Annotated in this window: 94 protein-coding genes and 1 tRNA gene (2 of these 95 running past the window's edge); 64 read left to right on the top strand and 31 right to left on the bottom strand. The window is 39.1% G+C overall.

Annotation, left to right across the window (positions count from 1 at the left end):
• On the top strand, positions 1-149 hold the 3' portion of the coding sequence (locus GJ691_RS03085) for a DUF1847 domain-containing protein (RefSeq protein ID WP_154363619.1). Its footprint begins 319 nt before the window's first position; only the last 149 of its 468 coding nucleotides appear in the window; its start codon lies off the left edge, out of view; the stop codon is at positions 147-149.
• Positions 150-246: 97 nt separating this feature from the next.
• Here the strand turns inward: GJ691_RS03085 and GJ691_RS03080 are convergent, their stop codons facing one another.
• Positions 247-783, bottom strand: coding sequence for an ASCH domain-containing protein (locus GJ691_RS03080; protein WP_154363618.1), 537 nt, complete (start codon positions 781-783; stop codon positions 247-249).
• A gap of 372 nt (positions 784-1,155) precedes the next feature.
• On the opposite strand from GJ691_RS03080, the gene GJ691_RS03075 reads away from it, so the two are divergent.
• From GJ691_RS03075 to GJ691_RS02985, 19 genes are all read left to right on the top strand, one after another.
• Entirely contained in the window at positions 1,156-2,178 is a 1,023-nt protein-coding gene (locus tag GJ691_RS03075; protein ID WP_154363616.1) for a LacI family DNA-binding transcriptional regulator, read from the top strand.
• Positions 2,179-2,294: 116 nt separating this feature from the next.
• Complete coding sequence (locus GJ691_RS03070; RefSeq protein WP_179955012.1) at positions 2,295-5,906, top strand: glycoside hydrolase family 38 N-terminal domain-containing protein; 3,612 nt, start codon at positions 2,295-2,297, stop codon at positions 5,904-5,906.
• A 181-nt stretch (positions 5,907-6,087) separates the two neighbouring features.
• On the top strand, positions 6,088-9,267 hold the full coding sequence (locus tag GJ691_RS03065) for a SusC/RagA family TonB-linked outer membrane protein (RefSeq protein ID WP_154363612.1): 3,180 nt from the start codon (positions 6,088-6,090) through the stop codon (positions 9,265-9,267).
• 16 nt (positions 9,268-9,283) lie between these two features.
• On the top strand, positions 9,284-10,756 hold the full coding sequence (locus tag GJ691_RS03060; RefSeq protein ID WP_154363610.1) for a RagB/SusD family nutrient uptake outer membrane protein: 1,473 nt from the start codon (positions 9,284-9,286) through the stop codon (positions 10,754-10,756).
• 401 nt (positions 10,757-11,157) lie between these two features.
• Positions 11,158-14,046, top strand: coding sequence for a glycoside hydrolase family 38 N-terminal domain-containing protein (locus GJ691_RS03055; RefSeq protein ID WP_179955011.1), 2,889 nt, complete (start codon positions 11,158-11,160; stop codon positions 14,044-14,046).
• 4 nt (positions 14,047-14,050) lie between these two features.
• On the top strand, positions 14,051-14,326 hold the full coding sequence (locus tag GJ691_RS03050) for a hypothetical protein (RefSeq protein ID WP_154363606.1): 276 nt from the start codon (positions 14,051-14,053) through the stop codon (positions 14,324-14,326).
• A gap of 148 nt (positions 14,327-14,474) precedes the next feature.
• Positions 14,475-15,179, top strand: a complete 705-nt coding sequence (locus GJ691_RS03045) for an RraA family protein (RefSeq protein WP_154363604.1) — start codon at positions 14,475-14,477, stop codon at positions 15,177-15,179.
• A 27-nt stretch (positions 15,180-15,206) separates the two neighbouring features.
• The gene (locus GJ691_RS03040) at positions 15,207-16,670 is read left to right on the top strand and encodes a sugar porter family MFS transporter (protein WP_179955010.1); all 1,464 of its coding nucleotides are present in this window, start codon (positions 15,207-15,209) and stop codon (positions 16,668-16,670) included.
• The gene (locus tag GJ691_RS03035) at positions 16,667-17,080 is read left to right on the top strand and encodes a hypothetical protein (protein WP_154363600.1); all 414 of its coding nucleotides are present in this window, start codon (positions 16,667-16,669) and stop codon (positions 17,078-17,080) included. Before GJ691_RS03040 ends, GJ691_RS03035 begins: the two co-directional genes overlap by 4 nt.
• A gap of 43 nt (positions 17,081-17,123) precedes the next feature.
• Positions 17,124-17,924, top strand: a complete 801-nt coding sequence (locus GJ691_RS03030; protein WP_154363598.1) for an SDR family NAD(P)-dependent oxidoreductase — start codon at positions 17,124-17,126, stop codon at positions 17,922-17,924.
• Between the two features lie 7 nt (positions 17,925-17,931).
• Complete coding sequence (locus tag GJ691_RS03025) at positions 17,932-19,086, top strand: ABC transporter substrate-binding protein (protein ID WP_179955009.1); 1,155 nt, start codon at positions 17,932-17,934, stop codon at positions 19,084-19,086.
• Positions 19,079-19,846 carry an enoyl-CoA hydratase/isomerase family protein gene (locus GJ691_RS03020; RefSeq protein ID WP_154363594.1) on the top strand — a complete coding sequence of 256 codons (768 nt, stop codon included), beginning with the start codon at positions 19,079-19,081 and terminating at the stop codon, positions 19,844-19,846. The genes GJ691_RS03025 and GJ691_RS03020 overlap by 8 nt, the downstream gene beginning before the upstream one ends.
• A 3-nt stretch (positions 19,847-19,849) precedes the next feature.
• Positions 19,850-20,896, top strand: coding sequence for a lactonase family protein (locus GJ691_RS03015; protein WP_154363592.1), 1,047 nt, complete (start codon positions 19,850-19,852; stop codon positions 20,894-20,896).
• A gap of 95 nt (positions 20,897-20,991) precedes the next feature.
• Positions 20,992-22,155 (top strand): CaiB/BaiF CoA transferase family protein, encoded by a 1,164-nt coding sequence (locus tag GJ691_RS03010; RefSeq protein WP_154363589.1) that lies wholly within the window; start codon positions 20,992-20,994, stop codon positions 22,153-22,155.
• A 44-nt stretch (positions 22,156-22,199) separates the two neighbouring features.
• Positions 22,200-23,273, top strand: a complete 1,074-nt coding sequence (locus GJ691_RS03005; RefSeq protein WP_154363587.1) for a mannonate dehydratase — start codon at positions 22,200-22,202, stop codon at positions 23,271-23,273.
• Between the two features lie 71 nt (positions 23,274-23,344).
• Complete coding sequence (locus tag GJ691_RS03000) at positions 23,345-25,039, top strand: DUF7402 domain-containing protein (RefSeq protein WP_154363585.1); 1,695 nt, start codon at positions 23,345-23,347, stop codon at positions 25,037-25,039.
• A gap of 274 nt (positions 25,040-25,313) precedes the next feature.
• Positions 25,314-27,506, top strand: coding sequence for a glucosidase family protein (locus GJ691_RS02995; RefSeq protein WP_154363583.1), 2,193 nt, complete (start codon positions 25,314-25,316; stop codon positions 27,504-27,506).
• A gap of 69 nt (positions 27,507-27,575) precedes the next feature.
• Positions 27,576-30,977: a glycoside hydrolase family 38 N-terminal domain-containing protein gene (locus GJ691_RS02990; RefSeq protein ID WP_154363581.1), complete on the top strand. Its 3,402-nt coding sequence runs from the start codon at positions 27,576-27,578 to the stop codon at positions 30,975-30,977.
• Positions 30,978-30,989: 12 nt separating this feature from the next.
• Complete coding sequence (locus tag GJ691_RS02985; protein ID WP_154363579.1) at positions 30,990-33,641, top strand: GH92 family glycosyl hydrolase; 2,652 nt, start codon at positions 30,990-30,992, stop codon at positions 33,639-33,641.
• Between the two features lie 76 nt (positions 33,642-33,717).
• On the opposite strand, the gene GJ691_RS02980 is transcribed toward GJ691_RS02985, so the two are convergent.
• A complete protein-coding gene (locus tag GJ691_RS02980; RefSeq protein WP_154363577.1) occupies positions 33,718-34,485 on the bottom strand; it encodes a DeoR/GlpR family DNA-binding transcription regulator in 768 nt (255 codons plus the stop codon).
• A 316-nt stretch (positions 34,486-34,801) separates the two neighbouring features.
• On the opposite strand from GJ691_RS02980, the gene GJ691_RS02975 reads away from it, so the two are divergent.
• The 6 genes from GJ691_RS02975 to GJ691_RS02950 all read left to right on the top strand — a co-directional run bounded on the left by GJ691_RS02975 (position 34,802) and on the right by GJ691_RS02950 (position 40,933).
• Complete coding sequence (locus GJ691_RS02975) at positions 34,802-36,361, top strand: glycerol-3-phosphate dehydrogenase/oxidase (protein WP_154363575.1); 1,560 nt, start codon at positions 34,802-34,804, stop codon at positions 36,359-36,361.
• Between the two features lie 53 nt (positions 36,362-36,414).
• Complete coding sequence (gene glpK / locus GJ691_RS02970) at positions 36,415-37,911, top strand: glycerol kinase GlpK (RefSeq protein ID WP_154363574.1); 1,497 nt, start codon at positions 36,415-36,417, stop codon at positions 37,909-37,911.
• A 31-nt stretch (positions 37,912-37,942) separates the two neighbouring features.
• Positions 37,943-38,680 carry an MIP/aquaporin family protein gene (locus GJ691_RS02965; RefSeq protein WP_154363572.1) on the top strand — a complete coding sequence of 246 codons (738 nt, stop codon included), beginning with the start codon at positions 37,943-37,945 and terminating at the stop codon, positions 38,678-38,680.
• Between the two features lie 24 nt (positions 38,681-38,704).
• A complete protein-coding gene (locus tag GJ691_RS02960; protein ID WP_154363570.1) occupies positions 38,705-39,472 on the top strand; it encodes a hypothetical protein in 768 nt (255 codons plus the stop codon).
• Positions 39,473-39,670: 198 nt separating this feature from the next.
• Positions 39,671-40,513 carry a GIY-YIG nuclease family protein gene (locus GJ691_RS02955; protein ID WP_154363568.1) on the top strand — a complete coding sequence of 281 codons (843 nt, stop codon included), beginning with the start codon at positions 39,671-39,673 and terminating at the stop codon, positions 40,511-40,513.
• A 6-nt stretch (positions 40,514-40,519) separates the two neighbouring features.
• The gene (locus GJ691_RS02950; protein ID WP_154363566.1) at positions 40,520-40,933 is read left to right on the top strand and encodes an MFS transporter; all 414 of its coding nucleotides are present in this window, start codon (positions 40,520-40,522) and stop codon (positions 40,931-40,933) included.
• 359 nt (positions 40,934-41,292) lie between these two features.
• Here the strand turns inward: GJ691_RS02950 and GJ691_RS02945 are convergent, their stop codons facing one another.
• Positions 41,293-42,003: a sulfite exporter TauE/SafE family protein gene (locus GJ691_RS02945; protein ID WP_246200099.1), complete on the bottom strand. Its 711-nt coding sequence runs from the start codon at positions 42,001-42,003 to the stop codon at positions 41,293-41,295.
• 358 nt (positions 42,004-42,361) lie between these two features.
• Between GJ691_RS02945 and GJ691_RS02940 the strand changes: the two genes are divergently transcribed.
• The 5 genes from GJ691_RS02940 to GJ691_RS02920 all read left to right on the top strand — a co-directional run bounded on the left by GJ691_RS02940 (position 42,362) and on the right by GJ691_RS02920 (position 50,693).
• On the top strand, positions 42,362-43,207 hold the full coding sequence (locus tag GJ691_RS02940) for an ROK family protein (RefSeq protein ID WP_154363564.1): 846 nt from the start codon (positions 42,362-42,364) through the stop codon (positions 43,205-43,207).
• 28 nt (positions 43,208-43,235) lie between these two features.
• Positions 43,236-44,474 carry a glucose/galactose MFS transporter gene (gene gluP / locus GJ691_RS02935; protein WP_154363562.1) on the top strand — a complete coding sequence of 413 codons (1,239 nt, stop codon included), beginning with the start codon at positions 43,236-43,238 and terminating at the stop codon, positions 44,472-44,474.
• A gap of 18 nt (positions 44,475-44,492) precedes the next feature.
• Positions 44,493-45,581 (top strand): phosphotransferase enzyme family protein, encoded by a 1,089-nt coding sequence (locus GJ691_RS02930; RefSeq protein WP_154363560.1) that lies wholly within the window; start codon positions 44,493-44,495, stop codon positions 45,579-45,581.
• A gap of 197 nt (positions 45,582-45,778) precedes the next feature.
• Entirely contained in the window at positions 45,779-49,555 is a 3,777-nt protein-coding gene (locus GJ691_RS02925) for a transglutaminase domain-containing protein (RefSeq protein ID WP_154363558.1), read from the top strand.
• 52 nt (positions 49,556-49,607) lie between these two features.
• Positions 49,608-50,693, top strand: a complete 1,086-nt coding sequence (locus GJ691_RS02920; protein WP_154363556.1) for an acyltransferase family protein — start codon at positions 49,608-49,610, stop codon at positions 50,691-50,693.
• A gap of 3 nt (positions 50,694-50,696) precedes the next feature.
• On the opposite strand, the gene GJ691_RS02915 is transcribed toward GJ691_RS02920, so the two are convergent.
• Positions 50,697-51,290, bottom strand: a complete 594-nt coding sequence (locus GJ691_RS02915) for a riboflavin synthase (RefSeq protein ID WP_154363554.1) — start codon at positions 51,288-51,290, stop codon at positions 50,697-50,699.
• An 83-nt stretch (positions 51,291-51,373) separates the two neighbouring features.
• Between GJ691_RS02915 and pdxA the strand changes: the two genes are divergently transcribed.
• The 12 genes from pdxA to GJ691_RS02855 all read left to right on the top strand — a co-directional run bounded on the left by pdxA (position 51,374) and on the right by GJ691_RS02855 (position 63,215).
• Positions 51,374-52,420 (top strand): 4-hydroxythreonine-4-phosphate dehydrogenase PdxA, encoded by a 1,047-nt coding sequence (gene pdxA / locus GJ691_RS02910; RefSeq protein ID WP_154363552.1) that lies wholly within the window; start codon positions 51,374-51,376, stop codon positions 52,418-52,420.
• Positions 52,421-52,581: 161 nt separating this feature from the next.
• Positions 52,582-53,112 (top strand): YceD family protein, encoded by a 531-nt coding sequence (locus GJ691_RS02905; protein ID WP_154363549.1) that lies wholly within the window; start codon positions 52,582-52,584, stop codon positions 53,110-53,112.
• Between the two features lie 6 nt (positions 53,113-53,118).
• A complete protein-coding gene (rpmF, locus tag GJ691_RS02900; RefSeq protein ID WP_154363548.1) occupies positions 53,119-53,316 on the top strand; it encodes a 50S ribosomal protein L32 in 198 nt (65 codons plus the stop codon).
• Between the two features lie 246 nt (positions 53,317-53,562).
• Positions 53,563-54,561, top strand: a complete 999-nt coding sequence (locus GJ691_RS02895) for a beta-ketoacyl-ACP synthase III (protein WP_154363545.1) — start codon at positions 53,563-53,565, stop codon at positions 54,559-54,561.
• A 26-nt stretch (positions 54,562-54,587) separates the two neighbouring features.
• The gene (gene accB / locus GJ691_RS02890) at positions 54,588-55,076 is read left to right on the top strand and encodes an acetyl-CoA carboxylase biotin carboxyl carrier protein (RefSeq protein WP_154363544.1); all 489 of its coding nucleotides are present in this window, start codon (positions 54,588-54,590) and stop codon (positions 55,074-55,076) included.
• Positions 55,077-55,147: 71 nt separating this feature from the next.
• Entirely contained in the window at positions 55,148-56,500 is a 1,353-nt protein-coding gene (gene accC / locus GJ691_RS02885) for an acetyl-CoA carboxylase biotin carboxylase subunit (protein WP_154363542.1), read from the top strand.
• Positions 56,501-56,700: 200 nt separating this feature from the next.
• Positions 56,701-57,372: a hypothetical protein gene (locus GJ691_RS02880; RefSeq protein WP_154363540.1), complete on the top strand. Its 672-nt coding sequence runs from the start codon at positions 56,701-56,703 to the stop codon at positions 57,370-57,372.
• 8 nt (positions 57,373-57,380) lie between these two features.
• The gene (locus tag GJ691_RS02875; protein WP_154363538.1) at positions 57,381-59,243 is read left to right on the top strand and encodes a DUF4836 family protein; all 1,863 of its coding nucleotides are present in this window, start codon (positions 57,381-57,383) and stop codon (positions 59,241-59,243) included.
• A 2-nt stretch (positions 59,244-59,245) separates the two neighbouring features.
• On the top strand, positions 59,246-60,640 hold the full coding sequence (locus tag GJ691_RS02870; RefSeq protein WP_154363536.1) for a hypothetical protein: 1,395 nt from the start codon (positions 59,246-59,248) through the stop codon (positions 60,638-60,640).
• A gap of 117 nt (positions 60,641-60,757) precedes the next feature.
• Positions 60,758-61,873 carry an NAD(P)/FAD-dependent oxidoreductase gene (locus tag GJ691_RS02865; protein ID WP_154363534.1) on the top strand — a complete coding sequence of 372 codons (1,116 nt, stop codon included), beginning with the start codon at positions 60,758-60,760 and terminating at the stop codon, positions 61,871-61,873.
• A 175-nt stretch (positions 61,874-62,048) separates the two neighbouring features.
• A complete protein-coding gene (locus tag GJ691_RS02860; protein ID WP_154363532.1) occupies positions 62,049-62,699 on the top strand; it encodes a hypothetical protein in 651 nt (216 codons plus the stop codon).
• 54 nt (positions 62,700-62,753) lie between these two features.
• Positions 62,754-63,215, top strand: a complete 462-nt coding sequence (locus GJ691_RS02855; protein ID WP_154363530.1) for a 3-oxoacyl-ACP synthase — start codon at positions 62,754-62,756, stop codon at positions 63,213-63,215.
• 6 nt (positions 63,216-63,221) lie between these two features.
• Here the strand turns inward: GJ691_RS02855 and arfB are convergent, their stop codons facing one another.
• From arfB to GJ691_RS02820, 7 genes are all read right to left on the bottom strand, one after another.
• Positions 63,222-63,626 carry an alternative ribosome rescue aminoacyl-tRNA hydrolase ArfB gene (gene arfB, locus GJ691_RS02850; protein ID WP_154363528.1) on the bottom strand — a complete coding sequence of 135 codons (405 nt, stop codon included), beginning with the start codon at positions 63,624-63,626 and terminating at the stop codon, positions 63,222-63,224.
• Positions 63,627-63,631: 5 nt separating this feature from the next.
• Positions 63,632-64,606 (bottom strand): ABC transporter ATP-binding protein, encoded by a 975-nt coding sequence (locus GJ691_RS02845; RefSeq protein ID WP_154363526.1) that lies wholly within the window; start codon positions 64,604-64,606, stop codon positions 63,632-63,634.
• Between the two features lie 81 nt (positions 64,607-64,687).
• Complete coding sequence (locus tag GJ691_RS02840; RefSeq protein ID WP_154363524.1) at positions 64,688-66,844, bottom strand: prolyl oligopeptidase family serine peptidase; 2,157 nt, start codon at positions 66,842-66,844, stop codon at positions 64,688-64,690.
• Positions 66,845-66,945: 101 nt separating this feature from the next.
• Positions 66,946-67,935: an aspartate-semialdehyde dehydrogenase gene (locus GJ691_RS02835; RefSeq protein ID WP_154363522.1), complete on the bottom strand. Its 990-nt coding sequence runs from the start codon at positions 67,933-67,935 to the stop codon at positions 66,946-66,948.
• Between the two features lie 247 nt (positions 67,936-68,182).
• Positions 68,183-68,587, bottom strand: coding sequence for a large conductance mechanosensitive channel protein MscL (mscL, locus tag GJ691_RS02830; protein WP_154363520.1), 405 nt, complete (start codon positions 68,585-68,587; stop codon positions 68,183-68,185).
• Between the two features lie 85 nt (positions 68,588-68,672).
• Positions 68,673-69,779 (bottom strand): alanine racemase, encoded by a 1,107-nt coding sequence (alr, locus tag GJ691_RS02825; protein WP_154363518.1) that lies wholly within the window; start codon positions 69,777-69,779, stop codon positions 68,673-68,675.
• Positions 69,763-70,416: a thymidine kinase gene (locus tag GJ691_RS02820; protein WP_154363516.1), complete on the bottom strand. Its 654-nt coding sequence runs from the start codon at positions 70,414-70,416 to the stop codon at positions 69,763-69,765. The genes alr and GJ691_RS02820 overlap by 17 nt, the downstream gene beginning before the upstream one ends.
• Positions 70,417-70,519: 103 nt before the next feature.
• On the opposite strand from GJ691_RS02820, the gene GJ691_RS02815 reads away from it, so the two are divergent.
• From GJ691_RS02815 to GJ691_RS02805, 3 genes are all read left to right on the top strand, one after another.
• Positions 70,520-71,209, top strand: a complete 690-nt coding sequence (locus GJ691_RS02815; RefSeq protein WP_154363514.1) for a hypothetical protein — start codon at positions 70,520-70,522, stop codon at positions 71,207-71,209.
• A 70-nt stretch (positions 71,210-71,279) separates the two neighbouring features.
• Positions 71,280-71,954 carry a 16S rRNA (cytidine(1402)-2'-O)-methyltransferase gene (rsmI, locus tag GJ691_RS02810; protein ID WP_154363512.1) on the top strand — a complete coding sequence of 225 codons (675 nt, stop codon included), beginning with the start codon at positions 71,280-71,282 and terminating at the stop codon, positions 71,952-71,954.
• On the top strand, positions 71,955-72,524 hold the full coding sequence (locus tag GJ691_RS02805) for a uracil-DNA glycosylase family protein (RefSeq protein WP_154363510.1): 570 nt from the start codon (positions 71,955-71,957) through the stop codon (positions 72,522-72,524).
• 10 nt (positions 72,525-72,534) lie between these two features.
• On the opposite strand, the gene GJ691_RS02800 is transcribed toward GJ691_RS02805, so the two are convergent.
• Positions 72,535-73,137: a carboxymuconolactone decarboxylase family protein gene (locus GJ691_RS02800; protein WP_154363508.1), complete on the bottom strand. Its 603-nt coding sequence runs from the start codon at positions 73,135-73,137 to the stop codon at positions 72,535-72,537.
• Positions 73,138-73,284: 147 nt separating this feature from the next.
• On the opposite strand from GJ691_RS02800, the gene GJ691_RS02795 reads away from it, so the two are divergent.
• Genes GJ691_RS02795 through GJ691_RS02780 form a run of 4 tightly spaced genes read left to right on the top strand, consistent with a single transcriptional unit; the run spans position 73,285 to position 77,112 of the window.
• Positions 73,285-73,710 (top strand): OsmC family protein, encoded by a 426-nt coding sequence (locus tag GJ691_RS02795; RefSeq protein ID WP_154363505.1) that lies wholly within the window; start codon positions 73,285-73,287, stop codon positions 73,708-73,710.
• A 49-nt stretch (positions 73,711-73,759) separates the two neighbouring features.
• Positions 73,760-75,448 carry a single-stranded-DNA-specific exonuclease RecJ gene (gene recJ, locus GJ691_RS02790; protein WP_154363503.1) on the top strand — a complete coding sequence of 563 codons (1,689 nt, stop codon included), beginning with the start codon at positions 73,760-73,762 and terminating at the stop codon, positions 75,446-75,448.
• Positions 75,445-75,834: a VOC family protein gene (locus tag GJ691_RS02785; RefSeq protein ID WP_154363502.1), complete on the top strand. Its 390-nt coding sequence runs from the start codon at positions 75,445-75,447 to the stop codon at positions 75,832-75,834. Before recJ ends, GJ691_RS02785 begins: the two co-directional genes overlap by 4 nt.
• 18 nt (positions 75,835-75,852) lie before the next feature.
• Entirely contained in the window at positions 75,853-77,112 is a 1,260-nt protein-coding gene (locus GJ691_RS02780; protein ID WP_154363501.1) for an MFS transporter, read from the top strand.
• A 1-nt stretch (position 77,113) separates the two neighbouring features.
• On the opposite strand, the gene GJ691_RS02775 is transcribed toward GJ691_RS02780, so the two are convergent.
• The 7 genes from GJ691_RS02775 to GJ691_RS02745 form a co-directional block, all read right to left on the bottom strand.
• Positions 77,114-77,875 (bottom strand): UDP-2,3-diacylglucosamine diphosphatase, encoded by a 762-nt coding sequence (locus tag GJ691_RS02775; protein WP_154363500.1) that lies wholly within the window; start codon positions 77,873-77,875, stop codon positions 77,114-77,116.
• Between the two features lie 35 nt (positions 77,876-77,910).
• A complete protein-coding gene (locus GJ691_RS02770; protein WP_154363499.1) occupies positions 77,911-78,360 on the bottom strand; it encodes a 6-pyruvoyl trahydropterin synthase family protein in 450 nt (149 codons plus the stop codon).
• A 94-nt stretch (positions 78,361-78,454) separates the two neighbouring features.
• On the bottom strand, positions 78,455-79,615 hold the full coding sequence (locus GJ691_RS02765; protein WP_154363498.1) for a Gfo/Idh/MocA family protein: 1,161 nt from the start codon (positions 79,613-79,615) through the stop codon (positions 78,455-78,457).
• 71 nt (positions 79,616-79,686) lie between these two features.
• A complete protein-coding gene (locus tag GJ691_RS02760) occupies positions 79,687-80,115 on the bottom strand; it encodes a DUF3592 domain-containing protein (RefSeq protein ID WP_154363496.1) in 429 nt (142 codons plus the stop codon).
• A gap of 180 nt (positions 80,116-80,295) precedes the next feature.
• Positions 80,296-81,063, bottom strand: a complete 768-nt coding sequence (locus tag GJ691_RS02755) for an enoyl-CoA hydratase/isomerase family protein (RefSeq protein WP_154363494.1) — start codon at positions 81,061-81,063, stop codon at positions 80,296-80,298.
• Between the two features lie 21 nt (positions 81,064-81,084).
• On the bottom strand, positions 81,085-82,419 hold the full coding sequence (locus tag GJ691_RS02750) for an MATE family efflux transporter (RefSeq protein ID WP_154363492.1): 1,335 nt from the start codon (positions 82,417-82,419) through the stop codon (positions 81,085-81,087).
• A gap of 15 nt (positions 82,420-82,434) precedes the next feature.
• Positions 82,435-82,935, bottom strand: a complete 501-nt coding sequence (locus GJ691_RS02745; protein ID WP_179955008.1) for a GNAT family N-acetyltransferase — start codon at positions 82,933-82,935, stop codon at positions 82,435-82,437.
• Between the two features lie 53 nt (positions 82,936-82,988).
• On the opposite strand from GJ691_RS02745, the gene GJ691_RS02740 reads away from it, so the two are divergent.
• The 3 genes from GJ691_RS02740 (at position 82,989) to GJ691_RS02730 (ending at position 86,653) form a co-directional block, all read left to right on the top strand.
• Entirely contained in the window at positions 82,989-83,786 is a 798-nt protein-coding gene (locus GJ691_RS02740; protein ID WP_154363490.1) for a universal stress protein, read from the top strand.
• A gap of 199 nt (positions 83,787-83,985) precedes the next feature.
• On the top strand, positions 83,986-85,110 hold the full coding sequence (locus tag GJ691_RS02735; RefSeq protein ID WP_154363488.1) for a glycerate kinase: 1,125 nt from the start codon (positions 83,986-83,988) through the stop codon (positions 85,108-85,110).
• Positions 85,111-85,390: 280 nt separating this feature from the next.
• The gene (locus tag GJ691_RS02730) at positions 85,391-86,653 is read left to right on the top strand and encodes an alginate export family protein (RefSeq protein WP_154363486.1); all 1,263 of its coding nucleotides are present in this window, start codon (positions 85,391-85,393) and stop codon (positions 86,651-86,653) included.
• Between the two features lie 27 nt (positions 86,654-86,680).
• Here GJ691_RS02730 and GJ691_RS02725 read toward each other — a convergent pair whose 3' ends face one another.
• The 4 genes from GJ691_RS02725 to GJ691_RS02710 form a co-directional block, all read right to left on the bottom strand.
• Complete coding sequence (locus tag GJ691_RS02725; protein WP_246200090.1) at positions 86,681-89,830, bottom strand: cytochrome c biogenesis protein; 3,150 nt, start codon at positions 89,828-89,830, stop codon at positions 86,681-86,683.
• Positions 89,831-89,881: 51 nt separating this feature from the next.
• On the bottom strand, positions 89,882-91,378 hold the full coding sequence (nrfA, locus tag GJ691_RS02720) for an ammonia-forming cytochrome c nitrite reductase (protein WP_154363484.1): 1,497 nt from the start codon (positions 91,376-91,378) through the stop codon (positions 89,882-89,884).
• A 7-nt stretch (positions 91,379-91,385) separates the two neighbouring features.
• Complete coding sequence (gene nrfH / locus GJ691_RS02715) at positions 91,386-91,988, bottom strand: cytochrome c nitrite reductase small subunit (protein WP_179955007.1); 603 nt, start codon at positions 91,986-91,988, stop codon at positions 91,386-91,388.
• Between the two features lie 386 nt (positions 91,989-92,374).
• A tRNA-Ala gene (locus GJ691_RS02710) sits at positions 92,375-92,448 on the bottom strand.
• 95 nt (positions 92,449-92,543) lie between these two features.
• Here GJ691_RS02710 and GJ691_RS02705 point away from each other — a divergent pair.
• The gene (locus GJ691_RS02705) at positions 92,544-93,257 is read left to right on the top strand and encodes an SDR family oxidoreductase (RefSeq protein WP_154363482.1); all 714 of its coding nucleotides are present in this window, start codon (positions 92,544-92,546) and stop codon (positions 93,255-93,257) included.
• 1 nt (position 93,258) lies between these two features.
• On the opposite strand, the gene GJ691_RS02700 is transcribed toward GJ691_RS02705, so the two are convergent.
• From GJ691_RS02700 to GJ691_RS19855, 4 genes are all read right to left on the bottom strand, one after another.
• On the bottom strand, positions 93,259-96,012 hold the full coding sequence (locus GJ691_RS02700) for a PD-(D/E)XK nuclease family protein (RefSeq protein ID WP_154363480.1): 2,754 nt from the start codon (positions 96,010-96,012) through the stop codon (positions 93,259-93,261).
• A gap of 78 nt (positions 96,013-96,090) precedes the next feature.
• On the bottom strand, positions 96,091-97,437 hold the full coding sequence (locus GJ691_RS02695) for an OmpA family protein (protein ID WP_154363478.1): 1,347 nt from the start codon (positions 97,435-97,437) through the stop codon (positions 96,091-96,093).
• A 113-nt stretch (positions 97,438-97,550) separates the two neighbouring features.
• The gene (kbl, locus tag GJ691_RS02690) at positions 97,551-98,744 is read right to left on the bottom strand and encodes a glycine C-acetyltransferase (RefSeq protein ID WP_154363476.1); all 1,194 of its coding nucleotides are present in this window, start codon (positions 98,742-98,744) and stop codon (positions 97,551-97,553) included.
• Between the two features lie 10 nt (positions 98,745-98,754).
• On the bottom strand, positions 98,755-101,868 hold the full coding sequence (locus tag GJ691_RS19855; RefSeq protein WP_179955006.1) for a UvrD-helicase domain-containing protein: 3,114 nt from the start codon (positions 101,866-101,868) through the stop codon (positions 98,755-98,757).
• Between the two features lie 117 nt (positions 101,869-101,985).
• Here GJ691_RS19855 and GJ691_RS02680 point away from each other — a divergent pair, with 117 nt between their 5' ends.
• Positions 101,986-102,594: a superoxide dismutase gene (locus tag GJ691_RS02680; RefSeq protein WP_154363474.1), complete on the top strand. Its 609-nt coding sequence runs from the start codon at positions 101,986-101,988 to the stop codon at positions 102,592-102,594.
• A 1,096-nt stretch (positions 102,595-103,690) separates the two neighbouring features.
• On the opposite strand, the gene GJ691_RS02675 is transcribed toward GJ691_RS02680, so the two are convergent.
• The 4 genes from GJ691_RS02675 to purN all read right to left on the bottom strand — a co-directional run bounded on the left by GJ691_RS02675 (position 103,691) and on the right by purN (position 107,973).
• Entirely contained in the window at positions 103,691-105,589 is a 1,899-nt protein-coding gene (locus GJ691_RS02675) for an amidophosphoribosyltransferase (RefSeq protein WP_154363473.1), read from the bottom strand.
• Between the two features lie 159 nt (positions 105,590-105,748).
• Positions 105,749-106,675, bottom strand: coding sequence for a PfkB family carbohydrate kinase (locus GJ691_RS02670; RefSeq protein WP_154363471.1), 927 nt, complete (start codon positions 106,673-106,675; stop codon positions 105,749-105,751).
• Between the two features lie 87 nt (positions 106,676-106,762).
• The gene (locus GJ691_RS02665) at positions 106,763-107,398 is read right to left on the bottom strand and encodes a ribonuclease H1 domain-containing protein (protein ID WP_154363470.1); all 636 of its coding nucleotides are present in this window, start codon (positions 107,396-107,398) and stop codon (positions 106,763-106,765) included.
• Complete coding sequence (gene purN, locus GJ691_RS02660; protein ID WP_154363467.1) at positions 107,398-107,973, bottom strand: phosphoribosylglycinamide formyltransferase; 576 nt, start codon at positions 107,971-107,973, stop codon at positions 107,398-107,400. Before purN ends, GJ691_RS02665 begins: the two co-directional genes overlap by 1 nt.
• A 286-nt stretch (positions 107,974-108,259) precedes the next feature.
• On the opposite strand from purN, the gene GJ691_RS02655 reads away from it, so the two are divergent.
• From GJ691_RS02655 to GJ691_RS02615, 9 genes are all read left to right on the top strand, one after another.
• Positions 108,260-108,493 (top strand): acyl carrier protein, encoded by a 234-nt coding sequence (locus GJ691_RS02655; RefSeq protein ID WP_047247024.1) that lies wholly within the window; start codon positions 108,260-108,262, stop codon positions 108,491-108,493.
• A gap of 102 nt (positions 108,494-108,595) precedes the next feature.
• Positions 108,596-109,846, top strand: a complete 1,251-nt coding sequence (gene fabF, locus GJ691_RS02650; protein ID WP_154363465.1) for a beta-ketoacyl-ACP synthase II — start codon at positions 108,596-108,598, stop codon at positions 109,844-109,846.
• Between the two features lie 7 nt (positions 109,847-109,853).
• Complete coding sequence (gene rnc / locus GJ691_RS02645) at positions 109,854-110,585, top strand: ribonuclease III (RefSeq protein WP_154363463.1); 732 nt, start codon at positions 109,854-109,856, stop codon at positions 110,583-110,585.
• 114 nt (positions 110,586-110,699) lie between these two features.
• Complete coding sequence (locus GJ691_RS02640; RefSeq protein WP_154363461.1) at positions 110,700-111,164, top strand: IPExxxVDY family protein; 465 nt, start codon at positions 110,700-110,702, stop codon at positions 111,162-111,164.
• A 3-nt stretch (positions 111,165-111,167) separates the two neighbouring features.
• Positions 111,168-112,610 carry a pyruvate kinase gene (gene pyk, locus GJ691_RS02635; RefSeq protein ID WP_154363459.1) on the top strand — a complete coding sequence of 481 codons (1,443 nt, stop codon included), beginning with the start codon at positions 111,168-111,170 and terminating at the stop codon, positions 112,608-112,610.
• A 113-nt stretch (positions 112,611-112,723) separates the two neighbouring features.
• Complete coding sequence (locus GJ691_RS02630) at positions 112,724-113,572, top strand: helix-turn-helix domain-containing protein (RefSeq protein WP_154363457.1); 849 nt, start codon at positions 112,724-112,726, stop codon at positions 113,570-113,572.
• A gap of 293 nt (positions 113,573-113,865) precedes the next feature.
• The gene (locus GJ691_RS02625) at positions 113,866-114,414 is read left to right on the top strand and encodes a carboxymuconolactone decarboxylase family protein (protein WP_154363455.1); all 549 of its coding nucleotides are present in this window, start codon (positions 113,866-113,868) and stop codon (positions 114,412-114,414) included.
• Positions 114,415-114,447: 33 nt separating this feature from the next.
• On the top strand, positions 114,448-114,837 hold the full coding sequence (locus GJ691_RS02620; protein WP_154363453.1) for a cupredoxin domain-containing protein: 390 nt from the start codon (positions 114,448-114,450) through the stop codon (positions 114,835-114,837).
• A 305-nt stretch (positions 114,838-115,142) separates the two neighbouring features.
• On the top strand, positions 115,143-115,343 hold the start of the coding sequence (locus tag GJ691_RS02615) for an Hsp20/alpha crystallin family protein (RefSeq protein ID WP_154363451.1). It continues 294 nt past the right edge of the window; the window shows 201 of its 495 coding nt (coding positions 1-201); its start codon is at positions 115,143-115,145; the stop codon falls past the right edge of the window.

Below are 115,343 nucleotides of genomic sequence, written 5' to 3'. Positions count from 1 at the left end.
AGTTGAATATTTCCATGGGGTTATGTGTAGGCCATGATATGATATTCAGTAAGCAATCAAAGGGTTTGGTCACTAATTTGTTCGATAAGGATTTTACGAATAACAATAATCCCGCAATCGCATTTTCGGAAATTGAAAGGGAACTATAGAAAGTGTAACTCAATGACGGTTTTTTGGGGATTTCATATAATTGAATATCTTCTTCGAACTTGAGTAAATTGACCCAAGCCTTTTGGATTAAGGATTTTAATCCTTTGTAGTCCAAATAGTTTCAAACCTTTCGCAAACTATCAGCATTTCTTCAGTGGGTTTTTCTCCGTTGTCTCTCAATACGCCGGCGAAAAAATCCCAATGTGCCTTTTTCCACTTTTTGAGAGGATCAATAGTTGTACCCATATCCATTTCAGCATATTCAGTTGATATTTGATTGAAAGGAATGGTGTCTACCTTTTTAATTTCGATTATCGCTTGTGCTTTTCCATCAAAATCGGTTATAATATGTTTTGTTCCGATTTTCGGTAAACTGGCATTTGCTTCTTTGTACCAAACATATAAACCGGAAGCTGCTTTTTTCTTACCAGTTACCGTTAATTCTGCTAGCCGATTCGCATCTTCTTCATTATTGTGAAAATACCAAGATTCCGGAATCTTGTTGTTTTTAAAATCGGGATGTGATTTGGTATAATCGTTCCATATATCATAGACACTCCTATCAATTTCCCTTTTTATTTCGTTTTTACAGCCAAGTAAGACTAAAAATATAAGGATAGTTAAATGTTTCATTATTTGTTTCCCATTTGCTTTAAAAATCAATGCGGTAATCAGTCATACCAATATTAAGTTTTCAAGGGTCAAGAATATATTGGACTATCACAAAATACCGATATGACCACAGGTTACATTCTTTAAATAGGTTGATTACCCTGTAAATCAGGTAAATTGACAAATGTGCAAGATAATAATTATGATTTTGACGTAAACAAACCTAAACTATTGGTGATACGATAAAAAAAGGGAGTAAATTATTTTATTTTATAAAAAAATAATGTAATATTGATAATCCTAAACCGATTTAGATGGAATTTAGGAGGTTGGAATTTGGGAAAATTTGATGTATTTATTACATTAGCTAAACCGCTTTAGTTGTTATTGATCATGAAAAAAGTATTCTTAAAGGACATAGCAGAAGAATTGAACGTTTCAAAAACGGCCGTGTCCTTGGTTTTGAACAATAAAGGTGACGAAAACAAAATCAGTCAGGAAACCCAGCAGCGAATCATTGAATTCGCCAGAAAGCATAATTATGTTCCCAACCAACTTGCACGTGGTTTAAGTCGGGGGAAAAGCGAAACCATAGGATTGATCATACCCAATATATCAGATACCTTTTATTCTAAAATAGCAGGTTACGTAGAACTGAAAGCGAAAGATTTAGGGTATACGGTGCTTTTTAGCAGCTCTAATGAGGATCCTAAAAAGGAAGGGGAACTCATTCGATCAATGCTCAATCGCCAAGTAGAAGGTTTGATCATTGCTTCCACACAACAGAACTTAAAAGAAATAGAGTCCTTAAAACAGGATAAATTCCCATTTGTTCTAATTGATAGACATTATCCGGAAAGCGACACCAACTATGTTGTCGTTGACAATTTTAATGGCTTAAAAACGGTTACGGAGCATTTATTGGAGTTAGGGAGGCGTAAAATTGGGTTTGTAAGTTTAAAACCTGGTTTAGAAGCCATAAAACAAAGGTTATTGGGCTATCAAAGTGCATTGGAGGATTATAAGATCGACTATAATAAGGAGCTGGTAAAAGAATTGAGTCCTAAGAATTATGAAGAGGAGATAAAGTCTGCAATCAGTGAATTAATTAAATTTCCCAATTCAGTGGACTCCATTGTGTTTTCAACGCACTACTTAACTTCTGTTGGTTTACGGGAGCTAAAAAAGAAAAATGTCAAGGTGCCCCAAGAAGTGGCGATTGTGAGTTTTGATGAGTTAACGGCCTTTGACCTGGTCGATCCACCGATTACCTCTGTTATTCAGCCAGTAAAGGATATCGCCAATATAGCCGTAGATATTTTGATAAACGAAATTGAAGGAAAAGAAAATGGTTTTGAAAATAAAAGAATCCTGGATTCAAAACTTGCAATCAGGAAATCATGTGGAACTTTTTAGAACGAAATAATAAGTATAAGAAGTAGCTAAACCGATTTAGTTAAGATTTAAGAAACGAAAGGATAGAAAAGCATATGAAAATCAAGAGGAACTTTAGGAACAAAAAAATCAAATTAATGGAACAACAGTTAAAACTGGTATCAAAGGCGTTATTTATTGCTTGTTTTTTTCTTGTATTGAATTTTGCGAATGCACATTCATTCCTAGGGAAAGGGGCAATAACCAGTAAAACAATGAGCGCACCTTTTCACGAAGGAAATGGCAATGGGCATATTCAAGAATTGAACACCAATTACGATCTTTATAATATTTGTAAAAATGACATTGAAGGTTACACGACAATGCTTTCCGGTTCGGAGTTCTTCCTGTATCCTTCTTTACGGGAAGATGTCAATGTATCAATGATCGCAAGGGCGACTACCGGAGAAATGGGATTTGAATTCCTTACGGGAGAGGTACCTGCAAACTATAGTTCCGATTCGGTTACCTTTTTCATGTTGAGCGATATCGATTTCAATTTAAGGGAATCTTTCGATATACATGTAAATGATAAACATCTACTGACTTTTAATTCCAATGAGGATGGCACCCTTACCGTGACGGAAAATCCCGGTAAAGGCAATGCACAATATATTTTGGTCCGAAGGGATGGCAATGGGGATGGTATAGGTGCTTTTCGTTTAACCGTTCCTACTTCATTTTTGGAAAAAGGCAAGAGTGCAAAAATAAAATTCAACGGTCATAAAAAGAATTCAAACTGTTGGGTGATGATCTTTAAGGCTACCGATGCGGTTGAGCGTATTAAAAAGTCCGTTTCCGATGAAGCCGCATTTGTGGTCAAACAAAGAAATGAAACGCTATATGTTGATGCACCTACCCATTTTAATGGTAAGCAGGTGTATTTGATCAGTGACGGAAAGAAAAGTAAGGTCAAGAAATTCAAGGCGCAAGGGGAAATGTCCAAAGTGTCATTCAATATCGCTCCACCAAAAAATACGTTCTCCATTGTTTATGACGGCAAAGAGTTAAATCTCGATTTTGTCAATGGTGATGGTATGCTTTCCAAAACCGATATTGAAGGAAAATACCTCTATCACCACAACACCAATTATAATAAAGGTTGGTTCGCTTCTTTGTCCAAATTGTATAAACCCGAGTTTCTAGAGACTTATGACAATTTCTTTGATAAAAAGTATGACGATGGACTGGTTTCGATCATGAATTCGAGTCATCAGGATATTGCTTGGGTAGATCGCCCTGAAGTGTGCATTATCCTGAGGGATACACTTTTGTTAAAACCGGTACTAAAAGATGCCTTTATCCGGGATGATTACGGATTTGATATTGAAGATGGTTTAATGTTGCGTGAATATATAGATAGACACCCAGAATCTGTTGAGAAATTGACCACCTTGTTGAATGATAAATTGATATCGGTAGGCGCTACATATAATTGCCCATACGAAGATATGTACGATGCCGAGGATCAGGTGCGTCAATTGTATCTAGGTAAAAAATGGGTCAAGAAAACTTTTGGTGGGTATGATTCCAAGGTGTATTGGAACGTTGATGTACCCGGAAAATCATTACAAACCCCCCAAATCCTAAAAAAGGCAGGGGTCGATTATATGATCATAAGCAGACACGCCAAAGGAATGTTCCATTGGGCAAGTCCTGATGGTAGTTCTGTATTTACCTATTCTCCTGGTCATTATGGGAATGACCTGCTCTACCTCTCAAGGGATTTGAACAGTAAGATGAAGTATGGTGCAGAACAGGTATTGTACTGGGAAAAGAATTTTGAAGGTAGTGAGATTCAAACGCCGTTACTTTCAAGTCAGGATATGCTACCTGCGATTGATTATTCTGAATTTATCGAATCATGGAATTCATTCGATACACTAAAAGATGATAAAGGTGATAAACGGGATGTTCATTTACCGAAGATGGAACTTATGACCGTGGATGAATTTATGCCATTGGCCGAGGAAAAAGCAACAAAGGTTGATACCATAATGGGTGAACGCCCCAATGTGTGGGTCTATATTCATGGGCCAGGACATCATGATGCCTTGACAGCAAGTAGGGAGGCATCCAAGTTGTTACCTGCTGCCGAGAAATTTCTTTCCATAGCCAATGTTATCGATCCTAAAAAAATGCAATATCCCTTTAAGGAGTTTGATGAGGCTTGGCAGGCAAAAATCTACCCTGATCATGGTTGGGGAGGTCATGACGGGGATGTCACCGATAACCTGTTCAAGGAGAATTTGGTAAAGTCGCGTACCATGGGTCAAAATCTATTGAATAAAGGTTTGGATTTCTTGTCTACCAGAATAAAGAAAAACGAGAAATTGGGTACACCCATAGTTTTGTTCAATAGTTTGTCATGGGAACGTACGGATCCAGTAACGGTCTCTTTGCAATTTTTAAAAGGCAGCACACAACATTTAGCTGTTGTAGATGCGAATAATAAAAACGTCGTTTCCCAAATCACGAACGAAACCTTTCATAATGATGGGAGTTTAAAAAGTGCCGATATTACCTTTATTGCAGAGCATATTCCTTCTATAGGTTATGCCACTTACTACATAGCGAACAAGCAAATCAATGCCAAAAACAATATCAAAAAGGCATCAACTGAAACTTATGAAAATCCATTTTACAAAATAACCTTTGAGAATGGTGGTATTGCTCAAGTTTTTGATAAGGAGTTTAAAAAAGAACTATTGTCAACAGAGAACCTAAAAGGAGGTGAGGTATTTACTATGCAATCAGTAGGCAATGGCGCCGGTGAGTTTGGGGATGTACAACAACCAAGTATGGTCGATTTTGATAAAATGAGCCTTCATAACCCTGAATGGGAAGTTCTTGAGAACGGACCGGTGTATACCAAATATAGACTGGAACAACAAATTAAACATGCCATAGTACGTCAAGATGTTACTTTATACCATAATCTTAAACGTATTTATTTCAATACGGAGTTGAGAAACTGGTCAGGGGAACTGTACCGTGAATTCAGGACGGCATTCCCTATTAATATGGAAAATCCTGAAATAGCCCACGAAGTGCCTTTTGGTAGTGTAAGGGTAGGTAAAGATGAGATAAAAACTGCCGGCGAACGTTATACGCCATTATGTAAAGATGTTCACCCGAGAGCGATTATTGATTGGATTTCAGCTACTGATAATGATGTATCTGTTACTGTGAGTTCTTCGGTGGCCGCCGCCGATTGGGTCGACCCAACTTCACACGACAATGATAAGGCTGTTTTACAGAATTTATTGTTGGCAAGTAGAACTTCTTGCCATTGGGAAGGTAATGAATACTCACAGGCCGGAAACCACAAGTTTCATACTGTTTTCACTTCCAATGAAGCAGGAAGCATAAATGGACAACAAATCGCTAAACAGGAAAATGAACCGATTAACGTGGTGATCTATCCAGATTCTTCCAAAAAACCATTTCTGCCTGAATCTATGAGTTTCTTCTCAATAGACACTGATAATGTAATGATTTCAGCAATAAAAAAAGCCGAGGATTCAGAAGAACTGATTGCGCGAATGTACAATGTTAAGGATGGTGATGAGAAAGTGAATGTTTCTTCTTATTTCGATATTACTTCGTATAAGCACACCAATATAATCGAGGAGAATCCAATACCTGTTGCTCCAGAATTGAAGGTTGGTAAATATGCGATTGAAACGTTTAGTCTGGATTTGAAATAAGTGGTCTTGAAAACCAGTAAAAAATTTGGTTTCCCCAAAAAAACTAAACCGATTTAGTTATGATTAAGAATACATTAATGAAAAAGGTACAGCACTGGATTTATGTACTAGAGCATCAATTTCAGTGCCTTGTTATAAGGTAAACCTAGTTTAATTAAAATCAACTTAACAATTGTGAATTATGAGAAAAAAGAAACGAATCTTGAGAAGGGAGCTTTCTGCCCTCTTTGCCCTAGCATTTCTCTGTGCTTTCAATCAGGCAAAGGCCAATGAACCAACAACAATTCCCGACCAAGAAAATAATCGGCGTGGGTTGGTTGTAGAGGAACTTTCAACGAAGAAAGACCCAGTGCGGCAAATTACCGTAACAGGTACCGTTAAGGATGAAAATGGCACTCCTTTACCTGGAGCGAGTATCGTTGAAAAAGGAACGACAAATGGGGTGCAAACCGATTTTGATGGTAATTTTTCAATTCAGCCCTTAAATGAAAACGCCATTTTGGTATTTTCCTATATTGGGTATACGCCTCAGGAGATCGCTGTAAAGGGTAATACCAACATCAACGTAATCTTATATTCCAGTGCTTCGGAATTGGACGAGGTTGTTGTTGTAGGGTATGGGACCCAAAAAAAATCCGATCTTACAGGCTCCGTTGCGACGGTTAGTGCCGAAAAAATCGAGGATCGCGTATCGCTTAACCCTTTGGACAACCTTCAGGGAAAAGTGGCCGGTTTAAATGTATTCAATAGTTCTGGTCGCCCAGGTGGTGGTTTTCGGGTAACGATACGTGGAAAGGGGTCCTTGAATGCCAATAACGAGCCCTTATACGTTGTGGATGGTATCATAGGTGTCGACATTGATTTGATCAACACCAATGATATTGAAACTATTTCCGTATTGAAAGATGCATCGGCAACGGCCATTTATGGGGCAAGGGGTGCCAACGGTGTAATTTTGGTCACAACTAAAAAAGGAAAATCAGGTAAATTTACTGTAGATATTGTTTCCAACCTTCAAATAGGGAAACCGGCCAATCAACCGGAAGTGTTGAATAGTGATGAATACTGGAAAGATTTAAAGGTTAGACTTGATGCCGATCAAAGGGCTTTAGGTGCCGGTGATGGATCTTTCGTCAACAATTATCCTGTTGATTATCCAGAATTTTTCACCGATGATGGCTCCGTAGAGGGAAAACCTATTTATGATACGGATTGGTTTGATGAATCTACTAGAACTTCTTATTCACAACAATATTTTGCGAATGTAAGAGGTGGTGGGGAAAATTTCAATATTTCTTTTTCAGCGGGTACGCAAGATGATAATGGTATACTGAACAGTACTTATTTTAAAAAGAATACCATGCGTTTCAATGGTGATTTTAGAATAAATGACTGGTTGAAAATAGGAGGTAGCCTCGCCTACAGTGAAACCGAGACGAACATTGTCGATGATTATAGGATTGGTGCGGATGCGCTAACGTATGCAATGTTATTCTATCTTCCCATTTATCCTACAGCTTACCCAGATGGTTCTCCTGTTAATGCCGATGACCTAAAGAATTCTAGCGGAGGTTGGGATGTTTGGTATGGCGCCACTCCAAAAGATAGATTGGAATTATTGGACAGGATCGTAAAAAACAGACAAGTAGTACGTAATATATTTACTGAAATCAATTTTACAAAAAACCTGAAACTAAGAACCTCGTATTCCATTCAGGATAATAATCAAGAGGGTAACATATTTGCGGCCAGAAGATTAGACACTTTCGTAAATCGAAATTCGGCCTCTTTAACAAATTCGAATGGGCAACAGACCATTCTTGAAAATACATTGAGCTACAATACCCTAATTAATGAAAATCATAGTTTAGGTGTAATCTTAGGGGCAACCAGACAAGAGAATGAGGCTTTTTCTTTTGACTTAACCGCTCAGGATTTTGACGATTTTTATAAATTCTACAATGTGGGTCAAGGAATCGCCGACCCTCAGGTAAATAGTAGTTTCGGCCGTTATTCCATCGACTCCTATTTTGGTCGCTTGGATTATAGTTACAAGAGTAAATACTTGTTGACCCTTACAGGTCGATATGATGGTTCTTCCAGGTTTGGAGACAACAATAAATACTCCTTTTTCCCTTCAGCAGCATTAGGATGGAGAGTGTCTAGTGAGCCTTTTATGGAGGGTTCAAAAGTTGTTTCCAATTTAAAACTAAGAGCCAGTTACGGTGAAACCGGTAACGATGCCATTGGTAATTATGCAAGAATTGCCAGTCCCGGAGTTCAAACAGTGATATTCAATAATGAAAGAGCCATTGGATCTTCACAAGGTTCTATAGGTAACGATGACCTTAAATGGGAAACAACCGAAGAAATCAATGTCGGATTTGATCTGGGAATAGCCGATCGCGTAAATATAACGGCGGATTATTATAAAAGAACAACGAATGATTTGTTGTTCAATGTACCACTGGCATCATTTACGGGGTATTCTTCAATTCTATCCAATGCAGGTTCCATTCGCAACAGTGGTGTCGAATTTTTAGTTAATAGTCTAAATGTGCAAACCGATAATTTTTCATGGAGTTCATCACTGAACTTCACAATGAACGACAATGAAATCCTTTCACTCGGTAATGAAGATGCTGATATCTTTACGGCACCAATCTGGTGGAATCAACAGATATTCAGGGTTGGTGAGGCTGCAGGGTCCTTCTGGGGCTATAATCGTTTGGGTACATGGGGTACCGACGAGGTAGATGAAGCTGCCCGTTATGGCAGAATACCTGGGGACATAAAGTTAGAGGATAAGAACGATGACGGTATTCTGAATTTTGATGACCAACAGATAATCGGAAGCGGACTACCCGATTACACCATGAATATCGGCAACACATTCTCATATAAAAACTGGGATTTGAGTGTAGATATTTTAATCAGTCAAGGGAATGATATCCTTGATCACTCCATTATTCTTCAAGTAGACCGTGTAGGTTATGGTAATACCTATAAAAAATTCTTTGATCAAATGTGGACACCGGAAAATCAAAATACAATGTACCCAAGAGTGCGAAAGAATATTAAAAAATTCGATGGTGCAGATTCAGGTCAAGTATTTGACGGTAGTTTTATAAGGGGACAGAACCTTAGCTTGACCTATAACTTCGATAGTTCTTTATTGGATAAACTGGGTTTACAATCCGCTAAAGTCTATATGAACCTTCAGAACTTTTTCTTAAGTACCGATTACCATGGTTATGATCCAGAGGTTAGTTCATTTGGCGGGCAATTTACCGAAGGAATTGAACTTAATGGTTACCCAAGACCTATGAATATGAACCTTGGATTTAAGCTAACACTATAACATTAAATAAAAAGTCATGACAAAATATAATCTATTATTAATTATTTGTTGCCTGTTTTTCTCATGTGAGGATTTTTTGGATGAAACACCAAAATCCGAAAAAACGACAATAGGTACGTCATTATTGGATGCACAAGAGTCTGTAAATGGTATATATGCTTATCTACGAGCCCCATATAACAGAACAGGGTATGCAAAAATGGTATATTCCATTCTTGAAGTAAGTACAGGGGCACTTAAACCTGCAGTAGGCACACAGGACACTGATATGGAAGATGCCTATGCTTTGATCTATAGTTCCAGTAACGCCAATGCCTCAGGATTTTGGAACACTTATTATGGAGGTGTTGAAGCTGCTAATATTGCAATTGCATCCATACCTACTATAACGGATCCAGAATTGACCACTGAAAAGGCTAATGCATTATTGGGAGAGGCGTACTTTTTAAGGGCTTATTATTATTATCAATTGGTACAGATCTTTGGGGATATTCCATTGAATATTACGCCTTCATCTTCTTTTGATGACGGTCTGTTGCCAAAATCCAGTGTACAGGAAGTATATGAAACCGTAATCGTACCTGATTTATTGATTGCCGAAGATGCCGGGTTACCCAATACATCTTCAAGTGGACGAGTCACTAAAGGCGCGGTGAAATCGCTTTTGGCCAAGGTTTATTTGACTATGGCAGGAGCCCCTTTGAACCAAACCGATAAATATGCCCTAGCGCGGGATAAAGCCAATGAGGTTATAAGTGCCGAATGGTATAATTTGTTTCAATCGGATGGTTCTAAAACTTGGTTCAATAAATTGAACAATCCAGCATTTGACAATACTGAAGAAAACATTTTCATGGTTCAATATAATGATGAGGCTGTCGGGTCATCGATTACCAGTTATTTTACACCCATAGGCGGAGAGGCAATAAGTCCGTTGACCTTGCATTTTGGTGGTATGGAGCCAGAAGAGGATTACATAAGCTCATACGATGCCAATGACTTAAGGGCTCAAAACCAAGGCTTCTTTTTCAATGAAATGGATGGTGTTACTTTTAATAATTCCGTCTATAAATATTTTTATGAAGAATATAGGGAAGGGAACGGATTGTCTGGTAAGAATGTACCTCTTTTAAGATATGCAGATGTGCTATTAACTTATGCAGAAGCGCATAACGAAGTGGCCACTGCAGATGCATCGGCATATAATGCCTTGAACGCGATACGTTCAAGAGCAGGTTTGGCAGATGTTTCTGGATTGAGTAAAGAAGATTTTAGGGAAGAAGTCTGGAAACAACGTTTTTGGGAGTTTGCTGCAGAGGCAGGAATAATCTGGTTTGATCAACGAAGAACCGGAATGGTCTTCAATGGTTCTGATTTTGGCAGTTTAGTTGGTAGCACACTACCAAATGGGAAAACCCTAACTGAAGATAATGTCTATTTCCCAATACCACAGAACGAGGTGGTACTTAATCCCAACTTGGGGGATTAATGGAAAAAAGATCATAGAGTTAGTTTTGTTTAGTTTTTTAAGACGAGGGTGGTTGAACAAATAACCACCCTTGTTTAAGGGCTTAACAGGATACACTTTGGCTTATTATTTTTAAGTTTCATTAGGGACGGTTTGAAGTAAAATTAGATGTCAACAGGATACTCCAATTAAATAAAAATTGTGTCAATTTTGGAAACAGGAAGATCACTTCGTTATAAGACAAGGATTTAAACAGGAATAAAGATAGACTGTCGTTTCCCTGATCAAAGATGGTTTTTGTATCTTCGAAAGAAAGATTTAGCTTTAATTTTTAATAAAACTAAACCGATTTAGTTGTAAATTTGGTTTTAGGTCGGAAAAAAGGATGAACATGTGTTATGGATTATAAAAAACAAATATTAATGAAGAATAGAATTAGGAAATTAAAGAAGGGTATCTTACTAACAGTGGTGCTTTTGGTTTCCTGCATCGGTGTTTCACAATCGATAGATAAAACCATCGGATTTGAATACCCTAAACCTTATGAGTATGTCCAGAAAGATAATAATATTCTGGTAAAGGCTTATTTGCAAGTAGCAAACGAGGAAGATTACAAACAGGTCGTTTTCGAAAACGGACGCACCTCAAAAATCGAACATAAAGAGGGCAAGGCCTGGGTGTGGCTTCCTGTTATAGGCCAACCTGAGATGATAGACTTTAAGGGGGCAAGTCGAAAATTGGACCAGAAACAACTTTTTACACCATTGGTGACTTCTGATTGGGGGTATTTCAATGAAGGCACCTTCCATATTATATCTTCCTCACATCAGGATATTGCTTGGATGGATACCCCTGAATATTGTATGCATGAAAGGGTCAATGATATTATTGCCCCTGCCCTGGATATCATGAAAACGGATAAAGACTATTATTTTGGGATGGAGCAGGCCCTGAATTTAAAAGAATTTGTTCAAGAATTTCCTGAACGTAAAAATGAGGTGATTGAACGCTATAAAGAAGGTAGGTTCACTTGGGGTGCTACTTATAACCAACCTTATGATGGCATGCAGACGGGAGAGCAGTTAATTCGGGAAATGTATTTTGGCAAGCTTTGGATAAAGGATAATTTTGATGGTGTAGAAGAAGAATCGGCTTACAATACCGATGTTCCCGGGAGAACTTTACAGTTTTCCCAGATTTTGGCCAAGTCAGGGGTAAAAAACCTTTTCACCTCTAGAATGAGGGAAGGGTTCTATGATTGGAAATCCCCAGATGGATCCTCGATATTGACTTATACACCTGGGAACTATGGTTGGGCGGCAATGTTCTACAAAATTTTTGATGAGGATGCTATTGAAGCCTTGCATAAGATTCAAAACAGGGTGAAAATGTGGGGCGATTATTATAAGGAGCATAATTTACCACCGCATTTTGCCATCGTTCTTAGTAATGATGCTGCCGGCCCTGTGGATTACGGCAAAGTAGTGAAGGAATGGAATGATATTGTTGCCAAAACAGGTGCTAAAATACCCGCTTTAAGACATTCGACCGTAAGCAGCTTCCTATCCGAAATTAATAAGCCAGGGGTTAAGTTCGAGAATTTAGAGGGGGATCGTCCCAATATTTGGGCTTATATACATGGCCCTGGACACCATAAGGCCATTACGGCATCGAGAAAAGCAGGTCGGCTTTTACCTTCCGCGGAAATTTTTGGTACCGTGGATGCACTTCTTAATAAAAGCTTTGATGAGTATCCCGCAGAGCGGTTGTCAAAGGCCTTTGAGGAATCTATTTATCCCGATCATGGGTGGGGTGGTAAAAACGGCCATATCACAGACAGTATTTTTAAGGATAAATTGGAATTCGCGGCTGATGAGGCCGTTGCATTGCTGAACAAATCTTTGGGTTCCATTTCCGAAAGGATAAACACAAAAAAATCGAATGGAGTTGTAGTGTACAACGACCTTTCATGGAGTCGAAGTGGGTTGGCCTCTGTAAAAATAAAGAATGCGGCATCCTATTATGTGACAGACGAAAATGGTATAGTGGTTCCTTCACAAGCAAGTACAAGTGATAAGGATGAAATACAATTATATGCAGCGAAAATTCCATCCATAGGATATAAAACCTACTATTTAAGAAAGGGTAAGAGACAGGCCAAAATCAATAAAACCGTAACACCGAATGCATTGATGAACGAATATTATACAATGCACCTTGGTAAGGGGGGAATCACCTATTTATTTGATAATAAGTTGAAAACCGAAGTTATGAACACGACGCGTTTTTCAGGTGGCGATATTCTATCAATGGGATATAATGGCAATGGGGCAGGGGAGTTTACCCAAATGACCAAGCCCAATATGGATAATTATGAAAAGATGAGCAACCATGGGGATAGTTGGGAATTGGTTGCCGATGGGGCCGTTTATACGGAATATGAAAACAAGGCAAAGTTTAAGCATACTTCCGTGGTGCAGAGAATACGGGTGTTCCATCAAGAGAAGAAAATAGATTTCTTCGTAGATCTTTTGGATTGGGACGGTACACACAATAGGGAATTTAGATTTGCATTGCCCCTTAATATGGAAGATTCCAAGATTAAGTATGAAGTGCCATTGGCCATAGCCGAAGTAGGAAAAACAGAAATGAAACAGGCGCCAGGTGGTTGGGCATGGGGAGGAACCTATGATCAAAAGCCGGTAAACATACATCCACGTGAGGTGATGAACTTCATTGTCGCGGAGACACCGGATTTTGCGGTAACCATGGCTACCGATGTTGCACTTGCTGATTGGATAGACCCTACGAGGGAGGCTGTGGATTACACGGTACTTCAGGGAGTATTATTGGCCTCCCATAAAAGCTGTCACGGGGAAGGCAATTGGTACCACCAGACCGGTGACCATCATTTCAAGTTTTCTATGGCATCACACAAGGCAGATGAGAAAACCTCTTTTCAGTTTGGAACGGGATTTAACCACCCTCTGCGAACTGTTTTAAAACAAAAGGGAAATAAGCAAGCGGAATTGCCGGAAGCGATGAGTTTCTTCAATGTTTCAGAGGATATGGTGCGTATAAGTACAATTAAAAAAAGTGAGAAAGATGATAAGGTCATTATAAGGTTGGTCGAAATGGAAGGGAAAGACAAGCAACCTAGTATAGGGCTGCCAAAGTCCCTCACAGGTCTTGTCAAAACAAACCTGATCGAAGAGGAAGAAAGTCAAATGAAAGCCTCAGGTAATGACTTTAAGGTAAATATAGGTCACAATGCGATTGAAACCTATAAACTGATTTTTTCAGAAAAATAAGAAAATGAGGTTCTTCAGGAAGGTTTCAAATCAAATTTCGGAGGTTCACGCCATTTTGGTCAAAGACAGTAGGCAAGGTGTAGTTGTGAATTATTCCGAAGTGTATGAAATCGGGAACAGACTTCCGCTGTATATGCATAAAGAAATGGGCTGCCTGTATTTTTTTACACAAGTAGGCCCATTCATATTAGGGAAGGTAGATAAGGACTTCTCAGGCACGGGTATCATTAGAGACCATTCCCAGGTTAGGGTAACTTCAAATTTATTCCTAAAACCATAAGATTTATAGTTGAAATGGAAAAAGGGCTAAAGACTGTCAAGTGTGCTAACTGTAAATAAGTTCACAATAGAAATATGGTAAAGTACTTCAGATATGAGATAATAGGACTATAAGAAAGAAATATAATTAATGAATTTAAACATAAAGAATGAAGACAACTAAGCCGTTATGGAAAAATGATAAGGAGCTTTTTGAAATCGCTAAAAAAGAATTATTCGTGGCATTGGTAGGCGATATTTTGGATAAAATGGGCTATTTGCATCAGTTCCTTCCTCCCAATTTAAAACCCTTGAATGATGATTTCATAGTAATAGGAAGGGCAATGCCTGTTTTGGAGGCCGATGTATTTGAGGAAGTCACTGAAAACACCAAAAACCCTTTAATGCAGAAGCCTTTTGGCATTATGTTCGAAGCCTTGGATAGTTTAAAAGAAGATGAGGTTTATATCTGTTCAGGTTCTTCACCCAATTATGCGCTTTGGGGCGGATTAATGAGTACCAGAGCTATGAAATTAGGCGCTGCCGGAGCAGTGGTCAATGGATATTCAAGGGATACGAAAGAGATTCTAAGTCTAGAATATCCAACTTTTTCATTCGGTGGTTATGCCCAAGATCAAGGTCCACGGGGAAAGGTTATCGATTATAGGGTTCCCATAGAAATTGCAGGTATTCGAATAAACCCTGGTGATGTTGTTTATGGTGATATAGACGGCGTATTGATTGTGCCTAAAGAAGCTGTTGATGAAGCCTTTACGGGGGCAATAGAAAAAGCTAGGGGCGAACAGTTGGTAAAGGAGGCACTCCAGGCGGGAATGAGTACAGTTGAGGCTTTTGAGAAATTTGGTATCATGTAAACATACATGTCAAAAACAGTAATGATAATGAATAAAAAGTCTTCTTTTTACCTTCTGGCAATAAGTTTCGTATCTACTTTAGGCGGTTTCCTATTTGGTTATGACACAGCCATTATTTCCGGGTGCAACTCGTTTTTGGAAAGTCAATACAACCTTACGGCAAGTATGCTCGGTTGGGTGGTTTCCTCTGCGTTGTTAGGAACCATTTTAGGATGTATTATTTCAGGGAGGGTAACCGACTTATATGGGCGTAAAAAAACCTTGATATTAGCAGCAGGTTGTTTAACGATATCGGCTTTTGGTTCCATGTTACCCCCACAGTTTTTGGGAGATCCAGATGCTTCTTTCTGGATAACCTCAAGTTTGGATTCATCTTTTATCACGTTGATTGTAGTCCGGATAATTGGGGGAATCGGTGTGGGTATAACCTCGGTTGTAGCCCCTATTTATATTTCGGAACTTACCATGCCCGAGAAAAGGGGAAAAATGGTATCCCTATATCAATTGTCCATAACTTTGGGTATCCTACTCGCTTTTCTTGTTGATTGGCTCGTTCTCAATCAGGCTGGTGAGAAGGCCGGAATTATCACTGGTGCTGATGTGGGTTTATGGGATTGGCTATTTGTAGAGGAATTATGGAGAGGCATGTTCGGTACAGAAATACCCATTGCCGTTCTGTTTTTGGTTTTACTCATGTTCGTGCCCGAAAGTCCAAGATGGCAGGTGGTGAACGGCAAAGAAAAAGAAGCTCTTGCCACGATGTCAAGGTTAGGTGATCTGGAAATGGCAAAAAGTCAGTTGGCAGAAATGAAAGAAGCCACTATCCAAGAAACCCAAGGGTTGAAAGAACTGTTCAAACCCTATTTAAGAAGACCATTTTTAATCGGTATTTTATTGCCGATGTTCTCCCATTTAAGTGGAATAGCGGCCATCATGTATTTTGCGCCCAATATCTTGAATGAATCGTTCAAAAGTGTTGAGAGTTCTTTCCTTGGTGCTGTCTTGGTTGGTATGGTTAATTCGATCTTCACTTTTGTTGCCATATTGAATATTGAAAAATATGGTAGAAGAAAGCTACTGTTGATCGGGGTCATCGGAGCTGCTGTATCTTTGATGGGTGTTGGTATATTGTTCGCTTTAGGTTCCAACTTGGTGATTATTCCATTATTGATTTATGTAGCGTGTTTCGCATTCTCATACGGACCCATAGTTTGGGTAATCATCAGCGAGATATTCCCAACAAAAATCAGGGGTCTTGCTGTAAGTATCGGCAGTCTGTCCTTAATGGTGACAGGTTTTTTCATCACCTTGACCAATCCTGTTTTTATAGAGACCATTAAGCCTTCTGGCACATTCTTCCTTTATGGGACATTGACGATTCCTGCCATTTGGTTCATTTGGAAATTTGTTCCTGAAACCAAAGGAAAAACCTTGGAAGAAATAGAGATGTCGTGGAAAACCGATAATAAAAAACAAAAACAAAGTAAATGAAATTGATAGAGCAATATCATATTGGTGATAATGGGTATCATCCTTTTCTAATTCGGGATGGTTGGCAGGTTGCCCAATTGAATTACATGCCCGAACAGGAAATTGATAATATTAAGAAGTTGGACGTTCATCATTTGACCGATGAGGTTTTTATCCTCTTAAAAGGAAAAGCGGTATTGATCACGGCAAAAATTGAGGGAGATCAAATTGAATATGACGTTGAACTTATGCAACCTAAAATCACTTATAACATTCCGGTTGAAACATGGCATAATATTGCAATGGAAGTGGGTTGTGAGGTAATTATCGTTGAGAAATCAAATACCCATGAAGGTGATTTCGATTTTTTCGAATTATCTGTCGAAAAAAGGATCGAAATGAAGGCGTTGGTCGAAAAAGCTTTCAGCTAATGTTTTAAGTTTTCAATTTAGATATGAATTAAAAGCAAGGTTTATGCTTAATATAGATTTACAAGGGAAAAAGGTTTTGGTTACAGGCGGAAGCAAAGGAATAGGCGCCGAAATATGTAGAAAATTAGGTGCTTGTGGTGCCGATGTTTTCATCAATTATAATAGCAATAAGCAAAGTGCTGAAAAATTGTCCCAAGAAATAAGCGATGCTTATGGGGTAAAAACAGGAATTGCGGGTGCAGATGTTTCAGATTCGGAACAGATAAAGAAAATGTTCGCGAAAATGGATGCTGAATTTGGCGGAATTGATATTCTTGTAAACAACGCAGGAACCGAATCCATTCACCATATATTGGATTTGGATGAAGAAGAATGGGACCGTGTCATCAATGTGAATTTGAAGGGACCCTTTTTATGTTCCAAAGAGGCAGGTAAAAGAATGGAAAAAGATGGAGGTGGTGTCATTATAAATATTTCATCGATCCATGATGTGGTACCTAGAAAGGGATTGATCCATTACTGTTCCGCAAAGGCAGGGTTAAAAATGCTTTCAAAATGCCTTTCACTCGAATTGGCAGAAAATAATGTAAGGGTCGTTTCTATTGCCCCCGGGGCCATAACCACGGAAATGAACAGGGAGGAAATTGCCAAATTCGGAAAAGAGAAGTTTGAGAATTGGATTCCACAAGGTAGAATTGGTAATGTGGGAGATGTAGCCCATACCGTAGCCTTTATGGCGAGTGAATTGGGCGACTATATCAATGGCTCCGATATTTATATCGATGGTGCATATATGAACCATACCATTCAATATGATCCGCGCCCTCCAAGAACAAAAGACTAGATCAAAAATGAAGATTGAACTAAAGGGAATGGCATGGGATCACCCCAGAGGTTATGAACCTCTAAGGGCGCTATCCAAGAGTTTTACGCAATCACATCCTGAAGTCAGTATTAAATGGGATGTTCGTTCGCTTAAGGAATTTGGTGATATGCCGATTGAAGACCTGATAGAGGAATACGATTTAATAACAATTGACCACCCTTATATGGGTCAGGCACATAAAAATCAATTGCTGTTAGATTTAAAAGGTATTATATCGGAAGATGAATTGGCCGTTTTTGAAAATGCCTATGTTGATCATTGCTATGATTCTTATCAGTATAAAGGGCATTTATATGCCTTACCAATTGATGCAGCGGCGTTGGTTGCGGCGAAAAGGGATGACCAGTTGTCGAAACTGAGGTTGCAAGTGCCAACAACCCTTGAAGAGCTAAAAAGTTTTTATAAAAAGGTGCCCAATAAACTTTCTGTTGCCTGGGCGCTCTGCCCCACAGATATCTGGTGTGCTTTTTTAACCTTGTGTGCCCAAATCGGCGGGCGCGGTTTTATTAATGAAAATGGAATCGACCCTAAAATTGGTGCCAAGGCGATTGACGAACTAAAATACCATTTGGAGTTCATTCACCCTGAATCCATCAATTGGAACCCGATTCAAATTTTGGATGAAATGGCAGCAAATGACGAAATTATCTATGCTCCTTACTTATTCGGGTACACCAACTATTCAAGAATGGGATATGCCAAAAACATTGTCACCTTTATTGATAGCCCCGCAAATCCGAATACTGAGGTATCCACCATATTGGGTGGAGTTGGTTTGGCGGTATCTGCACATTGCAAGTATAAAAAGTTAGCGGTGGAATTGTTGAAATATATCGCCAATATCGAAAATCAAGCAGGGGAATATGTTCGGCACCAAGGTCAACCCGCAGGGTTAAAAGCCTGGAAAAGCGAAGCGAACAATGCATTGTGCAATGATTTTTTCACGAATACGATGAAAACAATGAAAAACGCATATATAAGACCCCAATATCCCGGGTGGAATGAATTTCAAGAACAAGGGGCCGATTTAATCCATGCTTGTGTGGAAAAAAATACCGGAGCCGATACATTGATAAAAAATTTAAATGAACACTATAAAACCATAGTTTCCTATGAATAAAACATTTAAACATATCATCGTAAAATCAGAAGATAAGATTGGTTTCTTGATTTTTAACCGACCTACACAATTGAACGCGATGAATCGTGAAATGATGGATGAAATCATAGAAGCGATACGACTTATAAATACTGATGACTCTATAAATGTCGGGGTCATTACCGGTTCAGGTAGAGCATTTATGGCAGGTGCCGATATCAAAGAATACGGGGATCAGACACCAGAGGAGTTCAAATCTTTCCAAGATCGAGGGATAAAGTTATACGAAACCATCGAAAATGCGTCTAAACCATGGATTGCGGCGGTAAACGGATTTGCCCTTGGCGGAGGTTTTGAAATTGCACTTTCCTGCGATATGATACTCGCCAGTGCAACGGCTAAAATGGGGCTGCCCGAAGTATTCTTAAGTTTGGTTCCCGGGGGTGGGGGAACACAGCGTCTTATTCAAAAAGTAGGCATAAACCGTGCAAAGGAATTGTTGTTTTTCGGCGGTCAGTATACTGCTGAAAAATTATATGACTGGGGAATCGTAAATCAGGTAATTCCCGAAGATAACTTTGATGCGGAGATCGTACGGTTTGCAGAAAAACTGTCAAGACGGTCACCATCAGCGATCAAAGAATTGAAAAAATTGGCGCAACTAAGTCTTTCCGCTCTTCCTTTTGATCAGAAAATTACTGAAGAGGGTAAGGTGGTAACAAAGCTTTTTTATGGTGCTGAAGCAAAAAAAGCCATTCAGGATTTCATTGCTAAATCATAGAATATGGAAACGTTGACATTCTTTATCGGCAGTTATACCGAATATCCTATTCCCGGTTTTGGGGGTATCGGCCATGGTATTTACACCGTTCAACTTAATACGAAAACCGGCGAACTCAAGATACTTTCAACCGAACCTACCCGTAACCCGAGTTATTTGGCCCTTAGTGCCGATCATAAATATTTGTACTGTAATACGGAACTTGATGAGCAAGATTCCCCACATGTCAGGGCATATAGGGTGAAAGAGGGTTTTTCGTTGGAATTTATGAACGAACAACCGATTAAGGGGGGGTACCCATGTCATTTAACAACATACCACAATAACATTTTGGTGGCCTGTTATGCCACAGGGAATGTCTTTCAATATCCTTTGGATGCTTCAGGAAAACTGTTGCCAAAGGCAAAACAGTATGACCATAAGGGTTCTAGCATCAATAAGGTTCGGCAAGAAGCACCACATGCCCATCAGGTTTCGGTGCACCCGAATGGCAAAGATATTTATGTCTGTGATTTGGGGATCGATAGGATCAAATCCTATAGATTCGAGGGTGAATATTTAGTGCCAAGCCCTATGAAGGATTGTAAGATTACTTCAGGTAACGGACCAAGGCACATGGTTTTCAATAAAGTAGGTGATTATGCTTATGTGATCAGTGAGTTAACTAGTACGCTATCTGTTTTACAAGGTGACGAAGGCGTATTCAAAGAAATTGGCACCTATTCCACCTTACCTAATGATTACAAGGGTGTTCCCAGTGCATCGGCTATACGCATGCACCCCAATGGAAATTTCTTATATGTGGCGAACAGAAAATTCGAAGGGGTAACCATATTTCGGATTAAAGAGAATAGTTTGGAACTGATAAGCTACCAGAATACTAATGGGGATGAATTAAGGGAATTCAATATTACTCCTGATGGTAAATGGTTAATAGCCTGTCACCAAAATTCGCATGATACGATCGTCTATCGCATTGAAGAAGACGGAATGTTGAATGAGAAGTTTCGTACCAAAGAAATATTATCCCCTGTTTGTGTGGTTTTTTAGAAAAAAGTAACTATTAACTAAATCGATTTAGCAAAAATGGAATGTGTAGGGGATTTTATGTATCCAATACTATTCAATTCCTAAAGTAATACAATATGAGTACTGATAACAATGAAACCGTAGGCCCTTTGAAGGGTTTGATAGTGGCCGATTTCACACAATTGGCACAAGGACCATGGGCCACCCAGATGTTGGGCGATATGGGTGCCGATATTATTAAGATTGAACCCAAAAAAGGTGATTGGATGCGCCATTACGCCTATGATAATATGTATCCTGAAGGAGAAAGTATCTCTTTTGTAAGTTTCAATAGGAATAAGAGAAGTATAGCCTTGAATTTAAAGGATACCGAGGATAAAAAGGTAGTACTTGATATTATCAGGAAAGCCGACATTTTGGTTGAGAATTTTCGACCTGGCGTCATGGAAAGATTGGGGTTGGGCTATGAAGATATGAAGAAAATCAATCGAGGTTTGGTGTATTGCTCCAGTTCAGGTTACGGGGCTACCGGACCATATTTGCATAGACCGGGGCAAGATTTATTGGCGCAGTCAATTAGTGGTACTGCGGCATTGAATGGTGTAAAAGGCCAAATGCCGGTAGTTACGGCGGTAGGACAGGCAGATTTATTAACGAGTTTGTTCATCAATCAATCAGTTCTAGCGGCCATTTATTCCAGGGAAAAAACTGGAAAAGGGCAAAAAATAGAAGCCAATTTATTAAACTCCGTTGTTGGATTTCACATTCAGGAGGTAACGGCCTTTTTACATCGGGGAAGTAATCCTGAAAAAAGTGAGAGCGGTATTCCTAATCCTTGGGTGGGGGCACCATATGGCCTTTATAACACAAATGACGGTTACATTGCCATTGGTATGAATTCGGTTCAAAGATTGGCCCAGATCATAGGATTGAAAAAATATGACTCTGAAGAATTCGCATCAAATAATGTCATAGAAAGTAGGGATGAAATCCGGTTCGATTTCGATGCTGTGTTTAAGACGAGGTCAACGGAAGATTGGCTTAACATTCTTCTGGAGGAAGATATTTGGTGTTCCCAAGTAAATACATTTGATGAGATGATCGAGGACCCTCAGATCAAACACAATGAAATGATCATTGAAATTGAACACCCAACCATCGGAAAAGTGAAAACAACGGGGTTTCCCGTGTGGTTTAGCGATACCCCACAAAAAATTTACAAAGCGGCACCCTTGCTCAATGAAGATGCGGATGAAATACGCAAGGAATTCTGTGATTAAGGCAATAGATTAATAATTAAGATAATAACTAAGAATAAATAACGATGAAACTAGGATTCGGATTATACAGGCATATGTTGAATGAGGACCATTATAAGTTCGCAAAACAATGTGGGGCAACCCATGTAGTGGTTCATATGGTCGATTATTTTGGGCATGAAAAGAATGATAAAAGCAATGCGAACCAACCAATTGGAGAGAAGGAAGGTTGGGGCAAAGCCGGTGATGCCAATCAAATATGGAGCTTAGAGGAATTAATGGCCATTAAAAAGGAAATAAATTCACATGGTTTGATATGGGAGGCCATTGAAAATTTTGACCCTGCCCATTGGCATGATATCTTATTGGATGGACCAAAGAAAGAAGTTCAAATGGAAAACCTGAAGCAACTTATCCGCAATGTGGGTAAGGCAGGAATTCCCATTTTTGGATATAATTTTTCATTGGCCGGTGTGGCTGCAAGGAATCAAGGGCCTTTTGCTCGTGGAGGAGCGGTTTCTGTAGGGATGGATGGTGGCGACGATACCCCGATTCCCAATGGGATGGTGTGGAACATGGTGTATGATGAAAATGCTCCTGAAGGTACTATGCCAAAAATAGACCATGACGAACTGTGGGGTCGTTTACAGTATTTTTTGGATGAGATCCTGCCTGTTGCCGAGGAAGCAGGGGTAAAAATGGCAGCCCACCCAGATGACCCACCAATGCCCTATGTGCGTAATTCGCCCAGATTGGTGTTTCAACCTAATATGTACCAAAAATTGATTGATATGAATCCGAGTCCAGCCAACAACCTGGAATTCTGTTTAGGTTCTATCGCTGAAATGACCGAGGGCAATGTATATGATGCTACTGATAGTTATAGTGAGCAAGGTAAAATTGGATATATCCATTTTAGAAATGTAAAAGGCAAGGTACCTAACTATAAAGAGGTTTTTGTGGATGAAGGGGATATTGATATGTTCAAGATTTTAAAGATTTTAAAGAAGAACAATTTTGATGGCGTATTGATTCCCGACCATACCCCACAAATGACCTGCGACGCCCCATGGTATGCAGGTATGGCTTATGCAATGGGTTATATGAAAGCGGCTTTGGCATTACTTGATAGGCCTTGATTACACAATGCTATTCTCAAAAGTATTTTGGAACATAGAATCATTTGAACTAATAATTGATAATCAAAAATATGAAGACCTTATTATTTACCATCTTTTTTGTTTTAGTATTTCAAGGTGTATCATTTGCTCAATTAACAGATAACACTAAACGTGAGGGGGATAAAGCTGATCCTGCGATCAATCCAATCTATGCGTATTATGAATGGGAAAACGAAATTCCAGATGATTGTCCATTCGAACGGTCTAAGGATATCACCAAAGTCATGTTCACAGGCCGATATGCTAATTATACCGCTGCCGATACATGGTATCTACAATCTTCAACTGACGGCAACTTGTATTCCACTTGGACGGATGGACAGATAGAAGGTTTTTCAACCAATTCAAATATCCGTTCAAATGCTGTCGGGCAGGCAAAAGTGATCGGTAAGGACCCTGTCAATCTTAAATTTGAAAATCTGGGGAGGATGTGGGCAGGTGGCACCAATTATTACCCTTGTGTAAGTCTTATTGTCGATGATGTGTTCTATATAGGCACCTATAATGCCTTTAATCATGAAGGTTATTTCAATGGGTTTAGATATTCAAAAAACTGGAACCATTTTACCGCCAATACAGAGCCCAATTGGAAAAATCAATATTGGATCAATACCATTGATCCGGATGGTAACTTTTTCAATGAAAAAGGTAAAGCCAAATTTCGTACCGTCCATGCGGTAAATTTTGCAAAGAACAACAAGGCTGAAGACGGACACATTTATTTGAGTGCACATGGATATAGTTCCGGAAAAGGTCAAAACAACTGGGATAAAGGTGATGCCATCTATTTATGTAGAACGGATGCTAATCCCGAGAGTATCACAAAAGCGGAAAGCTATGAGTTTTTTGCAGGGCTAACTAAAAATGGCAAACCAATCTGGGCAAAGGGAGTAGCGAACGCCAAACCTATTGTAGATTGGCCCAATCACTTAGGTAGTGAAAGCATCACATACTTTCCAAAGATGAACAAGTATATCTTGATGACTTGTAGATTAAAGGAATCGGAAGAAAACCTCCCCTACAATGTTACCATTTTTTGGGAGGCAGATGAAATAACCGGTCCTTACAAAATTGTACATTACATGAAAGATTGGGGAGCTCAAACATACTTTCCTAATATAACACCCCAGTTTATCAATGATGATGGTACCAGTGCATGGATGACCGTTGCAAGTAATTACAGTGTACAGAACATCAATCCGCATCAAAATCGCTATGCGGCATCAATGCATGAGCTTGCTTTTGTTCTAAAAGATGAACCATTTAAAGAAATTAAACCTGATTTAAAAAACATAGCACCAATAGCTAAAGTATCAGCAACTTCATCTGAAGAGGAAAGCAAGCCCGAGGCCGTTATCGATGGCATCATTGATATAGAGAACAAAGACAAAACAAAAGAGTGGATTTCTAATGAAGGAAAAGGAGCCATGATCAAATTAGAGTGGGATGAGGAAAAAACAATCGACAGAATACGGGTATATGACAGTCCGGCCGGAGACCGGTGGACCAAAGAAGGATATTTTGTATTCAGTGATGGTTCTATGGAATGGATGTACGCGGCCCCTTCAAACAGTGCTAAAACCCCAACAGAGATTAAGTTCCCATCAAAAAAGGTGAAGTGGGTAAAGTTCACCATCACAGATGGAAATGCTGAAATGTCTGCTGGGTGGCTTCCCGGACTGAGATTGGGTGTATCGGAAATTCAAGTATTTGAAGCTAATTGATAAATCATTACGAGGAATTGGTTTTTTCGATGTAAGTAAAGAAAACATGTTCATTTCTAATTTAAAGAAAGCTGAAAACGATAAAGGAACGATTAACAGGATCTAAGAAACAGAAAACTATGAGCTTGGCAGATGATGTACATTAATTGGATATTAAATCAATGAAAGAAAAAAATAAATTTTGTGTTTGCCAATCTATCGGTTTGGATGCATTGGGGGCGGCACTTCTTTTAAGTTAATTTAAGGCAGAAATATGAATTTAGAACAGAATTATATGATACCAAAACCAAATACAAAACGAATTTGTTTACTACTATTTTTAGCCTGTTGTATTCAAGTATTGACGGTACAGGCACAGAATGTCATTACCCCCGAAGACCCCGAATATTATGTGATGGACAGGGAGGATATGTCTTTTGATGACGAACAGGTAATTCTATTTAACCATAGGGGATTTGTTTCACCACGACAGTACAGTGTAACCCAGTTCACGAATGTCTGGTTTTTGCCAATTGGCGCACCGCGCTACGAATTCAATCTGAACTTTTTTGATAAAGGAACAGGCCGTTTAATTGAGGATGACGTTCCTACAAAATGGAAATCCTGGATCGATGATGGGGGTAGTTACGATCCTCTGGGCTCAAATTTTCGCCCCAATTCCCCATCGATAATGGTTACCCAAGATGAAAAATGGCAGCCCAACCAATATGAACGTACGGCTACATTCCATAAAGAATATAACAAGAAATGGGTTAGTTTTTCAGCTAAGAGTTGGATGAATGTCTCTTTTGATGATGATGAGGTGTTTATAAAGCTTACCCTTACCAATCGCAATTCGAAAGATTTGGAAATGACCGTGATTCCAAACCAAGTGGCTGAAATATTGGAATGTCATTTTAAGAAAGGGTCGACAAAAGTAGATTCACTCGATGCTTTTACCATTGGAAGCGAAGTGGCCCATGCACGTGTTTCTTCTTCGATCCAAAAAACAAGTGATAATGGGTTTGAAATAAGCATAGCACCAGGAAATACGGAGACCTATTATTTTGCCATCAAATTCTATGAACCCCAAAATGGAGCGCCGGTAATTTCCCAGTCAGATATTAAGGAGCGTATGAAACGTGCAGATAAAAAGACACGGGAAATGTTGTCTTGGGCCTATGATAAACTCCCGAAATTAACAAGCTCAAACAAGCAACTGGAGGAGTATTATTACCGTTGTATGTTGTCCGTTTTAATGAGTCGATATGAAAATCCAAATTTCATTTCCGATGTGTTTTGGGCGGTTGGTACGTGGCCTTATACCATTAGTTGGGATACTTCCTATACTTCGGATGTCATCGCAATGTTAGATCCGGAAAGTTTGAAAAGTGCGATCCTGACGGATTTTGAACAAGTACAATTGAAAAGAACCTATGTAGGTTGGAACGGAGCACATTGGGATATTCTATACATACAAGAACCATTTGCACTTCAACTCATGATTGAAGCCTACATACGCCATACTGGGGATTATTCCATTTTTAATGAAAAAGCGGCAGGTGTAACCGTATGGGAATGGATGCAACGATGGGTAGATGAACTTCAAACCAACTATACCAATGAATTAGGACTTATTGATGTCGGATATAACACTGAAAAAATAATTGAGATCCGTACCGATGGTTATAATCATGCCGTACCGATCACCAATACCTTGACCATTGATTTGTTATATACGATGTCTGATTGGGCAAAAAAGAGAAACGAGAAGAAATTAGGGCAAACATATTTCAAGGATGCCGAAAAATTGAAAGGCCTTGTAAACAAGTACATGTGGAATGAAGAATTGGGTTGGTTCGATAATTATTACCCCGATGGTTCAAAAGGCACCATATGGACCTATCATTTATTCGATCTCTTGGGAACGGATTTCCTGCCAGACCATCAAGCGTATCGTTTGGTAAGTCATTTACAGGAAGGGGAATTTCTTGGTAAATACGGCGTGTATTCCATTGCTCGGAGAGATAGTGTGCATTGGGATCTAATCGACTCGGATTGGGGAGGCGGTGGCCAGTATGCAGGAATGCCGGGTCGTATTTCCCGTAACCTATACCAAAAAGGATTTGCAGGTAAAGGTTGGGATGTCTTAAAGCGCAATATCAGGTACATAGACCATTTTCCGTACTTACCTCAAAATCCTCGTATTGATACCGCCGAACAAGACCGTTCTTCAATGCCTTTACAAATTTCTGCAGGGGCAGGAATGGAAGCCATTGTCTTTGGCACATTTGGAGTAAATATGGGAGAAAAAGAATTGACCATAAAACCTTTTAACCACGAAGATATCGGTGAAGCAACACTAACTGATATCAGATGGAAAGGCAGAACATTCGGGATTCAATTGACCCGTAAATCATTCTCCGTGTACGAAGGAGGCAAGTTGATCGCTACCGAATTTTATGGGGAAGAAGTGGTTATTCAGTAAACAAATGAGGTAAAGCACATCAATCAAATAAAAAAGGATTTGAATAATTGAATATTAAAGATCATTACAATGAAAACCAAACATTTACCAATACTGTTATTGCTATTTATTTTGGCGCCTAAGGTACAGGCCCAAGAAAATTATTTAGCGGGTTATGAACAAAAAGTCAGTGGAACTGATTTTACGTATCATTCCCCTTTTTCCTATAGGGAAAAATGTCTTTTGACCAGAGCGCGGGCCGATGTGCCTCCTATTGCTTGGAAAACAGAAGTTGTACCAGATGGTTATTCTAAAAAAACCGTATCCTTCATATGGTTATATGGTATTAGTGCGAAGACCCCTTCCAATGAATTTGACCTTTATGTAAATAAGGAAAAGGTAATGACGTTTTCTTCTCCCAGTAAAAATGAGAAAGAAAGAAACTTTTCAGGTAAAGATGGCGTTCTACTGGTATTCAACCGTTCAATGGTAGATACCAACCGTGATGAAATGGGTACAGCGGTATTAACGATTCCCAGTAAATATATTACACCAGGTAATGCCGTTGAATTAATGATTGATGGTGTGGACAATCACAGTAATGATTGGTTTATGACCTTTGACAAGGTGCTGAGTGAAGACATCAAATCAAAACAGCTAAAAACAGTGACCAAAAAAGAGGGTTCGCTGTACCATACGGTCCGGTTTGAAATCGTGCATTTGAAAGCACCTACCAAGGCTAGTATAACCACTTCGGGACTAACACAGAAATTTGATATCAAAACGGGATTTAATGAAGTTGATTTACTTATTCCTGCAGTAACAACTCCAACAAAGGTTGATGCGGAGCTGCGTATGGGCAAAATGAGAAAGCAAGTTGGTTTTACGGTAGAACCTGTTAAGGAATGGACCATTCATTTAGTGCAGCATAGCCACACCGACATCGGCTATACAAGATCACAGACTGAGATTTTGACTGAGCATTTACGTTTTATTGATTATGCCCTTGATTATTGCGATCAAACTGATGATTATCCAGATGAAGCCAAATTTCGATGGACATGCGAAGCCGCTTGGACGGTTCGTGAATACTTGAAAAACAGACCCAAAGAACAAATAGAACGATTGCTTCAAAGAATAAAAGAAGGGCGGATAGAAGTGACCGGTATGTTTTTCAATTTCTCTGAAATCATTGATGAAACCGCTTTGGCCATGCAAACACAGGCACTGAACCATTTTAAGGAAAAAGGGATTGATGTGCAAACCGCCATGCAAAATGATGTAAATGGCATTGGTTGGGCCATGATAGACTTGTATAAAAATACAGGAGTAAAATACCTGACCATGGGACAGCACGGGCATAGGGCACAGGTTCCTTTTGATAAACCGACCTCTTTTTGGTGGGAGTCTAACTCAGGTAACCGTCTCTTGGCTTATAGAAGTGAGCACTACATGCATGGCAATGCGTTAAGCTTAACCTCAGGGGAGTTAGATCAGTTTAGGGCCAACTTATCCCAATATCTTGATGGCCTGGAAGCAAAAGGGTATCCACATGACAGGACGGCTTTTCAATTTTCAGGATACCTGACCGATAATTCTCCGCCTTCCACCAAGGCATGTGATATTGTTAAGGAGTGGAATGAAAAATACGAGTGGCCCAAATTGAAACTATCGCTGGCAAGTGAATTTATGATCTACCTCGATGAAAATCAGGCTGATGATTTGCCAGTACAAAAAGTAGCTTGGCCAGACTGGTGGACAGATGGTTTTGGAACGGCGTTTACCGAAACAAAGACCGCTAGGACCGTTCATTCAAACATGATTGCAAATATGGGACTCTTGTCTATGGCCCAGTTCATGGGAACCACGCTTCCAGAAAACATTACTGGAGACATTGAAAAAGCCTATGACGAATTGCTGTTTTATGATGAACACACATTTGGGGCCGCAGAGAGTATAACGGATCCCCAAATTGAGAATTCCGTTATTCAATGGGGACAAAAATCGGCATATGCATGGACGGCCTTTAAGGAATCCAGTTTAATCCAAGAAAAGGCCTTGGGGTTAATGCAACAACACATCCCTAAAGCAAATGAGCCCACCATAGCGGTTTTCAACACGTTGAATTGGGAGCGCTCAGGATTGGTCAAGGCCTATATAGACCATCAGTTGTTACCATTGGGAAAACCCTATAAAATATTGGATACCAAAGGGAATGAAATTGCTGTGCAAAGGATATCCAGTAGGGCAGATGGCAGCAATTATCTGTTGTGGGCGCCTAATGTACCTCCAATGGGTTATGCAACTTTTAAAATTGTTTTGGAAGAAGGGAAAAAGCAACCAAATCAAAATACGGAAGTAGAAGGGCCAATACTTGAAAATGAATATTATCGTATTCAGATCGATTCAAAAAAAGGAGTGGTAACTAGCCTATACGATAAGGAATTGAATAAAGAATTGGTCGATTTAGGCAGCGAGTATAAGTTGGGTGAATTTATATACGAGCAACCGGATAACCGGGAATCGATGGAGCGTCTTACCAATGCGAATAGGGATACGGTTTATGTTCCGATAAAAAAGAAAATGTCCGGTTTATCCGATATAAAGGTTTCCGGGATTGAGGAAACCCCTTTATGGAGCAGTATACACATCAATGGGAAAAATGAGGAATGCGCCGATTCTAGGGGGGTTAATTTTGAAATAAAATTATATAAAAATTCAAAACGGATAGAGCTCTCATATGATATGTACAAACGTGGGCATACTGATCCTGAAGGTGTTTTTATTGCCCTTCCTTTTCGTATGAAGGATAATGATCAATTGGCTTTTGATGTGCAAGGTGGGATCGTAAATCCAGGAATGAACCAATTGGAAGGTACTTCGGCCGATTGGAACGTAATACAGAACTTTGCGGCTGTTCAAAACGATGAAGCCCAGATTTTATTCAGCTCCACTGATGTTCCGTTGGTTCAATTCGGGGACATCAATACCGGGAGATTTTATTACAAGCATAAACCTGAAAACCCACATATTTATTCATGGGTGCTCAATAATTACTGGACGACCAATTTTAGGGCTAGCCAAGAAGGTGAAATGAAATGGAAGTATTATTTGACATCATCCAAGGATCGTTCTAAATCTTTTGCCACCCGTTTCGGATGGGAAAGTAGGGTCCCAATGCTTGCTCGGGTCATTCCACCAAGTAATTCAGGCAAGGCCATAAATGCGCTTTCCATATCTTTGTTAGATTTTGATTTACCAAATTTAATTCTCGTCAGTGCTAGGCCATTAGCGGGTGATAAAGGAGTGCTTCTACATTTGCGGGAAACAGAAGGTGATCATGCCATTCTTGATGTTCCAAGATTGCTTGAGCAAACCGGGGCGGTAAAAGCCATTGAGACAAATGTACTGGGAGAAGAAATAAAGGAGTTGACCAAACCAATACTTATAGAGCACTATGAAACTCGGTTCGTATTGTTGAAAATGTTATAAAGGATAAAAAGTATGATGAATTTTAGATTGATAAAGTTTTTGGTATGTATTGGAGTTTGCTGTATTTGCTCTAGTTGTGATGAAAATGAAGGGGATAAAGGTTTGTCGGGCAATAATTATTTGGAATATGTAGACACAAGGGTGGGTACGGCAGCCAGTATAGCCGATATTACGGTTACCGAGGTCGAAGAGCCTATGGGTTACGTTTCCCCTATTGTGGGGAACCCATCTGCCTTAACCCACTGGACACCCCAAACGGCAAAATGGACAGATAGGGTTGTTACCGTTCCAGTTCCCTATTGGTACGATCAAGAAAAGATTCAAGGTTTTCGTGGCACACGATATCCTAATGGAGCAGTTGTCGGTGATTGGGGCCCTATGTCATTAATGCCCATGACAGGTGAAGTAAATATTGATGCCGATGAACGTGCTTCTAAATTCAGTCATGATTCCGAGGTGGCCAAACCACATTATTATTCGGTACAATTAGATGATTACAACATTAAGGCTGAACTAACGGCAGCCGCGAAAACGGGATTCTTTCAGTTTACCTATCCAGAATCAAAATCTTCATCTGTGGTGTTCGATGGGGTTTATGTTCCTGGCCACTATAAGGTAATCCCTGAAAAAAATGAGATTGAAGGTTATATGGTTATCGCTGGTCATTTCAGGAATCACTTTGTTGCGAAATTTGATAAGGAATTTGATACGTATACTATTGATTTACTCCCTAATGTGGTTGATGAAAAATTAGTTCCAAACGGGTTTAAAGCAGAGTATTTCAACAACGACAAATTACAAGGGAAGCCAGATGTAGTGAAGAACTATACCAAATTAAATTATAATTGGTTAAAAGAACCGGCTGAAGGTGTTAAGGCCGATTTTTTCTCTGTAAGATTTACGGGAATATTTGTTGCACGCCATTCAGGAGAGCATTCTTTCGAGTTAACAACCAAGGATGGCACCCGTATGTACATAGATGACCAATTGGTAATAGATGAATGGAAGTATAGGGCAACAGGCACCAATATACATAAGGTGAACCTAACAAAAGGGCACGAATACAAAATACGGATCGAATATTATGATGGGTCAAGTACGACTGAAATGCATTTAAGATGTGCAGAGCCAGTGCGGCCAGATCCTGAAATGGGCGCCAAGTTGGCTTTGGAAGGGGCAGATGGGAATGCAGTTTATGTAACTTTTTCAACCAAAAATCAGGAAAAGGTGAAAATGAAAGTCGGAACATCTTTGATTGATATTGCCCAGGCCCGAGCGAATATGGATGAAGAGTTCCCGGATTTCGATTTTGACAAAGCGGTGACGAAAAGTTCCGGTGTTTGGGAGAATGAACTGAATTTGATTCAAGTAGAAGGTAGTGAGGATGATAAGTCCATTTTCTACACGGCATTGACCAAATGTTTCGTAAACCCGCGAAATCTGAATGAAGACGGTAGGTATTTCAGTCCGTTTGATTATCAAGTGCATGAGGGTCAAATGTACACCGACCTTTCTATCTGGGATACGTTTAGGTCTTTACATCCATTATGGGTATTAGTAAAGCCTGAAGAAACCACAAACGTTATTAATGGTATGTTGAATGCCTACGAAGAGGGAGGGTGGTTACCTAAATGGCCCAATCCGTGGTACCGTAGTATTATGATGGGTACGCATGCCGATGCCGTTATAGCCGATGCCTATGTAAAAGGTATAAGGGGTTTCGATACCGATGTGGCCTTTGAATCCATGTTGAAAAATGCCAATGAAAAAGGAAACCGCGGATTTTCCGGGCGGGTTGGGATTGATCACTTTAATGAAATAGGATATGTTCCTGCAGATGTTTTTGGGTTTTATGGTGAACCCGTTGCAAGGACATTGGAGTTTTCATACGATGATTATTGTATTGCCCAAATGGCAAAAGCTCTAGGTAAAGATGACAAGTACACTGAATACATGGAACGTTCAAAACGTTATATCAATGTATTGGATAAGGAAACTGGTTTGGTACGTGGTAAGAAGTTAAATGGGGAATGGCTGCCTCCGTTTGATAAGAGTATTAGTGTTTGGGCACAAGGTACGGATCACGATACCGAGGTGTATTATAGGAACCATACGTTATTGGTGCCCCATGACATTCCAGGTTTAGCTGATTTTATGGGAGGGGAAGACAAGTTGATAAACTATCTTGACCAATTTTTCGAAAAAGATATGTATTACGTGGGTGATGAGTTTTCAATGCATGCCCCCTATATGTACAATAGTTTAGGCACACCATGGAAAACACAAAAAGTAGTAAGGGATATGTTGGCCAAGTATTTTTTTAATGATGTCGGTGGTTTACCGGGTAACGATGATTGCGGACAAGTATCCTCTTGGTATGTTTTTGGTGCCATGGGCTTTTATCCTGCCCTACCGGGAGACCCTGTTTACCAACTTTGTAGCCCTGTGTTCAATAAAGTACGAATGAATGTTGGGAACGGAAAGGTTTTTACTATAATCGCGAATAACAATTCAAAGGAGAACGCTTATGTACAATCGGCAACCTTGAATGGAAAACCTTACAACTTGTGTTACATAAGCCATGAGGCGATCCTGGAAGGTAGTGAGTTGGTTTTTGAGATGGGACCCGAACCAAACAAGGCCTGGGGTACCTCAGAACAATGATTTTTTGATGAAAACCTATCATTAAAGCCAAAAAGGGGGGTGTAAAAACTTCTCTTTTTGCCTTTTATATATTCGTCTAAACGATTGTCAGCTCCACACCTAATTCTGCGAGACGGTGTTTTGTTTTGTCGTCTATGCCCGAATCTGTAATGATTTGATCAACTTCATCGATACCACAGATTCTTCCGAATCCTTTTTTGCTGAATTTCGAAGAGTCGGCCAATACTATGATTTTATGTGCCGCTTTGATCATTTCCTTATTAAGGGAAGCCTCCATAGAACTTGTAGTAGTAAGTCCGTAATCCAGATCTATACCATCGACTCCTAGAAATAATTTGGTAAATGTAAATTCCGCCAACATTTTTTCTCCAATTGGGCCAACGACAGAGGAAGAACTAGACCTTACGATTCCCCCTAACTGCATAACATCTATTTCCTTGTGTTCGGCCAAAATAATAGCGGTATTCAAAGAAGCGGTTAATACGGTCAATCCCTCTATGGGTTTAATATGCCTTGCGAATTCAATGACCGATGTTCCCGAAGCAATGATAATACTGTCATGGGGCTCTAAGGTCAATGCGGCCGCTACTGCTATTTTGTTTTTCTCCTTCGTATGTATTTTCTCCTTTATGTTCACAGGATGTTCCGTGATATAAGGGTTTACGGGAATAGCTTTACCATGCGAACGAAACAACAGCTTTCTTTCTTCAAGTAACTTTAGATCTTTCCGAATGGTGACCAAAGAAACATCGAACTCTTTACTTAAATCATTAACATTTACAAAGCCGTCCGCTTCAAGTTTTTTCAAAATGAGCTTATGGCGATCTACGATATTCAGTGTCATTTTGTTTCGTTTTGTACAAATGTACAAGATAAACATGGCAATATAAAGCTGAATCACCACATTTTGTTGTTGGATTTTGTATCAAAACGAAAGTTATAAAATTGATTTATTGCGAAAAATAAGCCTTAAAATATCATATAATGCTAAAATATGCTTAATAAATATAGCTAACTGATGAAATGGCCTTTTTTTATGACAAATATCATTGTTTATGAAAATAATAAAAAATAATAAAAAATAACTTTTGAAATGTTTCGTTTTGTTGTACATTTATTCTCAAATAAGAAAACGATAGTTCAAAATAAAGGAGAGAGTCATGAATAGAAAAGAAATGATGGATGAGTTGAGGAGTGGTTCCAAAACTTACGATTTCATAATAATAGGAGGTGGTGCTACCGGTATCGGTATTGCGCTCGAGGCATCGGCAAGAGGGTACTCTGTTGTTTTGCTCGAAAAATCGGATTTTACAAAATCTACATCAAGTAAGGCAACAAAGTTAGTCCATGGTGGTGTACGGTATTTGGCCCAAGGTGATATAGGTTTGGTTCGTGAGGCAGTTGTAGAAAGAGGTTTAATGCTGCAAAATGCCCCTCACATTACTAAAAGCCAGTCATTTATAATTCCGACACATGGTTTATATGATGAAATATTATATACCGTTGGGTTAACTTTTTACGATTTGTTGGCAGGTAAATTAAGCTTAGGAAGATCTAGACGAATTTCAAAAGCCAAAACCTTAAAACGTATTTCGCTTATAAATCCAGATAAAATTTCTGCAGGTGTCGTGTATTACGATGGTCAATTCGATGATTCCCGAATGGCTATAAATACGTTGCAGAGTTCTGTTGAATTGGGCGCGATAGTACTAAATTATTGTGCTGTAGAAGGGTTACTTAAAGACGATAACGGTCATATTATCGGTGTTAACGCTCATGATGAAGAGAGTGGTGATTCTTTCGAAATAAAAGGAAAGCAAGTAGTTAATGCTACCGGAGTTTTTGCAGACGACGTATTACAGATGGATGCTCCTGGAGCTAAAAAAACAATTGCACCTAGTCAGGGGGTTCACTTAATATTGGACAAATCCTTTTTACCTGGTGATGATGCCATTACGATTCCGAAAACAGATGATGGTAGGGTCTTGTTTTTAGTGCCATGGCATAATAAGGTAATAGTTGGGACTACGGATACCCCTATTGAAAAAGAATCTTTGGAACCCGTGGCACTTGAAGAAGAGATAGGTTTTATTTTAAGTACCGCTAGTCGATACTTGACAAAGGCACCTAAAAGAAGTGATGTATTAAGTGTGTTTGCTGGTTTACGTCCTTTGGCGGCACCAAGTCATGACGGAAACAAAACGAAAGAGATTTCCCGTAGCCACAAAATATACACCTCAGATTCAGGATTATTGACAATCGTCGGAGGTAAATGGACCACTTTCAGAAGAATGGGTCAAGATTTGGTCGATAAAGCGGAAAAAAATCATGATTGGAAACATATTCCAACCAAAACGAAACACCTCAAAATACATGGTTATAAAAAGGATGTAGATCTTAACGACCCTTTATATTTCTATGGTAGTGATGAAGAGCAATTACTAAAATTAGCGAAGCAGAACGGTTATAATAAATCTTTAAGTGATTCATTAGGCATAATAGAAGGTCAAGTAGTTTGGGCCGTAAGAAATGAAATGGCCAGAAATGTTGAGGATTTCCTTGCACGCAGAACCCGTTGCCAGTTATTGGATGCTAAAGAAAGTATCCGAATCGCACCCCAAGTAGCCGAAATCATGGCAAAAGAACTTGGGAAGGACCAAGAATGGCAGACCAAACAAGTTGCAGACTATATTGAAGTAACCTCTAATTATATTTTATAAACCCCTGTTTTGATTGTCCCTAGAAACAATTAAAACCACTTAATCAATAAACAATGAAGAATAAACTGATTTTAGCACTTGATCAAGGAACGACTTCTTCCCGCGCGATTTTATTCAATCACGATGGGCAAATTGTTAGAGTTTCCCAAAAACCTTTCGAACAGATCTTTCCAAAACCGGGATGGGTAGAACATGACCCAAATGCGATTTGGTCATCACAGATTGCTGTGGCAGCCGAGGTAGTTGCCCAACATGGTATTAACGGAGAAAGTATTGCCGCTATTGGTATTACGAACCAAAGGGAGACTGTTGTTGTTTGGGATCGTGAAACGAGTGAACCAATACATAATGCCATCGTTTGGCAAGATAGAAGAACGGCCAAATATTGCGATCAGTTAAAGGATGACGGTTATGTTGATATGATCAAGGAGAAAACAGGTCTGGTCATCGATGCCTATTTTTCGGCTACCAAACTTAAGTGGATTTTAGACAATGTGGAAGGTGCACGAGAAAAAGCGGAAGCAGGTAAACTTTGTTTCGGTACAGTTGATTCTTGGCTTATTTGGAAACTTTCTCGAGGAAAATTGTTCGTTACAGATGTATCCAATGCCAGTAGAACCATGTTGTTCAATATTCATACCATGGCATGGGATGATGAGTTGTTGAAACTATTCAATATTCCAAAAGCAATGTTACCGGAAGTTAAGGAAAGTAGTGAGGTTTATGGTACCACCGCTACCACTTTATTCTCTACCAAAATTCCTATTGCAGGGATTGCAGGGGATCAGCAAGCAGCATTGTTCGGACAAATGTGTACCAAACCGGGAATGGTAAAAAACACCTATGGTACAGGTTGTTTCCTACTAATGAACACTGGTGATAAAGCCGTGTATTCAAAAAACAACCTTTTAACTACCGTTGCTTGGAAAATAAATGGTAAAACCACCTATGCCCTAGAAGGTAGTGTTTTTGTTGGCGGCGCCGCAATACAATGGTTACGCGACGGGGCGAAAATGGTAAAAACAGCCCCGGGCATTAACCATTTGGCAGAAACCGTTGAAGATAACGGAGGAGTTTATTTCGTACCCGCCCTAACAGGTTTGGGAGCCCCTTATTGGGATCAATATGCACGTGGTGCCATTGTTGGTCTTACTCGAGGTACTACCGATGCACATATTGCAAGGGCCACTTTGGAGGGTATTGCATTTCAGGTTTATGACATTGTAAAAGCGATGGAAGCCGATGCAGGTGAAAAAAGTATTGAACTAAGGGTCGATGGTGGCGCAACGGCAAGTAATTTATTGATGCAGATTCAAGCGGATTTATTCGGATTTAAAATCATACGACCTAAAACCTTGGAAACAACGGTTATGGGTGCCGCTTATTTGGCAGGTTTGGCTGTTGGTTACTGGGATAGTATAGATGATATCCAATCTCAATGGAGTATTGATAAGGAATTTTATCCAGAAGCCCCAAAAGAGAAAGTCGACAATATGTTGCATTACTGGCATAAGGCCGTTAAATGTGCACAGAATTGGATTGAGGAATAATCACTGATCAGCAACCATAAATTATAAAACCATGTCAATTTTAGTAGCAGAAATTTTAGGAACCATGCTCCTTATTTTATTAGGGAACGGGGTGGTTGCCAATGTCGTCTTGAAAGGCACAAAGGGCAACGGAGCAGGATGGATAGAGATTACAACAGCTTGGGCTTTGGCCGTTTTTGTTGGTGTAGTTGTGGCGGGCCCTTATAGTGGCGCACATTTGAACCCAGCGGTAACCATAGGGTTGGCCGCAGCAGGTAAGATTACTTGGGCCATAGTGCCCGAATATCTTGCAGGGGAAATGATCGGGGCCATGATAGGTGCGTTTTTAGTGTGGCTATTTTATAAAGACCACTTTAAGGTAACCGAGGACGAAGAAGGTATGTTGGCTTGTTTCAGTACAGGTCCGGCTATTAAGAACACCTTTTCCAACTTAATGAGCGAGATTATCGGAACCTTCGTTTTGGTCTTTGTAATATTCTATTTGGCCGGTCCAAAATTGGATTTGATCGGTGATGTAGATGCACGGGCAATTATAGGGTTGGGCTCTATTGGCGCAGTTCCTGTTGCCTTCCTTGTTTGGGTAATCGGTTTGGCCTTGGGAGGCACAACAGGCTATGCCATTAATCCTGCAAGGGATTTAGGACCAAGGATCATGCACTCCATTTTACCGGTAAAAGGTAAAAGTGATTGGGGCTATGCTTGGATTCCGGTAGTAGGCCCTATCATCGGCTGTTTAATAGCCGCTTACTTATATATGGCTTTAATGTAGAATATTCCCCTTATAGTAAATACAATGAAAAAAATACTTTTAGTATTCGTAGCGCTGATTGCAGTGCAAATGGGCCATGCCCAAGAAACAGAATTGAAAGACAGTCCGATCGACTTTAACGTTGATGTAAAAACCAACCATTTGTGGAGAGGTTTGGTCATTACCGATAAGCCCATGGTCGCTGTTTTCTCAAAATTGAGATTGAATGAGTCGGGTAGTTTCACAACAGGTTTTTGGGGTGGAATGTCTTTCTCTAATGATGCGGACGGTACATCGTACAAAGAGATAAACTACTATGTTCAATATGCCGAAAATGGTTTCTCTATAGGCCTGTGGGATTTATTCAATACCCGCAGCGTAGCGTCTCCAGATGTATGGAATTACGATAAGAACACCACCACGCATTTATTGGACCTGCGTACATCCTATACCTTTAACGAAAGTTTCCCATTACGTTTGGAAGCCGACGTATTATTGTACGGTAGCGGCGATGCCCAATTGAATGATGATGGGGATCTGGAGCAGCGTTATTCCACATATGTAGAAGCTTCTTATCCGTTGATCACCGAATCAAAAGTGAATTTAAGGGGCTTTGTAGGCGGTGCATTTTCCTTTAACGGTGATACGCATTTATATGGCGATGGTGAGCAAAATTTCGATTTTGTGAATGTAGGCCTAACTGCAACAAAAACCCTTAGGTTTTCAGATTTAAGCTTCCCTGTGTCGGCAACGACACTTTGGAACCCTTCACAAAAAATAGCAAGGGTACAGTTAGCGGTTAGCTTGTTTTAATATTAGGTAGTTTCCCCAAACTTAGAAAACAACCCATGGTTTGAATGTATGTTCAGGCTGTGGGTTTTTTGTTTTCCCAAATATGATAGGTATCAGTTTGGTTGAATTGAAAATCAGGTAGAAGAAAAATACGTCTCCAATTTGCTTCCCCAAAAGAGAGGGAATTATTACATTAGTGGATAAATCTTCTAATCATTTATGAATCGACCACAGACCATTCAAATATTTCTTCCTGATGGGTCACCTAGAAGTGTTAAGATAGCTGAAATTACCAATCGAGTGGTAAAGGCAATTCTGGTGCCTAGAAACAAATTGGATTATATTGCTACGCGAGACGAATTAAGAAATGTCGGAATCTATTTTTTGTTTGGTGAGTCAACAGAAAAAGCAAAATCATTGGTTTACATTGGCGAGGCTGAAGATTGTTTAGATCGTTTAAAACAGCATAATAAATTAAAGGACTTTTGGAATTACGCTGTTGTATTGGTTTCTAAAATCAATGCGTTTACAAAGTCCCATGCTAAATATTTGGAACATATTGCGGTAGCCAATGCAAAAGAAGCAAACCGATTTGTAGTGGAAAACAGTACTATTCCCACAAAATCATTTGTGACCGAATCTATGGAAGCGGATTTGTTAGACAGTTTTGAAACTATAACTATTCTATTGGCGACTCTTGGGTTTCCTGTTTTTGAAAAAGTGGGGAAATCACAAAATCCAAGCAAAAATTATTTTCATCTTAAAGGAAGGGGTATTAAAGCTGAAGGTGACTTAATTGATGATGGTTTTGTGGTATTCAAAGGGTCACAAGCTAAGTTGAATGAAGTTCCATCATGCCATGATTATTTGATTGCCCTAAGAGTCAAGTTATGGGAGGATGGTATTTTGAAAGAAAAGGATTCATTTCTGGAATTTGCAGAGGATTATATTTTTAACTCCCCAAGTACTGCTGGTGGTGTAGTATTAGGTCGTTCGACCAATGGTTGGGTACAATGGAAGGATAAAAATGGCAAAACATTGGACGAAATTAAAAGACTATAATATAAAATGAAAGAAAAACTAAAAGTCCTTAAAATTTTACATATTGCCCTTTGTGTGGGGATGGTTCTCGCATATGTAGTAATAGGAGACCTAAAATCATTGGCCTTTTTGGAACTCCCTGAGTTGAATACCGAGGCCATCGTATACATCTGTATCCCTATCGCAGCTATATTTGTAGGTAATTTTCTTTTTAGGTCCCAAGTCGACAAAATAGAACGTAAAAAGAGTTTGGAGGAAAAAATACCGTTTTACCAAAGTGCGGCCTTGTTACGTTGGGCCATTTTGGAAGGTGCGGCCTTTATCATTCTCTTCATAAAGCCAGATTTGATCATACTTGGTATTTTCATTATCGCGTACATGATTTTCTTGCACCCGACCGAAGCAAAGATCAAACAGGATCTTCGGCATACGGGGAGATAGTGAACATGAATCATTTCGTTTCTAAGACCAATAGATAAACTGAGATAAAGCTGTTTATTTCAATTGTTTTTAAAACAAAAGAATTTGCTTTTCCAGAGTATTCCAAAGCTTTATCGAGTATAATACACCATTTATCCAAAACTGGGATTAGAATGTGGTTATGCCCCGTAATATTGCACCCTCAAAACAAAAAAGCGAAAATGCGGACAAGGATAAATTATGTAGAGATAGGAAGGTTTCTGATTTGTTTGGGACTTTCATGGATCGCCTGGATGAGCATGTACCACACAGGTTCTATTTTTTAGTCAAACAGACTCAAGGTACTAAAAAGAGAACAAGAACACTTTTTGAATGTCAATTTACTTGACCAAGATCATGATCGCACCAAAGGCTGTGAGAATCAAGATCATTTTTCGATAAAAATCCTCTTTGATTATTTTCACCAAACGTACACCCACAAAAAGTCCAAGGAAAATGGCCGGGGACAGTTTTAGATTGATCAGTAAAGTTTCTGGGGTAATAGTGCCCCAGGACCAAATATGAAAGGGTAGTTTAAAAAGGTTGATTATCAAGAACAACCATGCTGCGGTACCTATAAATTCATTCTTGGGCAATCGCATGGCCAAAAAGAATATATTACTGAAGGCTCCGGCCAAATTGCCGATCATGGTGGTGATACCCGCTAATATACCAACGAACCCTGCAAAGGTCCAATGTGAGGGAACATTTTTGGTTTTTTTTCGGTCCCACCAATACATCATCACCACACTACCCAAGATAATGATGGCCATTGCGATCTTAAAGGTCTGTTCATCAAGATCTATCCCGATAAAGACCCCGATCAATATACCAACGACAATCCATGGTAAAAACTTTAGAATATATGACCATTGGCAATGTCGATTATAATAGATGACCGCAAAAATATCGGCCAAGATCAGTAAAGGCACCACGAGACCGGTAGATTCCTTGGCGCCAAAAGCCAATGCCATAAGGGTTACATTGATGATGGCTACGCCTTTTATTCCCGCCTTGGAAATACCCACGATAAATGTGGCGGTCAATGCCATGATCCATGCCATTGTTGATATATCTGGTTGTATTGATAGAAGCACAGTTGTTGTTTAGCGAACAAAGCGCAAATGTATTCGAAATTATTTTATCTTTAACTCTAAACCAACAAACTACCCCATGGTAGCAACCGCCTTTACGATAGATATTCCTAATTCAGGCTCTGATTCAGTGTTATTGGATTGGTCTTCAAACAATTATGATAGGCGGTGTTTTTCAATGATTCTTAATAACCGGAATGTAGACCGTTTTTGTCCACACCATAAACATATTACATGCTAAGAAGGTAAGTGCTATTTTAAGGATTTTGCCAGGAAGGGAATGTTGAAACTAGAAATTGGAAATAAATAATAATATATGAGAACAGATGTAATAGTCGGAGTTGATATCGGAGGCACTTCAATAGGTGCAGGATGTATAGTGAACAAGGAAATTGTGAAGACGCATTCCTTGCCTACAGGAGCCGAAAGAACTGCCGAGGAAATACTCGAAACGTTATATGAGGTTATAGAAAAGGTGATGCTTCCTGAAACAAAGGCCATTGGTGTTGGGGTTCCTGGTTTGATCAATGCGGGCAAGGGCGAAATCGTTAAGATTTCCAACATTCCGGCATGGAATGGTCTGGGTCTGGTTGAAAAACTAAGTTCTCGCTTTAATATTCCGGTATATATAGAAAATGATGCGAATTGTTTTGCCTTGGGAGAAAAGCATTTTGGCAAGGGACAAAAATTCGATAATATGGTAGCTGTGGCCTTGGGAACAGGTGTTGGCGGAGGTATCATTATCAACAATAAACTGCACTCGGGCTTATTCGGTGGTGCAGGGGAAGTGGGTCACATGCCCTATAAAGACAGTATTTTTGAAGCTTATTGTGGCAGCGGTTTCTTCAACAAAATAAATAATATTACCGGAAAGGAATTATTCGACAAAGCGATGGAAGGGGATGAGAATGCTTTGGCGCTATTCAACGAATTCGGTCATCATATTGGTAAACTCGTCACGACCATTATGTATATACTCGCACCTGATGCCATTATTTTCGGAGGTTCAATAAGCAAATCATTTCCCCTTTTTAAAGAAGGTATTCAAGAAGAAGTGGCTGAATTTCCTTTTGATGTTATGAAAGATATTATAACCATTGAACAATCGGAGCTAGACGACATCGCGATATTGGGTGCCGCCGGCTTGTATTATAATGCCTAACTATTTCTAACCAACTTAAATTCATATTATGACCAATTCAAAAAAATCGAACTACATCATTCCACTGGCAATAGTCAGTATCCTATTTTTTGTGATAGGTTTTGGTGTTGGGATTAGTGGTTTCCTGACCCCGTTTCTTCAAGATGCTTTTAACCTTTCAACATCCCAGTCCTATTTAGTTACGGCAGCCATTTTTTCGGCTTTCGTGGTATTTGGTGCACCTGCCGGATGGATCATTAAAAAAGTAGGTTATAAGTACGGAATGGTCATCGCCTTTTTTGTTATGGCCATTGGGATGGTACTTTTCGTGCCTTCGTCTAACATGCTAAGCTTCCCTTTGTTCCTGATAGCCCTTTTTATAGGAGGAATCGGTAACACGATCTTACAAGCGTCGGTTAACCCATATGTCACCATTATCGGGCCAAAAGAGAGCGCTGCCATGCGTATGAGCCTTATGGGTATTTTCAATAAATCGGCATGGTGGTTATCATCCTTGTTTCTTGGTCTATTTATGGATCTGAACAATGTTAAACTCGATGATGTCATTGTTCCGTTCTATATTGTAACCGGTATACTAGTGGCATTGGGTATTTTCATGATTTTTGCGCCATTACCTGAAGTAAAGGCCGAAGGTGAAGACGAATCCGACGAAGCGGCCACATCAGGTTATGCTGCCGGTAAAACAAGTATCTTTCAATTTCCACACTTGTTATTGGGTGTAGTTGCCCTATTTATTTATGTTGGGGTAGAAACTTTACCAATGGCATCGATAATTGGTTTTGCAAAGGCTGTATTCGGTGATACGGCAACTAACTTAGATAGTTTTGCCATATATGTACCTATCGGACTTGTAATCGGTTATATTTTTGGAGTACTAATGATCCCTAAGTTCATATCACAAACAGCGGCACTGAAAATGTTCTCATGGATCGGAATAGTTTCGGCCTTATTGTTGATTTTCTTACCTGGTGAGTTCGGTATTTATTGTATGGCGCTCATTGGTTTTGCCAATTCCCTAATGTGGCCCGCCATCTGGCCTCTTGCCATTGCCGATTTAGGTAAATTCACGAAAACCGGTTCATCCATGTTGGTCATGGGTATCGTAGGTGGGGCCGTTATCCCATTGATTTTCGGATTTTTGATAGATGCCGTCAAGACTACGGAAGTCGCCACGGTCGCCAATTATCAAACTGCCTACTGGTTGTTTATTCCTGCGTACTTGTATATCCTCTATTTTGCGGTCAAAGGAAGTAAAATAAGAAAATGATATTTAGACATTGGTAATATGTCACAGGCACTAAAAAGCATTGCCGAAAATTTTCGAATTGAGGGTGAAATATATTCCATAAAACCACTTGGGGAAGGGTTTATTAATGACACCTATATTGTTCAAACGGTTGGGAAGGAAGCATCAAACTACTTGTTTCAACGAAAGAACAAAACAATTTTTAAGGATGTACCATCGATGATGGATAATATCCAAAAAATAACGACCCATCTAAAAACGAAAATAGTTGCAGGTGGCGGCAATCCTTTTCGTGAGACCTTGACCCTGATCAAGACCCATAGTGGGGCACTTTATCACCTGGATGGTGATGGCGAGTTCTGGACTATGTGTTTATTTATCAAGGATAGCATATCCTACGATTCGGCAAATACTCCGGAGCTAGCCTATTCGGGGGGTAAGGGCATAGGTAGATTTCAGCGCATGACCTCGGACTACAAAGGACAGCTTGTAGATATCTTACCAGGTTTTCACAATATCCGCTTTCGTCTTGAACAATGGAAAGATGTCTTGGAAAAAGATCCTGTAGGGCGAAAAAGTCTTGTAAAGGAAGAAATTTCATGGATAGAAGATCGCCGAGGTGAGATGCTGAAATTCTGGACCTTGGTCGAAGAAGGTGCCATTCCTACTCGTGTAACGCATAACGACACCAAAATCAACAATATTCTGTTCAATAAACAGGGAGACGTACTTTGCATGATCGATCTAGATACGGTTCTTAATAGTACCGTCTTAAACGATTTTGGCGACGCCATCCGTTCATATACGAACACAGGACTCGAAGATGATCCGGAACTGGAAAACGTGTCTATGAATCTGGAAATCTTCAAGGCTTATACGAAAGGATATCTCGAAGAAGCCAAATCGTTCATGGTACAGACCGAACTCGATTATCTGGCATTTTCGGCCAAGTACATTACCTATGAACAAGTGCTTCGCTTTTTAATGGACTATATTGCTGGTGATACCTATTATAAAATTAAATATCCCGAACATAACTTGGTACGCACTAAGGCACAATTCAAGTTGTTACAAAGTATGGAAGCTCAATTTACGGTAATGAGGAACACTGTAATATCTTATTTGTAAAGGTTGTGGAAGTAACAAAATCAATGGTGATTCCTTTTATCAATGATCTTGATAGGCTTCCCTTGTCGCAGGTTTATACCATTGGTTTTAGGTTATCATTGTCACATATTGTAAATATTGATTGTAGAACATACCAAAAAGAAGATAAAATCCGTTATAAATATCCATGTGATTTTATTGAACCAACCCTAATTTAGATGATAAGATTTCTTTTTTTTCTGGTTCTTGTCCTTTCTACGACAACCACCAGTTTATTTTCCCAAAATACCAAGTACGAAAAACATTGGGAGCACTTGTTCAAGAATGAACGTAAAGAGGCAATGGCGGCCATTAGAAAATCAAAGGATGATGAAATCACCGACTTTTTATCCAAAGAGATCATAAAGGCCGAAAATGGCAACTTTACCAATCCGGATGGTTTTATTTCCCGATTGATGGAGTACCCCGATTTTGAGTATTACCTCTATGCGTTATGGACACAAAATTTCTTTTTTGACAATTATATTGAAAGTGGTTTCAATAACAAGAACAGTAAGAATATAAAGGATATTGATCTGGGCCGCATAAAAGACCCGACTGTTCTGGAAGCCATGAAGTATCTTAAATCCATCGTATCTAGGCATACTAATGATTGGGACGAATATTATAGAATGAATTCGGAAATGGCGTCGATAAAGAAATGGCAGTTTTGTGGCACCTTTGAAAACCTGAACGGTAGTGGGTTGGATATTACCTACGATCCGGAATCGAAAGCTTATTCCGAGCAAGATTTCAATGCTAATAGCAATGGTTTCATTAATTGGTATGGTAACGGGGATTTTCAAAAAGAAGCCTATCAGTTTTATACCAATCATACAGAATATGGTGCAGGTGTAAATTATGCCCAAACCTTTATAAACAATCCCGAGGATCAACGGGTTGTTCTGCGATTGGGTAGTTCGGCTTTGGTAAAAGTATGGGTCAATGATGTGGCCATTTTAGAGAATACCAATGACGGTATTACCGATTTGGATGCTTATAATGTCTCTTTTACCCTGCCTAAGGGTATAAACCGTTTACTGATCAAGAACGCAGATCAAAGTGGGGTCGGTTATTTTATAGCCAGATTGACCGATGTTGATGGTAATGAGATTCCCGATATTACGATTGATTCCGCCTATAAACCATATACCAAGAGTACCGAACAGAGCTTGCAACCTACAGAAATAGATAATTCGGTTGAAGCTTTTTTTAAAAATAAAGTTGCAGAGAAACCCAATGACTTCTTCTATACCTATTGCTTAATAAGTACGTATCTAAGAAATTCAAAATACACCGAGGCTAAAAAGATTCTGTTACCACTGCTCAAAGAGCACGGCAATAGCTCTTTTTTAAGGCGATTGTTGATTGTAAGCTATAATCTGGAGAAAGATTACACCTCTTCCAAAGAGCTGCAAAAAAACATTGAAAAAGACGATGATAAGTATTACTTGTCCTATGTATACCGTTTTCAGGAATCTGGGGAGTTATTTAAGTTACCCATAAAGGAGTTTGAAAAATTCACGGATGAATTCAAGGCTGCCACGGATATGCAGATCTTAAAACATTCGGCAGATTTGATGTTGAGCATTCGTAAAGAAGACAAAAGTGCCATAAAGGAAAAATTAAAATATATCACCACCAATTTCAAGGATCAAACAAAACTAATCAAACTTTATATAGCACTCTATTCCGACTATTTGAACGAGGATGAGAATGCCATAAAGGTATTGGAGACGATCAATGATTTATATTTTGATTACCCTGCGATATTGAAACTGGCCGGTTTCTATGACAAACAGAACAAGAAAGAAGAGGTACTACGACTTTTCCGTGATCAATATAATGACGTTAGTAGTAGTAATTCATATCTCAAGGATTATATCGCCTATTTGCATGAGTATAAGAAGTATGAAGAGTCCTTGCCCTTTATCGAAAAGGTATTGGCCAATTACCCTTATTCTTTCATAGGTATGGAATATATGGGCAATGCCCTTGAACAATTGGGAAAAAAGAAGGAAGCCTTGGCCTATTATAAAAAATCGTTGAAGCATAATGGGGCTAGTAGTGAACTAAGAAAGAAAATCGAAGATCTTTCGGGTACCGAGGATTATTTCAAGGAATTGGCAACAAACGACATTTATGATTTTATCGCCAAAAACAGAAATAAGGGTACCAAGAACAATTATGGGTACAATTATTTGCTCGATGAGACTTTGGTACAATTATACCCAGAAGGCGGACATAGAAGTAAGAACAGCTATGTACTTGAGATTACTTCGGAGAGCGGTATAGAATCAATGAAAGAACTTGATCTTGGGCTTCGAGGTAACTATAGCATAACAAAATCTGAAATCGTAAAACCGAATAAAACCGTGGTTCCGGCATCGAAAAACGGGTCAAACCTGGTGTTCAGTAATTTAGAGGTTGGCGATATCATTTATGTGGATTATGAAAGTAGCGCAAGTTCCAGCGGTAGGTTTTATAAAGATTATGTAGATTATTTTCAGATGGATTCTTACCATCCCATATTAAAGAATTCACTTAAGATCTTGGTGCCTAAAGAAAAACCCTTCCATTTTAAATTGATGAACGGGCAAGTACCCCATCAAGAAAAGAAAATGGACGATTATGTTTGCCATATTTGGGAAATGGACAACCTAAAACCCCTTGAACAGCAAGAGGATTATATGCCGAGTATGTCAGATGTAGTAAGATATCTACATATTAGTACCATTGATTCCTGGGACGATATCGCTACTTGGTATTCCGACCTTGTTCGACCCCAAATGCAGATAAATTCCGATGTTGAGGAAGCATTTAAGAAGATATTCCCCGAATCGGTCGATAAGTATTTCGACAACGAAAAAGCGGAACGGATATATTACTACTTAATGGAAAACCTAAGTTATAGTTATGTAAGTTTCAGGCAAAGTGGTTTTGTACCGCAACGGCCGGCGAAAACTCTAAAATCTAAGTTGGGCGATTGCAAGGATTTTTCAACCTTGTACGTGACCCTGGCACAAATGGCCGGATTGAAATCCCATTTGGTTTTGGTCCTTACCTCAGATTACGGTAAGCAATCCATGATTTTACCAAGTCAGGATTTCAACCATTGTATCGTAAAGGTTTTTATTGATGGTGAACCACAGTATTTGGAACTTACCGATAATAACCTGCCTTATAAATCCATACCTACAAGTTTAGAAAACGCCACTGCTTTGGACATTCCCAATAAGGTGGTTAAAGATGTTCGGCAAGGGGTATATTTACTTAATAACATTAACCACGACCCGACCGTTATTGAAAGCAATATGGTATATCAATTGGGAGGGGAAACGCATAAATTAAAGATTGAATCGGTTTTAAAGGGCAGTATCAATTCCAACTATGCCGCTATTTTAAAGGAGGAAAACTATGAGGTCATCAAAACAAAGATCACGGATGATTTTAAAGGAAGGCTGTTCGAGGATTTTAAGATGGACACCATTTATGATATAAAATACGATTTGAAATCCCCTGTTATCAGCTATACTTCTGATCTGACCATAAACGAGACCATGGATGAAATTGGCAGCATGAAGGTTTTTCGGATTCCAGCTGTGAACAATGCTTACAACAGTGGTATTATTTCAGATGAAAAAAGAAACTTTCCGATAGAATACATTTTTTACGAAAATGCCGATATCTATAAGTCATCCTATAAAATCATTTTAGCCCAAGATGAGAAATTCGTCGAGGTTCCGGAAAGTGCCGGTTTAAATTATCGAAAACATCGGTACAATATCAATTATGAACTTGTTGAACCTAATGAACTGCATATTGCTATCGAAGCGCATACCTCAAAAGAAAGAATTGATCCTAGTGAGTATGAAGCTTTTAAATCTTATGTAAAATCGGTATTGGATCTAAAGGAACAATTAATTGGTTATAAGCGGTTAAAACAGCAACCGTAACGACGATTTTCACATGCTATTTGGTTATCTTTATTAGTCTAAAGAAGCCAGCATGAAAAATAGAATTATTTCGGTCGATATTTTTAGGGGGCTGACCATTGTTTTGATGATTTTGGTCAATACACCTGGTACTTGGTCCCATGTTTATGCGCCGTTGTTACACGCCAAATGGCATGGGTATACCCCAACAGATCTGGTCTTCCCGTTTTTTCTTTTCATTGTTGGTACTTCCATAGCTTTTGCTTATCAAAATAAAACAGCATCTTCGGCCACTTATCGAAAAATAATCGTTAGAAGTTTAAAACTAATTGGGCTTGGGCTGTTCCTAGGTGCTTTTATGATCAGTTTTCCTTTTATCAAGGATTTTGAATCGATTCGTTTCCCTGGAGTTTTACAACGAATCGGGGTAGTTTTCTTTTTTGCGGCAATCTTGTTCATGAACTTTAATTGGAAAACCCTCATAGGCATATGTTTCACATTCTTGGTGGGGTATTGGTTATTAATGACCTATGTGCCCGTAGAAGGTGTCGCGTCAACATTTGATCGTGCCCCCAATAACCTAGCAAATTATCTGGATGTAAAGATTTTTGGCACCCATAACTATAAATCCGATTATGATCCTGAAGGTTTTTTGAGCACCCTGCCCTCAATAGCAACTTCATTATTAGGGATTTTTACCGGACTGATATTGACTTCAAAAAGGGAAAAGAAAGAGATGGTTCTTTTGGGTTTAGGTGTTGTAATGTTGATTTTAGGTTATCTATGGGATATCATATTCCCGATCAACAAAGCCCTATGGAGCAGTAGTTTTGTATTGGTAACCGCAGGTTGGGCCAATATCTTCCTTGGGTTGATCTATTATTTTTCAGATGTACGTGATGTCAAATTCGGAAGTATTTTCAAATATGTGGGTGCAAACGCCATCACCATATATTTCCTCTCGAGTTTCATCAGCAAGATTATGGGTCAGATAAAAGTGGGCGAAACTTCTTTACATGGTTGGCTATTTCAAAACGTGTATACCCATGATTTTATGACTTTGGAACTTCCCTCCCTGCTATATGGCCTTACAGTGGTAGGTTTCTACATGATTCTGGCTTATATCATGTACAAAAAGAAAATATTTATTAAAGTATAAGTTTTAGTTGGTAAGATGTTGCGTCATTCGGGCAACATATTTTCCGATAACATCAAATTCCAAGTTAACCGTACTTCCCACTTCATAGGTATTGAACCTTGTGTTCTCATAGGTGTAAGGGATTATGGCGACACTGAAACCGTTGGTTTTGGAGTCTACAACGGTAAGGCTTACCCCATCAATCGAAATCGACCCTTTTTCAATGGTCACATTGTTGTATTTGGGGTCATATTCAAAGGTAAAAAACCAACTACCGTCCTTTTCGGATATGGCCGTACATTTACCCGTTTGGTCAACATGGCCTTGTACAATATGGCCATCTAACCTAGCACCTAAGACCATGGCTCTTTCCAAATTCACCTTATCCCCCACTTTTAGTTCCCCTAGTCCTGATTTTAATAAGGTTTCTTCAATGGCAGTAACCGTGTAAATAGGTCCGTTAATAGCAACTACGGTTAAACAAACACCGTTATGTGCAATGCTTTGGTCTATTTTCAATTCTGGTGTTATAGAGGAATTAATGCTGATATGAAGGTTGCCCCCTTCTTTTTCCAGTTGTTGTACTTCTCCCAAAGATTCGATTATTCCCGTGAACATGTGTCGTTAAAATTAAGTAATTTTGTGATTCAGATAAAGCGGCATATTACATAACGGCCGCATAATACAAAGGTAACTATATAATGCAGGAAAGCCGAAAAATAAGGGTAGGAATATCTATTGGGGATTTGAACGGAATTGGGTGCGAAGTCATACTCAAGACATTCGAGGATGCCCGCATGTTGGATTTTTGCACACCGGTCATATTCGCTTCCAACAAGACCGTAACTTACCAGAAAAACGCTTTGGGCTTTACCATTAATTATAACGGCGTACATGATGCGGCCAAGGCAATTGACGGCAAGGTGAATGTTGTGAATGTTTGGAAGGAAACCCCGAAGGTAGAATTTGGTAAAGAGACCAAAGAAGGTGGTATGTATGCCATAAAATCACTACGCGCAGCCGTAAAGGCCTTGAAAGAAGGTAAGGTTGATGTTTTGGTCACTGCACCTATCAATAAAAAGAATATACAAGCAGACGATTTCAAATTTCCGGGACATACCGATTATTTGGCAAAGGAGCTCGATGGTGAAAGCCTTATGTTCATGGTCACCAACGATTTAAGGGTGGGCTTGCTTACCGATCATATCGCGGTAAAAGACGTAGCCGAAGCAATAACGCCTGATTTGATACGTGCCAAAACACATCTCATAGAGAAATCATTACAGATGGATTTTGGTATACCACGCCCTAAAATCGCCCTTTTGGGGATTAACCCCCATTCCGGTGATCATGGTGTAATAGGAAAGGAAGATGATGAGATCATGAAACCGGTCATCAAGGAAATGAAAGAAGCCGGCCAATTGGTTTTCGGGCCATATTCGGCCGATAGCTTTTTTGGCTCCGACGGCTATAAGAAGTTCGATGCCATTCTAGCAGCTTACCACGACCAAGGGCTTATTCCCTTTAAGACACTTTCTTTTGGGAATGGGGTAAATTATACGGCCGGACTCTCGAAAGTGCGTACTTCACCGGATCATGGTACCGCCTATGAGATTGCCGGAAAGGGAGAGGCAGACCATAATTCGTTCAAAGAAGCGCTTTTCAAGGCCATTCAAATTTTCAAGAATAGGGAAGAGTATCTTGAATTGACAGAAAACCCCTTGAAAAAACAGAAAGTAAGGAGATAACTGGCAACAAAACCCAAAGAATTAAGGGATTTAATGTCTATTTACTTACAACTGAATGAAAGACAGAAGATTTACGTGCTAATAATTGGCATTTATTAAAAAAAAAGTATCTTTGCACCCGCCTTAATGTGGGCAAGTATATTAAAACAAGTGTTGAAGTGATGAAGCAAAAGGAGTTTAAAATTCCTTTCTCTGGATTAAAGCAGGGAAAACACGAGTTTGATTATGATATAGATAATACGTTCTTTGAGTCTTTTGGATATGATGAGTTTAATGCAGCAAAAGTAAATCTACATGTTGTTCTGAATAAGATGAGCACTATGTTAGAACTTGGGATGCATGCAGAGGGCTCTGTAAATGTAGATTGTGATACAACCAGCGAACCTTATGACCAAGAGATTGAAGGTGAATTGGAATTGGTAGTCAAGTTCGGTGATGAGTTCAATGATGAAAACGATGAGATATTGATTATCCCTCATGGAGAGCATCAATTGAACATTGCACAATATGTTTATGAAATGTTGGTTTTGGCCGTACCCCAGAAAAGGATACATCCCGGAGTTCTGGATGGCACTTTGCAATCAGAGGTACTAGATAAGTTGGCAGAACTAAGTCCAAAGGAAGAGAAAAACGAAAGTGAAGATAATGATCCCCGTTGGGATGAATTAAAGAAGTTACAAACGGATAAATAATTAATAATGGCACATCCTAAAAGAAAAATTTCCAAAACTAGGAGAGATAAGCGAAGAACGCATTACAAGGCAGTAGCACCTACAATAGCCAAAGACCCAACAACAGGGGAAATGCATTTGTACCACAGGGCGCATTGGCACGAAGGTAAATTATATTATAAAGGTCAAGTTTTGATCGATAATACCGAGGAAGCGGAAGCTTAGACTTGATTTTGGATAAAATAACGACCCCCTGCTTGTAAAAGCGGGGTTTTTTTATGCCTTAAAGCGAATCAATTGGAAAATAATCAGCTGTTGAAATTAAAAATGGTTGAATTATTTTCAATGGTACTAATAATCCCTAATTAGTCACAAACAATCACTTTTTGGGCAAAAAGTCCTGAAAAATCATTATTTTTCCCCAATTTTGAAGCTTTTTCGAATGATTTTGATTGACAACACAAACGAAATATGGGTAAATTAAGTGCAGCGATCACAGCTGTAGGCGGGTATGTCCCCAAGTTCATCTTGACCAACCAAATGCTCGAACAAATGGTTGATACCAACGATGAATGGATCACTACACGAACAGGTATCAAGGAGCGGAGGGTTCTTAAAGAAGAAGAAGGAAAAGGCTCCTCTTTTATGGCTATTAAGGCTGCGGAGGATCTCATCAAAAAAGGCGATATCGACCCATCGGAAATAGACCTTGTCATTGTTGCTACTGCCACACCGGATAGTTTAGTCGCTTCAACTGCAGCTTTTGTAGCTTCTGAAATCGGGGCAACAAACGCTTTTGCATATGATCTCCTGGCCGCATGTTCCAGTTTTTTGTTTGGAATGTCAACAGCCTCCAGTTATATTGAATCAGGTAAATACAAGAAAGTCTTATTGATCGGAGCCGATAAAATGTCCTCGATTATCGACTATACGGATCGAACAACTTGTATCATTTTTGGCGATGGTGCCGGTGCTGTTCTTTTTGAGCCGAATAACGAAGGTTTGGGCATGCAAGACGAATATTTGAGGTCAGATGGTAAGGGAAGGCAATTTCTTGGAATGGATGCAGGTGGGTCTTTGATGCCCGCCACCGAGGAAACCGTTAAGAACAGAAAGCATTTTATCTATCAAGATGGTAGAACCGTATTTAAATTTGCAGTGAGCAATATGGCCGATGTTGCCGCGATGATCATGGAGCGCAATAACCTTAGCGATCAAGATGTGGCATGGTTGGTGCCCCATCAGGCAAATAAGCGCATCATTGATGCTACTGCCAATAGAATGGGGCTGGACAACTCCAAAGTCATGATGAACATAAATAAGTATGGTAACACAACATCCGCTACCTTACCTTTGTTGCTCTTTGATTATGAAAAACAATTGAAGAAAGGTGATAATCTGGTATTCGCCGCCTTTGGAGGAGGGTTCACCTGGGGGTCTATTTACCTTAAATGGGCATATAATAAATAAGCAATCAACTATATAAATTACTTTTTATGGATATTAAAGAAATTCAAAGCCTCATTAAATTCGTCGCCAAATCAGGGGCAAGCGAGGTTAAGTTAGAAACAGATGACATTAAAATAACAATTAGGACAGGATCAACATCTGCAGGTACTGAGACTACTTTCGTACATCAAGTACCGGTTGCCCAAGCCCAAATGGCCCCAGTTGCAACAACGCCAGCTGTCGAAGTTGCTGCTCCTGCCACTCCAGCCCAAAAAGAGTCTGAGGAAGAATCTAAATATATTACGATTAAGTCACCGATCATAGGTACGTTCTATAGAAAGCCTTCACCTGACAAACCATCTTTTGTCGAAGTAGGCTCAACAATTGCGCAAGGTGATGTACTTTGTGTTATAGAAGCTATGAAATTGTTCAATGATATTGAATCTGAAGTTTCCGGTAAGATCGTTAAGATATTGGTAGATGATGCATCTCCTGTAGAGTTTGATCAACCTTTGTTTTTGGTTGACCCATCTTAGTGGATTTTAAGTTGAAAATTGGTGCATTGCACCATTTAAAATGTATTGCTTAAAAGTTAAAACTTCAAGAGATGTTCAAAAAAATACTTATTGCAAATAGAGGGGAGATTGCACTACGGATTATCAGGACCTGTAAGGAAATGGGAATTAAGACCGTAGCTGTATATTCCAAGGCAGATGAAGAGAGTTTACATGTTCGATTTGCAGATGAGGCCGTTTGTATCGGTCCTGCTCCGAGTAGTGAATCCTATCTCAAAATACCGAATATTATCGCGGCTGCCGAAATAACCAATGCCGATGCCATTCATCCAGGGTATGGTTTTTTATCCGAAAATTCTAAATTTTCCAAGATCTGTGCCGAACACGATATTAAATTCATCGGTGCTTCCGGGGAACATATTGACCGAATGGGCGATAAGGCTTCGGCCAAGGAGACCATGAAAAAGGCAGGTGTACCAACCGTACCAGGTTCAGATGGTTTATTGAAAGATGTTGCAGAGGCCAAAAAAGTAGCCAAGAAAATGGGTTATCCCGTTATGATCAAAGCTACTGCCGGTGGTGGTGGTAAGGGAATGCGGGCCGTTTGGAAGGAAGAGGATATGGAAGAACTCTTCGACAGTGCCGTTCAGGAAGCTACTGCCGCTTTTGGCAATGGGGGAATGTACATGGAAAAATTGATCGAAGAACCACGCCATATTGAAATACAGATCATTGGTGACCAATATGGTAAGGCATGTCATTTATCTGAACGTGATTGTTCCATACAACGTAGACACCAAAAATTGACCGAGGAAACCCCATCACCTTATATGACCGATAAACTTCGGGAAGATATGGGTAATGCTGCCGTAAAAGCGGCTGAATTTATTAAATATGAAGGTGCGGGTACCATTGAATTCCTTGTAGATAAGCACAGGAATTTCTTTTTTATGGAAATGAACACCCGTATCCAGGTTGAACACCCGATTACAGAACAGGTAGTCGATTATGACCTGATTAGGGAGCAGATTTTAGTGGCTGGCGGAGTACCCATCTCAGGGAAGAATTATTATCCAAAATTACACGCCATAGAATGTAGGATCAATGCGGAAGACCCATACAATAACTTTAGGCCTTCACCTGGTAGAATAACCACGTTGCATACACCGGGAGGACATGGTGTTCGTATGGATACCCATGTTTATAGTGGTTATACCATTCCACCCAATTATGATTCTATGATCGCAAAGTTGATTACCACGGCCCAAACTAGGGAAGAGGCGATCAACAAGATGAAACGTGCTCTAGATGAGTTCGTAATCGAAGGGGTGAAGACTACAATTCCCTTTCACAGGCAATTAATGGTACATCCAGATTATTTAGCTGGCAATTATACCACTAAGTTCATGGAGGATTTTGTAATGGATCCACCGGTAGAGGAATAACAAACTAAAACCCGACGATATCGTCGGGTTTTTTTTGCATATTACTTTTACAGCCCATGTTTTCGGATGTTGCTCGTTCTAACTTTTAGCCTGTTTGTTTTAGTTATTTCACTATGCTTTTAGTATTGAAAATAAAAGGGAAGGGGAATGCAATTTATAACTGATATTTTTGTTAATCGTTATATAAAAAACCAACCAATATGCTTAAAAGGGCTCTAGTATATTTCACTCTGTTCTTATGTATTTCATTAAGTGCGGGTTGTTTCGATATTTTGGAGGAAATACAGCTCAATAAAGATGGTAGTGGCACCATTATGGTGACCCTGAACATGAGTAAGAGTAAAACCAAATTAGCCTCTTTAATGTTGTTGGATAGTGTAAATGGACATAAAATTCCATCTGAAGAGGATATCAATGAATTTTTCAAGGATGCCATATACCATTTAGAAAAAACACCAGGCATATCGAATATTAAAAAAACTAAAGATTTCAGTAATTACGTTTTTACTCTTTCCTGCGATTTCAATTCCGTGGAAAACGTGAACATTATTTTTAAAGACCTTATAAAGAATAAGGGCACTAACAATTACACCAATTTGTCTTACAACCCTTCTGCACACTACTTTAAAAGGCATTTTACACAGGAAGAGCTCATAAAAAAATCTTTTTACAAACTAAAATCAGAGGACCGAAAGGTTTTTGATGGAGCCAGCTATACCTGTATTTATAGGTTTCAGGATAAAGTCAGGGCCGTTTCCAATACAGATGCCAAGATAGCACCGAACAAGGGTGCCGTATTTTTAAAAATTGATGCCCTTTCCCTGATTCTCGGGGAGAAAAATATTCAGAATAAAATTGAATTAACCAAATAATACTTTAAATGAGAAAGTTTGTAATGGCCGTTTCGGCTTTTTGTATCACAGTCTCACTAACTGCGCAAGACCTAGTGTCAAAAATTCCTTCAACAGCATCCGCTGTAGTTTCGATTAATGGAAAAAACCTTCTACAATTAATGAGTTTAGATGAATTCTCAAACTCCAAATTTGGGACTTTATTAGAAAAAGAACTGGCCAAAGATACCAACGGAAAATTGGAAACTTTGGAAGATTTAGGGTTAGATTATGATAATAGCTTCTATTATTTTTTTGAAATGAAAGAAGGGGTGCTTACCAACTGTTTTCTTGTTCCACTGAACAGTTCCAAAGGCTTTTTGAGTACTTTACGTAAGAGAAATTTGGACAAGACCATTACTGAAGGGGACATATCTTACTTTCAAAACTATAGTGGTGATACGGTAACCATGTGGAATGAAAATGTTCTGATGTTCGTTATGGCCATTGATAATAAAATAGAGGAAGATGTATATGGTTACTATGACGACTATCAAACAGAAACCGTCATAGAAGAAATTGTTGAACCGGTAGAAGAAGTAACGGAGTCTTCAGAAGAAATACAAGGAGTAGATTATTACAATAGTGATGCTTATAAAAAGGAACAGGAGCAAAGGAAAATTAAGCGTCAGGAAAGAAGGGAAAAGAGAGAGGCCAGAAGCAAGGAGTTTTCAAAAGAAGTCTTAGCCAATGCCAAAAAAATAATTTCAGGTACTTATGCAAGTAAAAGTATTCTTACGAATACAAATTATGTTAAAAGTATTGGAAAAGGAAAACAAGAAGCCAGCGTATGGGTAAACGATTTTGCCACTATCTATGAGCAAGCTATACCCAGTTATATGCTTGGAGGTGATTTCAACCCCTATAATTACATGAATATAGATAAGTTGTATAAGGGTGTTTCTGTTGCGGCCAAGTTAGACTTTGACAAGGATCAAGCAGTATTGAAAACGGAATATATGATGAGTGATGAAATCGCTGACCTGTACAGACCCATGTACAATGGAAAAATCAATAAGAATTTCACCAAGTATGTAAATGAAGATAATTTGCTGGGTTATATGTCTCTTAATCTTAGTACCGAAGGCGTACTAAAGGCATACCCTAAATTGGCGACCAGTTTATTCGATACGAATTCTGGAGAAACCTTAAATGAATCGGTGGCCTTAGGGGCAAAAATATTCTCTATGTTGATAGATGAGGAAGAGGCTGCAAAAATAATCCGTGGAGATATGTTTTTGGCACTTACCAATTTATCAGAGAAAGAAGTGACATATACAGATTACGAATATGATGCCGATTTCAACTATAAGGAAGTAGAGAAAACAAAAACGGAAACCATACCTGATTTTATGTACATGTTTACATCAGAGGAACAGGAAATCTTTAATAGATTGGTTAGAATTGGCCTTAAAGAAAATAAGTTAGAGGCCATGAACGGTGTTTATAGGTTAACAGACGTCCCAAATTCCACACCATTTAACATGTACATAACACAAAAGGACAACACCGTGTTTTTTGGAAGTTCGTTAAAAGATATGACCGCCATAAAAAGCGGAACATTCGTGGCAAAACTATCCGGCGAACATAAAAAGAACATTACCAAAAACGCATCAAGTATTTATGTAAATGGGAAAAAGATAGTATCCGAAATCCCCGTAGAATCCTTTCCGAGGGATTTAAGGGATAAAGTGGATTTTTTGACCTCCAATACAGAAGACATTAAAGTGAATTTCCACAAAATCAAGGGTAACACAATGAAAGGTGAATTGATTTGGGAAACACCTTCCGAAGGGCACAAGAACAGTTTTGTTTATTTCATTGATATGATAGATGTTTTGATGGGTAAATAAGCATGAAAAAAACGCTTAAGATAGTTTTATTATTGAGTATAGCTTCAATATTGGGGTATTGGGGCTATACTTGGTATAATAACAAAGCCTCTTTATTGGGGGTCATTCATAAAGATGCGGATAGCGCTATAAAAATAGCTTTTCATGATATAAAGGAAACACTGATTTTAGATGCGGTGACTTCACCTATCTATTATTACGATAATGCATCTTTTAAGCCAAGGAAAACCGATAAAGACACCATAGATAAAAAAGGGGTGGATCTTATGCCTTACAACCTGATATTGTTCACTGTGCCTACAGTTGAAAATACGTATTTCTCTGTATTGAAGATAAAGAACACCAAAGCGTTCAAGCATCAAATAGACCATTATGTAAATTCTAAGGGGTTAACATTACGTACTGACGATCAAAACAATGTGCATTGGTTAGAAAATAAAAAACAACGTTGGGTTTGTGCTTGGAACACGGAAAAAGTAATAGTCTCTTTCGGATTGGACAATTCGTATGCCAAAAGCAAAAATATATTTTTTGATATTTTGAAATCCAATAAGGTAATCGAGTCTAAGGGCAACAACTGGATTACTTCTCTTTCCAACTCAAAAAGCCATATAACCTATCTAAATGGGAAGAGTAAGATAACATTACAGTTTGTAGATGGGGAAGCTGTTATAAAGGGCAATATTAAAACTGATGGAATCAGGACTTATCCGAAGGAAGTCGATTATGCACGAATACCAGAAGCATCTATAAATTTTTATTGGGATGCCAACTTTAAGCATCCAAAGAACAAGCAAAGATTCATTAAGTCATGGGAAGGCAGTTCTTTTCTGAAAAAAATGAATTTAGACCTGTCGCAAGCAGTAGATTTGACCAATGGGTTTGTATATCTGGGTGTAAAGGGAACAACCTCCCAGTCAGATACTATAGTAACGTATACATACGACGACAACTTCAATAAAATAGAAGAAAAGACTTATCAAGAAAAAAAGGTGCCGAATATGGTTTTGTATTTGGAAAAGGAAAAGAATGGATTGAAAGATTACTTGGCCCAAAAAGACTTATTGAACCAAAATGGGGTTTTTACGGGGTTCCCATTATATCGTTTTTATGTAGAAGAAAACACGAATAGCACGCTATTCGAAACAGGTAAATCAAAATTACCTTTAGAACAGGCCACCGACCAGCACTTTATGAACCTTTCCATTGATTTTGCAAAGGCAAAAGAAGATTTCCAAATTCCACAATTAGAGGGTTATTTTGATTTGCTGCAAGCACTGGAATTGTCCGCAAAACAAGCTGTCGGGAACGAAGTTGATCTAGAAGGAAAAATCAAAGGAAAAAAACAGGATATTAATTTTCTTTCCCAACTGTTTTTCGGACTTAATCAAGATTAGTCCACAAGCTTTAAGATATAATAAAATCAGGATTGGCCTTTAATCGAATATTTTATTACACGGGGATACTGTTCACTTTCAAAAGTAAAATGTGGTCAATAGTGATTATCTTGCCGTATGAACCTGAGTTATTGGGAATATAAAACATGGTTGTCCGACATCGATTTCACCATTGTAGGTAGTGGTATTGTCGGATTGAATTGTGCCCTGGTTATACGTAAAAAGTATCCATCAGCAAAAATAGTTGTGTTGGAAAAAGGTGTCTTGCCCGAAGGGGCAAGTACCAAAAATGCCGGCTTTGCATGTTATGGCAGTATTTCCGAGATAATTTCCGATTTGAACACCCATACCGAGGAAGAAGTGGTGCAGTTGGTAGATCAAAGATGGAAAGGAATACAATTGCTGCGTAAAACATTGGGGGATGAAACTATTGATTATCAACAACATGGTGGCCATGAGCTCTTTCCTAAATCCAAGGAAGGACTGTTTAAGACTTGTAAGGAGAATCTTAGGTTAGTGAATTCCCTGTTGAAACCAATTTTTGGAACAACTGCCTTTCAATTGCAAGAGAATCGGTTCCATTTTAAAAACATAAAGGAGCAGTACATATCAAATACGCTTGAGGCCCAAATTAATACAGGTAAAATGATGGCGGCACTACTAAATCTAACGGCTAAGAATGCTATTCGGATATTGAATGCGATAACGGTTGAGGAATTTCAAGAATCCGGTAACGCTGTGGAAGTAAGAACGAATGCCTTTACCTTTAAAACCAAGAAGTTAATGATCGCCACGAACGGCTTTGCTTCCCAACTTTTAAATGAAAAAGTGCAACCTGCCCGTGCACAGGTATTGGTGACGCAACCCATTCCCGAACTGCATATTAAAGGTACTTTCCATCTAGATGAAGGATATTATTATTTTAGGAATATAGATAATAGGATCCTTTTCGGGGGAGGGCGTAACCTCGATTTTAAAGGTGAAGAAACCTATGAGCAGACCGAGACTCCCTTAATTCAAAATCAGCTTGAGAAAATGCTGGCCGAAATTATTTTACCCGACACCCCTTTTGAGGTAGCCATGAGATGGAGTGGCACCATGGGTATAGGGGACGTAAAAAAGCCGATAATTAAGCAAATTTCTGATAATGTGTATTGTGGCGTACGGTTGGGGGGAATGGGAATAGCCATAGGTAGTCAAATAGGTAAGGAACTGGCAGAACTTTCGGTATAGAAGTTGTTCATTGTTCATTTTTCTTTTTATCTTGGTACCTCTCGAGAGAACAATGACCTGCCCTAGGTCTTACAACCACACCAAATCATTTGGTATTTCTGAACATAATCGAAATCGATAGGCTAAAGAAAAGCAATTATTGATTAAGAAATTCGTGTGTTTAATAGTGTTCTAAATGACAGAGTCTACATTGGTATCCCATTTTAAAAAGTTAAGTGTACTGTTTTTGGTATCGATGTCCATTATGGGTTGCTCATTGGGCAAATCCAATTATCATCGTGAATATACCCGTGTTTGGAAAGAGATCATTAAATCGGAAGCTTGGAAAAATTCATTAATGGCCAGTAATTCTGACGATGTTTCGGATTATATCGAGATTTCTTCCAGATCTACTAGGGCTGATTCAGAAGAAGACCGATTTACGACAGAATTGGATATGGAAGCATTGTTTGAGGAGCGTTATCAATCCTTGGTTTCAAGGGCTTATTTTAAAATCATTGCCGAAGCCAAGAAAGCTGATGTTCGTTTGCGAGCAGAGTATGACCGCTATACTACAATGCAGCAAGATGCTAATTTGAAAAAAGACAAGACTTTTAAAAAAGAGTATGAAAGCGTCAGTAAAAAATACAATGCCCATAAGAGAATGTTACAGGGGCTCACCTCCTGGAATATTTTTAGTGAGTATCGTACCAATGACCTTGATTTTTTTAAAGCGGAAAATAAAGATCAAATACATAAGATGTACAATTTGGGCAGGTCTGAAGAACAAATAATAAATTATCTGGTGTATAAATTAGCCGATTTGTACCATTTCGAGGATCAATGAACATTTATGATAGCTTCCCATAATTCAATTTATAGGTAATTAATGCTTTACACTATGGACAATTTAAGTCATAAAGAAAATTTGTATCGATTTTGCGAGGATTTTGTACAAGAACGTATCTCTAGAATAGAGTTTCAGATTAATGAAATACAAGAAGCCTTGGGCTCAGAGACAAAAAGTAGTGCCGGCGATAAACATGAGACGGGTAGGGCAATGCTTCAATTGGAAAGGGAGAAATTGGGGCAACAACTTTCAGAGGCCGAGAATATGCGCAGGGTACTGGAGAAGGTTGATATTTCTACGTCAAGGGCAACGGCCTCATTAGGTAGTTTGGTAAAAACGACAATGGCGAACTATTTTCTTTCCATTTCCGCAGGTGAATGTAAATTGGGCACCAAAGAGAAGAATTTCTGTATTTCACTGAACACTCCCATTGGTATTATGTTACTGGGAAAAAGTGTAGGGCAGACCATTCATTTTGGAGAAAACGATATTAAGATTCTTGAAATCGTTTAGGTAAGATCAATCCAATTTTGGCCGTCGTCGGTTTTGTTTTTTTAAGGCGTCTTTTTTCTTTTTGCGAAGCCTTTTTTCGATAGATGATTTAGAAGGTTTTGTTTTTCTGCGTTTTTTCTGGAATGTAAGTGCGTCTTCCAATAGTTGTAAAAAACGTTTTATAACAAGCTCTTTATTCCTATACTGGCTGCGGGTATCACCGGCCTGTAGAATCAAAACATTCCCTTTGGTAAGCCTATGGGCAAGTTTATGCAGAATACGCTCCTTTTCTTTTAATGACAATGCCTGTGAATTGGCAACATCAAAAGCAAGTTCCACTTTGGTAGATACCTTGTTAACATGCTGTCCCCCCGCACCACTGCTCCTGACCGCTTTTAATTTAATTTCTTGAAGAAGGGCAGCTGCATCCATACTATTTAAAGGTTCAATCTTTGGTTAATCGTTTCAATCGAAACATTTAAAAATACCTTTTTATGGGAATCTAGGGCTGTTTCGTGATTGAAAAATATAGGTAGCCCTTCATAAACCCCTTCAATCATAAAATACCCACCTTTAAAGTAAGAACGTACAACTTCTACTTCTAATCCTGATTTTTGCGACACTTTAAATTCATGTGCGTATACAATGATCTCGCGCTGGGTATCGGCATAGGATTTTATGATGTTAATGGGTATCTTATTTGCTTCACCGAACAAACCGGCGATATAAAGGTCTTTTGGATGTTCAAATAGATTTTTTGGGGAATCTTTTGCGATTACCTTTCCGTTTTTCAATACCACTACGGTATCGGCAAAGGGCAACATATCGTTGTGATCATGGGTTGCCGTGATGACGGTCACCCCCTTTTTCTTTAAATAACCGAAAAGGTTCCTGCGAAGTCCATTTTTCCTAAAGTTGTCGATATGGCTAAAAGGTTCATCAAGTAATAAGACTTCGGGACGTTGTGCAAGAACGCGGGCCAATGCCACACGTTGTTGTTGGCCTCCACTTAGGTTTTTGACCTTTACCTTGGCAAAATCTGTCAATTCTATCATTTCGAGTAGTTCCTGTGTGCGTTCTTTCAACTTTTCAGGCTCGAAAACGGATAGAAACTGACTCACATTTTCCTCTACCGTTATAAAAGGCATCAGGTCAAAATCTTGTGATAGATATTTCATATAAGGTTCTCCCGGCACCAAATTGAAGTTAGGCCCTAAGATTTGGGTGTCGTTCCAAAATAATGCTCCGACCTCAACATGTAAAAGTCCGTAAATGATCTTCAACAAAGTACTTTTACCACAGCCACTCTCCCCAATGATGGAAACATGTTCACCTTTCTCTATTTTTAGATTGATGTCTTCTAGAACAGGTGAATTGTTATAACGAAAGGAAACATGGTCTACATGCAGCATAAAATGGTTCTTTGTAATGATATGAAAGTCCGTCTCAAAAAGGAAACGGACTTTCTTATGATATATTGATATGAATTTGTTTTAATCCTTGAATTCTTTCAATACCGCTTTATTGGGCAGCTCCTCAAAACCCATATTGAACAAGGTAAATCCAAATATATCGGCATATTGCTCAATCGTTTTGCTAACGGGCGTACCTGCACCATGACCGGCATTGGTTTCAATGCGGATCAAAGTAGGGTTTGCTCCTGCTTGTTTTGACTGGAGTTCGGCGGCAAATTTAAAACTGTGTGCAGGTACCACTCGATCATCATGATCACCAGTGGTTATCAGGGTAGACGGATATTCAGTTCCTTCTTTTACGTTGTGTACAGGGGAATAACCTTTAAGATATTCGAACATTTCCTGGCTTTCCTCTGAAGTGCCGTAATCATAGGCCCAACCTGCACCTGCAGTAAAGGTATGGTAGCGTAGCATATCCAAAACACCCACAGCCGGTAAGGCAACCTTCATTAAATCAGGTCTTTGGGTCATGGTAGCACCAACAAGCAATCCGCCATTACTACCACCACGAATAGCCAAATACTCGTTGGAAGTATACTTATTCGAAATCAAGTATTCTGCCGCAGCGATGAAATCTTCAAAAACATTCTGTTTTTTGGTCTTAATACCCGCATCATGCCATTTTTTGCCGTATTCACCACCACCTCTAAGATTGGGGACTGCATATATACCTCCTTGTTCCATCCAAACCGCATTGCCAATACTGAAAGATGGGGTAAGGCTTACATTGAAACCACCATAGCCGTAAAGAATAGTCGGATTCTTGCCATTCATCTCCAAACCTTTTTTGTAGGTTATCATCATGGGTATTTTGGTTCCATCCTTTGAATTATAAAATACTTGGTGCGATTCGTAATCCTCTGGATTGAAATCTATTTCGGGTTTCCAATATTGCGAATATTCCCCTGTTTCAACATGGTACTTATAGGAAGAACTTGGCGTGTTGTAATTGGTGAATGAAAAATAAAATTCCTTATCCTCTTTCTTTCCACCAAAACCTGAAGCACTACCCAAACCGGGTAATTTTACTTCGCGCACCATTTTTCCGTCATAGTCGTACTGAAAAACTTTTGAAATGGCATCAACCATATATTCAGCAAAGAAATATCCGCCACCGGTATTGGGAGAAAGCACGTTTTCGGTTTCGGGTATAAAATCCACCCAATTTTCAGGTGTAGGGTTTGAAGCGTCCACGGTTACGATTTTTTGGTTGGGGGCATTCAAATTGGTAACAATGTACAGTTTTGAGCCAACATTGTCAATGACATAACTATCGGTTTCGGTATCATCCAATATGGTCTGTAATTTTGCGTTGGGCTGGATCAAATCTTTCATAAAAAGCTTATTTCCAGAGGTGGAAATCGCTGCGGATATAAATAAATAACGATTATCCTCGCTTACACTAGCGAAAATATACCTGTGTTTTTCCTCCGATTTTGCGCCGAAAATAACCTTATCCTCCTTTTGGGAGGTACCTAGCTTATGGTAATAGACTTTGTGTTGATCGGTCTTTGCGGAAAGCTCGCTTCCTTCGGGTTTATCGTAGCTGGAATAATAAAAGCCATCATTGCCCCTCCAAGAAGTACCACTGAACTTAATATCTACCAAAGTGTCTTCAACGATTTCCTTGGTTTCGGTGTTCAGGACAATTGCTTTTCGCCAATCACTACCTCCTTTAGATATTAAATAGGCGGCTAAAGAACCGTCTTTGGTAAAACTGAGTCCGGCCAAGGATGTAGTGCCGTCTTCAGAGAATGTATTGGGGTCTAAAAAAACCTCAGGTTCCCCATCTCCTTTTTGCCTGTAAACCACATATTGGTCCTGTAGTCCGTCGTTTTTATAAAAATACGTGTAGTCTCCCTCTTTGAATGGGGAGCCCAATTTTTCGTAATTCCATAATTTCTCGAGTCGGTTCTTTAAATCGGCCCGGAAAGGTATTTTTTCCAAGTAGCCAAAAGTGGTGATATTCTGTTCCTTGACCCAAGCCTTGGTTTCGGGACTGCGGTCATCTTCGAGCCAGCGATAAGGGTCTTTTACTTCGGTTCCAAAATAAGTATCTACGGAATCGGTTTTATGGGTAGTAGGGTAATTCACTGTTATGGTTTCTTTTTCGTTTTTGGAATTGCATGCACCGAGAAGTAGGGCAGCGGCTGAAAATAGTAAGATTTTTTTCATGGACCATGAGATTAGTTGACCCTAAAATTAACACAAAAAAACCTTTGGCACTAATTCGTGTTCAAAGGTTTTAAGTGTTAAGGTTATCTAGAAAAGTGGTTCTATACCAGTTTGTTTTCGACTAAATATTCAGCTATTTGAACGGCGTTCGTTGCAGCTCCCTTTCTTAGGTTATCGGCAACGATCCACATATTCAATGTGTTTCTTTGGGTTTCGTCCCTACGAATACGACCAACGAATACCTCATCTTTGTCATGGGCGTAAATAGGCATGGGGTAGGTATTGGTATCAGGGTTGTCCTGAACGGTAACCCCCGATGTTTCATTCAACAATTGGCGTACTTCGTTCAAATCAAAATCATTTTCGAATTCAACATTTACCGACTCTGAATGTCCGCCAGCGGTAGGTATACGCACTGCTGTTGCCGAAACGGAGAACGTTCTGTCATTGAATATCTTTTGAGGCTCTTGGGCCAATTTCATTTCTTCTTTGGTATAACCGTTTTCAAGGAATACATCGCAATGGGGCAATGCATTTCTACCAATAGGATAAGGGTAAGCCATTTCACCTTTAACCCCGGCAATCTCATTCTCCAATTGTTGTACGGCTTTTACGCCGGTTCCTGAAACGGATTGATAAGTGGAAACCACCACTCGCTTCATTTTGTATTTATTATGTAAGGGTGCCAATGCCATTACCATTTGTATGGTAGAGCAATTGGGATTAGCGATGATTTTATCTTCTGCCGTAAGTTCGTTCGCATTGATCTCTGGTACTATCAATTTTTTAGTTGGATCCATTCGCCAAGCCGAAGAATTGTCAACTACTGTTGTACCAACTTCTGCGAATTTTGGAGCCCATTCGGTCGAGGTGTCACCACCTGCCGAGAAAATGGCAACGTCAGGTTTTGCCGCAACGGCATCGGAAAGACCTATAACCGTATGATCTACCCCTTTATACTTTAATTTTTTGCCAACTGAGCGTTCTGATGCTACCAATAACAATTCTGAAATAGGGAAATTTCTTTCTGCCAAAACCTTTAGCATTACTTCGCCAACCATTCCGGTGGCCCCGACAACTGCAACTTTCATAATTATATTAATTTAGAAGGCAAATGTAGTTCATGTGTCGGGATCGAACAAGATAATTCGACACTATTAAATAAAATATAACAAAAAGTTATAAATATAACAATTGTTTAAATGAATCAATTTATACCTTATAGAATTACCCAATATGCCTCCTTTGGGTCATAAAAAAACCGGCTCTTGAAAAAGAGCCGGTTAACTTAATTTTGGTGTAGCGGTTACCAGTAAGGATACTGGTAATTATCTTTGATTATTGTTTTTTCAATAAATCTCTTATCTCAGCCAATAAATCTTCTTGGCTAGGACCTGCTGGTGCTTCTGGTGCTGGTGGAGTTTTTGTTTTGTTGTATGCCTTAACGATTATGAACATTACAAAACCTACAATTAATAAGTTTACAATAGCATTCACCCATTTACCCCAACGAATTGCGTTTTCAGCAACATATCCTGCTTCGCCTTCTACTCCTGAGGCTTCGGTCAATACAATTTTAAGATTTGCAAAATCCATTCCGCCTGCAAAGTGCCCTACTATCGGCATAATGATGTCTGCTACGAAGCCATTTACTACAAGGCCTACTGCACCGGCTAAAATAACCGCAACCGCAAAGTCAATTACATTACCGGTCATGATGAAATTCTTGAATTCTTTTAACATTTTATGTGTTTTTTATAGTTAATAATTAATGTGCCCGCAATGTAGTTAAAAAAAAGGCTCATAACAAAATGTTAAATAATAATTTTCAATCCTTTAAAATCCTTGTAATACGCTGGGAAATACCGGTAACCAACTCATATGAAATGGTGTGGGCAAAAGCTGCGAATTGATCGGCATTTGGTTTTTTCCCGAAAATGACGACCTCGTCCCCTTCTTGGCATTCAATATCGGTCACATCGATCATAATCATATCCATACATACATTTCCGATTATCGGGGCCATTTTTCCATTAACATTCACAAAGGCCTTGCCGTTGCCGTATTGTCTGCCTATACCGTCTGCATGTCCTAAAGGAAGTGTTGCCGTAATGGTATACTTGTCCGAAGAATAAGCCCTGTTGTACCCCACACTTTCGTTGGGTGCTATTTTATGAATCTGGGATATCACTGTTTTCAATGTAACAACAGGTTGTAACAGCTGATCTATATCGGGGTCATTTCCAAATCCATAAAGTCCTATTCCACTACGCACCATATCAAACTGGGCTTCGATGTAATTTATGATTCCCGAAGTATTGAGTATGTGTTTTATAGGGCTATAACCTAATTTTTCTTCAAATTCTTGAATTCTTTTTTTGAAAGCCCTTATTTGTTTTAGGGTGAATTCCTTTTCGTTCAAGTCCTCGGTAGCGGCCAAATGCGAGAAGAAAGATGTGACTTTGATTTCGTCCCTATCCTTTATACATGCCATAATTTCATCGATTCCATCGACTGAGAACCCCAAACGGTTTAGGCCGGTATTGAATTTTATATGTACGGGATAATCCACTTGGTTGTTACGTTTAGCAGCTTCCAAGAATTCTCGTAAGACTTTTTGGGAATATAAACTCGGTTCAAGGTAATTCTCAATGAGCTTATTAAAATGTATGGTTTGCGGATGTAGAACCAAGATAGGTTTGGTAATTCCAGCTTTACGCAAGGCAATTCCTTCCTTAACATAGGCCACTGCAAAATAATCAACTCCCAAGGTTTCTAGTTTTTTTGCAATGCTACCGGCTTCTGAACCGTAGGCATAGGCTTTTACTACAGCTAAAAATTTCGTTTTTGGTTCTAATCGGGAGCGTAGGTAGTGGTAATTATGTTCAAGGGCGCCTAAATCTATCTCCAGCAAGGTTTCAGAGGTCTTCGGCATTCGTATTTCTTTTGATTTTACTAATTTCCTCTGCGTCAACATCTATATCCCTTACCCTTTCCTTTAACATGGCTTTGTAGTAGGCGGCCCTGCTCAAAGGCTCATATTCGTCTGTTTCCCCGAGCATTACAAGATCTTCACTACTTGCCTTTCTAAAGCTATAGTTGGCAAGGTTTCCCGTCCTAGTGCAAATAGCATGTACTTTGGTCACATATTCGGCAGTGGCCATTAAAGCGGGCATGGGGCCGAACGGATTTCCTTTAAAGTCCATATCTAGGCCAGCTACGATTACCCGGACTCCTTTGTTGGCAAGATCGTTACAGACCGAAACGATTTCGTCATCAAAAAATTGGGCTTCATCAATGCCGATAACATCACAGGTATCGGCCAAAATACGGATATTGGCGGCTGCAGGTACGGGAGTAGAGCGTATTTCATTGGCGTCATGGGAAACGACCATCTCTTCATCGTACCGTGTGTCTATCATGGGTTTAAAGATTTCAACCTTCTGTCTGGCAAACTGTGCGCGCTTTAATCGACGAATCAATTCCTCGGTCTTACCGGAGAACATAGAGCCACAGATAACCTCTATCCACCCGAATTGTTCTTTATGATTAACGGTATTTTCGAGAAACATTTTGTAATTTTAAGACGAAAATAAGGTGTTTTTTCGTTGTACATAAACAGAAGTATAAAGATATTTAAAAAAGACCCACTTTTTTTCCAAAAGAAAATAAAAGATGAAAAGAAAATTGAAAGAGGAATTGATTAATATGTCCAAGGACATAATCGGTTCCAACGATTTAAATGAAATAGGCCAAATGTATGAGGCCGCAAAAAACCTTTATGAGAAACTGGCGGTGTTGAAATTCATTGAGGAAGAATTACATGATATTGAAATTGACGTTACTAAAAATGTGATTGCAGCCAAGTTCGAATCAATGGCCAATGCAGTTTTGAATGCCAACTCCTCGGTTCCCGAAAGTAATCCGCATGAAGAAGACATCATTATACCAGGAATGCAAACAATAAAGGATATGGTCTCCGAAATGCCTAATTCTGCAGTTGTTGACGAAGTTCTACAAGAATTTATGTCGAAACCCAACCTTATGAAAAATGATAAGGAATTGTTTTCCCCTGCGGCGGAAACCGATGCCCAAAAGGAAACAAAAGCGAAATCCCTGAACGATAAATTGGCCGAAAAAGAATTAAAGATCGATTTGAATAATCGATTGGCTTTCGTGAAACATCTTTTCAATGATAGTACCGAAGATTATAATCGTGTGTTGTCCCAATTGAATACGATCGATACGGAAGAGAGAAGTATTGCGTTTATCAAGAACATGGTTAAACCCGACTATAATAATTGGGAAGGTAAAGAGGAATATGAGGAACGTTTTATGGCCCTCATAGCCCGGAAGTTTTCTTAATTCGTATTCTTAAAAATTTTAATTTGGCCGAAAGTCGTTAATGCGACTTTCGGCTACTTACTTTTAATGCATGGGCAAATTATATATAGTACCAACACCGATCGGAAACCTTGAGGACATCACTTTACGTGCCATCCGCATTTTAAAGGAAGTTACATTGATCTTGGCCGAGGATACCCGGACCAGCGGAAAGTTATTGCACCATTTTGAGATCCATACCCCAATGCAAAGCCACCATATGCATAATGAGCATAAAACGGTGGAAAATCTTGTAAAACGATTGAAAAACGGTCTGGAAGACATTGCCTTGATTTCAGATGCGGGAACTCCGGCTATTTCCGACCCTGGGTTTCTATTGACCAGGGCTTGTTTGGAAAATGGTATTGAGGTTGAATGCCTTCCCGGGGCAACGGCTTTTGTCCCAGCACTAGTGAACAGTGGGTTGCCCAATGATCGATTTGTATTTGAGGGTTTCTTACCTGTGAAAAAGGGAAGACAGACCCGATTAAAGTTATTGGCCGAGGAATCACGGACGATGATATTTTATGAATCACCACATAAATTGGTAAAGACATTGACCCATTTTATGGAATATTTTGGGGAAAACAGGTTGATTTCCGTTTCTCGCGAATTGACCAAACTTTATGAAGAAACGATTAGAGGAACGGTAAAGGAAGTTTTAAACCATTATACCGACAAACCACCCAAAGGAGAAATAGTAATCGTGGTCTCCGGAAAAAAATAAATGCAAAAACTACTATCTGAAATTAGAGGTTGTAAGGTCTGTAAAGAACATTTACCCTTAGGGCCAAGACCTATTGTTACAGCGCATCAAAATTCAAAAATTGTGATTATTGGTCAGGCTCCGGGCACAAAAGTGCATAAAACAGGCGTGCCTTGGGATGACCCAAGTGGTGAACAACTGCGCAAGTGGTTGGGTATTTCGGATGAAGTTTTTTATGATGCCTCGAAAATTGCTTTGATCCCAATGGGTTTTTGTTATCCGGGAAAAGGGAAGTCTGGCGATTTACCTCCACGGCCCGAATGTGCACCCCTATGGCACAAACCTTTACTCTCGAAAATGCCGAATGTGGAATTAGTCATATTGATCGGTAGGTATGCCCAAAATTATTATCTGGGAAAGGCCGCTAAAAAAACGCTCACTGAAACAGTAAAGGCTTATAAAAGCTACCTTCCTGATTATTTTCCTATACCACATCCTTCGCCAAGGAATAGATTTTGGCTTGCCAAAAACCCTTGGTTTGAAGAACGAGTGATTCCTGTGTTGAAAAAACGAGTTGCAGATATAGTTTAGGAAGAGTTATTTAGTAGACCCCACCTCCATGCTTCCCTTTTTCCCAACCATGTTTACCCAAGTATTGATCACCACTTTCAATCGCTCCTTCTTCGATTGAAGTACCCATTGAATCGTTCCAGCGGTTGAGGTATCCAAATAGGGAAATTACGCCAAGCATTTCAACAATTTCACCCTCGTCCCAGTATTCGTATAGCCGTTCTTTTATCTCCGCATTAACAGTATTGGGTACTTGGGAAGCCGCTAAAGAAAAGTCCAGAGCAGCTCTTTCAGCCTCAGAAAATGCTGCGTGTGTTCTATACTCCCAAATATTGTCCAATTGTTCTTGCTCTGCCCCATAACGCTCTGCGGCCCTAATAGCATGGGCCTGGCAGTAACGACAGCCCGCAGCATTACTACTCACCCATGCGATCATGCGTTTTAAAGCTGAGGTAACCCTACCGTCATTGGCCATAACCGCTTTGTTCAAATTGATAAAGGCTTTGGAAATAGCCGGTCTATGTTGCATGGTCAAAACGGAATTGGGGCAAAAGCCCAAGGTCTCGTTAAAGAACTCGGCTAGCTTTTTGGTCTCTGGGTCATGCTGGGGGTCAAGGGGTGTTACTAGGGCCATATTTATGTTTTAAATTTGTATTTTTAGAGAAACCCTATTTTGAAAACATAGTAAAAAGGAATTCAAATGGGGCCTGAATTAATCCACTACAAGGTAGTGCCTTATTTCTTTTATCTTAATTTTATCCCTCACAAGAAACGAAAAATTATGAGTACAACAAATCATATAACCACCAAATGGGTGGGCGGAATGGCATTTGAAAGTAACAATCCCTCAGGGCTTGATCTACGGATCGATGCAGGTCCTGAATCAGGAGGTGAAGGCAGTGGGTATCGTCCCAAAGCCTTGATGTTATCCGCTTTGGCAGGGTGTTCTGGCTTGGATGTTGCTTCACTGATAAAAAAAATGAAATTGAAGGTCGATGATTTTCAGATCGAGACCATTGCCAATTTGACCGATGAGCATCCTAAGTATTATGATGCGGTTACGGTAGAGTATCATTTTCATGGGAAGGAATTGGATGAGAAAAAACTGCAACGGGCCGTTGACCTGTCCGTCGAAAAATATTGTGGTGTAATGGAGATGTTTCGACAATTTGCCAAGTTAGAGATAAAAACGATATTTCATTCTTAGGGCAATCCTGTAATTGGCATAAATCCATTCTCTAAACTCAACTAACAATATGCGCTGGACAATTAAAGCAAAACCAGAACAACGACAAATAGAGGAACTTGCACATGCATTGAAGGTTGATAGGCTGGTAGCTGAATTGTTACTGCAACGGGGAATTACGAATTACAAAGAAGCAAAAAAATTCTTTAGGCCTCAACTATCCGATCTACATGATCCCTTTTTAATGAAAGACATGGATATTGCCGTTGCCCGAATAGAGCAAGCCATACAGAATAATGAGAACATACTTGTTTTTGGCGATTATGATGTAGATGGTACTACAGCTGTCGCTTTAATGTCGTCGTACCTTTTAAGTTTCTATCCGAATGTAGCAACCTATATTCCCGATAGGTACGAGGAAGGTTATGGGGTTTCCTATAAGGGAATAGATTTTGCCGAGGACAACGGCTTTTCTTTGATCATTGCTTTGGACTGTGGGGTCAAGGCAATCGATAAGGTGGCATACGCAAAAGAAAAGCATGTGGATTTTATTATCTGTGACCATCATAGGCCGGGTAAGGACTTACCAAATGCCGTTGCGGTTTTGGACCCAAAAAGAGAGGATTGCCAATATCCTTACGATGAATTATGCGGTTGTGGCGTCGGTTTTAAACTTATTCAAGCTTTAGGTTCACATCGGGGGGAAACAATTGATGATTTAATCTATTACCTTGATTTAGTGGCTACTGCGATAGGTGCTGATATCGTTCCGATAACTGGGGAGAATCGAACATTGGCTTTTTATGGACTCAAAGTTATCAATCAACAACCTAGGATAGGGTTTAAGGCCATTATAGACCAAGTTAAAAAAGAGTCGTTGACCATTACCGATGTGGTGTTCATAATTGCGCCCAGAATTAATGCCGCAGGTAGAATGAAGCACGGTCAACATGCGGTAAATTTACTTACCGAAACAGACATGGACCAAGCTCGGATATTTGCTGCTGAGATTGAAAAATTCAATACCGACCGTCGCGGATTGGATCAGGAGATTACCCAAGAAGCATTGGTACAGATAGCGGAAAACAAAGAACAAGAACGATTTACCTCTGTTGTCTACAAAGAAACTTGGCACAAAGGTGTTATTGGTATTGTAGCTTCCAGACTTACGGAAACGTATTACCGGCCAACGTTGGTATTTACCAAAAGTGGCGATAAGTTAGCGGCATCGGCTAGATCGGTAAAAGGTTTTGATGTCTACAATGCCTTGGAAAGCTGTTCCGATTGTATTGAGCAATTTGGTGGTCATAAATATGCTGCAGGATTAACACTGTTGGAAGAACAATTTGAAGCGTTTAAATCCCAGTTCGAAAAGGTGGTGAAAGAAACAATTGAACCACAATTACTTACTCCGGAAATTACGGTGGATACTAAAATTACGTTACAGGATATTACCCCCAAACTGATGCGTATTTTAAAACAGTTCGCACCATTTGGACCGGGAAATATGGCACCTGTTTTTATGTCGGAAAATCTAATTGATACCGGTTATGCCAAAGGCGTAGGGCAAGATGGGGCACATCTTAAAGTACAGGTAATCCAAGGTAACAGTCAAAAGATTGGGGGCATCGGTTTTAATTTAGGTGATAAACTATCATTGGTAACGGGTAGAAAGCCTTTTGATGCCGTTTTTTCGATAGATGAAAATGAATGGCAAGGGAACATAAGCCTCCAATTAAAATTAAAGGATATTAAATGAGAATAGAACATCTGGCCATTTGGGTAAAGGATTTGGATGCAATGAAGAGGTTTTACGTAACTTATTTTGATGCCGTTCCCGGAGAAATGTACCATAACCCCAAAAAGGACTTCAATTCATATTTCTTAAGCTTTAAGGAAGGTGGTTCCCGATTGGAATTGATGCATAGACCGGACATTGCCGTTAGACAAAATGAAAACATCGAATTTATGGGAATTACCCATTTTGCGATATCGGTCGGTTCAAAGGGTAAAGTGGATGCCTTGACCGATAGGTTGAGAAATTCAGGATTCAAAATAGTTGGAGAGCCTAGAACCACGGGCGATGGTTATTATGAAAGCGTGGTCCTAGATCCGGAAAAAAACAGAATTGAAATTACAGAATAAGCCGTTATAATTTTGTCAATGGATCCGTATGCAGCGTTAAGAATTAAAGAGTTCAATATATTTTTGGGAGCCCGTTTTGCCATGGTTTTTGCATGGGCCATGCAATTTATCGTCATAGAATGGCAGGTTTATTCATTGACCAAGGATCCGTTATCCCTAGGGATTATAGGGTTAATGGAAGTGATACCCGCCGTTTCCATGGCTTTGTTCGCGGGCCATATCGTTGATCAAAAAGAAAAGAGGAACTTATTGGTTAAATGTCTTTTAGGTTTTTCCGTAATTAGTCTGGGTCTTTTTATTTTAAGTTGGCCCGATCTGTCTACAAAGGTTACTTCCAGGACTATTCTTTGGTCTATTTATGTTTTGGTTTTTTTGGGCGGAATAGTCCGGGCATTTTTAGGTCCCACCATATTCTCGTTAATGGCTTTGATCGTACCCAAGAAGTTATATCCCAATGCCGCTACATGGAGCAGTACAACTTGGCAATTGGCATCTGTTCTGGGACCTGCCACAGCAGGTTTTTCCATTGCGTTGATCGGTGTGCATTGGTCTATGTGCCTTATATTCCTTTGCACAATAATTGCCTTATTGGCCATTTCACAGATTTCACGAAAACCGATTTTGAACCCTAAAATCGGGGAGCCTGTTTTTCAAAGTTTAAAAGAAGGGATTCAATTCGTATTTAAGACAAAGGCTATTTTAGGGGCATTGACCCTTGATATGATCGCAGTACTTTTTGGCGGCGCCATCGCACTTCTTCCAATTTACGCACAAGATATTCTTAATGTAGGTGCTGAAGGATTCGGTATTCTTAGGGCTGCACCGGCTGTGGGTGCAGCATTGACCATGGTGGGTTCAACACGTTTTCCTTTGTATAAAAATGCAGGTAAAAAGTTATTGTTGGCTATTTTCCTTTTCGGAGTATGTATTATTGTTTTCGGATTGTCTACTTCGTTTTGGTTATCGGTGGGCGCTTTATTTATGAGTGGTGCCGTAGACGGCATATCCATGATCATTAGACAGACTATCCTTCAATTAAAAACACCGGACAATATGAGGGGAAGGGTGGCATCGGTGAATTCTATGTTCGTAGGATCATCAAATGAACTCGGAGCTTTTGAAAGTGGGGCAACCGCAAAACTTATGGGAACTGTGACTGCTGTGGTTTTTGGAGGTTGTATGACCATATTAACGGTTGGGATCACCACCTTGGCCTTGCCATCATTTAGGAGATTGGATCTACGGAAGGATGTTGACGAACATGCCGTGACCGAATAAGCTAGTATTTTTCCAGAGAAAACCGTTCACCGTCAAAAACACCATAAGTGAAAAAAGATAACCAATCCCCAAGGTTTATATATTTCGATTTTTCGTTCAGATTTATTTCCAGAGGTAGGTGGCGATGTCCGAAAACAAAATAATCGTAATGCTCTTGCTCTAATTTTCGTTTGCAATATTGGACCAACCATTCTTTGTCTTCCCCAAGGAATTTAACGTCCTCATCACCTGAAATCAATTTGTTCCTTACCGAAAGGTATTGACCCAAGCGTACGCCCAAATCAGGATGCAACCATTTAAAAAACCATTTCGCCACAGGATTGGTAAATACCTTTTTCATACGTTTAAACCCAAGGTCATCAGGTCCTAGACCATCACCATGGCCAATGAACACTTTGGATCCATTAAACATGAATTGTTGGGGTTTGTGATAAACCGGAATATTCAATTCTTCCTCAAAGTAACCATTCATCCAAAGGTCGTGGTTCCCTACAAAATAGAATACGGGAATGCCCGAATCCGTTATTTCGGCCAATTTGCCCAATGTTCGGGTAAATCCCTTGGGGACAACGGTTTTATATTCAAACCAGAAATCAAAAAGATCACCCACTAGAAATATGGCCGCTGCATCTTTCTTGACAACATCTAGCCAAGCCACGAATTTCTTTTCGCGTAACAAACTTTTTTCCATGGTAGGTGCTCCTAGATGGTTGTCACTTGCGAAGTAGACCTTTTTGCCTTTGGGGATGTTGATAGATTTCATTGATGTCGTAAATATAGGAAAATCCCTTTGGCCGTCTAATTGTCAGAAGCGTACCACTCTGCATAAGAAGTTTCGGTTTCCTGAAGTTTTAAAGAGTGTAGTTTTATGGTTTCAGGAAGCCTGGCCTTAATTTTTTCAGCAAAATCGATGACCATATTCTCACTTGTTGGTTGGTAATCCGCTAAGATTACATTATGATCTCGACGCATTAATTCCTTGGCCAATTCCAGATGTGGTGTGTTTTTATTGAAAATGGTGGCGTGGTCAAAAGGATCCACGATTTCTTCTTTTACGATTTTCTTTAAATCGCCAAAATCAATGACCATTCCCAATTTAACATGGGAAGTATCAGTAATCGGGGTGCCGATTACCGTTACGGAGAGTTTATAACTATGGCCGTGTACATTTCTGCATTTACCATCATACCCATATAAAGCATGGCCTGATTCAAAAGTGAATTGCTTGGTTATTCTAATATTGCTCATTGCTATGAATTACGGCGCGAAGTTAATCAATATCAAACATATTTTTCCTTCATAAGAGAATTGATTCGGCACAATCAAGAAATAAGTTTTTAAATTATTCTAGCTTGAAATATTCATCCCAAACGACGGTTTCCCCAGTTTCTGCTGCGTGTTTGGCAGCTTCTAAAATTTGCACCACGATCAAATTGTTTTCCATGGACGCCAGATCATATCTTTTGAGTGGAAAATCTTCCCGTACCAATTTTGAAAAATAAGCAAACGGATCGTGCATTCCTTTTAGGAGGGGTAATGCTTTCAATGATTTTGGGCCGTCTTTCACATTGGTCATAAATTGCATATCTTCATTATTTTGGCAAAATACGTAACCATTTTTTCCATAGACGGTCATATCCTTTCTTCCATATGTCCAGTTCCATGAAGCCTGTATCACTACTTGGGTCTTGGGGTAGGTCAAAACAATGATTGCATCATCTTCTACATTGGGGTATATGTCAGGTTTGGTTTGTTGGGTTACGCAGGTTACCGTTTTGGGCGTTTCCCCTTTTATTATGTAGGTGGCAATGTTTGCGCCATAGCACCCGAAATCGGGCAAGGCACCACCACCGTTCAATACGGGGTCGGTCAACCATTCTAGGAATTCTTTACTACAGCCGATTTCTTTGGGTCCCGGGTGGCCGGTATTAAAGACTATTTTTGAGATGTCCCCTATGGTATTGCCTTCTTCAATAATATCAAAAGCCTTGGCATTACTGGCATACCAGGAAGTCTCGTAATTGGTCATTAAATGTATTTTGTGTTTTTTTGCCAATGTCATCATTTTCTTGGCATGGGCAACATTTACGGCCAGAGGTTTTTCGACCATAATATGTATTCCCTTTGGAGCAAAAAATTCGACCACTTCTAAATGCCCATGAATATCGTTAAACGCCATTACGGCTTCTGGTTTCACTTCCTGCATCATCGTTGTCATGGATTTATATACTAAATCCATTGAAAAACCATACTGTTTGTGATAACGTGCAACTAACGTTTCGTTGGGTTCAACAATACCCACTATCTCAATATCCCCGATATTTTCCCTACCTAGAACCCAATGCACGTGATCATGGGTCAATCCTATTATCGCAACTTTAAGTGGTTTGGAATCGGCATTGCCCAAAGTGTTTTTTACATTATTTTTTGGTAAAATAAAACTGGATGAAACTAAAAATAGGATATAAGGAATTATTTTTAAGAATAAGCTGTGAGGTTGCATGGGTATTAAATTATAGGTGAATTCAAATATACTGAAGTATTAAGGAAACCTAACCTTTTTATACTGCTACCTCAACCCCTACTGTATAATAAATAACTACCACCGAGAATCAAAAAAGGGGCTGCGATCATAAAGCAAATAACACTCCACCGGTATAGCCCCCAAAAGGAAATGGTCTTAACGTTTTCGATATTCTTGGGGTCATAGGTGATTTTTATCCTCTCCCCGATTTTATATGGCGCTGGGTAAGAGCTTATAGAACTTATATAAGTATGTTTAACCTGTGATCGGTCCAAAAACTCGAAAACCGGTTTGTACATGGTGTTATTTTCGCTTTGTGTCTCGATAAAATCAATTACTGTGGCCGTGGTTCTTATACCTTTGGCCAATAATCGCTGGGATTGGAGGTATTGTGAATAAGCCAAATAGGATAATGATGCACCTATCAATAAAAGAAATGAATAGAAAATCACCCATATGGCATTTGGGTTCGTGGTCATGACCAGTAGTATTATAAAAAAGGATTACCTTTTGTATTTTCTTCTAGAACGAATACGGTTAACAAAATAGGCGACTACAACAAATAAAGCCAATAAAGGAAAAACAAGGTTGCCGTTTAAGAAATTCAATAGTTCCATGTTTATATTTTTTGTTAATAGAACGGAATGGATATAGGTTTATTATTTCTTGTATTTGGATAGTGCATTTACCGTAAATTCGGATAATACCAGTGATCCGGAAATTGCAGCCCTTTCGGAAAGAAGTTTATCCCAGTGCTCGGTGTTTTCCCAAAGTGTTTTTTTCCATTTATACAATGCCTCAGGATTGTAGTTGGATAATTGTTGGGTAAAAAAATCGATTTCTTTGTCCATTTCCTTTATAGAATCGAATACCTTGGCGAACAATCCTTTTTCTTTGGCCCAGTAGGCATTTTGCCATTCGGTAGGGGCCAATGATAACTCGGATAAGCCAGCGGTCCCTATTTTTCTTTGAACGGCAGGGGCAATTACCAATGGTGCTATACCAATGGTCAATTCTGACAATCTAATAGAAGCATCTACAGAGGCAAAAACATAGTCACATGCCGCTGCTAGACCAACTCCGCCACCAACGGTTTTTCCTTGGACTCGACCAACAATTACCTTATTGCACGTACGCATGGCGTTGATGACATGGGCAAAACCGCTAAAGAAAGTTTTACCTTCTTCCATGTTACCTATGGCCGTCAATTCCTCAAAGGATGCGCCGCCACAAAAGGCACGTTTACCTTCTGATCGAAGTATGATTACGGAAATGTCTTTATTTTCGGATAATTTGTTGATTTCATCGGCAAGACGGTTCAATAATTCGGTAACGAAAGAATTACCGGCCGGATGGCCAAACTCAACTGTTGCTACCTTATTATCAATGGTAGTATATAAGCTTCCGTTTTCCCTGTTAGTGGTCATATATTATAATTTTAATCAAAATTAGGTGTTTTGCAATAACGGGCGAAACTTTCTTCTAAACTTCCAAACCAACGCACCACCACGGATGGCCATCCATACGGTAAGGGCAATCCAAATGCCATGTAGGCCCCAATGGGCGTATTTGGTCAAAAATAGGGTTGGCACAAAACCTAGAAATGTTGCCGTTAACAGTACGTTCCTAAGATATTTCATTTCTCCCAAACCTTTAAAAACGCCGTCAAAAACAAAAGCTACGGTATTCATGGGGAGCCCTAGGATAACGATAAAAAAGATACTGTAGAATGTTTTAAGCACAGCCGTCTCATTTGAGAAAATATGGCCTATAGGTTTGTAGAAAAGGAAACCGATGAGCATTAAAAGAATGCTTACAATTCCCCCATAGATCATTATTTTCTTGGCTAGTTGCCATAGTCCTTTAAAATCCTTGGCCCCTAACAACCTGCCTCCCATAATATTTCCGGCTGCACCGTATCCATCAATAAAAAAGGCAGAAAATAGCCAAAGGTTAATGGCAATGGTATGCGCACCTATATATTTGTCACCAAGTGCCGTTGCTTCCCTTACCGCTAATATAAGGGCAACATTCAGGGCTATTGCTCGGATAAAGAGGTTTAGGCTCATGATAATCAATCGGTTCAATTCCTTATGAAGGGGAAATTGGACCTTTAGGCTTATATCGGTTTTAGAAATTAAGAGGAAAAAAGCCATGATTGCCATTATCGCTTGTGCAATTAAGCTGGCATATGCGGCACCTTTAAGATACATGGGGGAAATTATACCTTCAATACCATATACGAGTAAAAAGTCCAAACCAATATTTAGTATAGCACCCACTATGGCGATCAACATGGGATAATACGTGTTTTGTAATCCTCGGAATATCCCCATTACCGCAAAAACGAACAAGGTTAAAGGGAAACCCCAAACACGAATGGAATAATAAGAGATACAATACTCGAGTATTTTTCCGGAAGCATTCAGGAATACAAATATTTCTTCGATAATGAATATGGTAGATAATAGAACGATGATACTCAACGAAATATTCAAAAAAATGGCCTGTGCGGGTAAGGTCTTGACATTTTCGAGTTCTCCGGCTCCCAAATATTGGGAAATAATGGCAGAAATGGCACTACGGGTTTGGCCTAATATCCAAATGAGCATAGAAAGAAAGGAACCGACAATACCAGCTGCGGCCAGTGATTCCAATCCGTCTACAGGAATGTTCCCAACAATGGCGGTATCGGTGATTGACAGAATGGGCTCGGCGATTCCTGCGATAGTTGCCGGAATTGCCAATTTGTTTATGGTTTTAAAACTTACGACTGTTTTCAAAGTATTGTTCCTGGATTATAAAATCAATTCATAGCAATGAAAAGGATGCTCACTTTGTTTGGGGAAATATATGTCTGATAGCTTATTGTATCCGCGGGCCTCATAAAAACGTTGGTTACGTTTGTTCTGGCTAAAAGTATCCAAACGAACTGAAACAAGTCCGTTTTTCTTGGCTTTGTCTTCCGCAAAAGACATTAATTTTTGGGCATATCCTTTACCTTGTTGGGAAGGGTCTATGGCCAAACGGTGTATATAGAGGTTTTTATAATTCGGGGTAAGCCATTGAACAGGAATATATTCTTTGTCCATCAGGGTTGAAATTACAATGGTACCGATAATGCCTTCCCCGTTATCCAGAACGTACAATTCAGATCTTTCAATATCCTTTAGAAAAGCATTTTTTGATGGGTAATGTTCGTTCCATTGATAAATACCGTGCTCGATCATAAAAGCGGCACATGAATTAGTGACATTTAAAATGTCATGAATTTCCGGTAATTTTGCCAATCGAATCACGAATAGGTTTTATTTTAGTCGTAAATTTAAAGTATTAATCAATATTTGCCGCTATGCAGAACATTCTTGTACCCATTGGTACCTTGCCCAACGTTAATGAAACCTTACAATATGCTGTTGATTTTGCTGCTGACTTTTCATTAAAAGTTTATGTAATGGATGCGTATAACGTAAGTGCAAAAGCCGGGAGTTTGACCAACATCTCCGAAAAGCTCGCAAAGAGTGGAAAAGAGCGTTTAAAGACCATTATCTCAGAGGTCGATTCCAAAAATGTTGAAATTAACATAGCTACCTATAAAGGGGAAATAGTTGATGGGATCAAGGAAATAGACAAACAACTGGGTATTAATTTGATAATTTTGTCCCCAAAGAGCAATCATGTCCATGAAGATCTTTATTTGGGTACTACGGCAGGGAGGATTATTAAAAGAACCAATATTCCGGCTTTGATCGTACCTGAGGGTATTAAATACAAGCCGTTTAAAAATATATTGACCGCATTTAAATCGGGGATTCTAAAGCGTAAACGTATTTTGGCCCCACTAATGGAGATAAAGATGAAACATGATGCTGTGGTCAATTTACTTCTTGTGAAAACACCTGGATATACCGATGATGATTTAAGGATCAATACCGCATTGATGGATCTTTGCTATAAACTTACCATCACTGAAAACCCTACTACCTATCTTGGGGTAATGGAACATTTTCAGTCTAAACAACCCGATTTGTTATGTGTTTTTCGCAGAAAGAGGGGCTTTTTCGTTAAGTTATGGGAAAAGAATACCATTAGTAAATCTGAATTTTCGGTACCCATTCCGGTTCTGGTCCTGAGTGTCAAGAAAGACTGATTCCGTAGATTGGATAAGACGGTTTATTTTTTAGAGGTCCTAATTACCTGATTATGTAAGTGGAATATCCTAATACCAATTAGGAATAACCCTTTATATCGATGCCTTTTGGGTGTTTCCGACCATGGCGTGGATACCTTTTTGGGTTTTTGGGGCAAATGGTGTTTTTCTACCGGAATTATTAAGTTGATTTTAGCTTATGAAATTCATTATCGCTCCAGACAAATTTAAAGGTTCCTTGACCGGATTCGAATTCTGCGATGCCGTAGAAGAAGGACTTCGAATGGTATTTAAAGAAGCAGAAATCTTCAAAATGCCATTGGCCGACGGAGGTGATGGTACTATGGAAGTCGCACGGCATTACATCAATGGCGATAAGGTATCGGTAACGGTTAATGACCCACTTTTTAGACCTATTGAAGCGTCATATTTGTATTCCAAGGGTACCGGGATTGCCTATATTGAAATGGCTGAGGCATCCGGACTCAAGTTGCTCAAAGATGAAGAAAGCAATTGTTGGTACACGACCACATTGGGTACGGGCGAATTAATTGTCGATGCATTGGAAAAGGGTGCAAAGGAAATCATCCTGGGTATTGGTGGAAGTGCCACCAATGATGGGGGTATGGGTATGGCAAGTGCTTTGGGATATCGTTTTTTGGATGGGGATGAAGAAGAATTGGAACCTATAGGGGGCAATCTTGCTGCGGTACGTAAAATCGATGATTCTAATATAAACCCCAAACTCAATGGGGTAATGGTAAAAGTTGCTTGCGATGTTACCAATCCGTTTTACGGTCAAAATGGCGCCGCCTATGTCTACGCAAAACAAAAAGGAGCATCAGACAATGAAATTGTACTATTGGATCAAGGGCTAACCAATTTTGCTGAAATCATCCATAGGCGATTTAATATGGATTTACAGAAAATAGACGGAGCCGGTGCAGCAGGTGGAGTAGGTGGAGGTGCCCTTATTTTCCTAAAAGGAGATTTGATCTCGGGGATCGATATGGTCAAAGAGCTGTCAGGTTTTGATACGGCCATCGAAGGTGCCTACTGGATCATTACGGGAGAAGGAAAGTTAGACGAACAAACACTCTCTGGTAAGACCATTGATGGGGTCGTTACATCCGCCAAACGAAAGCAGATACCGGTAGCGGCATTATGTGGATCGGTCAGTATATCCATAGCACAACAGCAAGCATTCGGCATTGAATATGTAGCTTCCATAGTTAGGGGTGTCGGGACCTTACAAGAAGCAATGGCCAAGAGTTATGATAATTTGGTCAATGCAACTTATAATTTCGCCAATCTCATAAAATAATTTTTCGAGGCGGGCTTATGGCCGAATCGGAAGAATGGTATAGCTTACTTCGGGGAAAATTAAAGGGTATGCGCTAAAAATACAATCGGGTTCATTAAATCAATATTGTTGTTAGTGTGAAGCAATTTTGGTGTTATAGAATTTAGGAATATTGGCTACTCACTGCTTTTTTATCGAATAATCAGGTGAACTTGATTGATCGTGGTCTTTTTAAAATATTGAATTTTAATGGAGCTAAATATGTACTACCTTTGCAGTTAATCAACCTCCAAATACAATTATGAGAACAAATTTATTTAAGCTATGTTTAATAGTGTTTATTAGCACTTCTGGCTATGCACAATTAAAAGTTGATGCTGAATTACGGCCAAGATTTGAATACCGACACGGTTTTGGATCACTTTTCCCTGACAATGTAGATGCATCGGCATTCATTTCCCAGCGAACACGTTTAAATACAAGTTTCAAAAAAGATTATCTCGACTTTTATTTGAGTGTACAAGACATTCGCGTATGGGGTGATGTGCCTCAATTGAACAGAGCCGACCGCAATGGTTTTTCGGTTCATCAAGCCTGGGGCGAGTTATTGTTTAACCCTGAGTTTTCATTGAAACTGGGTAGACAAGTTTTAAGTTATGACGACCAAAGAATTTTAGGTGGCGTTGGATGGGCACAACAAGCACGTAGCCATGATGTGGCTTTGTTTAAGTATTCTAAAGGTAATTCCAGTTTACATTTGGGTGCGGCATTTAATCAAGATGCGGAATCCAACATTGGAAATGTACTTACGACCAATACCTATAAAAGTATGCAGTTCGCATGGTTCAATCAAAAATGGGAATCCATATCGGCTAGTTTTTTGTTTTTGAACAATGGTCTGCAATTTACTGATGAGTTGAACGCGGATAATAATGAAACGCGTTATAGCCAAACCATAGGTACACATTTAAAATCCAATAAGCAACAAACTTTAGGATGGATGGCGAATTTATACTACCAATTTGGTAATGACGTAAATGAAAATGACCTTAGTGCGTATTTGATTTCCTTGGAGGCTAATTATAAAATGAATCCCAAATGGTCTTTGATAGCAGGTGGGGAATTAATGAGTGGCAATGATAATGGGGGTGTCTCGGAAGGCGAGAACAAAGCATTCACACCATTTTATGGTACCAATCACAAGTTCAATGGATTAATGGATTATTTCTATGTAGGAAACCATGCGAACAATATTGGTTTAATGGATTTATATCTTGGTTCTGTTTTCAAATTAGGAGAGGATACCTCCTTAAATGCCAGAATCCACAATTTCTCCGCTGCAGCAGATATTCAAGGTAGCGATTCAAAACAACTGGGCGTTGAAGCGGATTTGGTATTCAACTACAACTTTAAAAAAGACATCAATATAAAAGCTGGGTATTCGCAATTGTTCGCATCTGAAGGAATGGAGCTGCTAAAAAACAATGTCGATGACAACTCCAATTATTGGGGATGGCTAATGGTTACCATTAACCCAACCTTATTTACGACCAAATTGGATTGATATTGTTGAGTTCGGACACTCGACACTCTAATTAGAAAACTGTTTTTTGTTGTGGCGCATCCTAATGAAAGCAATTATGGATGTGACCACAACAATAGCAATCAATACATAAATGAATTTAGGAATGGGTAATGGGTCTCCAGCGGCATAGCTATGTAACCCCGACAAATAATAGTTTACTCCGAAAGATGTCATTATTATAGATCCAAAGGCAAAAACACTTGCAGTATTCAATACGTAGCGGCTTTTTAATGCCGGTACAAACCGAAGATGCAGTACAATGGCATAGATGATAATTGAAATTAATGCCCATGTTTCTTTGGGATCCCATGCCCAATAGCGACCCCAGGACTCATTGGCCCAGATACCTCCAAGAAACGTTCCCACAGAAAGGACGAACACACCGATTGTCATTGAAATTTCGTTGATATAGGTCAATTCTTTGATTCGGATACTTATTGCTTCATGGGATTTTTTGGTTTCTATTATCATTAAGATCAAAACCATGAAACCGAGAATAAAGGATAATGCCAAGGGTGCATAACTACTCACGATGGTCGCTACATGAACTTTAAGCCAAAAAGATTTGAGCACTGGCATCAAATTCGTGATTTCAGGACTTAACCAATCCAAGTAACTTACGAATAGCAATGAACCTGTAAAGAGCGTAGCAAGGGGTAACGCAAAATCAGATTTACGAAATGTCAATAACCCACAGAGCATCAATACCCAAGCAACGAAAATGAGCATTTCATAGCCATTACTCCACGGAGCATGTTGGGCGACATACCACCGAAGGATTATGTTCCCTGTAAAAACCAAAAAACTGATTAATGAGAGTATAATAAGGATGTTCCATAAAACATCCATAAATCGTTTCTGTACGAATATTTTGGCCAAAGCCAGTGCCAGTAAAATAAAACCAATGGTAAAAAAGACTTGGAATAACCAAAAGTTCAGGTTCATTTCATTATACCATAATTCTGCCTCCACACGTTGGCTGCTGGGTATAATCTTGGCCCCCAAAGTACTTTGATATGTATTTATATAAGATAATTTCTCCGTTGCCGCAGCCCAATTTTTATCTGCTACATCATTAAAATAGGAAGGTGTTATGGTCTGGGCAAAACGACCGTCTTCGGGAGGAAAATCCTTAAAATGATGGGTATAACTAAACCAAGTATCATTTGCATCCAGACTATTGGGATAAATTTTTAGATAATTCCCTGAAAAAATATTGAACAGTATATTAAAGCGCTCATCTACTTTAAGTACTTCCTTGTCAAATTCGGAATGTTCGGCAGGTTTCTTGGCATTGGCCTCTTCCGCTACCTTTGACAACACGTAATCACCACTGGGGTTGATCAAGTCATCAAATGAGATCAAACCATCATCGGTAATTTTTAGGGCATCAAAAAATCCTCCGCCTTTCTTTGTATCAATTTTTATTATCGGAATCTGTTGCCACGCCCCAGGTGAAACATGCATGGCAAGAAATACCTGATTGGCATTCAAATGTATAGTTTTGCCATCTTCCTCGAACTTGAAATATGGTTTACGTGATACTTTACGCAAAAATTCAGAGGCAAGGGTATTAATGGGCTTTATACGACCGTCTAAATCCTGGACCATTAATCGGCCAAAAAGTGCTGCATGTTGTTTGTCGATTTCTTGATGGGCAACAAGTTCAGGAATCGAAATGGTATCGTTGGTTTGCTGAGCATGAAGGCCAAGGTTCATTAAGCCGAATAGAAATAGCACAACAACAGTTTTCTTGTTTTTCAGTTTTTTCAGTTTTTTGTTGATTACCGTAAAATGGGAACTCTTTCCGAAAAGGGTGAAGAACATGCCTATCATCATTAAAAAGTAGCCCAGATAGGTCACATTTGTACCCAACACATCATGATTTACCGATAATACCGTGCCTTTTTCATCCGTATCATAACTTGCTTGATAAAACCTGTAGCCGCCATGATCCAGAACATTGTTCATAAAGATTCGGAAGGGCATTTTAGTTTCCCCATCCAATACCGTTACTTCACTTGCATATGCTGACGGACTTTCAGAACCTGGGTAGCGTTCTAATTGAAAATCGTTTAATTGAACTTTAAACGGTATCTCAATGGGCATTGCGCCATAGGAGAATCTTAGGTTGACTCCATCAACATTTATTTCATGGGTTGTTGGTAAAAAGCCCTCACGATAAAGTAAGGTTATTTCTTCCAGTTCATTATTTACCTGAACGTTCAAAAGCAAGGCATCATCTTTTACTTTGTCGTTGTCTTTTGGTTTTTCTGATGTACTAACTATCTCTATGCTACCGGACTCGTGGAATGACAAGGGAACAAAAGAAAGATCCCCTGAACGATAAAGAGTACGTAAGGTCATGGGTTGCAGGGTGTCTCCTTTAATGACCCCGGCCGTTTGATCGGCCATTATAAAAAAGTCGAGGGAGTGGGGTGAAAAAATCTCAAAATCACCATCTTTCTCTATGAGGTTTATTACATCGGCTCCTTCGGCCTCAAAACCTATTTTGTGTTTATGACTTCCAATTTCCTCTATTTCCCCTTTTTCAAGGAAAACGGTTTCCCTGCCGTTCCCTGATGTAACTACCATTTGCAGTAAAGGGACACCTTTTTCTGGGTCGTCAACTATTTCAGGGGTGGCATCTGCTACGAATCTCTTATGCGAAATTTTTATGGGGTTGGCATTAAAATCCGTAGAAATGGAAAAATCATTATCACTAAGGGGAGAAAAGTTTAGTTCCTGTTTAAGGTGTTTGGTTTGTTTTCCATCGGTAATATGTACCTGCAGATAATTTTTATCCGAAATAATGGTACTTGAAGATTTTCCTTCACGAATACGCATTATACCACCATATGAATAGTAGCGTGTAATTCCGGCTCCTATAAGGATGATGATAAAAGCGATGTGAAAAAGTAGGATAGCCCATTTTTCTTTGCGCCAAAGTCTATACTTATAAATATTGGCTGCAAAACAAAGACCCAAACCGATCATTACCAACTCAAACCATGTAGAATCGTATACTTTTATCCAAGCTGTGGCAGTACCAAAATCGTTTTCTATGAAAGTAGCGGCTCCCATTGCTATTGCAAATGCCAATAACAAGACCAGCGCCAATATTGGTGAGGAAAAAATACGATAGAATATCTTCATGAAAAGTTTTCGGCTTTAAAAGCCCTTAGAAATAGGTTTTTAAATCGACTACTAATCGTTCATACTCACGGCTTTGGAATCCATTTTATCTTCACGGGCCTTAGCTTCTTCAAGCCATTTGGGAAGTAAATTGGTTTTGAATTCTTCTTTTTCCTTGATAAGTTTTTCCATATCCAGACCAATAAATTCCTGGGCTTTTTCCTTGGAAGCAATGTCGGGCATGGGTACTTCTTGGTTAAAACCTAAAGTGGCCAATAACCTAGCTAATTTTACACGGGCTTCTTGGGCTATATTTAGTCCTCCACCTAAAACCCTGGCAGTTTCTACCGGAGAATGGAAAGATGCCCCGTGCGATGCGGCAGCGTAATCCCAACGCCATTGGGCATGACGAATATCCGTTAGGATAGGTTTCATTTGTTCTTCCGTGGCGCCTAATTCCCAGGCTTTACCTGCTTCAATATGGGATTTAACCAAAAGGTCTTCTAATTTCAATCTGTTTTCAGTTGCTTTCTTTTGGCGCTCATAAACATTGGCACGCAATTTATCAGCCTCTTGTCTGTGACATACTTGACATGAATTTGCAACATTGTTCAAAGGTGATTGTAAATGGTGATCGGTGAATTTTTGTCCTCCTTCACTTTTGTAAGGCATATGACAATCTGCACATGAAACACCTCGATCCGCATGTACACCGGTCAAATAGGTTTCGTAACCAGGATGTTGCGCCTTCAACATTGGGGTTTTACTTATTTGGTGGGTCCAATCGGAGAATTCCATTTCATCATAATAGGCTTCCATAGATTCAACATCCATACCATTTTTCCAAGGGAAAGTTAGATACGGAGTTCCTTCATTTCCAGGTTTTTTCTTGTCGAAATAATACTCAACGTGGCATTGGGCACACACCAAGGAACGCATTTCTTGGTGGGTGGCTTTGTTGATGTCCTTACCCATGGCATCAAAAGCTTCGACAAGTGCAGGTCGTGTAATTCGCAACTTCATGTTATTTGGATCATGACAATCTGCACAGCCTATGGGATTTACTATTTCAGCTCCTTTATCTGCCCATTTCCCATCATAAAATTCTGCAATTCCTTTCTCGTTCATTAAACGGGGAACATCAGGACTCTTACAGGTCCAGCAAGTGGCCGGCATGGGTCCATCCCCTTCACCTTTAGGACCTCCGGTACGTAATGTATTTCGAATATCCTCTATGGCATAGTAGTGACCCCGTCCTTGGTTATAATCTTTGGAAAATCCATATCCGGCAAATAAAACAACTAACCGTGGGTCCTCTTCAAGTACATCACGCATGGCCGAACCACCTTGGAAAGATGCAAATGAAGTTTCGGATGTCTGTAACCAAGATTGGTATTCCCTAGGGTAGTTTTTTCCCCATTCCTCGTTACGAGGTTCATTTTCCCCAATATCCACTTGAGGAACATATTGGTATTTAGCTTCACTCTTTCTGTTGATTATGCTTGAGGCAAGTAGTCCCAATAAAAAGACGACTATAATTGTTACCACAAATAGAACTTTGTTTTTCATAAGGTTGTTATTTAGTAGCTGCCATTTCTTTTTCTAACCAAGATGGTATAACCATTTCTTCTTGGTCGGTGGGTAAAGGGGCTATATTATATTTGACTGTTGACATTCCGTGGATTCGGCCATGAGGTACTTCCTTATGACAGCTCCAACATTTACGTGAGGTTCTATTTTCTTGATGATCTTCAATAAAACCACTGTATTTTGTTTGTGTCACCTGTTGAACATGGCAACGTATACAGTTATTTTGCACAACTTCTTGTGACCCTTCCCTCATGAAAATAACTTCAGGTTCAGCTCTGGCTGTAAATACAGATGCATGATATAGGCCGTCCATTGCCTTAAAATAATAGGCGTTCACAAAATTGTCCTGGGGAACATGACAGCCATTACATGAAGCCCATTCGCGGTGTGAACTATGCATCCAACTATTATATACGGGGGTCATAACGTGACAATTGACACATGCTTGGGGATTATCCGACATATATGAAAGCACTTCACCTTCTTTCATCATAAAAAAACCAATACCGATAATTGCCGCTATGGAAAAAACAGCAAAGGATCGTATCGGAGAACCCTTTTTGGGAAGAAAGTTAGATTTAAATTTCACGCAGCGAAAATAGGTATATTAAGTTTGAATATAACATTTTTTTATAAGAATTATCTTATTTTACATTGTTTATTTAACTCATGGATAATATGTTATCAATATTAGCCCAGTTTCGATAGAACGGGCTTTTTGAGTTCGATAGAAGTTATATAATGAAGTTTTCTTTTCCTGAAGATGGGGCTAAAGGTAAGAATGGGGCTATAAAATGAAGCGTGTATTATTTGGCATTGGAAAATGGCGATTTCAGCTTATTATAGTCTTAGGGCATAGTTGCCCTATTCAGTATTTACCCATAATTGAACCATGAAAACGGACTACATAAAAAAACCGCTCAAGCAAGCTTGGCGGTTTAGATTTTTAAGTGCAGGAATTAGTGCACTTGAATGTGGAGAATACCGGAGTCGAACCGGTGACCTCTTGCCTGCCAGGCAAGCGCTCTAGCCAGCTGAGCTAATCCCCCGTGGCTAATCGAACGTCAAAGGAAATACTTTTTGTTCAAGTATCAAAATTGTATATTCGTTTTCTTTAAAAAGGTTTAAATAATAAATAGAAAATATGTCTAATTTAGAAAGAAAAGTAGCTTATATCACTGGGGGATCAAAGGGTATTGGGTTTAGTGTTGCCAAAACTCTTTTGGGGGCCGGAATGAGAGTGGCCATCAGTGGTAGGGATATTGCTACGGTAAAAGCCGCCGCAGCACAATTGGGCGATAGTGACCAAGTTTTAGCATTACAATCGAATGTGGTTAATTTAGGTGATGAGGAATTGGCCGTTAAAGAAATATTGGATAAGTGGGGTCAACTGGATGTGGTTTTGGCCAATGCCGGCGTAGGTCATTTCGCGCCGGTAGATGAATTAACCGAGGATCAGTGGGGTAGTATGATAAATACTAACCTAACGGGTGTATTTCACACCCTAAAAGCTTCAGTAGAGGCTTTAAAGGTGTCAAAAGGTTATTACATGACCTTGGCTAGTTTGGCAGGAACGAATTTCTTTGCCAATGGTGCCGGTTATAATGCAACAAAATTTGGTGTTGTGGGCTTTACACAAGCGGTAATGCTAGATCTGCGTAAGTATGATATCAAGGTTTCCACGATAATGCCGGGTTCTGTGGCCACACATTTCAACAATAATGAGCCGTCTGAAAAGGATGCTTGGAAAATACAGCCTGAGGATATCGGTGAATTGGTTTTGGATTTATTGAAAATGCATCCACGTACGTTACCCAGTAAAATTGAGGTTAGGCCAACAAGACCGGATAAAAAATAAGTCAAACTTCTTTTTCAATAAAAGGAACATTGGGATTGCAAATTTCAAGAATGAGCCTTTTTAGCTCTGTAGAGAACAGGGATAGGGTTTCTTGGGTTATAGATTTGTTGGGCTTGGACCTGCTTTTTTCACTTTCCTTGATGCCAAAACTTAATAACCCCGCACTTAGGTTCTTAAAGGAGATGATGCCGGCTTCAAGTTGGTTTACTGGCTTGTTTTCAGTGTACATTAGCGCATAGCAAAGCAGTTGAAAAGCTTTACTATATTTATAATCTTCAGTAAGTAGCGCCCAGTCGAATATCGCAACTTGGCTGGGTAATACTTTTCCTGATTTATAGTCAATGATTCGAAGTATTCCGTCAATTTCATCTATTCTATCTAATTTTCCAGTGAGTTTCACGGGAAAACCCACTTCAGGATAACTTACGTCAATTGTCATCTTTTTTTCCAAACCTAGGATTTTGATTTGGTGTTTTTTACTTTCACGAATTTCATGATCTATAAACGATCGTACATATTTTAGGATGACATTATAAGCGATTAGATTTTTACCCCGCAACATTGAAATAGATGAATAGGACTTATTAAAATGGTGTTTAACCAGTTTTTCTATATTTCCCTTCATGTTTACCAGTACCTCTTTGTTCAGATATTTACCTACCAGTGGCTTATAGAGGTCTTCTAAGGTGTCATGGATTATGGTGCCGAAAGTGTTGGCTGCGACGGTTTCTTCGACTTCTTGCAAGTCGTTGATTCTAAGCAGGTTTTGTTTGTAAAAATCCAACGGGTTCCTAACATAATTACTTAATGATGATGGCGAGAATCCTTTAGCGGCATGTTCTTTTATTAACTGCAATAAAGCACCATCCTTATCGACCGCTATCTCTTTTTTGGGAGTAACCTTGATTTCGGGGACGGCAATGAATTCTGTTATATTTTTCTTTAAGGTATCATCGGTCAATAGTTGTGTGATAAGGCGACTTCTTTCCCCTCCTTCCAGGACATCGGGTTCGGTGTTGTATATGAGATAGATGTTTTTGGCACGCTGCAAAAGGCGATAGAAATGATAGGTGTAAACGGCATCTTTTTCTTTGAAGGTCGGAAGACCGAAATTCCTTTTCAAATCAAAAGGAATGAAAGAATTGTTCGATTTTCCAGCCGGTAATATACCTTCGTTTACCGATGTTAGGATTACCGTCTCAAAATCTAAATTCCTACTTTCCAACATTCCCATGATCTGTAGTCCTTCGATTGGATCTCCTTTAAAATCCAACGTTTCCATTGAAACGAGTTCTTTAAATAAGGTGTGGAAAGATTTTTGGTCATTTATAAACTTATGCTCTTTGAGGATAGTCGTGATTTGATTGAAAATGCCATAGAATCTGAACAATTCTTCCAAAGCCAGTGAATTGCCCAAAGCTTGGAGTTTCGATTTCAGAATAGAAATCAAATTCAAAATACATTCCACTAAATATGTGGGAGAGGGAATAGGCTCTAAAAACAATGTATCTAAAGGGATGTTTTCGGAACTTATAATTGATCGTAATTTGTTTTTCGTTAGAAAAGTAAGGTTCTGAGATGTAGTTGTTTGTGTGATGACTCGGGCGTAAGAAATCTCATTATGGGTTAACAATAGATCGGTATACGGATGGGATAAAAAAGACAGGATGTTTTTATAATACCAACCGTTGGGCTGTTTGTGAACATAAAGTTCTATAAATTGATTGAAAAAACTCTCAAATGAGGTTTTGTTCAAGGGGAAGCCCATGGTAATATTCACCTTATCAAGTTCAGTGGGTATTGAATTCAATAATGGATTTAGTAGTGATTCATCGTTCAGTACAACTGCGGTTCTTTTCAAAATTCCGTTTTGTTCTGTAGCGATTTGTTTTAATAACGTGCCAACATATTTTGCTTGGGAAATACTTTTGGGAACGCCGATAACCTCAATTTGTTTTTCTTGTGTGAATGTTGTTGAAATGCCTTTAAGTCCATTTTTCTTTAAATAAGGCCAAGTTTTATGATGGCTTCTCACGAATAAACCCGCATCATGTATTGGATCATTGAGAAAATATGCATCTAAATCCCAATAAATATCGGCATTATTTGCGGCCAGGATACGTTGTATTATGGCACTTTCAGCGGTATTCAAGGCATTGAAACCAATAAAAACATGATGTTTGTTCTTATGGTTTTCTGTATATGAATCAAGGTTTTCGTAAGCCTTTCGATAAACAAGTCCTTGGTGACCAAAACCTTTTTGAATTAGCCTAAAGTTAAATCTATTGTAGAGGTTTTCGAGTTTGTTCCAAAAATCAATGTAATTCCGGACCATATCTGTTTTTTCTGCGGAAACATACCAATGGTTTATTTCTTGGATGGCAGAAAGGTTCGCAAATAATTTTTCAGAATCAATAAGGTATCTGTCTATTTCATTGAAGTCCTGTAACAGGGTTTGACCCCATTTAGCAAAATCAACAAAATTTTCCTGATTGTTTTCTGTTTGTTCTAGATATGTATAGTAAAGGTCGAATAGTTGTTGGGTGTTCGTAGCGGTTTCAAGGCCGGATATTTTTCCTATAAACTCTTCAATACTGTATATTTCAGGGGTGAATATGGGTTTATCCGTAATTTTGGAAATCCCTTTTTTTAAATAGGATCCAGACCTTTTGCTGGGAAGTACAAAGACGATGTTTTCAAAGGAACCTCGTTCTTTGTAAATGGAGGTTAAAACTTGTTCTAAAAAGCTAAGCATAACCAAAAATAGAAAAAGCCCTGACGATATCGTCAGGGCTTTTCAAAATTATTTTCGAAATTATTCTCGGTAAAAGAATTATTTGATCAAGTTGATTTCAACTCTTCTGTTTTGTTTTCTACCAGCTCTAGTATTGTTAGTAGCGATAGGCTTGTCTTCACCGTAACCAACAGCAGACAATCTAAATGCATCGATACCTTTTTCTACTAAGAAGTCTTTTACAGAAAGTGCTCTTGACTCAGAAAGGCTCTGGTTCAATTTAGCACTACCAACGCTATCAGTATGACCTTCAACGGTAAACTTAGCAGTTGGGTATTCTTTCAAGATTTGAATGATGTCAACCATTACGGAAGTAGATTCAGCTTTGATAGAAGATTTACCTGTATCGAATAAGATAGTTCTAGCGTAATCATTCAATTGTTTTTGAACTTCTTCAGTAACTTCAGGACAACCAGCGTTAGCAACTGTACCGGCTACGTCTGGACATTTATCATCTTTGTCCAATACACCATCGTTATCTTTGTCAGCCCAAGGACATCCTTTGTTTTCAGCAGGACCAGCTTCGTTAGGACAAGCATCATCTTTATCAGCAACACCGTCACCGTCAGCATCAGGACAACCTGCAAGAGCAGCTAAACCAGCTTCGTTAGGACAAGCATCATCTTTATCGGCAACACCGTCACCGTCAGCATCAGGACAACCGTTCATTTCTTTAGAACCGGCAGCATTAGGACAAGCATCCTTGCTGTCTTCGATACCATCACCGTCAGCATCAGGACAACCGTTGAAAGCTTCAAGACCAGCAACTTCTGGACAAGCATCATCTTTGTCATAAACACCGTCACCATCAGTATCAGTACCACCAAATTTAACTGAGATACCAGCTAAATGTTGCATGTGTGGAACTAGATAATCTTCAAATGCATGTTTGTATGAAGTCTGTAAGGTAAGACCGATATTTTCAGTAAACCAAACGTTAACACCAATACCACCGTTAGCAGTACCAGCTCCGATTTCATCAATCCAAGTATAACCACCGCCGATTTCAACGAAAGGATCGATAACTGTGTTTTTCAAAAAGTTGTATTTGATAGTACCATCAATAGCGTAGTATGATAAATCATCAACATCAGTATCTCCCCATTTGGAAATTTTATTTAAAGAACCTCTAGCACCTACAGAGAAACCGTCTCCTACAGATTTAGACACGCCAACGTAAGAAATTGATGGAAGAATGTTCCAATGGTCAGTCGCATTAAAGAATTCATTACCGAAAGAACTGCCTGGGAAGTCACCAGTAGGATACACATCAACGGCGTTTACCCCAAAACTAATTTGCCAAGGGTTATTCTCGTCTTGCGCTTGTAAGTTGTTAATTCCTACAACAAGTAGGGCAACAACCATTAATTTGCTAAGATGTTTCATGTTCAAAATTTTAAGTTTAAGTGTTTATTAGCTGCAAATGTAAGTTGTTAAATATTATTAACAAAAATATATTCCTATTTTTTTTAACGTTTTTTATAGGATAAATTCGACAGTTAAACGATTTTCAGCTCTTTTCCCACCGTAATAAATGCATTTATCGCCTTGTTCAAATGTGCAAGATCATGAGCAGCTGATAGTTGTACCCTAATACGTGCCTTGCCCTTTGGAACTACAGGATAAAAGAAACCGATAACATAAATACCATGATCCAATAGCTTGGTTGCCATATTCTGGGCAAGCTTGGCATCATACAACATTACGGGTACAATCGCGGATTCACCATCGATAATATCAAACCCCGCTTCCTTTATTCCTTTTTTGAAATATTCGGTATTTGATTGTAATTTATCACGAAGGGAAGTGTTATCGGCCAGCATTTCAAAAACCTTTATCGATGCCCCTACTATCGATGGGGCCAATGAGTTTGAGAATAAATAAGGTCTTGATCGCTGTCTGAGTAATTCTATAATTTCTTTCTTACCGGTAGTATAACCACCCATTGCGCCACCTAAAGCTTTTCCTAAAGTACCTGTAATAATATCAACACGCCCCATTACACCTTTTTCTTCCAGTGTTCCTTTGCCATTTTTTCCTATAAAACCTGCGGCATGGCATTCATCTACCATGACCAATGCATCGTACTTATCGGCTAAGTCACATATTTTATCCAATGGGGCCAAAAGTCCATCCATAGAGAATACCCCATCAGTAACTATGATCTTGAATCGGGCACTGTCTTTTTGTGCTTGTTGCAATTGTTGCTCAAGATCCGACATGTCGCCATTGGCATAACGATATCTTTTGGCCTTACATAAACGAACTCCATCTATAATGGATGCATGGTTGAGTGCATCCGATATTATGGCATCTTCCGGTCCAAGTAAGGGTTCAAAGACACCGCCGTTGGCATCAAAAGCGGCCGCATATAATATGGTATCCTCAGTTTCATAAAAATCGGCTATTTTACTTTCTAGTTCTTTATGAATGTCTTGTGTACCACAAATGAAACGAACTGAGGACATTCCAAAACCATGGGTGTCCATGGTATCTTTTGCAGCTTGTATAACTTCGGGATGTGACGAGAGTCCCAAATAATTGTTGGCGCAGAAGTTTATTATTTCCTTTCCCGATGCCAGTTTTATTATGGCGGCTTGGGGAGATGTTATTATCCTTTCACTTTTAAATAGTCCTTCCTCTTTAATGGATTCCAATTCTTCAGTCAAAAACTGCTTTATTTTTCCGTACATAATTGATTTTTTAAACGTATTCTATAAATATGTCTTGGTTGATGTATGCGATAATTCTATTCTCAACGGTATGGCCCATTTGTTCCAGGACTTGGGCATATGATTGCAACTGCTTTTGATAAGCATCGTTTTTCTTTCCTGTTTTATAATCTATTATGGTAGCTTTACCATTGGAGATGACGATACGGTCAGGTCGAAGCGTTTGACCGTTTTCGGTTATGATTTCTTTTTCGTTCATTATCGTATTTCCTTTGGAAAAGTATTTTTTAAGGGAACTATGGTCGGTTACCGCTGTTATTTTTTCTTTTAAGATGGGAATCTCTTCATTAGCTATCATTCCTTTACGTTCCAAATCTTTAAAAACGGAGCTTACATCATCTCCCGTTTCAATAAGTCCGAGAATATGATGAATCAAGTTGCCTTGTAATATCGCTTCTTCCTGGGCGCTATCCCACAACATGCCCCCTTTGGCCAAAATTTTAAAACTTGGGTTTTCCTTATTTGAATACTGATAAGGGATGGTTCTTTCATTTGCCTCAGTATCCAACGGGTCGGTGTTGGTTTCCAATATTCCAAAGGAATAAACAGTTTCAATGTCGGTCCAAAGTTGTCTGTCTTTAAGGTATTGTATGAAAACGTCCGAATAATGCGTTTTTCTATTCGATTTAAGGGCACTTTGTTCCTTCAATGAAATGATATATAATGCCTTTTCTGCCCTTGTAAGTGCTACATATAATATATTGAAAGCATCCAGTTCAAGTTTATGCCGTTCCTCTTCATAGGCAATTGCAGCGTTTTCACCGTAATCAACGACTTCTTTCTTGCTGTTTATCAATAATTCCTCAAAACCATTATATTCGTTACGATCAACGCTAAGCCACAATTTAGGGTCTATTTCTTTGTAGATATTTGAATTGGCATAAGGGAAAATGACAATTGGGAACTCCAACCCTTTGGATTTATGTATGCTCATGATCTTTACGGCATTCAAATTATTCGGGGCGGCAATACTGTACTTGTCCTTTTTCTTTTCCCAATAAGATAGAAACGTGGTTATTCCCGTTCCTTCTTTTTGTTCTACCTCTAGGACAATGTCCAATAGAAAAGTGAGATAAGCGTCAGAAATTTGGGCAAGGTCAAACCGTTTAATGGCCAGCTCCAAACCATCATAAACCGATCTGTTGTTTAAATAGGACAAATTAAAATCATAATTGTTCAATAAAAAACCATCCAAGTTATGCAGGTTGTTATGTATTAACGTATGTGCATTGGGGTCATCACCCAATAGATAATAGAGGATGTTGTAGCTTGCCTCAAGATCGTCGGTATGGCTGGTATATTGTAAAAGATCAATTAAAAAACGTACTTTTTCAATGTTGCCGATTAATAGGGAATCTGGGGAAATTACTGGAATTGACTTTTCGGTCAAGTAATCCGCAAGGGTATAACCGTGTTTATTGTCCCTGACCAAAATTGCGATATCACGCAAGGGGCAGCCTTTTTCCTTAAGTTGCTCTATGGTTCTAAGTACTTCTTCGCAATACAACCCATCTAAATCCTGTTCTTCTTGCTTTTCAATAAAGGTTAGCTGTACGTGCCCTCCTTTTTTGCTGTTTGTTTTTTGTTGATTGCCTTGTTCAAATAATTCTTTGTACAGATGGTTGTTCAGTAACGGGCTGGTAACAGTGAAAAAATCGTTGTTAAAATTTATGATTTCTTCATGGCTCCTGTAATTAGAAGGTAGATTATAGGTTTTTGGGGAAATGAAAAACGGATTGGTCTGCTCATTAACCAAATTCAGGAATTGTTCGGCATTTCCCCCCCGCCAGCGATAAATGGCCTGTTTGGCATCACCGACCAAAAACAAGGAGCCTCTGTTGCCTTGTATATCTTCCCCTTCGAGGGCGTTGCCCACCAATGGCACAAGATTGTTCCATTGTAATTCGGAGGTGTCCTGGAATTCGTCTATCAGGTAATGACGGTATTTTTCTCCCAAGCGCTCATATATAAAAGGAGCAGGTTGGTTTTTTATTTCGTTCGAAATTAGGGTGTTGAACTCGGAAATTGAAAGTTGCCCCCGTTCTTCTTGAATCGACTTTACTTCGGCCTGAATAGCATTCAAAACCGTAAGGGGAACTAGGTTCTTGTTGATATTGATTAAAAATAAAACCTTACTATGAATATATTTGAGTCTTTTGAAAATTGCACTTAATTGGGGTTGTAAACCGTCCAAGATGACTTTTGAACCATCGGGGCAGGACTTTGCATAAAGGGGGGCAGTGTCAAAATTTTGTTTCCAAGCAGCACCAAAATCAAAGTCGAGATCGCCATTAGTGATTTTTATCATGAATTTAGGAAAGTAACCGGATTTGAAATTCCCATGATCAAGTCCGTTATCCGAAATTAATTTTAAACTCTCCTCTGCATTTGATATGAGGTCACTTTTGAATCTTTTGATTTTTTCCTCAATACTTTTTCTTAATGAGATAAAATCACTAATACTTTTTTGCTTCAATAAATCGATATGTCTGATGTTCGTCTCGTTGAAAATCAATTTCCCGATTTTATTCAAATCGAACGAAATATCCCAGCTTTTGTCCTCATCGATCTTATCTAGGGCGAATTCCATTAAAATTTGGGTCAGCACCTCATCCTGTCCCACTTTTTCCAGGAGGTTGTCGATGGCCTCATTGAGAAGCAGGTCAGTGTCTAGCACAACCTCAAAATTCTGGGCGATCTTAAGGTCCTTTGCAAAGGTTCTGATCAGTCTATGGTTAAATTTATCAATGGTCGAAATATCAAAAAAACCGTAATTGTGCAAAATGAGTTTCAGGGTCGTACGGGATTCTTTTTTAAGTTTTTCAAAATCAATATCCAGTTCAGTCATAAGGTCAATGAACATTACCGAAGCATCGTTGATCGAAGGGGTAGTTGAAAATTCAAAAAGACTTTTCAAGATACGCTGCTTCATTTCGTTTACTGCCTTGTTGGTAAAAGTCACGGCCAAGATTTGGCTGAAAGTGCGATTCGAAGAAAGTACGATCTTTAAATATTCCTTGGTCAGGGTATGTGTTTTTCCCGAACCTGCGGATGCATTATATATTTTAAAGGAATGTCCAGACACTGATTTTTATCTGCAAATTACATAATCTATAATTGTTCTTAACAATTTATTGGCTGAATTAGTCTGTTAAAAAATGTAAATTTGAGGAACATTTAATCTAACATAAAAACTATAATTATGGCTTTTGAATTACCAAAATTACCTTATGCATACGATGCATTGGAACCACATATTGATGCTAGAACCATGGAAATACACCATACCAAACATCATAATGGTTATACCACTAATCTTAACGGTGCTATTGCCGGAACGGATTTGGATAAAAAATCCATCGAGGATATCTTAACGAATTTGGATTTGGGTAATGCTGCCGTACGTAACAATGGCGGTGGTTTTTATAACCATTCCTTGTTTTGGGAAGTAATGTCCCCTAATGGAGGTGGTGAGCCTAAAGGGGAATTGGCGAATGCGATTAAAGACGCTTTTGGCTCATTTGAATCGTTCAAGGAAGCATTCAGCAAGGCCGCTGGTACTAGATTCGGTTCCGGTTGGGCTTGGCTTTGTGTACATAAAGGTGGTAAAGTAGAAGTTTGCTCTACTCCGAACCAAGATAATCCGCTTATGCCTAGCACAGGTTGTGAGGGTTTTCCTATTTTAGGATTGGATGTTTGGGAGCATGCTTATTATTTAAACTACCAAAACAGAAGACCTGATTACATAAATGCTTTTTTCAATGTAATCAATTGGGATAAAGTTGCGGAATTATATAATGCCAATAAATAAGGGCGTACAAATTAAATTAAGAAACCCTTAAGCAGTTTGCTTGAGGGTTTTTTTTATGCCTTAAAATAGAAAAGGGTGGAGAAGCCTCCACCCTTTTCGTCCCAAATCTTACCATAAACTTAACCTACTTATGCTATGGCACGACTAAAATACTTGGTTTGTAGGAAATAAAAAAGGAATTTTAACAAATTTTGGGTTTCATTTATCGTGATAACGGGGATTCAGAGAGGAGTGAAACTAGGATAACCCTGCCAATTGTTGAGGATGAAGCAAATAAAAAAGGCAGAACTATGTTCTGCCTTTTTTCCCCAAATCTTACCATGAACTTAACCTACTTATGCTATGGTCCTCCAAACTTAAGGCATTATGGTTAGGTATTAGAAGTTTTTGGACGAACTCCCTGATCTATGGTTAAAATGCTTTTTGAAATTTTCAGAGGTCATTTTATTGATGGATGTAGTAGTTCCAAAAATAAAAAGGCAGAACATAGTTCTACCTTTTTTCCCCAAATCTTACCATGAACTTAACCTACTTATGCTATGGTCCTCCAAACTTAAGGCATTATGGTTAGGTATTAGAAGTTTTTGGACGAACTCCCTGATCTATGGTTAAAATGCTTTTTGAAATTTTCAGGGGACATTTTTTTGATGGATGTAGTAGTTCCAAATATAAAAAGGCAGAACATAGTTCTGCCTTTTTCCCCAAATCTTACCATGAACTTAACCTACTTATGCTATGGTCCTGCGAATGTATGACAGCACTTGACTGTTTGGAAAATTCTTAGTTGAAGTGTCTATAAAAGCGGTAAAGTGTAATTCTTTGATAGAAGTATTGTCTTGAAAGTAGGGTGGAGGATAGATATGACCCTTCGAAAAAGACAGGATTATATTTGTATTTGGCTTTATATCCACTAGTTAAATAAAAAAGGCGGAGAAGTCTCCACCTTTTTTGCCCCAAATCTTACCATGAACTTAACCTACTTATGCTATGGCAAGTCTAAAGTAGGTGGGTGTACTTCCTTCTTGAGTAAAAAGACGATAAAAGCCTTATATTATCGATGAAATGCGTAGTTACGTGCATTTCATCGATAAAAATATTAATATGCCCTTTCGTTCTTTCCTTCGTAAAAGTTGATGAAAGCTTTGTTTACGACCCTGTTGCCACCTTTTGTGGGGTAGTTGCCCGTAAAGTACCAATCACCGAGGTTATCGGGACACGCTTGGTGAAGGCTTTCTATGGTTTGGTATATAATCTTAACTTGGGCTTTAATCTCAGGCGGACTTAGTAACTCACCGATCTTATCCGATATTTGGTTCGCTGTAAAGGGCGCATAGAAATCCTTTACATAATTCACTATTTCATCATCATGGGCCTTGGCTTGGTCAATACATTTTTTGTATATAGCTTCTACCTGATCCATGGTGTTGTTGTCTTGATGCAGGGCCAATGCGGCCTTAAATGCCACAAAATCCTCTAATTTTGCCATGTCTATACCATAACAGTCCGGGTAGCGTATTTGAGGAGCAGATGAAACGACGATTATTTTTTTAGGCGATAAACGATCTAGTATTCGTAAGATGCTTTTTTTCAGTGTAGTACCACGAACGATACTATCATCGATAATTACTAGATTATCGTTCTTTTTGACCGATCCATAAGATATGTCATATACATGGGCAACCAGGTCATCCCTACTGCTGTCTTGGGTGATAAAGGTCCTGAGCTTTGCATCCTTGATAGCCACTTTTTCAATTCTTGGTCGAATGTCCAAAATGGCGTGTAGTTCTTTTTGTGTGATTTTGGAACCGATACTTAGAATCTGTTCTTCCTTCTTTTTGTTCAAATAATTCTGTGCCTCTTTCACCATCCCGAAAAATGACGTCTCGGCAGTATTGGGAATATATGAAAACACCGTGTGCTTAATATCGTTGTTAATCGCTTTTAGGATTTGGGGAAATAGCAGTTTCCCCAATTCTTTTCGTTCTTGATAGATTTCCTTATCACTTCCACGTGAAAAATAGATGCGTTCAAAGGAACAGGCCTTTCTTTCCCTTGGCTCCAAGATTTTATTGATTGACGAGCTACCGTCTTTTTTAATGATAATGGCATGCCCTGGACTAATTTCCTTGACTTTTTCGAAAGGCACATTAAAAACGGTTTGGATCGCAGGTCGTTCGGAAGCTACTGCAACTATCTCATCATCCTTGTAATAGTAAGCAGGTCTTATACCCGAGGGGTCTCTAAGCACAAAAGCGTCGCCATGGCCCAACATTCCGGCCATTGCGTAGCCCCCATCCCAGTTTTTGGCTGCTTTTCGTAGAATTTTGTTCAGTTTCAACCTTTCTGCGATTAAAGGTGAAGCCTCCATTTTACTATACCCCTCTTTTTTTATCTGTTTGTATAACTTGGCTACGGCATCATCTAAAAAATGACCTATTTTTTCCATAACAGTTACCGTATCTGCCATTTCCTTGGGATGCTGGCCAAGTTGCACAAGATTATCGAAAAGTTCATTTACATTGGTCATATTGAAATTACCGGCAACGATCAGGTTACGGTGCATCCAATTGTTCTGTCTAAGGAAAGGGTGTACACTTTCTATACTGTTCTTGCCGAAAGTGCCATAGCGAACATGTCCCAATAAAACCTCTCCGATATACGGAATGTTGTTTTTTTGGGCAGCGACATCTTCTTTATATTCAGGATGCTTTGTAAATTCAGTGTTTATGCGGTCATTGATCTGATCAAAGATATCTTGGATCGGTTGCTGTTGAATGGAGCGAACCCTGCTCATGTAGCGTTCACCGGGTTTCATATCTAGCTTAATGCTGGCGAAACCGGCACCATCCTGTCCACGGTTGTGCTGTTTTTCCATCATCAGGTACATTTTATTCACCCCATAAAAAGCCGTACCGTATTTTTCTTTGTAATAAGATAGCGGTTTAAGTAAACGGATTACCGAAATTCCACATTCGTGTTTTATTGCATCGCTCATTTGTAATACTCTATAATTTGCCCAAATCTCCCCACTTTGTTTATTGGGGAATACCCTTTATAAATCTTTGCCTTCCTCCTAATTAGAGGATGTAACCACAGTTTTGATCACCGGTTGTGTCGATTAAAAAAGCCCTGACTTTTTTGTCAGGGCGTATCATTATTGTAATTCAATATCGAACTGCGTCAATGCCTTGAATTGATGTAATCTGGAATTTACCTCATCCTTGCCGAGACTTTGCATTCTTTCCGTTCCAAAGCGCTCTACGCAAAATGAAGCTAAATTGGAACCATGTATAACAGCACTCTTTAAATTATTGAATGATGTATTGTCGGTCGCGGCTAAAAATCCACTAAAACCACCAGCGAAGGTGTCTCCTGCCCCTGTCGGGTCGAAAACTTCTTCCAACGGTAAGGCAGGTGCAAAGAAAACATTGTCTTCATTGAACAGGAGCGCTCCATGTTCCCCTTTTTTGATAACAACGTATCGAGGGCCCATTTCCTGTATTTTCTCTGCTGCCTTAACCAAGGAATATTCATTGGTCAATTGCCTAGCTTCTTCATCGTTTATCGTGATTACATCGGTATGTTTTATCACTTTCATTAGCTCCTCGAGGGTGTTGTCCATCCAAAAATTCATGGTGTCCAAAACAACTAATTTTGGTCTTTTCGCCATCTGCTCGATAACACTCATTTGAACACTGGGGTGCAAGTTGCCCAGCATAACCACATCGGCATCTTTAAAATCGTTAGGTACCACAGGTTTGAAATCGGCCAAGGTGTTCAGTTCGGTAACCAAAGTATCCCTGGAATTCAAGTCATTGTGGTACTTTCCTTTCCAATAAAAAGTTTTACCTCCTTTAACTACTTCGAGTGATGAGGTGTCAATGTTCTTGTTCTTGAGAAGATCGATATATTCTTGCGGAAAATCATCACCTACTATCGAAACAATAGCCGATTTTACATCGAATTGGGAAGCTGCAAGACCTATGAAGGTCGCGGCCCCGCCCAAAATTTTATCTGTTTTGCCAAAAGGTGTTTCAATAGCATCGAAGGCAACGGTGCCTACAATCAGTAATTTACCCATTAAAATAGAATTTTGCTGCAAATATACATTAATGATGGGCTAAAATCCATAGCTACTCGGCCTTATTGTAAAAAGTTGTCAAAGGCCTTATTTTCTTCCAAAATCTGCAGGAATTTCTCCCCAAGCTTTCGTTTCCCATTTAACAATAGGTGTGTCATAGGGGTTTTTCTTTAACCAATCCAATGCTCTGCGAACCAAATCAAAAAGCTCTTTGTTCTCCGGTGTTTCGGCCAATTTTGTGTTGCAAGTTTTTTTTCTTACCCAGCTCATTGCCGTTCTTGAATCTGTATAAATAATGCGGTCACTTTTATGTTGTTTTAAAAATGCCAATCCGTGAACAATGGCCAAAAACTCACCTATATTGTTGGTTCCCTGCTTAAACGGTCCTTGTTTGAATAATCTTTTCCCTGTTTTGGTGTCGACCCCTTGGTATTCCATAATACCGGGATTTCCACTCGATGCCGCATCTACTGAGATTGAATGATAATTGGGCTTCCCTATTTTAAGCAGTTGCTCTTGGGTTAAGCTCGAGGTGGAATTCTTTTTCCCTTTATATTCCTCATAGCTGGAGTTGTAGGCTTTCTTGGCTACATCAAAAGAGGCGAAAGATTTATACTGGGCGCCTTTATAACCCGTAATCGCAGCTTTGCAATCATTCCAGGTAGTATATACTCCGGGTCGTTTGCCTTTCCAAACCACATAAAACTTCTCCTTTTTCGCCATTATTGGGCCATTAACAGTTGTTCAATGACTTTGGGAAAATATTCATATTCCAGTGCATGCACCTTAGCCGCAATTTCATCCGGGGTATCGTTTGGAAGGATTTTGGTCTCTACCTGTTGTATTATGGCACCTTCGTCATAATGTTCATTAACGTAGTGAATGGTAATTCCTGAAACGGAATCCTTATTTTCTTTTACGGCTTTATGTACATTATCCCCGTACATGCCTTTTCCTCCATATTTTGGTAAGAGTGCAGGGTGTATGTTAATAATTTGGTTCGGGAATGCCTTAATGATATTCTCAGGGACTTTCCATAAAAATCCGGCAAGAACAATTAAATCCGGTTTGGCACATTTTATAATATCAAGAACACATTCTGTTTCCCTGAATGAGGTTTTGTTAAAATATAAAGCACTGATATTTAGTCTATTGCATCGTTCTAAAACTTTGGCATCCCTTTTGTTAGTCAATACCATGGCTATAGTAACGTTGGGCTTATCCTGAAAATACCGGATTATATTTTCAACATTGGATCCAGAACCAGAGGCAAATAAAACAATTTGTTTGGTTTTCAAGAGAATCGGATTTTTAATAAAGAGAATATTGTTTTAATTTCAGTCTAAGGTCGAAAAAACAAGGCAGATTAAAGAACATAGCAAACACGTATATTTAAAAAAGGGCTATAATCTACAATCCAATTAATCTTTTCAACACCGTTACCGAAGAAAATATTTTGGGCTAAATTAATACTCTTGTATTTAAATTTCTTAAATTACTGGACATTTTAACCACAAATGGTATTATTAACACCAAAGTTTTTTATTTTTGCCAACAATTTAAATTTTAAAAACCAAAATTATTATGTCAGACATTGCATCAAGAGTTAAGGCTATCATTGTTGATAAGTTAGGAGTTGATGAAAACGAAGTAGTATCAGAAGCTAGCTTTACCAACGATTTAGGGGCGGATTCACTGGATACAGTTGAGTTGATCATGGAATTCGAAAAGGAATTCGATATTCAAATCCCTGATGATCAAGCTGAAAATATCGCAACAGTTGGCCAAGCCATAAGCTATATAGAAGAAGCTAAGTAATCGTATGATTTCTTGAAAAGTTGATAATTATCCATGCGGTAAACAAGCCGCATGGATATTTTTATTTAATTTCACTTGGCTTAATAATCTAAAGTTAGATCAATGCAGTTAAAGCGAGTTGTAGTTACAGGATTGGGTGCTTTGACACCTATTGGTAATAATATTGAAGAATATTGGGAAGGTTTGGTAAGCGGTAAAAGTGGCTCTGCCCCCGTGACCTATTATGATGCTGAAAAGTTCAAAACCAAATTTGCCTGCGAACTTAAAAACTTCAAAGCTGAAGATTTTTTCGACCGTAAGGAAGCACGTAAATTAGACCGATTTGCCCAATATGCTTTAGTTTCCTCAGATGAGGCCATACTTGATTCCAAATTAGACCTGAATGTTGTAGACAAATTTCGGGTCGGGGTAATTTGGGGAGCAGGTATTGGTGGTCTGGAAACATTCCAGAACGAAGTGATAAATTTTGCGAATGGTGATGGTACCCCAAGGTTCAACCCTTTCTTTATTCCTAAAATGATTGCGGATATTGCCCCTGGTAATATCTCTATCAAACATGGTTTTATGGGGCCAAACTATACCACGGTCTCTGCATGTGCCTCATCGGCAAATGCTATGATCGATGCACTTAACTATATTAGACTGGGCCATTGTGATGTCATCGTTACCGGAGGTAGTGAGGCTGCTGTTACCATGGCGGGTATGGGAGGTTTCAATGCCATGCATGCCCTATCAACCAGAAACGATAGTCCGGAAACCGCTTCAAGACCTTTTGATGCTACCAGAGATGGGTTTGTATTAGGGGAAGGAGCAGGGGCACTTGTACTCGAGGAGTACGAACATGCCAAGGCAAGAGGTGCTAAAATATATGCGGAGGTACTTGGTGGCGGAATGTCAAGTGATGCCTACCATATGACCGCACCACATCCTGATGGTATCGGGGTAGTACAGGTTATGAAGAATTGTTTGCGTGATGCAGGTTTAAGCCCGGGAGATGTAGATGCCATCAATACCCATGGTACTTCCACTACCTTGGGAGATGTTGCTGAACTTAAGGCAATATCGGAGGTTTTCGGAGAGCATGCACATGAAATCAATATCAATTCAACGAAGTCTATGACAGGCCATTTATTGGGAGCTGCCGGGGCTATTGAGGCAATTGCTTCTATCTTGTCCATTAAACATGGAATTGTACCGCCGACAATAAACCATACTACCTTTGACGAAGGAATTGACCCAAAATTGAACCTTACTTTGAATAAAGCACAAAAAAGGGAAGTGAATGTCGCCATGAGCAACACTTTTGGTTTTGGCGGGCATAATGCATGTGTGGTATTTAAGAAACTGAGCTAATCGTATTATGAATTTCCCATCCAATATATTTAATTCCCATTCTGGACAGGATGGGGATTTTTTTTTGGGTATCACCGATATCTTGGGTTTTAAGCCCAGGAAATTGGAAATTTATAAGAAAGCATTTTTACATAGATCGGTAAATAAAAAAGATAAAAATGGCAATCCCATGAATTATGAACGTCTGGAATTTTTGGGCGATTCTATGTTGGGAACCATTATTTCAAAGCATCTTTATAACGAAGTACCAGAAGGTGATGAAGGTTATTTGACCAAAATGCGTTCTAAAATCGTTAGTAGGGAGCATTTGAATGAGTTAGGGAAAGACCTAAATTTGATAAAACTTGTAGAAAGTCGAATACCGAAAACCCATTTTGGCGATAATATACATGGTAATGTCTTTGAAGCTTTGGTAGGGGCCATTTATATGGATCGGGGATACAAGTATTGTGAGCGATTTATTTATGATAGGGTTATTGTACCATATGTAGACATAGAACAACTCGAGGGAAAGGTCATTAGTTACAAGAGTTTGATAATTGAATGGTGCCAAAAACAAAAGAAGGCCTTCAATTACAATGTATACGAAGACACAGGGAACGATGAGCTGAAACATTTTGCCGTAAAACTTTCCATTGGGAACAAGGTGGTTGCGAAAGCTCGGGCAACATCAAAAAAGAAAGCGGAGGAACGTGCTTCCAAGCGTGCATTTTTTGCCCTTCAGGATAGGATAGGTTAAAACTGTACTATGAAATTGGAAATATATCGTTATAATTTGAACAAAAATTGCTTTAGTCTTTAGCGGCTTAGGCAGTATATTTTATTAATCATATATTTACGCTTTTGTACGCATATGGCAGCAGTGCATAAAATTAGTGGTGATTTTTACGAGGAAGACTTTACCCTGATTGCGTTACATAGTACCATGCAGGATTATGCTGTTGTATATGCCTTGAACAATGTGCTCATGTCGTTATTTGTTAGGGCACCGAAAGATTTGGAAGTGTCAGAGCATATGTCATTCCCTTTTTTTGAATGGCAAGACGATCAACATGACCGTTATTGGATAGTAATTGCCAATAAGAGTACGAAAAAAGAGCTTTTGGTACGGGATGGACTTTTTCAGGATGAGCCTTCGTTCGCGAAACACTATTTAGTACCAGAGCATAAAGAGGTAGATTATTTTGTCAAGATTGAACACGATGATGATTTAAATACATCGGATTTAGTGAAAAAATTGTTGACCATACCTAAAATAATCACTGCATATAGTTTAGATGCAGATACATTGAAATCAAGAAATAATTTAATTTTTTAGTTGATGCCAAAAATAAAAAAGACGAAAATAGTTGCAACCTTAGGTCCTGCTACCAGTAAAAAGGAAGTAATTGTGGACATGATAAAGGCCGGGGTTGATGTCTTTAGAATTAATTTCTCACATGCAGATTACGAAGATGTTAAGGAGCGTGTAGCGATTATACGTGAGATCAATGCCGAAATGGAAACCAATATCGCCATCCTTGGGGATTTACAAGGCCCTAAACTAAGGGTCGGTGTAATGGCCGAAGAGGTGGTCGTGGCCCCAGGAGACGAGATTACCTTCGTAACGGGTAAACCGTTCGAAGGAAATTCTGAAAGGGTATATATGAACTATGCGGCTTTTCCAAAAGACGTAAACCCGGGCGAACGCATTTTATTGGATGACGGTAAATTAATGTTCGAAGTCATATCTACCAATAAGAAAGATAAAGTAAGGGCCAAAGTAATTCAAGGAGGGCCTTTGAAGTCGAAAAAAGGGGTGAATTTACCCAATACGAATATCTCGTTGCCGGCGCTGACAGAGAAGGATGTCGAAGATGCAATTTTTGCCATTTCTTTAGATGTTGATTGGATTGCCCTTTCCTTTGTAAGGCATAGCCAGGATATTATAGACCTTCAGAACATTATCAAAGAGCACGGGAAACATAAAATTCCCATTATTGCTAAAATAGAAAAACCTGAAGCGGTCGAAAATATAGATAAGATAGTTTCGTATTGCGATGGTCTAATGGTGGCCCGTGGTGATTTAGGTGTTGAGGTCCCTGCGCATGAAGTGCCATTGATTCAGAAAAAACTGGTATTAAGGGCTAAAAAAGCTAGGATTCCCGTAATAATCGCTACCCAGATGATGGAGACGATGATTACCAGTCTAACACCTACAAGGGCAGAGGTCAATGATGTGGCGAATTCCGTTATGGATGGTGCCGATGCCGTAATGCTTTCAGGAGAAACTTCAGTAGGTAATTATCCAGTAGAGGTTATCGAGAAAATGGCAAGTATCTTGTCAAGTGTTGAGAACTCGGAATTGATCATTGTTCCTCAAGAGCCACCACACATAAGAACAAATAGATATATAACCAAGTCGGTATGTTACCATGCCGCTATCATGGCAAACGAAATCAAGGCCAAAGCCATATCTACCTTGACCAATAGTGGTTATACCGCTTTCCAGATTTCCGCATGGAGACCCAGTTCGTATATTTTGGTGTTTACATCCAACAGAAGGATCTTGACCCAATTGAATCTACTTTGGGGTGTAAAGGCATTCTATTATGATAAATATGTTTCAACCGATGAAACCATAGAAGATGTAAACGTAATAGCATGTAAAAAAGGATTTTTGGAACAAGGCGATATGCTTATTAGCTTGGCAGCCATGCCAATCAAGGACAAGGGTATGGTAAACACCTTAAGGGTAACCGAGATAAAGACCTGTAATATTTAACATTTACACTACCTAACTATATAAACCCGAACACCATGTTGTTCGGGTTTTTTCTTTTAGTAAGTTTTCAAAATAGAGTAAGACTAATATTTTGAGGTATAATAAAATTAAGTATGAAATTTGAATATCATGACCCTAAGCTGGGGTCTGTTTTTGGTCTTACGGATGATGTAAAGAAAGATCATAGAAGTTTTTCAATAACTTCGGGAACCATTAATTTCCTATGGAACAGGAATACCGATAATTTAGAATTTCTTATTGATGGTATCCCTGTGGTTTTAAAACCTAATCAATTGACTACAACGACTTATTTACAACACATTTCATATGAGCATACCGAATTGCCATTGACTTCTTTTTTATTCAATCGAGAGTTTTATTGTATATCGGATCACGATGCCGAGGTTTCCTGTAATGGAATATTGTTCTTTGGCACACAAGACCTGCCGATTATTACCATACCTAAACAGCAAGAGCGTAAGTTTGATATGCTCTATGAGATTTTTGAAGATGAATTCTCTACATCGGATAAAATTCAGGGTGATATGCTTCAAATGTTACTGAAACGATTGATAATAATGTCAACAAGACTGGCCAAGGAGCAACTCATTATCAAAAAGTTGGATAATGATCAAATAGATGTGATCCGTAAGTTCAATGTTTTGGTAGATGAACACTATAAAACAAAAAGAAAAGTCAGTGAATACGCTGAGTTGCTTTTTAAGAGTCCTAAAACACTATCCAATCTTTTTGCCATTTACAATCAGAAGTCCCCACAACAAATTATATTGGACCGCGTAGCGTTGGAAGCTAAAAGACTGATCAATTTTACAGATAAGCAAAATCAGGAAATTGCTTATGAGTTGGGTTTTAACGATCCAGCACATTTTAGTCGGTTTTTTAAAAAGGCAACTTCATTCTCTCCTTCCCAATATCGGGAAACCCATAATATTCTTCACTAAGGGAAATTTTTACAAGCCATCGGGAAATACGTAATAACAAAAAGCCTGATACCTGTCACATCTTTGCATTGTAATTATAAAACAAAGCGAGATGAAAATAAATACGACATCGATTTTCAACCTTATCGAGATTTTCGGTAAAACTAGAAGAACCGAGACACAAACACTAGATTCAAAAATGCATTGTGAGCAAAAATATCATCATGATTTTTATTGCTACGCGGATGAACCTATCAGATCTTTTTAATCAGTATTAACCGGGATACTACAATCCCACTAACAACAACACGAACATGAGAGATTTTAATGTACCTAAAAGGGAAGAAGTAAGTACTTCTAACCAAGCAATATTCGATAATCTGAAGAAAGCAGTTGGTTTTGTACCCAATCTATATGCAACTTATGCCCATTCAGAAAATGCACTGGCTAATTATTTGGCCTTATCAAATGCCAAAACATCTTTAAGCGCAAAAGAAAAGGAAGTTGTGAATTTGGCCGTGAGTCAGGTAAATGACTGTTCCTATTGTTTGGCGGCCCATACGGCAATTGGTAAAATGAACGGTTTTACCGATAATCAAATTTTGGAATTGCGATCAGGAAAAGCAAGTTTCGATACCAAGTTGAATGCTTTGGCAAGATTGGCCAAGAACATTACGGAAAATCGAGGAGCAACCGATGAAGCCGTCATTGCGGATTTTTTCAGTGCAGGTTGGAGTAAGGAAAATCTAGTGGATACGATTGTTTTGGTCGGCGATAAAACAATATCGAACTACTTACATAAAACAACAGATGTACCAGTGGATTTCCCAGCTGCCCAAACATTGGAAACTATAGAAGCATAATTAAGTCGTAACAAGGAATTATATTTTAAAAAGATGAAAAAGATAATAGCAGTAATAGTATTGGCATTTGGAATGGTATTCTCGGTAAATGCCCAAGATAAAATGCAGAAGAATGCACTTAACACGATTTCCCTAGAGCAAACCCCGGGAGAATTCACCCAAAAACAAATCACGGTTCCAGAAGGAACATATGTTTTTGAAATTGCGAATAATAATGTGGGTCACGACGTCGGATTTGTCCTGGTTGAAAAAGGGAAGGACATTAGTAAACCGGAAAACCATATTAAAACGGCATATGTCACACAGGCTGTGGCAACGGGTAAGGTCCAAACATCAAAACCTACTAAATTGGAAAAGGGAGAGTATGTTTATTTCTGTCCTTTAAACCCAACCGCAACTGATAATACCTTAACAGTGAAATAGTATCAACAATCTCTAAAAGCCCCGATATTGGTTATTATCGGGGCTTTTTAGTTTTTAGACTTTTCTAATGATATATGCTAAATGGCATATTACTTCGGTGCATGTAATTTGTAATAGTGAAAGAGTGTCATTTTCCGATGTCATTTTGACATTTTTTTTAATACTTCTTTAATAGTTTAAGAAAGTCTTTCTTAAATAGTTTTAAAACTTTTTCCTTTAGGGAATAGATTATAGGTTTCGGCATTTTATTTGTAGTTATCCGATTGATATTTAAATGATTGTCTAACTTAAAAATTTTTGTCGTTATGAGTAATTTAGTAACAGCAGGAAACGGAAGTTTGGCAAAAACCAATAACAATGGCCTAACTTTTCCAGCATGGTCCTCATGGATTGATGAAATGTTCAATCGTGACCTTCCATCCATTTTCACACCCAATTTCAATACGGGTATCACACTGCCCAAAGTGAACATTAGGGAAACCAAGGATGCTTATTATGTTGATATG

Origin of the sequence: Maribacter luteus, from assembly GCF_009674825.1 — a bacterium.
GTDB classification, from domain to species: domain Bacteria; phylum Bacteroidota; class Bacteroidia; order Flavobacteriales; family Flavobacteriaceae; genus Maribacter_A; species Maribacter_A luteus.
The sequence above is the reverse complement of the archived record's forward strand: the minus strand, read 5'-3'. Positions and strand labels throughout refer to the sequence as shown.

Bases quoted from the DNA above. Each gene is read 5' to 3' on its own strand.
- GJ691_RS03080 (WP_154363618.1), bottom strand. From the start codon at position 783: ATGAAACATTTAACTATCCTTATATTTTTAGTCTTACTTGGCTGTAAA.
- GJ691_RS03075 (WP_154363616.1), top strand. From the start codon at position 1,156: ATGAAAAAAGTATTCTTAAAGGACATAGCAGAAGAATTGAACGTTTCA.
- GJ691_RS03070 (WP_179955012.1), top strand. From the start codon at position 2,295: ATGGAACAACAGTTAAAACTGGTATCAAAGGCGTTATTTATTGCTTGT.
- GJ691_RS03065 (WP_154363612.1), top strand. From the start codon at position 6,088: ATGAGAAAAAAGAAACGAATCTTGAGAAGGGAGCTTTCTGCCCTCTTT.
- GJ691_RS03060 (WP_154363610.1), top strand. From the start codon at position 9,284: ATGACAAAATATAATCTATTATTAATTATTTGTTGCCTGTTTTTCTCA.
- GJ691_RS03055 (WP_179955011.1), top strand. From the start codon at position 11,158: ATGAAGAATAGAATTAGGAAATTAAAGAAGGGTATCTTACTAACAGTG.
- GJ691_RS03050 (WP_154363606.1), top strand. From the start codon at position 14,051: ATGAGGTTCTTCAGGAAGGTTTCAAATCAAATTTCGGAGGTTCACGCC.
- GJ691_RS03045 (WP_154363604.1), top strand. From the start codon at position 14,475: ATGAAGACAACTAAGCCGTTATGGAAAAATGATAAGGAGCTTTTTGAA.
- GJ691_RS03040 (WP_179955010.1), top strand. From the start codon at position 15,207: ATGAATAAAAAGTCTTCTTTTTACCTTCTGGCAATAAGTTTCGTATCT.
- GJ691_RS03035 (WP_154363600.1), top strand. From the start codon at position 16,667: ATGAAATTGATAGAGCAATATCATATTGGTGATAATGGGTATCATCCT.
- GJ691_RS03030 (WP_154363598.1), top strand. From the start codon at position 17,124: ATGCTTAATATAGATTTACAAGGGAAAAAGGTTTTGGTTACAGGCGGA.
- GJ691_RS03025 (WP_179955009.1), top strand. From the start codon at position 17,932: ATGAAGATTGAACTAAAGGGAATGGCATGGGATCACCCCAGAGGTTAT.
- GJ691_RS03020 (WP_154363594.1), top strand. From the start codon at position 19,079: ATGAATAAAACATTTAAACATATCATCGTAAAATCAGAAGATAAGATT.
- GJ691_RS03015 (WP_154363592.1), top strand. From the start codon at position 19,850: ATGGAAACGTTGACATTCTTTATCGGCAGTTATACCGAATATCCTATT.
- GJ691_RS03010 (WP_154363589.1), top strand. From the start codon at position 20,992: ATGAGTACTGATAACAATGAAACCGTAGGCCCTTTGAAGGGTTTGATA.
- GJ691_RS03005 (WP_154363587.1), top strand. From the start codon at position 22,200: ATGAAACTAGGATTCGGATTATACAGGCATATGTTGAATGAGGACCAT.
- GJ691_RS03000 (WP_154363585.1), top strand. From the start codon at position 23,345: ATGAAGACCTTATTATTTACCATCTTTTTTGTTTTAGTATTTCAAGGT.
- GJ691_RS02995 (WP_154363583.1), top strand. From the start codon at position 25,314: ATGATACCAAAACCAAATACAAAACGAATTTGTTTACTACTATTTTTA.
- GJ691_RS02990 (WP_154363581.1), top strand. From the start codon at position 27,576: ATGAAAACCAAACATTTACCAATACTGTTATTGCTATTTATTTTGGCG.
- GJ691_RS02985 (WP_154363579.1), top strand. From the start codon at position 30,990: ATGATGAATTTTAGATTGATAAAGTTTTTGGTATGTATTGGAGTTTGC.
- GJ691_RS02980 (WP_154363577.1), bottom strand. From the start codon at position 34,485: ATGACACTGAATATCGTAGATCGCCATAAGCTCATTTTGAAAAAACTT.
- GJ691_RS02975 (WP_154363575.1), top strand. From the start codon at position 34,802: ATGAATAGAAAAGAAATGATGGATGAGTTGAGGAGTGGTTCCAAAACT.
- glpK (WP_154363574.1), top strand. From the start codon at position 36,415: ATGAAGAATAAACTGATTTTAGCACTTGATCAAGGAACGACTTCTTCC.
- GJ691_RS02965 (WP_154363572.1), top strand. From the start codon at position 37,943: ATGTCAATTTTAGTAGCAGAAATTTTAGGAACCATGCTCCTTATTTTA.
- GJ691_RS02960 (WP_154363570.1), top strand. From the start codon at position 38,705: ATGAAAAAAATACTTTTAGTATTCGTAGCGCTGATTGCAGTGCAAATG.
- GJ691_RS02955 (WP_154363568.1), top strand. From the start codon at position 39,671: ATGAATCGACCACAGACCATTCAAATATTTCTTCCTGATGGGTCACCT.
- GJ691_RS02950 (WP_154363566.1), top strand. From the start codon at position 40,520: ATGAAAGAAAAACTAAAAGTCCTTAAAATTTTACATATTGCCCTTTGT.
- GJ691_RS02945 (WP_246200099.1), bottom strand. From the start codon at position 42,003: ATGGCATTGACCGCCACATTTATCGTGGGTATTTCCAAGGCGGGAATA.
- GJ691_RS02940 (WP_154363564.1), top strand. From the start codon at position 42,362: ATGAGAACAGATGTAATAGTCGGAGTTGATATCGGAGGCACTTCAATA.
- gluP (WP_154363562.1), top strand. From the start codon at position 43,236: ATGACCAATTCAAAAAAATCGAACTACATCATTCCACTGGCAATAGTC.
- GJ691_RS02930 (WP_154363560.1), top strand. From the start codon at position 44,493: ATGTCACAGGCACTAAAAAGCATTGCCGAAAATTTTCGAATTGAGGGT.
- GJ691_RS02925 (WP_154363558.1), top strand. From the start codon at position 45,779: ATGATAAGATTTCTTTTTTTTCTGGTTCTTGTCCTTTCTACGACAACC.
- GJ691_RS02920 (WP_154363556.1), top strand. From the start codon at position 49,608: ATGAAAAATAGAATTATTTCGGTCGATATTTTTAGGGGGCTGACCATT.
- GJ691_RS02915 (WP_154363554.1), bottom strand. From the start codon at position 51,290: ATGTTCACGGGAATAATCGAATCTTTGGGAGAAGTACAACAACTGGAA.
- pdxA (WP_154363552.1), top strand. From the start codon at position 51,374: ATGCAGGAAAGCCGAAAAATAAGGGTAGGAATATCTATTGGGGATTTG.
- GJ691_RS02905 (WP_154363549.1), top strand. From the start codon at position 52,582: ATGAAGCAAAAGGAGTTTAAAATTCCTTTCTCTGGATTAAAGCAGGGA.
- rpmF (WP_154363548.1), top strand. From the start codon at position 53,119: ATGGCACATCCTAAAAGAAAAATTTCCAAAACTAGGAGAGATAAGCGA.
- GJ691_RS02895 (WP_154363545.1), top strand. From the start codon at position 53,563: ATGGGTAAATTAAGTGCAGCGATCACAGCTGTAGGCGGGTATGTCCCC.
- accB (WP_154363544.1), top strand. From the start codon at position 54,588: ATGGATATTAAAGAAATTCAAAGCCTCATTAAATTCGTCGCCAAATCA.
- accC (WP_154363542.1), top strand. From the start codon at position 55,148: ATGTTCAAAAAAATACTTATTGCAAATAGAGGGGAGATTGCACTACGG.
- GJ691_RS02880 (WP_154363540.1), top strand. From the start codon at position 56,701: ATGCTTAAAAGGGCTCTAGTATATTTCACTCTGTTCTTATGTATTTCA.
- GJ691_RS02875 (WP_154363538.1), top strand. From the start codon at position 57,381: ATGAGAAAGTTTGTAATGGCCGTTTCGGCTTTTTGTATCACAGTCTCA.
- GJ691_RS02870 (WP_154363536.1), top strand. From the start codon at position 59,246: ATGAAAAAAACGCTTAAGATAGTTTTATTATTGAGTATAGCTTCAATA.
- GJ691_RS02865 (WP_154363534.1), top strand. From the start codon at position 60,758: ATGAACCTGAGTTATTGGGAATATAAAACATGGTTGTCCGACATCGAT.
- GJ691_RS02860 (WP_154363532.1), top strand. From the start codon at position 62,049: ATGACAGAGTCTACATTGGTATCCCATTTTAAAAAGTTAAGTGTACTG.
- GJ691_RS02855 (WP_154363530.1), top strand. From the start codon at position 62,754: ATGGACAATTTAAGTCATAAAGAAAATTTGTATCGATTTTGCGAGGAT.
- arfB (WP_154363528.1), bottom strand. From the start codon at position 63,626: ATGGATGCAGCTGCCCTTCTTCAAGAAATTAAATTAAAAGCGGTCAGG.
- GJ691_RS02845 (WP_154363526.1), bottom strand. From the start codon at position 64,606: ATGCTGCATGTAGACCATGTTTCCTTTCGTTATAACAATTCACCTGTT.
- GJ691_RS02840 (WP_154363524.1), bottom strand. From the start codon at position 66,844: ATGAAAAAAATCTTACTATTTTCAGCCGCTGCCCTACTTCTCGGTGCA.
- GJ691_RS02835 (WP_154363522.1), bottom strand. From the start codon at position 67,935: ATGAAAGTTGCAGTTGTCGGGGCCACCGGAATGGTTGGCGAAGTAATG.
- mscL (WP_154363520.1), bottom strand. From the start codon at position 68,587: ATGTTAAAAGAATTCAAGAATTTCATCATGACCGGTAATGTAATTGAC.
- alr (WP_154363518.1), bottom strand. From the start codon at position 69,779: ATGCCGAAGACCTCTGAAACCTTGCTGGAGATAGATTTAGGCGCCCTT.
- GJ691_RS02820 (WP_154363516.1), bottom strand. From the start codon at position 70,416: ATGTTTCTCGAAAATACCGTTAATCATAAAGAACAATTCGGGTGGATA.
- GJ691_RS02815 (WP_154363514.1), top strand. From the start codon at position 70,520: ATGAAAAGAAAATTGAAAGAGGAATTGATTAATATGTCCAAGGACATA.
- rsmI (WP_154363512.1), top strand. From the start codon at position 71,280: ATGGGCAAATTATATATAGTACCAACACCGATCGGAAACCTTGAGGAC.
- GJ691_RS02805 (WP_154363510.1), top strand. From the start codon at position 71,955: ATGCAAAAACTACTATCTGAAATTAGAGGTTGTAAGGTCTGTAAAGAA.
- GJ691_RS02800 (WP_154363508.1), bottom strand. From the start codon at position 73,137: ATGGCCCTAGTAACACCCCTTGACCCCCAGCATGACCCAGAGACCAAA.
- GJ691_RS02795 (WP_154363505.1), top strand. From the start codon at position 73,285: ATGAGTACAACAAATCATATAACCACCAAATGGGTGGGCGGAATGGCA.
- recJ (WP_154363503.1), top strand. From the start codon at position 73,760: ATGCGCTGGACAATTAAAGCAAAACCAGAACAACGACAAATAGAGGAA.
- GJ691_RS02785 (WP_154363502.1), top strand. From the start codon at position 75,445: ATGAGAATAGAACATCTGGCCATTTGGGTAAAGGATTTGGATGCAATG.
- GJ691_RS02780 (WP_154363501.1), top strand. From the start codon at position 75,853: ATGGATCCGTATGCAGCGTTAAGAATTAAAGAGTTCAATATATTTTTG.
- GJ691_RS02775 (WP_154363500.1), bottom strand. From the start codon at position 77,875: ATGAAATCTATCAACATCCCCAAAGGCAAAAAGGTCTACTTCGCAAGT.
- GJ691_RS02770 (WP_154363499.1), bottom strand. From the start codon at position 78,360: ATGAGCAATATTAGAATAACCAAGCAATTCACTTTTGAATCAGGCCAT.
- GJ691_RS02765 (WP_154363498.1), bottom strand. From the start codon at position 79,615: ATGCAACCTCACAGCTTATTCTTAAAAATAATTCCTTATATCCTATTT.
- GJ691_RS02760 (WP_154363496.1), bottom strand. From the start codon at position 80,115: ATGACCACGAACCCAAATGCCATATGGGTGATTTTCTATTCATTTCTT.
- GJ691_RS02755 (WP_154363494.1), bottom strand. From the start codon at position 81,063: ATGACCACTAACAGGGAAAACGGAAGCTTATATACTACCATTGATAAT.
- GJ691_RS02740 (WP_154363490.1), top strand. From the start codon at position 82,989: ATGCAGAACATTCTTGTACCCATTGGTACCTTGCCCAACGTTAATGAA.
- GJ691_RS02735 (WP_154363488.1), top strand. From the start codon at position 83,986: ATGAAATTCATTATCGCTCCAGACAAATTTAAAGGTTCCTTGACCGGA.
- GJ691_RS02730 (WP_154363486.1), top strand. From the start codon at position 85,391: ATGAGAACAAATTTATTTAAGCTATGTTTAATAGTGTTTATTAGCACT.
- GJ691_RS02725 (WP_246200090.1), bottom strand. From the start codon at position 89,830: ATGAAGATATTCTATCGTATTTTTTCCTCACCAATATTGGCGCTGGTC.
- nrfA (WP_154363484.1), bottom strand. From the start codon at position 91,378: ATGAAAAACAAAGTTCTATTTGTGGTAACAATTATAGTCGTCTTTTTA.
- GJ691_RS02705 (WP_154363482.1), top strand. From the start codon at position 92,544: ATGTCTAATTTAGAAAGAAAAGTAGCTTATATCACTGGGGGATCAAAG.
- GJ691_RS02700 (WP_154363480.1), bottom strand. From the start codon at position 96,012: ATGCTTAGCTTTTTAGAACAAGTTTTAACCTCCATTTACAAAGAACGA.
- GJ691_RS02695 (WP_154363478.1), bottom strand. From the start codon at position 97,437: ATGAAACATCTTAGCAAATTAATGGTTGTTGCCCTACTTGTTGTAGGA.
- kbl (WP_154363476.1), bottom strand. From the start codon at position 98,744: ATGTACGGAAAAATAAAGCAGTTTTTGACTGAAGAATTGGAATCCATT.
- GJ691_RS02680 (WP_154363474.1), top strand. From the start codon at position 101,986: ATGGCTTTTGAATTACCAAAATTACCTTATGCATACGATGCATTGGAA.
- GJ691_RS02675 (WP_154363473.1), bottom strand. From the start codon at position 105,589: ATGAGCGATGCAATAAAACACGAATGTGGAATTTCGGTAATCCGTTTA.
- GJ691_RS02670 (WP_154363471.1), bottom strand. From the start codon at position 106,675: ATGGGTAAATTACTGATTGTAGGCACCGTTGCCTTCGATGCTATTGAA.
- GJ691_RS02665 (WP_154363470.1), bottom strand. From the start codon at position 107,398: ATGGCGAAAAAGGAGAAGTTTTATGTGGTTTGGAAAGGCAAACGACCC.
- GJ691_RS02655 (WP_047247024.1), top strand. From the start codon at position 108,260: ATGTCAGACATTGCATCAAGAGTTAAGGCTATCATTGTTGATAAGTTA.
- fabF (WP_154363465.1), top strand. From the start codon at position 108,596: ATGCAGTTAAAGCGAGTTGTAGTTACAGGATTGGGTGCTTTGACACCT.
- rnc (WP_154363463.1), top strand. From the start codon at position 109,854: ATGAATTTCCCATCCAATATATTTAATTCCCATTCTGGACAGGATGGG.
- GJ691_RS02640 (WP_154363461.1), top strand. From the start codon at position 110,700: ATGGCAGCAGTGCATAAAATTAGTGGTGATTTTTACGAGGAAGACTTT.
- pyk (WP_154363459.1), top strand. From the start codon at position 111,168: ATGCCAAAAATAAAAAAGACGAAAATAGTTGCAACCTTAGGTCCTGCT.
- GJ691_RS02630 (WP_154363457.1), top strand. From the start codon at position 112,724: ATGAAATTTGAATATCATGACCCTAAGCTGGGGTCTGTTTTTGGTCTT.
- GJ691_RS02625 (WP_154363455.1), top strand. From the start codon at position 113,866: ATGAGAGATTTTAATGTACCTAAAAGGGAAGAAGTAAGTACTTCTAAC.
- GJ691_RS02620 (WP_154363453.1), top strand. From the start codon at position 114,448: ATGAAAAAGATAATAGCAGTAATAGTATTGGCATTTGGAATGGTATTC.